This is a genomic window from Gilliamella sp. B2828 (assembly GCF_026537125.1).
Lineage (GTDB): Bacteria > Pseudomonadota > Gammaproteobacteria > Enterobacterales > Orbaceae > Gilliamella.
This window is the reverse complement of the sequence record NZ_JAFNMU010000012.1, coordinates 1-82,294: the sequence shown is the minus strand read 5'-3', so window position 1 is coordinate 82,294 and position 82,294 is coordinate 1. Positions and strand designations below refer to the sequence as shown.

69 protein-coding genes and 1 pseudogene are annotated in these 82,294 nt (G+C 35.4%); 43 read left to right on the top strand and 27 right to left on the bottom strand.

Going from position 1 to position 82,294, the window contains the following annotated elements:
• The 7 genes from J3U19_RS10060 to surE form a co-directional block, all read left to right on the top strand.
• Positions 1-572 (top strand): hypothetical protein (locus tag J3U19_RS10060; protein WP_267346210.1); only part of this gene is annotated, 572 nt, incomplete at its 5' end.
• Positions 573-583: 11 nt separating this feature from the next.
• Complete coding sequence (locus J3U19_RS10055; RefSeq protein ID WP_267346208.1) at positions 584-3,094, top strand: YwqJ-related putative deaminase; 2,511 nt, start codon at positions 584-586, stop codon at positions 3,092-3,094.
• Between the two features lies 1 nt (position 3,095).
• Positions 3,096-4,457, top strand: a complete 1,362-nt coding sequence (locus tag J3U19_RS10050) for a hypothetical protein (RefSeq protein ID WP_267346206.1) — start codon at positions 3,096-3,098, stop codon at positions 4,455-4,457.
• A gap of 22 nt (positions 4,458-4,479) precedes the next feature.
• A complete protein-coding gene (locus tag J3U19_RS10045) occupies positions 4,480-5,841 on the top strand; it encodes a hypothetical protein (protein ID WP_267346204.1) in 1,362 nt (453 codons plus the stop codon).
• A 23-nt stretch (positions 5,842-5,864) separates the two neighbouring features.
• Positions 5,865-7,226 (top strand): hypothetical protein, encoded by a 1,362-nt coding sequence (locus J3U19_RS10040; RefSeq protein ID WP_267346203.1) that lies wholly within the window; start codon positions 5,865-5,867, stop codon positions 7,224-7,226.
• A gap of 251 nt (positions 7,227-7,477) precedes the next feature.
• Positions 7,478-8,335: a neutral zinc metallopeptidase gene (locus tag J3U19_RS10035; protein ID WP_267346202.1), complete on the top strand. Its 858-nt coding sequence runs from the start codon at positions 7,478-7,480 to the stop codon at positions 8,333-8,335.
• A gap of 11 nt (positions 8,336-8,346) precedes the next feature.
• On the top strand, positions 8,347-9,126 hold the full coding sequence (gene surE, locus J3U19_RS10030) for a 5'/3'-nucleotidase SurE (protein ID WP_267341886.1): 780 nt from the start codon (positions 8,347-8,349) through the stop codon (positions 9,124-9,126).
• A 70-nt stretch (positions 9,127-9,196) separates the two neighbouring features.
• Here the strand turns inward: surE and J3U19_RS10025 are convergent, their stop codons facing one another.
• Entirely contained in the window at positions 9,197-10,405 is a 1,209-nt protein-coding gene (locus J3U19_RS10025; protein WP_267346200.1) for an MFS transporter, read from the bottom strand.
• Positions 10,406-10,620: 215 nt separating this feature from the next.
• Between J3U19_RS10025 and J3U19_RS10020 the strand changes: the two genes are divergently transcribed.
• On the top strand, positions 10,621-12,957 hold the full coding sequence (locus J3U19_RS10020; protein WP_267346198.1) for a zinc/cadmium/mercury/lead-transporting ATPase: 2,337 nt from the start codon (positions 10,621-10,623) through the stop codon (positions 12,955-12,957).
• A gap of 51 nt (positions 12,958-13,008) precedes the next feature.
• Here J3U19_RS10020 and birA read toward each other — a convergent pair whose 3' ends face one another.
• The 3 genes from birA to murB all read right to left on the bottom strand — a co-directional run bounded on the left by birA (position 13,009) and on the right by murB (position 16,190).
• On the bottom strand, positions 13,009-13,962 hold the full coding sequence (gene birA, locus J3U19_RS10015) for a bifunctional biotin--[acetyl-CoA-carboxylase] ligase/biotin operon repressor BirA (protein WP_267341881.1): 954 nt from the start codon (positions 13,960-13,962) through the stop codon (positions 13,009-13,011).
• Positions 13,928-15,079: an MFS transporter gene (locus tag J3U19_RS10010; RefSeq protein ID WP_267341880.1), complete on the bottom strand. Its 1,152-nt coding sequence runs from the start codon at positions 15,077-15,079 to the stop codon at positions 13,928-13,930. Before J3U19_RS10010 ends, birA begins: the two co-directional genes overlap by 35 nt.
• Before the next feature lie 100 nt (positions 15,080-15,179).
• Positions 15,180-16,190: a UDP-N-acetylmuramate dehydrogenase gene (murB, locus tag J3U19_RS10005; RefSeq protein WP_267341879.1), complete on the bottom strand. Its 1,011-nt coding sequence runs from the start codon at positions 16,188-16,190 to the stop codon at positions 15,180-15,182.
• A gap of 577 nt (positions 16,191-16,767) precedes the next feature.
• Here murB and J3U19_RS10000 point away from each other — a divergent pair.
• The 10 genes from J3U19_RS10000 to J3U19_RS09955 all read left to right on the top strand — a co-directional run bounded on the left by J3U19_RS10000 (position 16,768) and on the right by J3U19_RS09955 (position 29,761).
• On the top strand, positions 16,768-17,997 hold the full coding sequence (locus J3U19_RS10000; RefSeq protein WP_267341878.1) for a phosphopentomutase: 1,230 nt from the start codon (positions 16,768-16,770) through the stop codon (positions 17,995-17,997).
• 50 nt (positions 17,998-18,047) lie between these two features.
• Positions 18,048-18,761, top strand: a complete 714-nt coding sequence (gene deoD / locus J3U19_RS09995) for a purine-nucleoside phosphorylase (RefSeq protein ID WP_267341877.1) — start codon at positions 18,048-18,050, stop codon at positions 18,759-18,761.
• 154 nt (positions 18,762-18,915) lie between these two features.
• Positions 18,916-20,166: a nucleoside permease gene (locus tag J3U19_RS09990; RefSeq protein ID WP_267341876.1), complete on the top strand. Its 1,251-nt coding sequence runs from the start codon at positions 18,916-18,918 to the stop codon at positions 20,164-20,166.
• 293 nt (positions 20,167-20,459) lie between these two features.
• Complete coding sequence (gene add / locus J3U19_RS09985) at positions 20,460-21,623, top strand: adenosine deaminase (protein ID WP_267341875.1); 1,164 nt, start codon at positions 20,460-20,462, stop codon at positions 21,621-21,623.
• A 33-nt stretch (positions 21,624-21,656) separates the two neighbouring features.
• The gene (locus J3U19_RS09980; protein ID WP_267346196.1) at positions 21,657-23,633 is read left to right on the top strand and encodes a bifunctional 2',3'-cyclic-nucleotide 2'-phosphodiesterase/3'-nucleotidase; all 1,977 of its coding nucleotides are present in this window, start codon (positions 21,657-21,659) and stop codon (positions 23,631-23,633) included.
• Positions 23,634-23,637: 4 nt separating this feature from the next.
• Positions 23,638-24,057 carry a cytidine deaminase gene (locus J3U19_RS09975; RefSeq protein WP_416380215.1) on the top strand — a complete coding sequence of 140 codons (420 nt, stop codon included), beginning with the start codon at positions 23,638-23,640 and terminating at the stop codon, positions 24,055-24,057.
• A 171-nt stretch (positions 24,058-24,228) separates the two neighbouring features.
• The gene (locus J3U19_RS09970; protein WP_267346195.1) at positions 24,229-25,530 is read left to right on the top strand and encodes a pyrimidine-nucleoside phosphorylase; all 1,302 of its coding nucleotides are present in this window, start codon (positions 24,229-24,231) and stop codon (positions 25,528-25,530) included.
• A gap of 29 nt (positions 25,531-25,559) precedes the next feature.
• Positions 25,560-27,233 (top strand): bifunctional UDP-sugar hydrolase/5'-nucleotidase UshA, encoded by a 1,674-nt coding sequence (gene ushA / locus J3U19_RS09965; protein ID WP_267346193.1) that lies wholly within the window; start codon positions 25,560-25,562, stop codon positions 27,231-27,233.
• Positions 27,234-27,372: 139 nt separating this feature from the next.
• On the top strand, positions 27,373-28,920 hold the full coding sequence (locus J3U19_RS09960; protein WP_267346191.1) for a YjjI family glycine radical enzyme: 1,548 nt from the start codon (positions 27,373-27,375) through the stop codon (positions 28,918-28,920).
• A complete protein-coding gene (locus J3U19_RS09955) occupies positions 28,895-29,761 on the top strand; it encodes a YjjW family glycine radical enzyme activase (RefSeq protein WP_267346190.1) in 867 nt (288 codons plus the stop codon). The genes J3U19_RS09960 and J3U19_RS09955 overlap by 26 nt, the downstream gene beginning before the upstream one ends.
• A 189-nt stretch (positions 29,762-29,950) precedes the next feature.
• On the opposite strand, the gene J3U19_RS09950 is transcribed toward J3U19_RS09955, so the two are convergent.
• On the bottom strand, positions 29,951-31,417 hold the full coding sequence (locus J3U19_RS09950; protein ID WP_267346189.1) for a hypothetical protein: 1,467 nt from the start codon (positions 31,415-31,417) through the stop codon (positions 29,951-29,953).
• Positions 31,418-32,000: 583 nt separating this feature from the next.
• A pseudogene (locus J3U19_RS09945) lies at positions 32,001-34,166 on the bottom strand (Tex family protein); the annotation flags it as partial.
• A 42-nt stretch (positions 34,167-34,208) separates the two neighbouring features.
• Here J3U19_RS09945 and greB point away from each other — a divergent pair.
• Positions 34,209-34,694 (top strand): transcription elongation factor GreB, encoded by a 486-nt coding sequence (gene greB, locus J3U19_RS09940; RefSeq protein WP_267346188.1) that lies wholly within the window; start codon positions 34,209-34,211, stop codon positions 34,692-34,694.
• Between the two features lie 301 nt (positions 34,695-34,995).
• Positions 34,996-36,096, top strand: coding sequence for a YcbX family protein (locus J3U19_RS09935; RefSeq protein ID WP_267346187.1), 1,101 nt, complete (start codon positions 34,996-34,998; stop codon positions 36,094-36,096).
• A gap of 421 nt (positions 36,097-36,517) precedes the next feature.
• On the opposite strand, the gene J3U19_RS09930 is transcribed toward J3U19_RS09935, so the two are convergent.
• A complete protein-coding gene (locus tag J3U19_RS09930; protein WP_267346185.1) occupies positions 36,518-37,099 on the bottom strand; it encodes a cell division protein ZapC domain-containing protein in 582 nt (193 codons plus the stop codon).
• A gap of 298 nt (positions 37,100-37,397) precedes the next feature.
• Positions 37,398-38,876, bottom strand: a complete 1,479-nt coding sequence (gene ilvC / locus J3U19_RS09925) for a ketol-acid reductoisomerase (protein WP_267341858.1) — start codon at positions 38,874-38,876, stop codon at positions 37,398-37,400.
• A gap of 174 nt (positions 38,877-39,050) precedes the next feature.
• On the opposite strand from ilvC, the gene J3U19_RS09920 reads away from it, so the two are divergent.
• The 7 genes from J3U19_RS09920 (at position 39,051) to ruvC (ending at position 44,791) form a co-directional block, all read left to right on the top strand.
• Positions 39,051-39,287: a YhdT family protein gene (locus J3U19_RS09920; RefSeq protein ID WP_267346183.1), complete on the top strand. Its 237-nt coding sequence runs from the start codon at positions 39,051-39,053 to the stop codon at positions 39,285-39,287.
• Positions 39,288-39,294: 7 nt separating this feature from the next.
• Entirely contained in the window at positions 39,295-40,746 is a 1,452-nt protein-coding gene (gene panF, locus J3U19_RS09915) for a sodium/pantothenate symporter (protein WP_267341854.1), read from the top strand.
• Positions 40,721-41,587, top strand: coding sequence for a 50S ribosomal protein L11 methyltransferase (gene prmA, locus J3U19_RS09910; protein ID WP_267341853.1), 867 nt, complete (start codon positions 40,721-40,723; stop codon positions 41,585-41,587). The genes panF and prmA overlap by 26 nt, the downstream gene beginning before the upstream one ends.
• A 36-nt stretch (positions 41,588-41,623) precedes the next feature.
• On the top strand, positions 41,624-42,631 hold the full coding sequence (dusB, locus tag J3U19_RS09905; protein WP_267341852.1) for a tRNA dihydrouridine synthase DusB: 1,008 nt from the start codon (positions 41,624-41,626) through the stop codon (positions 42,629-42,631).
• Between the two features lie 7 nt (positions 42,632-42,638).
• The gene (fis, locus tag J3U19_RS09900; RefSeq protein ID WP_034883623.1) at positions 42,639-42,935 is read left to right on the top strand and encodes a DNA-binding transcriptional regulator Fis; all 297 of its coding nucleotides are present in this window, start codon (positions 42,639-42,641) and stop codon (positions 42,933-42,935) included.
• Positions 42,936-43,559: 624 nt separating this feature from the next.
• On the top strand, positions 43,560-44,303 hold the full coding sequence (locus J3U19_RS09895; protein ID WP_267341851.1) for a YebC/PmpR family DNA-binding transcriptional regulator: 744 nt from the start codon (positions 43,560-43,562) through the stop codon (positions 44,301-44,303).
• A complete protein-coding gene (gene ruvC, locus J3U19_RS09890; RefSeq protein WP_267341850.1) occupies positions 44,303-44,791 on the top strand; it encodes a crossover junction endodeoxyribonuclease RuvC in 489 nt (162 codons plus the stop codon). The genes J3U19_RS09895 and ruvC overlap by 1 nt, the downstream gene beginning before the upstream one ends.
• A 185-nt stretch (positions 44,792-44,976) precedes the next feature.
• Here the strand turns inward: ruvC and J3U19_RS09885 are convergent, their stop codons facing one another.
• Together J3U19_RS09885 and J3U19_RS09880 are read right to left on the bottom strand one after the other, a co-directional pair.
• Positions 44,977-48,189, bottom strand: coding sequence for an efflux RND transporter permease subunit (locus J3U19_RS09885; protein WP_267341849.1), 3,213 nt, complete (start codon positions 48,187-48,189; stop codon positions 44,977-44,979).
• A 19-nt stretch (positions 48,190-48,208) separates the two neighbouring features.
• Positions 48,209-49,405, bottom strand: coding sequence for an efflux RND transporter periplasmic adaptor subunit (locus tag J3U19_RS09880; RefSeq protein WP_267341848.1), 1,197 nt, complete (start codon positions 49,403-49,405; stop codon positions 48,209-48,211).
• A gap of 392 nt (positions 49,406-49,797) precedes the next feature.
• Between J3U19_RS09880 and zipA the strand changes: the two genes are divergently transcribed.
• The 4 genes from zipA (at position 49,798) to J3U19_RS09860 (ending at position 53,742) form a co-directional block, all read left to right on the top strand.
• Complete coding sequence (gene zipA / locus J3U19_RS09875) at positions 49,798-50,709, top strand: cell division protein ZipA (protein ID WP_267346181.1); 912 nt, start codon at positions 49,798-49,800, stop codon at positions 50,707-50,709.
• Positions 50,710-50,930: 221 nt separating this feature from the next.
• A complete protein-coding gene (gene ligA, locus J3U19_RS09870) occupies positions 50,931-52,967 on the top strand; it encodes an NAD-dependent DNA ligase LigA (RefSeq protein WP_416380214.1) in 2,037 nt (678 codons plus the stop codon).
• A 61-nt stretch (positions 52,968-53,028) separates the two neighbouring features.
• Positions 53,029-53,544, top strand: a complete 516-nt coding sequence (gene luxS / locus J3U19_RS09865) for an S-ribosylhomocysteine lyase (RefSeq protein ID WP_267341845.1) — start codon at positions 53,029-53,031, stop codon at positions 53,542-53,544.
• Between the two features lie 9 nt (positions 53,545-53,553).
• Positions 53,554-53,742: a 2-hydroxymuconate tautomerase gene (locus tag J3U19_RS09860; protein WP_267341844.1), complete on the top strand. Its 189-nt coding sequence runs from the start codon at positions 53,554-53,556 to the stop codon at positions 53,740-53,742.
• 117 nt (positions 53,743-53,859) lie between these two features.
• Here J3U19_RS09860 and ribA read toward each other — a convergent pair whose 3' ends face one another.
• Positions 53,860-54,471: a GTP cyclohydrolase II gene (gene ribA / locus J3U19_RS09855; RefSeq protein WP_267341843.1), complete on the bottom strand. Its 612-nt coding sequence runs from the start codon at positions 54,469-54,471 to the stop codon at positions 53,860-53,862.
• 96 nt (positions 54,472-54,567) lie between these two features.
• Between ribA and J3U19_RS09850 the strand changes: the two genes are divergently transcribed.
• The 6 genes from J3U19_RS09850 (at position 54,568) to J3U19_RS09825 (ending at position 60,186) form a co-directional block, all read left to right on the top strand.
• Complete coding sequence (locus J3U19_RS09850; RefSeq protein ID WP_267341842.1) at positions 54,568-55,287, top strand: phosphatase PAP2 family protein; 720 nt, start codon at positions 54,568-54,570, stop codon at positions 55,285-55,287.
• A 79-nt stretch (positions 55,288-55,366) separates the two neighbouring features.
• Positions 55,367-55,678 carry a LapA family protein gene (locus J3U19_RS09845; RefSeq protein ID WP_267341841.1) on the top strand — a complete coding sequence of 104 codons (312 nt, stop codon included), beginning with the start codon at positions 55,367-55,369 and terminating at the stop codon, positions 55,676-55,678.
• Between the two features lie 5 nt (positions 55,679-55,683).
• The gene (gene lapB / locus J3U19_RS09840) at positions 55,684-56,862 is read left to right on the top strand and encodes a lipopolysaccharide assembly protein LapB (protein ID WP_267341840.1); all 1,179 of its coding nucleotides are present in this window, start codon (positions 55,684-55,686) and stop codon (positions 56,860-56,862) included.
• A 12-nt stretch (positions 56,863-56,874) separates the two neighbouring features.
• On the top strand, positions 56,875-57,660 hold the full coding sequence (locus J3U19_RS09835; RefSeq protein ID WP_267346179.1) for a YchF/TatD family DNA exonuclease: 786 nt from the start codon (positions 56,875-56,877) through the stop codon (positions 57,658-57,660).
• A complete protein-coding gene (locus J3U19_RS09830; RefSeq protein WP_267346178.1) occupies positions 57,650-58,765 on the top strand; it encodes a cupin domain-containing protein in 1,116 nt (371 codons plus the stop codon). Before J3U19_RS09835 ends, J3U19_RS09830 begins: the two co-directional genes overlap by 11 nt.
• Before the next feature lie 185 nt (positions 58,766-58,950).
• Positions 58,951-60,186, top strand: a complete 1,236-nt coding sequence (locus J3U19_RS09825) for an MFS transporter (RefSeq protein ID WP_267341836.1) — start codon at positions 58,951-58,953, stop codon at positions 60,184-60,186.
• Between the two features lie 79 nt (positions 60,187-60,265).
• On the opposite strand, the gene J3U19_RS09820 is transcribed toward J3U19_RS09825, so the two are convergent.
• The 3 genes from J3U19_RS09820 to J3U19_RS09810 form a co-directional block, all read right to left on the bottom strand.
• On the bottom strand, positions 60,266-60,688 hold the full coding sequence (locus J3U19_RS09820) for a hypothetical protein (RefSeq protein WP_267341835.1): 423 nt from the start codon (positions 60,686-60,688) through the stop codon (positions 60,266-60,268).
• Positions 60,689-61,157: 469 nt separating this feature from the next.
• Positions 61,158-61,685, bottom strand: coding sequence for a hypothetical protein (locus tag J3U19_RS09815; RefSeq protein ID WP_267341831.1), 528 nt, complete (start codon positions 61,683-61,685; stop codon positions 61,158-61,160).
• Positions 61,686-61,825: 140 nt separating this feature from the next.
• A complete protein-coding gene (locus J3U19_RS09810; protein ID WP_267341829.1) occupies positions 61,826-62,713 on the bottom strand; it encodes an SDR family oxidoreductase in 888 nt (295 codons plus the stop codon).
• A 919-nt stretch (positions 62,714-63,632) separates the two neighbouring features.
• Here J3U19_RS09810 and ilvG point away from each other — a divergent pair.
• The 6 genes from ilvG to J3U19_RS09780 all read left to right on the top strand — a co-directional run bounded on the left by ilvG (position 63,633) and on the right by J3U19_RS09780 (position 71,611).
• Positions 63,633-65,309: an acetolactate synthase 2 catalytic subunit gene (ilvG, locus tag J3U19_RS09805; protein WP_267341828.1), complete on the top strand. Its 1,677-nt coding sequence runs from the start codon at positions 63,633-63,635 to the stop codon at positions 65,307-65,309.
• Positions 65,310-65,312: 3 nt separating this feature from the next.
• On the top strand, positions 65,313-65,543 hold the full coding sequence (gene ilvM / locus J3U19_RS09800) for an acetolactate synthase 2 small subunit (protein WP_267346176.1): 231 nt from the start codon (positions 65,313-65,315) through the stop codon (positions 65,541-65,543).
• Between the two features lie 169 nt (positions 65,544-65,712).
• Entirely contained in the window at positions 65,713-66,642 is a 930-nt protein-coding gene (locus tag J3U19_RS09795; RefSeq protein WP_267341825.1) for a branched-chain amino acid transaminase, read from the top strand.
• A gap of 128 nt (positions 66,643-66,770) precedes the next feature.
• On the top strand, positions 66,771-68,621 hold the full coding sequence (gene ilvD, locus J3U19_RS09790; protein WP_267346174.1) for a dihydroxy-acid dehydratase: 1,851 nt from the start codon (positions 66,771-66,773) through the stop codon (positions 68,619-68,621).
• Between the two features lie 2 nt (positions 68,622-68,623).
• Positions 68,624-70,165 carry a threonine ammonia-lyase, biosynthetic gene (gene ilvA, locus J3U19_RS09785; RefSeq protein ID WP_267346172.1) on the top strand — a complete coding sequence of 514 codons (1,542 nt, stop codon included), beginning with the start codon at positions 68,624-68,626 and terminating at the stop codon, positions 70,163-70,165.
• Between the two features lie 465 nt (positions 70,166-70,630).
• Positions 70,631-71,611, top strand: coding sequence for a Gfo/Idh/MocA family protein (locus J3U19_RS09780; RefSeq protein ID WP_267346171.1), 981 nt, complete (start codon positions 70,631-70,633; stop codon positions 71,609-71,611).
• Positions 71,612-72,116: 505 nt separating this feature from the next.
• Here J3U19_RS09780 and J3U19_RS09775 read toward each other — a convergent pair.
• The 13 genes from J3U19_RS09775 to J3U19_RS09715 all read right to left on the bottom strand — a co-directional run.
• A complete protein-coding gene (locus tag J3U19_RS09775; protein WP_324123823.1) occupies positions 72,117-72,803 on the bottom strand; it encodes a DUF6708 domain-containing protein in 687 nt (228 codons plus the stop codon).
• A 102-nt stretch (positions 72,804-72,905) separates the two neighbouring features.
• Complete coding sequence (locus J3U19_RS09770) at positions 72,906-73,175, bottom strand: hypothetical protein (protein WP_267346168.1); 270 nt, start codon at positions 73,173-73,175, stop codon at positions 72,906-72,908.
• A gap of 39 nt (positions 73,176-73,214) precedes the next feature.
• Complete coding sequence (locus J3U19_RS09765) at positions 73,215-73,904, bottom strand: hypothetical protein (RefSeq protein WP_267346166.1); 690 nt, start codon at positions 73,902-73,904, stop codon at positions 73,215-73,217.
• Positions 73,905-73,921: 17 nt separating this feature from the next.
• Positions 73,922-74,491: a hypothetical protein gene (locus J3U19_RS09760; RefSeq protein WP_267346165.1), complete on the bottom strand. Its 570-nt coding sequence runs from the start codon at positions 74,489-74,491 to the stop codon at positions 73,922-73,924.
• Positions 74,492-74,725: 234 nt separating this feature from the next.
• Complete coding sequence (locus tag J3U19_RS09755) at positions 74,726-75,079, bottom strand: hypothetical protein (protein ID WP_267346164.1); 354 nt, start codon at positions 75,077-75,079, stop codon at positions 74,726-74,728.
• A gap of 175 nt (positions 75,080-75,254) precedes the next feature.
• Complete coding sequence (locus tag J3U19_RS09750; RefSeq protein WP_267346163.1) at positions 75,255-75,542, bottom strand: hypothetical protein; 288 nt, start codon at positions 75,540-75,542, stop codon at positions 75,255-75,257.
• Between the two features lie 90 nt (positions 75,543-75,632).
• Positions 75,633-76,202, bottom strand: a complete 570-nt coding sequence (locus J3U19_RS09745; RefSeq protein WP_267346162.1) for a hypothetical protein — start codon at positions 76,200-76,202, stop codon at positions 75,633-75,635.
• Between the two features lie 166 nt (positions 76,203-76,368).
• Positions 76,369-76,740, bottom strand: coding sequence for a hypothetical protein (locus tag J3U19_RS09740; RefSeq protein ID WP_267346161.1), 372 nt, complete (start codon positions 76,738-76,740; stop codon positions 76,369-76,371).
• A gap of 115 nt (positions 76,741-76,855) precedes the next feature.
• A complete protein-coding gene (locus tag J3U19_RS09735) occupies positions 76,856-77,611 on the bottom strand; it encodes a hypothetical protein (RefSeq protein WP_267341809.1) in 756 nt (251 codons plus the stop codon).
• Positions 77,586-78,845 (bottom strand): hypothetical protein, encoded by a 1,260-nt coding sequence (locus J3U19_RS09730; protein WP_267346160.1) that lies wholly within the window; start codon positions 78,843-78,845, stop codon positions 77,586-77,588. The genes J3U19_RS09735 and J3U19_RS09730 overlap by 26 nt, the downstream gene beginning before the upstream one ends.
• A 149-nt stretch (positions 78,846-78,994) precedes the next feature.
• Complete coding sequence (locus J3U19_RS09725; protein ID WP_267346159.1) at positions 78,995-80,005, bottom strand: hypothetical protein; 1,011 nt, start codon at positions 80,003-80,005, stop codon at positions 78,995-78,997.
• 60 nt (positions 80,006-80,065) lie between these two features.
• The gene (locus J3U19_RS09720; protein WP_267346158.1) at positions 80,066-81,028 is read right to left on the bottom strand and encodes a hypothetical protein; all 963 of its coding nucleotides are present in this window, start codon (positions 81,026-81,028) and stop codon (positions 80,066-80,068) included.
• 73 nt (positions 81,029-81,101) lie between these two features.
• A partial coding sequence (locus tag J3U19_RS09715; RefSeq protein ID WP_267346157.1) for a M23 family metallopeptidase occupies positions 81,102-82,294 on the bottom strand: 1,193 nt, incomplete at its 5' end.

Genomic DNA, 82,294 nt, shown 5'->3' with positions numbered 1-82,294 from the left:
TCAAAATCAGCCGTGAAGGCATTGAGCTGGGCACAGCGGATAATGTGTATATAAAAAGCAATGCTCTGCAAAAAATGGGACCGGCGACGTTAAATTATGATCCAATCGATGTTCCTGCTTTATATACTGCACAAGATAGGCAAGAAGGCATCACACTGATGCTTGAAACTGAAGATGGTTACCCAATTCCAATGACCAAATATGTGGTACGCTTTAAAAATGGCGAATTACGACAAGGAAAATTGGATCGCGAAGGAAAAGCCGTTTTAAAAAACGTCCCTATAGGCATGGAATATGCCTGTTCGTATCCGGATGTAGACGATATATTAGCCAAAGCCAATGCCCAGCGGTTACATAAAGCAATCGAAATTGGCAATGCGGGGAAAATCATTAACTACTTAAGCTATGCCGAAGAAATCGTCGCAAAAACGATTAAAGTCTATAAACAGATCTATCACAACGATCCAGTAGAAAATATTAAAAAATCAATTGGACCTTATAACCAACAGAAAGATTTAATTCATTTTCTTATACGCAAAGCGAATCAAAAAAATAATAATAAAAAATATTAGGATTTAAAACAATGGATACTGAAGATTATGTTATTGTTGCCAAACCAGCCTTAAGGTTTGTCACACCAAATAGAAAAATATCTTTTTTTTTAAAGAAGTTTAATCCGAAAGCGACAGAGGTCGAACATTTAATTGTGCAATGGCACTGTGTAAATCACAGCGATGAAGATAAAGAAAAACAACACATTATTTATGGACCTAAAACCTCAGAATGGTTGGGGACTGAATGGATTTATCAAGGTACACATACTGTAGTGTGTACGGTAAAAAAGAGTTTAGGTGATAAAAATCCGAAAACTTTTCTTTACGTACAAAATGTGATAAGTCATGAAGAATGCTTAAGTTATGACACGGGTTCATTTGATGAAACAGAAAATCCATTCAGTGTGTTCCATAACTTAAAAAAACAAATTGCATTAATTCGATCCCTTGAATCAAAAAGCCAGCTAAATCAAGAAGAAAACAGCAAATATCAAGAACGTATGACCAATATGGACACTTACCGTGACAAATTAGAATATTTGCTAAAAAAAATACCCGATAGTCATAAAGATAATTTCAATATCGTTAGTGCCAGACACTACTCATATCAATACCCTGATAGCAACTCAATCCTGTTACAAGTCTGTTATTTTTATCAAGATGACAGTGCTTATCTATTAGATTGGACCAGTCCTGTCCAACAAGGATGGTGCGGCGTATTTATTGGTAAAGGCGATAATGAACAAGCAGCGGTGCTTAATGCTTTAAAACAGTGGCAACGCAATAACCGCTATCCTGAAGGGACCTTAAAATGCCGTTATCTCCGTTCTAACCACCCTACTTTAGAAATCCCTAAATATGATGCTGAAGGACTACTCCAATGGAGTATATACGATCACTATTACTCTGAAGAATATCAATTCACTACCGATGGCACAACCTGGCTTGATAGCATTTCCAATGCACTGTCTTGGGTGGCAATGTGTGGTGCAATCGTTGCGGGGGCAATATTATTGTTTGTACCAGGCGGACAATTAGGCACAGCGGCACTATGGGGGCTGGCGGCTTCATCAATAGCAGGCATTACAGCTTCGACCATAAATATCGCTCAGCGTTATGATACAGGTTTCAATAACTGGAAAGAAGATGGCTTAGATTCCCTAAGCATTGTGGCCAATTTATTGGGGTTAGGTTCAACGGCGGCGTTTACAAAATGGGGACCTTTGTCCTTTTTATCTCAGCAAGCTGGGAATGTGGCTAAAGCCAATACCGTTAAAGCCATGTTAATTGGTCAAGTTGCAGCTGATAGTACGCAGGCTATCATGGTTTCTACCGATGTTGCTTCCGCAATTTATTCTACATTAGACGATAAAACCCTTCCAGCTGATGAAAAACTGTCTCGAGTTCTTCGTTTATTCGCGGCTGGGGTCACCACTGGCGCGTTAACTTACATCAATGTCAAAGGGACCAGAGCCAATTTTCATTTTATAAAGGAAGACGCTTCTTTACTTCGACAAATGACCAGAGAAGAGATCGATAATTTCTTAAACGACCCGAAAACCTTCCTTATCGAAAATGGCAACGTAATAGCCAAAGAATCTATTGCAATAACGACACATCGAACCCAAAACGAATCAGCCACCTATCCTAAATCAAGTGTTGCTGTCCAGCAATTGCAAGAGTTTAAATTATTACCGGCGCCAAATGATTACACCCATTCATCAACAACGATTGCACAAAATATCTTATTCCCCCATCCAAATTATTTACGCTTTTTAACGCAACAATATCAACCTGAAATTTTTTTAAAATATGAACTCAATCTACACGTTAACTTCAACAATGGTTTTGAAGCAACAGAACAATCACTTCTCCATTCTTCATCACAAATTATAGCCAGAAATAGCAATGAGCAAGTACATAAAACCATCGCTAATACAATGGTCAAAGAAGAAAGACACCTGAATAATATTGCGGCGTTTCAAGCAATGGCTCGGGCAAGGAATTGGGATGAGGATGTTTGGAAGAAATTAAAAGCAATTTCGCGAGCAACGTGTGAAATTAAGGGGATCACATTTCATAATACAACCGAGTTCGGTAATTTACCGTTTGATTTAAATGCCGCGAAAAAAATAGGAGTGGTGGTTGAAGCTGGGGAATTTACAAACGGCTCAGCACCAATTAAAGTGACTGATATAGACAGATACATCGCAGCACTTAATGAATATTACCCAAGTGAAATGGATGAGTTAACTGAAGGGTGGATAAGAAGCTATATCGTTAAACATAATGACCATTTACAAAACTTAAATGGTATGCCCGGCGCCCATGCTGAAGTGGTAGCGGTAGATGATGTTTTAAAACAGCTGCGCGCACAACGGTTAGATCCAGAAGAATATTTAAAAGATATTGATGTTTATACCCTTAAAACCAATCGACCGAGCAAAGAGGATTTTTTAAGTGAATTTGTAGCCTGTGCTAATTGTAGTGGTATATTGGATCCCCGAATTAACATTCATACAGGACGAAAAGGAGAATAAAATGAACACAACAAACACGATAAAAGTCGTTAACCAACCTGTACGGGTGGAATTAAGTCATTTACAAATCATTCAGGGTATTTATTTTTTAAATGATGTCCTATTTACCGGTTTGGCTTATGACCACCGGCAACAAAAGTTGTTTAAAGTCTATCAAATTACCGAAGGCAAAATTACCGCTGAGCAGGATTTTGGTTTTTTTAAACAACATTATGAAATAAAAATTGATTATAGTGTGATTGATGATGAGCATGATTTTGAAAACCCTGTCTATTACCAAGGAAAACTTTTTACCGGTATCACCAATGAATATCGTAATGGTTTTGTCAGTTCAGAGTTATTATGGAACGATGGTTATGTTGTAGAGATGATAAGTTGGTATGCCGATGGGTCGGGATTAATACGTCGTTATGAAACCATATATGATGACAATCAATGTAAATTCGAATGGAATTATAAGCAGCTTATGAATATAAACTGCCGAAAAAAAAATGCGAATTCACTGACGCGTTTTACGCTCGAAATCAATGACCAGAATCAAATTAAGTCGTGCCTTTTAAGTGCTAACGATATGGCGTGCTTAGATAAGTTGATTTCGCGTGATGATATCCCGTTACCCGCCAACAGTTTAAGTGGATTGCTGGCTGATTATCCCTTGGCGGAGGAGATTTCGCTGTACGTTTTAAGTGATCATGAATTTAATTATTTTATGCGCCATGCTGATTTTCGACCCATCAAAAAACTGGAGTTATCCACTCAAAATTTATCTTTGCCGGTACTGAATAAATTAATGGATCTACCCAATTTGCAATCTATTTTTTTTAAAGAAAATGGGGTAAGTCGTTATCAACTTGCAGACTTGCCAGAAAAAGAAAGAGCAATCAAACAACAACAGTGCGATGAACGTAATCATGCCCTGTTACAATTATTATTTGCACTACAAGCTCAACAAAATTGTGATATCCAGCTTAATTCAAGATCAGGTCTGCTGTTTTTCTATTCCAAACAGAATAGCGAAATAATTGCCGATGTCAATCAAAACGATTTTAACTTTCTTTTCAATGCGTTACCGCTTGAGCAAATTACTGAACTTGAGTTACGGCAACATAATTTGCCTGTTGAGTTACTGGCAAAACTGGCACAATTGAGTCATTTAAAAAAATTATCGATCAAAGAAAAAAAAGAGTTCAGAGCTGACCCCCAACAAACCGATAATCAAACTCAAAACGGTGCTTACCAACGCCGTGAAGCCCGCAATCAAGCCTTATGGACGCTATTAATCCACCTGCAATCCAAACTGCATTGTGACATCAAACTGATATCCGAAACGTTGCAAGAGTTTGAAAAGCGTTATCAAGGTTAAGCCCTCGAATGCAAGGAATAAAATGAACACAACAAACACGATAAAAGTCGTTAACCAACCTGTACGGGTGGAATTAAGTCATTTACAAATCATTCAGGGCGTTTATTTTTTAAATGATGTCCTATTTACCGGTTTGGCTTATGACCACCGGCAACAAAAACTGTTTAAAGTCTATCAAATTACCGAAGGCAAAATTACCGCTGAGCAGGATTTTGGGGTTTTTAAACAACATTATGAAATAAAAATTGATTATAGTGTGATTGATGATGAGCATGATTTTGAAAACCCTGTCTATTACCAAGGAAAACTTTTTACCGGTATCACCAATGGATATCGTAATGGTTTTGTCAGTTCAGAGTTATTATGGAACGATGGTTATGTTGTAGAGATGATAAGTTGGTATGCCGATGGGTCGGGATTAATACGTCGTTATGAAACCATATATGATGACAATCAATGTAAATTCGAATGGAATTATAAACAACTTGTTAACATTGATTGCAGAAAAGGAGATGTCAATAAAGAAATAAGTTTTACAATAAAAATCAATGATAAAAATCAAATTAAGTCGTATGTTTTAAGTGCTGACGATATGGTGAGCTTAGATAAGTTGATTTCGCGTGATAATATCCCGTTACCCGCCAACAGTTTAAGTGGATTGCTAGCTTATTATCCCTTGGCGGAGGAGATTTTTTTGAACATTTTTAGTGATCATGATTTTAATTATTTTATGCACCATGCTGATTTTCGGTCGATTAAAAAATTAAAATTATCCACTGAAAATTTATCTTTGCCGGTACTGAATAAATTAATGGATCTACCCAATTTGCAATCTATTTTTTTGGATGAAGATAGGATAAGTCGCTATCAACTTGCAGACTTGCCAGAAAAAGAAAGAGCAATCAAACAACAACAGTGCGATGAACGTAATTATGCCCTGTTACAATTATTATTTGCACTACAAGCTCAACAAAATTGTGAAATTAGGCTCGATGCAAGATCTGGATTGCTGTTTTCCTATTCCAAAAAGGAGGGTGAAATATTTGCTGATGTTAATCAAAACGATTTTAATTATCTTTTAAAGATTTTGCCACGAGATAAGATCACCGGATTGTCTTTACGTCAATGTCAATTTCCGATTCCCTTACTAGAAAATCTTGCTCAGTTTACTAATTTAAAAAGATTGTGTATTGAGGAAGGTCTCAGCAATAAAGTTAATGATAATCCCGTTGATAATCAAACTCAAAACGGTGCTTACCAACGCCGTGAAGCCCGCAATCAAGCCTTATGGACGCTATTGATCCACCTGCAATCCAAACTGCATTGTGACATCAAACTGATATCCGAAACGTTACAAGAGTTTGAAAAGCGTTATCAAGGTTAAGTCCTCGAATGCAAAGGAATAAAATGAACACAACAAACACGATAAAAGTCGTTAACCAACCTGTACGGGTGGAATTAAGTCATTTACAAATCATTCAGGGCGTTTATTTTTTAAATGATGTCCTATTTACCGGTTTGGCTTATGACCACCGGCAACAAAAGTTGTTTAAAGTCTATCAAATCACCGAAGGCAAAATTACCGCTGAGCAGGATTTTGGGGTTTTTAAGCAACATTATGAAATAAAAATTGATTATGATGTGATTGATGATGAGCATGATTTTGAAAACCCAATCTATTACCAAGGAAAACTTTTTACCGGTATCACCAATGAATATCGTAATGGTTTTGTCAGTTCAGAGTTATTATGGAACGATGGTTATGTTGTAGAGATGATAAGTTGGTATACCGATGGGTCGGGATTAATACGTCACTATAAAACCAAATATGATGACAATCAATGTAAATTCGAATGGAATTATAAGCAGCTTATGAATATAAACTGCCGAAAAAAAAATGCGAATTCACTGACGCGTTTTACGCTCGAAATCAATGACCAGAACCAAATTAAGTCGTGCCTTTTAAGTGCTAACGATATGGCGTGCTTAGATAAGTTGATTTCGCGTGATGATATCCCGTTACCCGCCAACAGTTTAAGTGGATTGCTGGCTGATTATCCCTTAGCGGAGGAGATTTCGCTGTACGTTTTAAGTGATCATGATTTTAATTATTTTATGCACCATGCTGATTTTAAGTCGATTAAAAAATTAGAGTTATCCACTGAAAATTTATCTTTGCCGGTACTGAATAAATTAATGGATCTACCCAATTTGCAATCTATTTTTTTTAAAGAATGCGGGGTAAGTGACTATCAACTTGCAGACTTGCCAGAAAAAGAAAGAGCAATCAAACAACAACAGTGCGATGAACGTAATCATGCTCTGTTACAATTATTATTTGCACTACAAGCTCAACAAAATTGTGACATTAGATTTTATGCAAATTCAGGTATTGTGTTTTTCTATTTCAAACAAGATGGCAAAATAATTGCCGATGTCAATCAAAACGACTTTAACTTTCTTTTCAATGCGTTACCGCTTGAGCAAATTACTGAACTTGAGTTACGGCAACATAATTTGCCTGTTGAGTTACTGGCAAAACTGGCACAATTGAGTCATTTAAAAAAATTATCGATCAAAGAAAAAAAAGAGTTCAGAGCTGACCCCCAACCGACCGATAATCAAACTCAAAACGGTGCTTACCAACGCCGTGAAGCCCGCAATCAAGCCTTATGGACGCTATTGATCCACCTGCAATCCAAACTGCATTGTGACATCAAACTGATATCCGAAACGTTGCAAGAGTTTGAAAAGCGTTATCAAGGTTAAGTCCTCGAATGCAAAGGAATAAAATGATAGTGTGAATTTAACTTAATTCGCACCTTCAACACTATTTGGTAAAAGTTGATTTTTAGATAATTAATAAGATAGATTTACTTTTAATTAGTTCATTATCTCTATCATTAGTTACATACCACCTTAATTATTAAGTTAACAGATTTAATATCAATTAACTTAATCTAGTAACCTTTCCTTTTATCCTTTAAAATAATTTTACGAAAACTGATGAGGTATTTCCTATGCGTTGGAGAGATCAAAGAGAGAGTGATAATATTGAAGATCGCCGCTCACAATATGGAAGCAATTCAGGAATTCGGATCCCAATGAGTGGCAAAGGTCGAGTTGTTTTATTTATTGTGGTACTAGTCGCTGGTTATTATGGTGTTGATTTGACTGGATTACTTAATTCAGATCTAATTGAAACGGATAATTCCTCACTAAACTCAAATGAATATTCAATTAATGATGAGGATGCGGCTAAATTTACATCCGTCATTTTAGCAAGTACTGAAGATTACTGGCAACAAGCGTTTAATCGTTTAGGTAGAACATATACCCCTCCCAAATTAGTCTTATATACAGGTTCAACAAGCACATCGTGTGGCGTTGGTCAAACGTTTATGGGACCATTTTATTGTAGTGTTGATAAAACCGTGTATTTAGATATTTCATTTTACCAAGAGATGAAACGGCAACTTGGTAGTGGTGGTGACTTTGCACAAGGTTATGTCATAGCACATGAAATTGGTCATCATGTGCAAAATTTGCTCGGCGTATTCAATAAAATCGAACAATTAAAACAGGGGCAATCTGAAGTTTTTGTTAATCATTTATCGGTTAAATTAGAGCTACAGGCCGATTGCTTTGCCGGATTGTGGGGGCACGCAATGCAACAAAAAAATATTTTGGACGTTGGTGATATTGAACAAGCTTTAAAAACTGCTGAAGCTATTGGTGATGATCGCTTACAACGTCAAAGTAAGGGGTATGTTGTACCAGACAGTTTTACACATGGAAGCTCCAAGCAACGTTATACTTGGTTTAAACGAGGTTTCGATAGTGATGATATCAATCAATGTAATACTTTTGCCGAATAAGGAAATAAAAAATGTTTCATAAAGTAATAAAACGCGTTTTGTTAATTAATGATGATGGTATTGATGCATCAGGCATTAAAATTTTAAAGGATGTGGCGAATAAAATTGCTCATGAAGTTTGGGTAGTCGCACCCGCGATTGATCAAAGTGGCGTATCTTGTTCAGTCAGTTTAAAAACACCATTTCGAGTGGCACAGCGTAATGAACGAGAATACGCGGTTTATGGTACCCCTGCTGATTGTTCGTTATTTGCTATTAAACATTTATTGGTCAATAATTTACCCGATTTGGTGTTATCAGGTATTAATAACGGTTCGAATGTGGGATTTGAAACAGTTTTATCTGGTACCGTTGGCGGTGCTATGATGGCAACAGTTTTAGGCATACCATCAATAGCCTTAAGCCAATACTCTACTGAAGATCACCAACCAACGGTCTGGGATTGTGCTACGCATCATGCTGAATCGGTCATTCGTAAACTGTTGTCGTTATCTATCCCGAAAAAGGTCTGTTTTAATGTTAATTTTCCTGCTTGCGATCCTCACCAAATTAGAGGATTAAAAATTACTAAGCAAGGTGAATGTGATGTAAGTCGTTTTGTGGTGGCACCGACTCAAGATCCTGAAGGTCATGATTATTATTGGTTTAGAGCCAAGCGTAATCAGCAGGTTTTTGATGATGATAATAAAGAGTTAGATGCTGCTAATAATCATTTTATCGCTATTACACCGCTTGGTTATGAAAGAACAGATTATGTTTTCTATGAAAAGTTGTTAGCTAAATTTGAGTGATAATGGTTGATTGTGAAGTCGTCTTCCAATATTTTGGAAGACGAATGAGTAAAGGTTAATCGGTTAGTGATTAACTATCTTTAGTTTTTTCATTTTTAACCAGTGCACAAAACAGTAATGATATTGCAACCATCACTAGCGCTATCCAATAGATAACTTCATGCCCATAGGCTTGAGAAACAAACCCCTGCAACATACCTGCCAGTATAACGCTAAAAATAATCCCATTATTAAAGAGTGTTGAGGCAACACCCATTCTGGTTGGCAACAGATCCTGAAAGTAGATAATGCCAATATTTGCTACAATTCCTATAAATACTGCGTTAAACAACTGTAGCGCCAATAAAGCAACTTTGCCAGTACAAAAAATCATACCAATATAAAAAATGAATCCACTTATAATGGCAATAAAAAATAAATTTCGTTTGCCCAAATAAGGCACTAAAAATCCTGCAATGAGCATCACGGGGATTTCAATACCAGCAGCCAATCCCATTAAAATACCGGGTAAAGAGTCGGGAAGATGTAAAACGAGATCAACGTAGAGTGGCATGTCGATAATGTACATCATGTTAGCCGTCCACATAAATACCGTGGATAATAATAAACAAACCACATTCCAATTTTTCCAAAGTGGTATATTGGTCGCTTGTAAATCTGCTGCGCTGCTGAGTTGTGAGGTAGGATTTTTTTCGACCGATGGTAAGAATATCGCAACACATAACATCGCTATTATAAACATGGACATTGCAGTTAAATACATGACAGTAAAGCCAAACCCTAAAGCTAAACCGAATGATATTGGCGGACCAAATACCCATGCCAATGATAACTGAGCACGTATTAATGAGTTAAAAGCAACCACATTACGCCCTGATTTTACTGCATATTCACGTGCTAGAGCAAAAATTTGTGGCATGGCAGCCGATGATAATGCGGCAAAGAGAACACCTAGCGTGATCAATATAAAATAGTGACGCGTAAAAGCAAAAGTAACACTATTGGCAACGCCCATTAAACAGCAAAATATAACAATATAGCGCCTATCCCCTTTTTTGTCAGAATATTTTGCTAATAGAAAACTACCAACAATGCTTGCTAAAGCATTTATCGAGAAGAACAACCCGACTAAATGGGAATTGACATTCACTTCAAATGTTAAGAAACGACTTAATGTAGGTGATTGCAAAGCGCCTGCAATACCGACAATAAAGGTCGTAATTAGAAAGGCCAAAAAGACAATACTCTGTTTTTGACGAAAGGATGAAGCTTTAGACATAAACTTTCTCTATCATTTTATTTTGTACAATTATAAACATAAAAAAGAACGGTATACAGTGAAAGAAAGAAATAAAATGGATAACTTTGAGATTTAATTTTTAGCTTATCTTGTACTCAATATTTAAGATCTACCCCAGCAATGAAATAAAAAAAAGATTTCTTTTTATTTTTTTAGGCGTACAATCAAAATCATCCATAAGAAGAGGTAACGTTATGTTATATAATAACAATTATATACAACTCCATCATGAAAATCATGCCCATTGTCATAAGGATTGTCAAAATATTGCCCACAATCATAGACATGATAATCATCATTCCCATGATGCAAATGACAATCACGGTGCAAGCCATGGCTGTGAAAATGAAGGTTCAACGAAAAAAAATGAGATAGAAGATCCTCCGGAAGATCCTGAGCGGAAAAGCCAGAATGTTAAATTAACCTGGAAAATCAATGGTATGGATTGCGCTCATTGTGCAAGTAAAATCGAAAATGCTGTAAAAACACTACCAAATATTCATCAAACCAAAATTATTTTTTCTACTGAAAAGTTAATCGTTTTTGTTCCTAAGCATGATGAAACCGTAATAAAAACGATTGAAGACAAAGTGATAGAATTAGGTTATACCCCGATTTTTGAAACCACACCCAATCAGGCTCATCATCATGAGCATTCTCATAGTTTTGTTAAAAAAGCCTTCCTACCATTAGGAATTTTAGGCTCTTTCATTGTGATAAGTTATCTTATTTTATTAGCGAATCACACAGCCGGGGAATATGCTTTTATCATTACTGCAATTGTCGGCTTAGTACCGATTTTGAAAGAAGCTTTAATATTAACGCGTAGTGGTACACCATTTGCCATTGAATCATTGATGAGTATATCAGCTTTAGGTGCGCTTTTCATTGGCGCTGCTGAAGAAGCCACCATGGTACTTTTTTTGTTTATGATAGGTGAAATGTTAGAAGGCTTTGCAACCAGTAAAGCTAAAAAAGGGATTTCATCACTTGCGCATTTAATGCCTCAAGAAACGGTGCTCATTATTGATGGTAAAAGAAAAACCGTTGCAAGTCATAGTTTGAAACCTGACGATATTATCGAAATTTCATCAGGAGGACGACTACCTGCTGACGTGATTTTAATGAGTGAACAGGCCAGCATTGATGAAAGTGCCTTAACAGGTGAATCCATTCCGGTCAATTATCTATCCGGGGATAAAATTTTGGCAGGATCGCTGGTTGTTGATAATACCATTAAACTTAAAGTCATTTCGCAATCTGGACAAAATGCCGTAGATCGCATTTTACAATTAATTGAAGATGCTGAAGAACGTAAAGCACCCATTGAGCGATTTATTGATAAATTTAGCCGCTACTATACCCCAGCTATCGCCGTGTTTGCATTGTTGGTGATTGTCATTCCTCCCCTACTACTTAATCAAGATTGGTATACTTGGGTATATCGAGGATTGACGTTATTATTAATTGGTTGTCCTTGTGCATTGGTAATTTCAACGCCGGCCGTCATCACATCTGCCCTATCCAATGCGGCCAAGCAAGGTGTATTAATTAAAGGTGGAGCGGCTTTGGAACATATTGGTTCAATCAAAATGGTGGCATTTGATAAGACTGGAACCCTAACCGAAGGCAAGCCAAAAGTCACCGATGTCATAGCTCAATCTGTTACCTCACAACAATTACTGACCCTTGCGGCGGCAATTGAAAGCGGTTCGCATCATCCTTTAGCAAAAGCCATCGTTGATTATGCAATCCAATATCAGATTGAAGTAAGTGAGGCGAGTGATCGTAAAGCCATTGCGGGAGTAGGGATTGAAGGCAATATCGATAATCAAACTTATTATATTGTTGCACCCAATAAAGTAACCGTGGTATCCGAACCATTAAATGATGAAGATGCGCAAAAAATCCATCAACTTGAAAGCACAGGTAAAACCGTAGTGGTGGTTGTGACACAACAGAACTTAATAGGAATGATCGCCTTGCAAGATGTGTTACGTGCTGATTCCATGACTGCAATAAAAGCTCTTGATGATCTGGGTCTTAAAACCTTAATGCTTACTGGTGATAATCAACGTGCGGCAAAAGCCATTGCAAACGAATTGGGAATTGATTATCGTGCAGAGTTATTACCAGCAGACAAACTGATCGAAATTGAAAAAATTCGTAACATGACTTCCATTGCAATGGTTGGGGATGGCATCAACGATTCACCTGCAATGAAAGCGGCTACAGTGGGCATTGCTATGGGCAGCGGTACCGATGTAGCGTTAGAAGCAGCGGATGCCGCATTAACCAAAAATAGCTTGCTCAGTTTGCCTAATTTAATTTGTTTAACCCGCTTTGCTAACCGTAATATTAAGCAAAATATTACCCTTGCATTGGGTATCAAGTTAGTGTTTTTAATAACAAGTCTATTTGGTTATACTGGATTGTGGTTAGCGGTATTAGCCGATTCCGGAACAACCGCCATTGTGACAGCCAATGCTTTGCGAGTACTAGGTTTTAAAAGTAAAAAAAACAAAATTTAACTCGCTATTTAAAAACTATTCCATGTAATAAATGGAATAGTTTTTTATTGGTTAATCATCACCACGCAATGAGATTTCACCGCCAATATGTGCATAGATTTTTCCATCTTGTTCAAGCATTAAAGCACCTTGCTCATTAATACCTTTAGCAATACCACGGATAATATTATTACCAATAAGCAGCTTTACAGGTCGATTAGCAAAGTTATCTAATCGTTTCCAATCGTTTATAAAAAACGCTAGGCCTTGTTTTTCAAATTCAGATAATTTGATATTCAAGTTTTTGACAATGCACGCAACAAGTAAATTACGATCAACCTTTCCTAAATTCGCCCATTTTTGGTTTACAATATTAGGATCTGGATTATTCATCATTAAGTTGATGCCAATACCAATTACTGCATGTGCACAATCGCCAGTTTTACCTGCTAACTCAATTAATATACCAGCTAATTTTTGGTCGTTAAGATAAAGATCATTAGGCCATTTGACTTTGATATCTTGTCCGGATATCTCTCGTAAAGTATCGGCTATCACAATCCCGACAACTAAGCTCAATCCCATTGCAGCAGCTACGCCCTGCTCTAACTGCCAATACATAGAAAAATAAAGGTTAGAACCAAATGGTGAAAACCATTTACGCCCACGTCGACCGCGCGCTTTAGATTGAAATTCCGCTACACAACAATCACCCGAGTAAAGTTGCCCAATTTTATCAAGTAAATATTGATTGGTAGAATCAATAATAGGTAAAATCTCGCAACGACTGTCTGCTTGATAATAATGATCAATTTTAGTTTTTTTAAGTAAATCGATCGGTGCAGTTAAACAGTAACCCTTACCTTGTACCGATGTGAAATCAAGCCCCCATTCGCGCAACACTTTCATATTTTTATTGATTCCAGCGCGAGTTATTCCAAAACCCACTGCAAGTTCTTCCCCTGAATGAAATTCGCCGTCCGCTAAGATTTCAATTAATTTGAGTGCATTTTGGTGACTGCGCATTGATTCCTCTTTTTTTAACTAATAAAGCAATAAAATAAAGTGAGATTATAGCAAAACTGACAAATAAATAAGTATTATTCGTTTTATCCATAACATAAGCAATCGCTGCTGGAGCAATAAGACTACCTAGCGTGTTAGTTAATAACATGGCTTGATTCATCGCTACAATATCTTGCTTTCTTACACACGAACATGCCCATGCCATAGATATAGGATAAATGGTGTAAATTGTTGCTCCTAACAAGATAATGGCTAATGTATCAAACCAATTAAATATCAACAGTACACAAGCAAAAAGCATTAATATGGATTCAAACAATAATACAACTTGTCGACCAAATTTATCGGCACACCAATTAGCCGGCATTTGTGCTATCACTCCTGATAAAATAAGCAAAATCATCCAATTAGCAACTTGAGTGTCGTTATAGCCTAAATGAGAATAATAAGCGGGTAATAAAGAATAGAGCGATCCGATCAACATGCCAGCAATCACACACCCAATCAGACCAATGCGTGAAGGTTTATTCAAAATCATAGGAATGATGTTAAAACTGCTTTTTTTGCGTTTCGGTAATTTATAATGAGTCAGCAAAATGAATAATATTGCCAGACCCATTAATAAAGCAATCACTAGACCAAAATACAACACATTCTGCGGAAAATACTGTAATAGTGCTTGCCCTAACACCGTGCCTAAATAATAGGTGGTTAAATACACCGCTAGCATTTTTCCTCGAGTACGTACGGTTCCTGTTACTAAAATACAACTTTCAATCACCACCCAAGTTACTGCACAGGCAATACCAATAAAAAATCGCCATATTACCCAGCTATAAAAATCCATTGAAAAGCTTAAACCAATAGTCGCAATAGCAAAGATAATACAACTGTAGGTATAGGTATAACGAGCGTTAAATTTACCAATAAACCAATTAGCAAAAATGGTACCAAACAAGTTTCCAGCAAAGTAACTTGAACCGACTAAACCAATTTGCCCTAGTGAAAACTCATTACGCACTAACCATAACGGCACTTGGGTATTGAGTGCCGATAAAGCGATTGTCACAAATAATAAGCTTGTTAATAAAATAGGAAATGAATAAGAATGTTTCATCGTTTTTTACTATATTGTTGTTTAATTATAATTGTTACTTGATTATAAATTATTTTTTGCTACCTAAATGATGGACAATTTAAATTTATAACAGTGTTAGTTATAAAAAGTTATCTACATCAATTTCAGCTGTTTGGCCAATAAAACGAATTTCAGGCGAGAGACTAACCGAAAATTTTCGCAATACGGCATTTCGAACATAACGCGCTAACTCAACCACATCTTGAGCCGTTGCATTATTTTTATTGACTAATACTAGTGCTTGATTTTGATGCACTGCAGCACCACCTAATTGAAATCCTTTTAAACCACATTGATCAATAAGCCAACCCGCAGCGAGTTTGACTTGATTATCTGCTTGGGGATATATTGGCATGGTTGGGTAAATTTCAAGTAGTTTATCGGCAACTCTTTTGTCAACTACTGGATTTTTAAAAAAACTCCCCCCATTTCCTAGCACCTTAGGATCAGGCAGTTTGCTAAGACGGATTTCACAAACTTTATCAAAGATCATCTTAGGGGTAACATTTTTCGGATCAAAGTTACGTAATTCGCCATAGGTTAACACAGGCTGCCACTGTTTAGGTAATTTAATCCCGACATAAATCACCGCATACCCATCTGCATACTGCTGTTTAAAAATACTTTCACGATAACCATATTGACCATCCGTTACCGTAATGATTTTTCCAGTAGCAAGTTCTAATAATTGCACATAATCTGCCACTTTTTGAAACTCAACGCCATAAGCGCCAATATTTTGAATTGGTGCTGAACCTACACAACCTGGAATTAACGCTAAATTTTCAAGCCCCGCGATATTATTCGCAATAGTATGTAATACAAGTTGATGCCAAATTTCGCCCGCACCCACTTTTAAATTCCAGGCTTTTTCGGTTTCGGTAACAGTAATACCGTCAATTCGATTAACAATCACAATTCCTTGAAAATCACAAGTAAAAAGCGTATTACTACCTTCACCAAGCATCATAATTGGTAGATTCTGATGATTATTTTGCCAAACATGCATTAATTGTTCAACCGTAGTTACTGTTACCACTTTTTGAGCATAAACTTCAAGATTAAAGGTATTTGGGATTCTTTGTTTCATTCATTACAACCTTATCAGGGTGGAAATAGACAGCCAATAATAAATTGTTTTAGATGTTTTAGATGTTTTATTCGATATTACTGGGTAATTTATCACTTATGGCTGCATATATTATCACAGTGGTTAATCTTATATTATTAATTATTTAATCCCGAATCATTATAAGATTATTGGCAATCCAAAATATGTACATTTATTAATATTTTAATTACAAAAATGTGATAATGATCGACTTTGGTGGATCAATTAATCAAATAAACGGCTAAAGTCATGCTTAAATCTTTTTTGTTTTTTTAGATCATGTATTATAGATGCCTGAGTGATGTCTTTTAAAATTACAGTTAAACTGATTATTGTTTATAGATAAATTTAGTGCAAATAATAGACGTTATCATCTAGATTTCATATCAAGGGTGTTATTACTTAAATGACTATTATAAAATAGACAGCTACATATGAAGACTTGTTCGAGTGACTGTTGTTCCTTAATTCGTACCCACGCATATAAGCTTATAGTAAAATGCCGGTATGAAGATAACTTGTAACAAGATACGTTTTTGATAAGTTCGAGGAAATTATGAAAAGAGTTTTTATTATGATCCTAGATTCGTTTGGGATTGGGAGTGCCAAAGATGCGCCAAAATTTGGTGATGAAGGCGCCGACACATTAGGTCATATTGCCGAACAATGCGCATTAGGAAAAGCAGAACAAGGACGCAGTGGCACACTTAAATTACCTAATTTAGGTAAATTAGGGTTAATTGAAGCCGCATATGAGTCAACGGGTCACTATCCAAAAGGCATGCAAACCGAAGGTGAAATTATTGGTGCTTATGGTTATGCTAGCGAAATTTCTTCGGGTAAAGATACACCCTCTGGACATTGGGAAATTGCTGGCGTTCCAGTATTGTTTGATTGGGGTTACTTTACCGATACAACCAATAGTTTTCCTCAAGATCTGTTAGATAAAATTGTCTCTCGCGCAAAACTTCCTGGTTACCTTGGCAATTGCCACTCATCGGGTACAGTTATTCTGGACGAGCTTGGTGCTGAACACATGGCGACCGGTAAGCCTATCTTCTATACATCCGCGGATTCAGTTTTCCAAATTGCTTGTCATGAAGAAACGTTTGGTTTAGACAAACTTTACGAAGTGTGCGAAATCGCACGTGATGAACTCAATAAAAGTGATTACAACATTGGTCGCGTTATTGCTAGACCTTTTGTTGGAAAAAAAGCAGGCGAATTTGTGAGAACTGGTAATCGCCATGATCTTGCGGTTGAGCCACCAGCACCAACCATGTTAAAGAAATTGGTTGACGAAAAACAAGGCAACGTTGTTTCGATTGGTAAAATCGCTGATATATATGCCCATGTTGGGATCACCAAAAAGGTTAAAGCAACAGGCATAGAAGCTTTATTTAATGCCTCATTAGAAGAAATTAAACAAGCCAAAGATAATACCATTGTTTTTACTAATTTTGTTGATTTTGATTCCTCTTATGGACACAGACGTGATGTAGCTGGTTATGCTGCTGCATTAGAATATTTTGATAGTCGCTTACCTGAAATGTTAGCGCTAATTGAACCAGGCGATCTTTTAATTATCAGTGCGGATCATGGTTGCGATCCAACTTGGGCAGGTACTGATCATACGCGCGAACATATCCCTGTTTTAGTGTATGGTGATAGTGTACCAGTAGGCTCATTAGGGCATCGTGAAACTTTTGCCGATATTGGACAAAGTGTCGCTGATTATTTTGATTTATCGGCAATGGAATATGGTAAATCTTTTATTAACAAGTAGCAAATGAAGTTAATGTAATCGTTTTTTGAAATAAAGATCAGGAGAATTAGATGTCTACCCCACATATTAACGCAGTTGATAATGCTTTTGCAGAAACAGTTTTGATGCCTGGCGATCCGTTACGTGCAAAATTTATCGCTGAAACATTTTTAGAGGATGCGCAAGAAGTAACAAATGTAAGAGCCATGTTAGGTTTTACTGGTTATTACAAAGGAAAAAAAGTTTCAATCATGGGGCATGGCATGGGCATTCCATCTTGTTCTATTTATGCAACTGAATTGGTTAAATTTTACGGTGTTAAAAACATTATTCGTATTGGCTCTTGTGGTGCCATTAGCCCTAATGTAAACCTTGGGGATGTGATAGTTGGGATGGGTGCTTGCACCGATTCAAAAGTTAATCGTTTACGTTTTAAAGATAGCGATTTTGCTGCAATTGCCGATTTTGATTTAACCTGTAATGCTGTTAATGCTGCTAAAAATTTAGGCGTAAACGTAAAAGTGGGTAATCTATTTTCCGCTGATCTTTTCTACAGTGTCGATCCTGAAATGTTCGATATCATGGAAAAATACAATATTCTAGGCGTAGAGATGGAAGCTGCTGGTATTTATGGTGTGGCAGCTGAATACGGCGCAAAAGCACTTGCTATCTGTACGGTGTCTGATCATATTCGTAAAGGTGATGCGATGACGCCAGAACAGCGTCAGCTTGGTTTTAAAGAGATGATAACCGTTGCGTTAGAATCTGTACTATTCAATCAATAATCATAAATGGCAGATTAACTGCCATTTTTTTTAACTAAATATTGATAGGTAAAGCACTATAAAAATGATAATAGTATTTACCTAAATTTAAATTTTTTTATTCGTAATTGTTAGGCAATAGATTATCAAATATGTCATTTAATAAGGAATCAAAATGAATATTAAGTTTAAACTTAAGATTATATTTTTCTTACAATTTTTTATCTGGGGGAGTTGGCTGATCACCTTAGGTTCTTACATGATGGAGACGTTACATTTTAATGGTATGACAGTAGGTTCAGTGTATGGCACAATGGGGATAGCGTCATTATTTATGCCGGGCTTACTAGGTGTTGTGGCAGATAGATGGATTCCAGCTAATCGTTTATTCATGCTTTGTCATTTAATTGGTGCAATTACGTTATTTATTGCAGCATCAGTCACATCACCATTTATGATGGTAGTAATAATTTTGATACATTGCCTTGCGTTTATGCCAACTATTGCAATTTCAAACTCCATCTCTTATTCTTGCTTAGAAGCACAAAATCTTGATGTAATTTCCCAATTTCCGAAAATAAGAATTTTTGGTACTATTGGCTTTATTGTCGCCATGTGGCTAGTAAGCTTCTTAAAATTTGGATTAAGTAACATGCAACTTTATATTGCTGCTGCTGGTTCAATTTTACTTAGCTTATATTCATTAACACTACCATTAATTACCATTACTAAAGACAACTCGAAAAGAAAATCTTTAGCTAGTTCTTTAGGGTTAGACGCATTTGTATTGTTCAAACAACCAAGAATTGCAATCTTTTTTGTCTTTGCCGTTTTTCTTGGTGGTATTTTGCAAATAACGAATACGTTTGGTAATCCGTTTTTACTTTCGTTTAAAAGCATTCCTGAATATGCCGATAGCTTAGTTGTGCAATACCCTTCAGTATTATTGTCTATTTCACAAATGTCTGAAGTAGTGTTTATTCTGTTTGTTCCATTTTTTATGAAACGACTTGGTATCAAATATGTCATGTTAATTAGTATGCTTGCTTGGGTAGCGCGTTTTGGTTTATTTGCTTACGGTGATCCGTCTCCAACAGGCTTTATATTACTGCTTTTATCTATGATAGTTTACGGATGTGCGTTTGATTTTTATAATATTTCTGGCTCAATGTATGTTGAAAAATCGGTCTCACCAAGTATCCGTAATAGTGCGCAAGGTCTATTTATGATCATGACCAATGGTTTCGGAGCTTATTTAGGTTCAACCATCAGTGGCATTGTTGTTGATCATTACACAATAAATGGCCTTATCGATTGGCGTACCATATGGCTCATTTTTGCTGGTTACTCTTTATTATTGGCAGTGGTGTTTATGATCATTTTTAAAAATGATGACTTAAATAAACCAACAGCTGCAAATAGTTAATTAATCATTTGTGACGTGTTAAATAAAACTCTTATAATCAAAGTGTTGGCAGCAACCACGGTTGTTGCCTTCTTGCAAAATATGTAATGCATTACAATGACTTTAATGCATCTTACTGCATAAAAACTGATTAAGTTACATAAAATGTATGGCAATGAGATGTCTGATCAAGGTAAAATAGTAAAGATTATGATTAACAAAGCTAAAGTTGTTATGCTTAGCTTTCCAATCAGTGTTTTTCATATCATTATTATTTATACTTAATTGGCAAAATAAACTAGATAAAATATTAAATGAATACACATACTGTTCCAAAAGTTATTTTACATGAGCATATTGAAGGTAGTATTACACCTTTTATGGCAAAACAGTTAGCCGAAAAAAATCGCATCGTTTTTCCTGAATCTTTATGTTATAAAGCAGGTCAATATGATGCAAACGAGTATAAAAATGGTCGATATTGCTATGATGAAACTGACTTTGTTCAATTCATTCAAACTTATGACACTGTTTCCAATTTTGTAAAAACGCCCGAAGATTATTATTTAATTACCTACGACTTCCTCAGTAGAAATGCCAAACAAGGATTAATATATTGCGAGCTTTTCATCTCTCCTTTTCATATCTGTACGACTAAAATTGAGGATGAAATTATTTGGGATCAAAAAAGATTTCAACAAACACTCAGTCAAATGGATAACGCCATTACGGATATACAAAAAAAGTATAATATGACTGTTAGGTATCATGTTATCGGTGTTAGGCATCTAGGCGCTAAAATCGTTTATGACACATTACGTTTTATTAAAGATAATCCTCACCAATTTATCACTGGATTTAATATTGCGGGAAATGAAAGTTTTGGTCATTTTGATGATTTTAAAGATGCGCATGAATTAGCAACTCAGCTGAAACTAAAAAAATCTTATCATGCAGGCGAAATTGAGTCTGCTGAAAGCATTATTCAAGCACTCAAACATGGGGCACAAAGAATTGGACATGGTATCCGCGCTATTGAGAACAACAACTTGATTCGTGAGTTGGTTGAGAAAAAAGTGACTTTAGAAATTGCTTTAACCAGCAATCGTATACTGGTTAATGAACTTCATGGCGATATTCGAAATCACCCTGTTCGCCAACTTTATGATTACGGTGTACGTATAACATTAAATACAGATGATGCCGGAATTTTTGGTACAGACATCGAAAAAGAGTATCACCTTGCCTCATCAATATTTGGTTTTTCAAGATTAGAATTATTGGATATTACTTTATGTGGTATTGATGCCGCTTTTGTTGAAGATTCAGTAAAAGAGCAATTAACTAACGATGTTTTGTCATGTTTTACATTAGATGACAAACAAACACTCCAAGCAGCAATCCATGACACAAATTATCATCCTGCAATTATAGAACGATTCATTAAATATCAAAAGTCACTACCAATAACGAGTTAGTGGATAACCATGTCAGAGAAATAGGAGATTTATATGAACAAAAACAAATTAACGTTATCCCTTTTAACCCTATTCATTTCTGGCACTCTTCAAGCCGCTACTGTTGATCTTAGAATAATTGAAACCACTGATTTACATGGCAACATGATGAATTATGATTATTTTAAAGATCAGCCTGTTGATACATTTGGATTAGTGAAAACAGCCAATCTTATCCATCAAACAAGAAGTGAAGTAAAAAATTGCGTCCTTGTTGATAATGGTGATCTGATTCAAGGTAGTCCAATGGCCGATTATGCCCTAAATAAAGGATTAAAAGATGGCGAGATTCATCCTGTTTATAAAGCAATGAATACGCTTAATTATGTTGTAGGCAATATTGGTAATCACGAATTCAATTTTGGCTTAGATTATTTACAAAAAAGCCTTTCAGGGGCTAAATTCCCCTATGTCAATGCCAATGTTTATGATGCAAAAACCGGCAAACCCTACTTTCAACAATATATTATTATTGATACCCCCGTTATTGATCGAGATGGCAATCAACATATTATTAAAATTGGTTATATTGGATTTGTTCCTCCGCAAATTATGCAATGGGATAAACTTAACTTAAATGGAAAAGTAGTAGTAAAAGATATCACTGAAACTGCAAAAAAATTAGTCCCTGAAATGAAAAAGCAAGGTGCTAACGTTATAATTGCTATTCCACACTCAGGTGTATCTTCTGAACCATATAAAGCGTTAGCGGAAAATTCTGTTTATTATTTGAGTCAAGTTGAGGGAATTAATGCAATTATGTTTGGTCATTCGCATGGTGTTTTCCCAAGTGACGATTTTAAATCTTTACCCAATACCGATATTAAAACAGGCAATATCAATCACGTCCCTTCCGTAATGCCAGGTCAATGGGGTAGCCATTTAGGTGTCGTTGATTTAGTGCTTGAAGGCGACAGCACTAATTGGCAAGTAACGTCGGGAAAATCAGAAGCTCGCCCTATTTATGATATAAAAAATAAAAAAGCATTAGTACAGGCTGATCAACAGATAACTGAAATTTTAAAACAAGATCATCAAGGTACTCGAGAATTTGTAGGCAAACCCATTGGCAAAGTTTCGAGCGATATCAACAGTTATCTTGCACTAGTAGAAGATACATCCGCATTACAAATTATCAGTGATGCACAAATAGACTATGTAAAACAGTTTATTCAAGGCGATCCAGATTTGGATGGATTACCCATTTTATCCGCCATTGCTCCATTTAAAGTGGGTGGTCGAAAGAACGATCCTGATGCATATGTTGATGTTAAAAAAGGCGATTTATCGTTTAGAAACGCTGCCGACATCTACCTTTATCCAAACATTTTAAGTGCGGTTAAAATTACTGGTAAAGATGTTAAACAATGGCTGGAATGCGCTGCTGGTGTATATAATCAAATAGATGTTAACTCTACTCAACCACAATATCTCATTAATTGGGATAAGTTTAGAACTTATAATTTTGATGCAATTGATGGCGTCAGTTATCAAATTGATGTGACAGCACCACCACGTTACGATGGCAATTGCCAGTTAATTAATCCAAAATCTGAAAGAATTAAAAATCTAACTTATCAGCAACAGCCTATTGATCCTAATCAAACATTTTTAATTGCGACCAATAATTATCGTGCTTACAGCGGTATCTTTCCGGGAACAGGCGAAAAAAATGTTAAGTTTAATTCACCTGACGATTTAAGGGTGATTTTATCTGCTTATATTACCAATACTACGAAAAAAGCGGGTATGGTGAATGTCAAGGTAGATAACAATTGGCGAATTGCACCAATTATGAGCGATAAACCATTGGATATTCGCTTTGAATCTTCGGCAACGGATGAGGCAAAAGCTTATATAGAAAAACATTCGCTTTATCCGATTAAATTTATTGAAAAAGATGCATTAGGCTTCGGTGTTTATCGACTTGATTTACAGTCATCAAACACAAATACTAGAAATCATAAATAGTACCATTAAGACTCAAAGGATTATCGATATGAAAATTGAAAAGTTAATCGAACTTGCTAAATCTGCGCGCTCAAGAGCCTATGTGCCTTATTCTAAATTTCAGGTTGGCGCTGTGCTCATTACTGAAGATGACGAAGCAATTTTAGGCTGTAATGTCGAAAATGCGTCTTACGGATTAGCCAACTGTGCAGAACGCACCGCCATTTTTAAAGCCGTGTCAGAGGGCAAACGCAAATTTAAAAAATTAGTGGTTATTGGTGATACGGATGGTCCTATTTCACCTTGTGGTGCTTGTAGACAAGTCATCAGTGAATTTTGTGCTAAAGATATGCCAGTAATTCTGACCAATCTTCAAGGAAAAATCCAAGAGACAACCGTAGGTGAATTATTACCTTGGTCTTTTTCGCCAAATGATCTGGATTAGTTAGAATCAATTGCAAGTAAAATGGATAAAATTAGATATAAAAAGCCCCTTACCGTAGTTAAAACTTTTTTGACTATATTTTCATACATAAACGCAACTGAACGTTTATGTAATTTTTATATGATCAAGTTGATAAACTAATTTGATTTATTGTTTTAAGTGAGAGAGATAATGAGATTTGTAGATATTATTGAAAAAAAACGTGATGGCAATGCTTTAAGCACAGAAGAAATTCAATTTTTTATCACTAACTACACCAATGGCACCATTCCAGATTATCAAGTTAGTGCATTATTAATGGCCATTTATTATCAAGGTATGACATCAAAAGAGTGTGCAGATTTAACCAGTGCCATGATGCATTCAGGTGATACGGTTGATTTATCTTCAATCAACGGCATTAAAGTTGATAAACATTCAACTGGAGGTGTAGGTGATACCACAACTTTAGTACTTGCTCCACTCGTTGCAGCATTGGATATTCCCGTTGCAAAAATGTCAGGGCGTGGCCTTGGCCATACTGGCGGAACAAATGACAAATTCGAATCCATTCCAGGATTTAAAATTGAATTAGCTAAACAAGACTTTATCAATCAAGTCAATCAAAAAGGTGTCGCGGTAATCGGACAGTCAGGAAATCTAACTCCAGCAGACAAAAAACTGTACTCTCTTCGAGATGTGACAGCTACGGTTAATTCAATTCCATTGATTGCAAGCTCAATTATGAGTAAAAAATTAGCCGCAGGTGCAGATGCTATTGTGCTAGATGTGAAAACTGGTGACGGTGCGCTAATGAAAAACATGGCGGATTCCGAAAAATTAGCTCAAGAAATGGTCAACATTGGCAATCAAATTGGTCGTAGAACTATGGCGATTATTTCAGACATGTCTCAACCACTTGGTTATGCAATTGGTAATGCATTAGAAGTTAAAGAAGCTATTGACACTTTAAAAGGACATGGTCCTGCTGACTTAACTGAATTGGTGTTAACACTTGGCAGTCAAATGGTCGTATTAGCAAATAAAGCCAAAACACTTGATGAAGCACGGGAAAAACTGCAAGAGGTCATCAAAAATGGCAAAGCTGTAGAAAAATTTAAAACCTTAATCGAAGCTCAAGGTGGAGACAATTCTGTAGTTGACCATCCGGAAAAATTAGCCAGTGCGCCATATCAAATTGCCCTCCCTGCACTTAAATCAGGTTACGTTTCAAAAATTATTGCTGATCAAATAGGGATTGCAGCGATGCAACTTGGCGCAGGTCGAGCAACAAAAGAAGATATTATCGATCCAGCTGTTGGAATTATGTTACATAAAAAAGTAGGTGATAAAGTTGCCGAAGGTGAAGCATTGCTCACTATACATGCGAATACCGATAAAATTGATGCAATCAAACAAAAACTCTATGATAACATTACTATTAGTGATAATGCGATAGAACCGCAATTGATTTATAAAGTCATTACGGAATAATTATAACGCCAAAGGAGTTAGGAGGCACCATGTATCATTTACAATTATATAAAAAACTGTCACTGATTGCCATTTTAGGGTTATTTTCTGTTCATGCTTTGGCTGATCAATCAACCGATCAAACTTGGCAAAAAGACAAGCCTTACCGATTTACAATTTTACATACCAACGATCACCATGGTCGTTTTTGGCAAAATGATATTGGTGAATATGGACTTGCCGCTCAAAAAACAGTTGTAGATCAAATCCGCAAAGAAGTTGCAGCAAAAGGTGGTAAATTACTGTTACTGTCTGGTGGTGATATTAATACTGGTGTCCCTGAATCTGATGTGCAGCACGCGAAACCCGATTTTATTGGTATGAACGAAATTGGGTATGATGCTATGGCGGTGGGCAATCATGAATTTGATCATCCACTGCCAATCATTCGTGAACAACAAAAATGGGCTCAATTCCCATTTTTATCGGCCAATACTTACTTTAAAAACAGCGATAATCGTGTTTTTGATGCCTATAAAATGTTTAACTTAAATGGTATTAAAGTAGCCGTATTTGGATTGACTACAGACGATACCATCTTTTTAGCTTCTCCTAAAAATATTGACGGTATTGAATTTCGTAAAACCTTACCCGAAGCACAAAAAGTCATTGCTCAAATCAAGAAAACTGAACACCCTGATATGATTATTGCTGTCACTCATATGGGACATTATGAAAATGGTGAACACGGTTCAATGGCCCCTGGCGATGTTGAATTAGCTCGAGGACTGCCAACTGGCGAATTAGATATGATTGTTGGGGGACATTCACAAAACCCAGTTTGTATGGCAAGTCCTAACAAACGAATTACCGAGTACGTACCGGGTACACCTTGTGCACCTGATCAACAAAATGGCACTTGGATTGTTCAAGCCCATGAATGGGGAAAATACGTTGGTCGTGCCGATTTTATCTTTTTAAACGGTAAAATTACTCTAGAAAATTACCAATTAATTCCAATCAATCTAAAAAAAGAAGTGGATAACGGTAATGGAACCAAGCGTCTTGAATATTACACTAGTGAAATCCAACAGAACCAAAATTTGTTGGAAACCCTAAAACCTTATCAAGAACAAGGTAAACAGCAATTATTAGTAAAAACTGGTGCATTATCAGGGCGGCTTGAAGGCGATCGTGATGTAGTTAGATTCCAACAAAGTAATATGGGTCAATTCTTACTCAGTGCTTTTGTTGAAAAAACGAAAGCTGATGTTGGCATTATGTCGGGGGGAATGATTCGTGATTCACTAATTGAAGGTGATATTACTTATCGCGATATTCTCAAGGTTGAACCTTTTGGTAACAGCGTAGTCTATTTTGAATTAACTGGAAGCGAATTAATCGATTACCTTAACGTTGCGCTTAGCAAAAAACAGGGTTCAGGCGGTTATGCTCATTTAAAAAATATTACGTTAACTAAAGTGGGCAACAATATTGAAGATGTAAAAATTAATCATCAACCATTGGATCTGAAAAAAACGTATCGCATTGCGACTCTTGACTTTCTAGCTGCAGGAGGCGATGGCTACCCAATAACCAATACTTCACCCTCTTATGTGGATACCGGTTATCGAGACGCCGATGCAGTAAAACAATATTTTGAGTCACATTCCCCCATCAAGGCAAAAGATTATGAGCCTTTAAATGTTATTTTAGAAAAATAATCTTATGGTTTTATGGATTAAAATTATTAAGATAGACAATAAACGGCACTGATAACGATGATATTCAGTGCTTATCATTACGTAATTAGTCATAGAGATTTAATGTTGCTCTCAGCATATAGGTAATACAGAGGTATTTATGAACATGACCGAATTTCAACAAAACTGTTATAATATTGTGACCGATCCTAATTTGTCACCGAAACAAAAATCTAACCTACTTGCCTTAGCCGCTGAAAATCATTTACCTTATGTTAATTTGGATAAAGATACCAAGAAAGCTTTAGATGAACGTGTGATTTGTGACATGTTCGAAGGTCATGCACCTTATAAACCTCGTTATGTATTGCCTGATTATGCAAAATTTCTTCAGCAAGGATCGGAATACTTAGAACTCGAGCCGGCAAAAACGTTTGATGATGCATTAACTATGCTAACTATTGCTTATCATCATGTTCCATCGGTGACAGGTATGCCTGTTTATTTAGGATGTTTAGATCAAATCTTATTGCCTTATGTCGGTAATCTTAGCGAAGAAGATCTTTATCAACGCCTAAGACATTTTTGGGTAATGCTTGATCGCAATTTACCTGATGCGTTTATGCATGCTAATATTGGACCAACTGACAATGTTATCTGCCGTACTATTTTACGCGTTGATAGAGAACTTAAACAAGTCGCCCCTAATTTAACTTTTATTTATGATGAAAATATTACTCCGGAATCATTGCTATCCGTTGCCATAGAAAATATCTGTGAAACGGCTAAACCACATATCGCCAACAATAAGATGATCAAAAAAGATTTTGATGATAAAGGTTATGGAGTGGTGAGTTGTTACAACTCTTTACCTCTTGCAGGTGGTGGCAGTACTTTATCTCGAATTAATCTGAAAGAGGTGGCATTACGCAGTAAAAATATTGACGATTTTCTAGAAAATACCTTGCCTTATTATTGCTTTTTACAATTAAATTTAATCAAAGCAAGATCGGAATTTCTTTATGAGAAATCGAATTTCTTTACAAATAGCTTTTTAGTCAAAGAAGGATTAATTGACGCGACACGATTTGCACCTATGTTTGGTATCTATGCCATGGCTGAGGCGGTGAATATTCTACAAGAGAAATCTAACCTAGCTGGTCGATATGGTGTGGATGAAGAAGCTAATGAACTGGCTTCCACCATTTCTAAACAATTAGCCGACTTTATACATCGTCATCCAATTAAGTATGCCTGGCAAGGCAAAGCGATGTTGCATGCCCAATCAGGCATTAGTACTGATAGAGGAGCAACACCTGGTTTACGCATCCCGTATGGTCATGAACCAGATCCAGTTACCCATATTATGGCACTGTTCAAACATCATCAATATTATACATCGGGTATCAGCGATATTTTAACGATTGATAAGACCATTAAAAGTAATCCATCAGCCCTACTTCAAATCTGTAAAGCCGCATTTGAGTTTGGTTTTAGAGAATTTACGGCTAACATCAGTGGTAACGATTTAGTGCGTGTGACAGGCTATATGGTTAGACTTTCGGATATTGCTAAATATAAAAAAGAAGGCTCTCGCACTAATACAACATTCCTAGGTAGTGAAGCAGCCGAAGATACCGTAAATAATAGTTATCTATGCCGTACTCCACGAGTCATCAGTCATGAACAAGCCATGGGCAATCGTTAATAAAATGTTACCTTTTTCTTGTGTAGATGGTCCGGGAAACCGGTTAGTCATCTTTTTACAAGGATGTAATTTCAAGTGTTTAAATTGCCACAATCCTTATACTATTTCACGGTGTAAGGATTGTGGTGAATGTGTTGCTACTTGTCCTCATCAGGCGTTAACATTTATCAATAACAAAGTTATTTGGCAAAGCTCAACTTGCCAACAATGTGATACTTGTATAAACACTTGTAACCACCATTCAACACCGATGACTTACCGATACAGTATTGAAGATATTTTAAAACTCATACGCAAATATTTGCCTTTTTTAAATGGTATAACCCTCAGTGGTGGTGAGGCAACACTGCAATTAGCCTTTATTGAAAAACTGTTTAGTGAGATTAAAGGCGCTCAGGATTTAAAACACCTAAGCTGTTTTATTGACAGTAATGGATATTTACCTCAATTGGGCTGGCAAAAAATAGCCAAAGTAATGGATGGCGCAATGATTGATCTTAAAGCATGGGATAATCAAGTACATGAAGCATTAACTGGCAAGGGTAATTTAAGAGTTAAAAAATCAATTGAATATCTTGCAAAAATAAATAAATTATATGAAGTCCGATTTCTAATCATTCCTAAGCATACCGATTTACAGGATAAGGCCGAACACATAGCGCATTTTTTAAAGCAATTGGATGAAAATATAAAAATTAGAATCAATGCATTTCATCATCACGGAGTACAGGGTATAGCGAAAAACTGGCAATCGGCCACTCAAGATCAAATCGAATTGTTTGCCAAACAATTAAAAAATCACGGTTTATATAATATTACTCTTCCTAGCGTATATTTATAACTGCTATGCTTATAAACGTAAAATAATGAATGATATTTTACACATCATTAAGCCCAAAGAGTTATTACCAAAGATCCATTAAATAATCAATACATTAAATGATTACTCATGGCTTATTTAGCCTAAAAATTCTTATTAACGTTTCAAAATATTCACTTTTCGATTTGATCAATTAAAAATTCAATTAGATTAATATTTTGTACACATTGTGTAAGCAACATCCGGCTCTACAATAACGTTTCCTTCTACAATACCAACACTGTAGTATTTATAATTACCTAATACATCTTTCATAGAAGATACTTCATTTGTAAAGTAGAATTCATAATAGATAAAGTTTTTTAAATTGAGTACACCAGACAACATATCTCGACCTATAATATCTAAAGGTGCATAAAAATAGGTTTTACCCCATTCCGCAGTTAATCCCTCACCAATTGCTCTTCTGTATCCATTGCCTTTTACATAATAGTTATCGTTCGTTGTAGGAATGTAAGCTAAAGGAGAATTTGTTATCTCAGCTCGTGTTGGCAATCTATCATTATTTTTTTTACATAATTTATTTGAGTCTTGCCAATTACCAATCGGGTTATTTAAGAAATATAACCAATGTTTGATAGAAAAAGTGTAATAAAACTGGGCTAACGTTCGATTATTCGTAACTAATATCACAAATTTATCACCTTGATCGGGAACATTGTCAGTAAATTTAAATTCACTTTTAGAATCAGAGTTTGAAGCACGAAAAGTATTAACTAATGAATTATTAGGATTTTTTACCAATGTGTAACTATAGTCTGATATTGGATTTACAGGTACAATTCTGAAACGAGCCTCTGGAAAAGCATAGGTTGGAAAGTAATTACCATTTTGATCTTTTGCTGTAGCTATAAAGCCTTTATGAATAGTAAATTGATCACTGTTATAAGGAGGATCCACACTTATTGTATCCGCACCATAAGGTGCATAGTTATCCCCTTCGTTCCATCCATTATTTGTAATCAAGGCGAGTACACCGGGTCTAATGTAACAGATACCATCATCAGCACTCACTTGAAATGTTTTAGACACTTCTTTTGGTTGTGAAGTGTCAGGATCACCGTACTGAGTTTTAGCAATAAATTGAATGGTCAATTTTACCGAAAGATTTGCCTTAACGGTAGACGAATTACACACATCACTACCGAGTGATGCAGTGGAATCAGAGGGAATGATGTTATCGTTTTGATCGCGCCATTCTGCATTAATCGATTGAATGATGAAACTATCGACATTAGCAATTTTATCACCATCCACATCATAAATATCACTATCATTTAAACTTGAAGTATCAATACCAAATGAATAAAGGCTAGGTGAAGTATTATAGGCAACAGAAATCTTATTTGCTGTACCAGGAGAAATAATCGCAGGATCTAGACCATCAATTTTTAATTTAAACTGAATTCCGTTTAATACTTTTTCATCAGCGGTTTGACGTATTTCGGGTGCATTTCCAATGATTTTATTTACGGTCTGGGCAGAAAGAATAGCGGACGATTCATTAACCCAACTAAACAGCATCATAAAGAAAAAAGTAATACGTTTTAACAGTCTGGGAAAAATAAAGTTTCTATACAAACGAATAGAAGGATTCATTACTTTTTCTTTACTCATAAATTTCCTCATAAATTTTAATAAATTGATGAATTCAAAATTTATAGAATGAAAAACTCAGTTTTAATTAAATGATAAATATGACTTATTACATTTATTATCTATCAAAAGACAATATTAAATGCCGATACTAATAACTAAATTTATCCATGAGAAGGTAAAAATTAAACTGAGTAGAACTTAGATTTGATATTATGTGTTGCTTAATATTATTTTATAAAATCATAATGTTAATAACATTAGAAAAATATAAACTTTAGACAAATAATCGAAAAGCAAAATAAAAACAGTTAGTGTTAACTAAAAAAATAGAAGCTTAACTTTGCTAATTTAACTTAGTTTGTAAATATACGTTAAGAATACAGATGTGATTATTTTATAATATAACTTAGTTAAGTTGTCAATATGCTATTAATTAAGGGATATAAATCCCTTAATTAACAATATATTACTTATTTTTGTTGAATGCTACAGCAAAGGCGTTGCCCATTGCGCTATTAGCCTGTGTTGCAATTGGGCGATGTTTATTATTAGATGACGCACTTAAAGATTTATTATTCTCCACTTTAGAAGTTGCTGCTTCATCTAAACGCATTGATAAAGCAATACGTTTACGAGCAATGTCCACTTCCATCACTTTCACTTTAACAATATCGCCAGCTTTTACTATGGTTCGAGGATCATCAACAAATTTATTGGATAACGCCGAGATATGAACTAGACCATCTTGATGTACGCCAATATCAACAAAAGCCCCAAAATTAGTCACATTCGTTACAGCCCCTTCCATAATCATGCCTATTTTTAAATCTTCCATTGTTTCGATATTATCGGCAAACTGTGCAGTTTTAAATTCAGGTCTAGGATCGCGTCCTGGTTTATCTAATTCTTTAATAATGTCCGTTACGGTTGGAACACCAAAATGGTCATCAACGTAATCAACCGCTTTTAATGATTTTAGATAATTTGAATCACCTAAAATCTCTTTTAAAGTTTTATGATTTTTCTCTAAAATGCGTTCAACAACAGGATATGCTTCCGGATGAACCGCCGATGCATCAAGTGGATTTTTACCATTCATAATACGTAAAAAACCAGCACATTGCTCAAACGCTTTTGGACCTAAACGACTAACTTTTAACAACTGTTTACGATCGGTAAATTGACCGTTTTCATTGCGCCAATCAACAATATTTTTGGCAATAACTTTATTTAGTCCAGCAATACGCGCAAGTAACATCATTGATGCCGTATTTAAATTAACCCCTACCGCATTCACCCCATCTTCAACTACGGCATCAAGCTTTTTGGCTAACTGAGTCTGACTCACATCATGTTGATATTGTCCTACACCAATGGATTTTGGATCGATTTTTACCAGTTCCGCTAATGGATCTTGCAAACGACGAGCAATGGATACCGCACCTCGGATTGATACATCCAAATCCGGGAACTCTTGGGCAGCAAGTTCCGATGCGGAATAAACCGATGCTCCTGCTTCGCTGACAATGACTTTTTGTCCTTTAACTTCTGGATACTTTTTCTGAACATCCAGATAGAATCGTTCAGTCTCACGAGATGCCGTACCATTACCAATAGCCACTAATTCCACTTGATATTTAGTGCAAAGTGCAGCAACCATCATTGCTGCTTTATCAGCTTGTCCAGTGTGAGGATAAATCGTTTCGGTAGCAATTAGTTTACCTGTAGAATCCACAACAGCAATTTTTACACCTGTTCGTAATCCTGGATCCATACCCATGGTGACTTTCATACCAGCAGGCGCAGCCATTAACATATCATGTAAATTAGCTGCAAATACATTAATTGCTTCCTCTTCCGCACGTTCGCGTAAAGTGGTCATCAATTCGGTTTCCATGTGCATTAAAATTTTAATACGCCAGGTCCAGCTGATCACGGCTTTGCGCCATTTATCGGCAGGCTCATCATTCAATCGAATGCCTAAATGTTCAGAAATAAGCTGCTCGCAATAGCTCTCCTTTGGCGTTTCGTCAAATTGAGGATCAGCGTTTAACGACAGGTGTAAAATACCTTCGTTGCGTCCTCGAAACATCGCTAACGCACGGTGAGACGGGACTCTAGAAATAAGTTCACTTTGCGCAAAATAATCACGAAATTTAGCGCCCTCTTCTTCTTTACCAGCTACAACTTGCGAAACCAAGTTGGCATTATTCCACAGATAATGACGCACTTTAGCGAGTAAACTCGCATCTTCTGCAAATCGTTCCATTAAAATATAACGAGCACCATCCAATGCGGATTTAGTATCAGCTATACCTTTATCTTTATTAAGATATTGTTTAGCTTCATTCTCAGGATCCAACGTTGGATTTTGCCACAAACTATCAGCCAATGGCTCTAATCCAGCCTCGATCGCAATTTGACCTCGAGTACGGCGTTTTGGTTTGTAAGGTAAATAGAGATCTTCAAGTTCCGTTTTACTTAAAGTTTGGCTAATACTTTGGCTAAGATCTGACGTCAATTTACCTTGTTCATCAATTGACTTTAAGATGGTTTGTTTACGATCTTCGAGTTCGCGTAAATAACTTAATCGGTTGTCTAAAGTACGTAACTGGGTATCATCAAGACCACCTGTAACTTCTTTACGATAACGGGCAATAAAAGGAACAGTACTGCCTTCGTCTAATAATTGTATGGCCGCTAAAACTTGTTCTGGTTTTACGGTGAGTTCACCAGCTATAATATGGCTAATTTGAGTATTTATCATAGTATCTCAGTATATTATCGATTAACGGAATTTAATTTAATCATGCAAAAAGCTAATTATATAACAAGAGAAGGTTATTTGGCACTTGATCGTGAATTGAAATATTTATGGCGGGAAGAGAGACCTCGCGTTACTCAAGCCGTATCCGATGCCGCAGCACTAGGTGATCGCAGTGAAAACGCAGAATACATTTACGGTAAGCGAAGATTGCGAGAAATCGATAGACGTGTTCGGTTTTTAACAAAAAGATTAGAAATATTAACCATTGTTGATCCAGATCCAAAACAAGAAGGCAAAGTCTTTTTTGGCGCTTGGGTGAAATTAGAAGATGATGCTGGCAAATCGCATATTTATCGTATTGTTGGTGCTGACGAATTTGATCCCAAAAAAAATTGGATTTCCATCAATAGCCCCGTTGCCCGAGCGTTAATTGGTCATAAAGTGGATGATGAAATATCGGTCATAACACCAAATGGTAACACTTTTTTTTATATTTTAGAGATCAGTTATTCTCAATTAAATGAATAATGATTTTAACCACCTCATGATAAAAAAGAAGAATATTCATATCATGTACTGATTTTTTCAATAAAAAATAAGCAACCATATTGATTTGAGGTTAACGACTTGAAAGAATAAAAAATTAATTGAGATCATTTTTTACTGGGATAATGAACATGTTTCAAATCCAATAAATACTATTCCATACTTTTACAAATTTACTTAAGTAGTGATCAACAATATGCATGTAAATAGAAGATGTTAGCTACAAATTATGAATTATTAAGGTTACAATTACAATAATTTTTTATTATGTATCATCAAAATTATGATTACAGTCAATCATTTATACATATTTCCAATTAAATCACTTTCAGGTCTCTCCTTGCAAACCTCCAATACCGTTGATGGAGGTTTTGAACATGATCGAATCATGATGATAAGTGAACCTGATGGAACATTTATAACCGCCAGAGAATTTCCCCAATTGTTAAAGCTTCGAACATCGGTTGTGGGTAATGAGGTATCTGTTTCGTTGCCTTCATTAGAAAAAATTTGTTTTAATTTGGATGAATTTTCGAAAAATGTTGAACCAACCGAAGTGTGGGGTAACCATTTTACTGCGCAAATTGCGCCAATTAGAGTGAATCAATTTTTTAGTCATTTTCTTCAAAAAGATGTGCAATTACGCTGGGTTGGTTCTAATCTAACAAGACGAATCAAACGCTATCCACAAACAGCGGTAAGTTTTGCTGATGGTTACCCTTATTTATTATTAAATCAAGCTTCCTTTAATTATTTGCAGCAACAGTGCCCTGTTAAGCTTGATATCCAACAATTTCGAGGCAATATTATTATTGATGGTGCATTACCTTTTGCCGAAGATGGTTGGAAAACAATTAAAATTGGTGAAGTCCTGTTTGATATCATAAAACCTTGTACTCGTTGTGCATTAACCACATTCAATATCAATTCAACAGAACCATTACCTAATAATGAACCTTTAAAAACATTAGGTTACTTTAGATCGAATTTGGAAGGAAATATTAATTTTGGCATGAATATGATTGCTCGAAATCATGGAACAGTATCTGTCGGTGATAAAGTTGAAATACTTGAACGCCAACCCGCTACCCGTTATATTAAGAATTTTCCTAAAGAACAACCAAGTAACCATCAATCTTGCATTATTACTTTTGAAAATACAAAATTTGAAGGTAGTAATCAACAAACGCTATTAGAGCAACTTGAACAACAGTCTATTTCACTTCCCTATTCGTGTCGGGCTGGTGTATGCGGTCGATGCTCAGTGTTATTAAAAAAAGGACAAGTTAAATCCTTAACGCAATCTGGAGTTAAACAAAATAACACCATTTTAGCGTGCAGTTGTATACCTATGAGTGATATCGTCATACAATTATTAAAATAATTACATAAGAATCAATGATATTTTTAATCAATGTAACGAATAGATTATTCGTGCAATATTAATATGAAGTTAGCATCAACGTTTAAGTATTTCTTGATTTTATTCAGTTTTATCTCTACTTCTGTCTTTTATTTGGATCACGATAAAGTTGTATTTAACGATTTAAGAAAGGAAAAAATTTTTTAACAATTAACACAGACTCATTTAACCAATCTCACTTACCTATAAGTTATATTCAATTGGCTCATACCTTGAGTAAGGCAGATTTTAATCAATGCAGTAATGTACTTGATTTAAAATCCAGGTAAAGCATTATTTTGTTTCTGTTCCATGTAAATTGAAATCTAAATTACAGTATAAATACAGAAATGGATTAAACAGTAATGAGTAGAATATAGCTACTCATTTTAATTAAATATGATTAAGAAATCGCCTTCAATGCTATTTGTTCCTCATCTAAAACCATTGAATTTTCAGGATGGGCATGTTGTTGCGCTAAAATAAGTCGATCATTCATTACTTTAATCGCCTCTGAAAAATAAAACGTTTTATTCATTGAGAAAAAAGTTGGTTGAGCAATGATACACAGTGATGCAAGTTCACCAACCTCAACAACCAACATACAAACTTCAAATCCATCTTCTTGCATATGAACTTTAACAATATCAGCCACTTTTGGTATATATGTAACGGATTGTTGAGAAAAGTACCAACTTTTTGGCATTTGAGGTTTTAAAAAATTAGCTGCGACAATGCCGTTAATTGATAATTGAATTTTTTGTGATTCTGTCAAATTTAATGAATGACAACTATTGTGAAATTGGTAATAAGATGCAGCATCACTAACAGAAAATGAAAACTCACTGAAAACATCAGGAATTAACATTTTACTTGGGTAGCAAGAACGGAACAACATATCAGATGAAACTTCCAGCATTAAACTATCGTATTCACGATCAAAATACCAACGCCAACCATCAGTTGGTCGAAAAGCCATCTTCATTGATATATTACCTCCGCAATATAAGTAAATGATAGAATATAACATAATTTGAATAAGAAATAAATAAAAAATTATAATAAAAAAATTTTAATTATCTAATTTTTAAAAACTTTATACTCATATTTGATCAATAAAAATGATTTCAATACGCTGTTTTGACTATTTTTAGATCTAAATGTATTAAATACTTTTTTTATTGAAACGTAGGTGTAATCTCAAACTTTTTTACAACATTAACCAACAAAAAAGGTGCCATTTGGCACCTTTTGTTTTCATTCCAATCAAATTGACTCAGTAATTAACTGGCTACATTAATACGTTTCATATCCGTCATGTAGCTGCGTAGTTTGCGACCTACTTTTTCAATTGGATGATTGCGGATCTCTTCATTTACATCACGTAATTGGGCATTATCGACACTACCTTCAGGTATGGCTTTACCAAGGTCACCCGCTTGCAACATCGGCATAAATTTTTCTTTTAAAAGTGGTACAGCCGCATTAGCAAAAAGATAATTTCCATATTCAGCGGTATCAGAAATGACTACATTCATTTCATATAAACGTTTACGGGCAATTGTATTAGCAATCAATGGTAATTCGTGTAAGGATTCATAGTAAGCAGATTCAGGTAAGATTCCTGATTCAAGCATGGTTTCAAAAGCAAGTTCAACACCCGCTTTAACCATAGCAACCATCACAACACCTTGATCAAAGTAGGCTTGCTCATCAATTTTGCCTTGGTATTCTGCTGCTTTTTCAAATGCTGTTTCACCCGTTTCTTTACGCCATTTTAATAAGTTAGCATCATCATTTGCCCAGTCTTTCATCATCGTTGAAGAAAATTCCCCAGAGATAATGTCATCCATATGTTTACGGTAAAGATCGGTCATGATCACTTTTAATTCTTTAGCTAATGCATTAGCACGCAATTTAGCAGGATTTGATAAACGATCCATCATTAACGTAATACCACCTTGTTTTAATGCTTCGGTGATAGTTTCCCAACCAAATTGTAATAATTTACAGGCATAAGCAGGATCTACACCATCTGCAACAAGTTTATCAAAACAAAGCAATGAACCGGTTTGTAACATACCGCAAAGAATGGTTTGTTCGCCCATTAGATCGGATTTAACTTCGGCAACAAATGATGATTGTAAAACACCAGCACGATGTCCACCAGTAGCAGCAGCCCATGCTTTAGCGATTGCTAAACCTTCACCTTTTGGATCGTTTTCTGGATGAACAGCAATAAGTGTCGGCACACCAAATCCACGTTTGTACTCTTCACGCACTTCAGTACCTGGACATTTTGGTGCAACCATGACAACGGTAATATCAGAACGAATTTTTTCGCCTACTTCAACAATATTAAACCCATGAGAATAACCCAGTGCAGCACCTTGTTTCATTAATGGTTGCACAGCTTTAACCACAGCAGAATGTTGTTTGTCTGGCGTTAAATTAATAACAAGATCCGCGGTAGGAATAAGTTCTTCATAACAACCAACTTTAAAACCATTTTCAGTTGCTTTTTTCCATGATGCGCGTTTTTCAGCAATGGCTTCTTTACGTAATGCGTAAGAGATGTCCAATCCTGAATCACGCATATTAAGTCCTTGATTCAGACCTTGTGCACCACAACCTACAATAACAATTTTTTTACCTTTTAAAAAATTTGCTTCTGAAGCAAATTCATCACGATCCATAAAACGGCATTGTCCTAGTTGTTCTAATTTTTCACGTAAATTTAGGGTATTAAAATAATTTGACATCATTCTCTCCATGAGTTGGATTGTTTATATTCGAATCATGAAACACTATATAGTACTTTTATTATTGCGAAAATTGATATATTTACAATACTATGTTGCATAAATTGCAACATACTTGCTAAGTTACACACTTTCTTTTACTCTAAGCCACTTTCAACTCACCTATAAATCATTATGGATCCACGTTACAAGCAAGCAAATAAAGAAGCTAAACTATCGCTGTTATTAACTATTCTTTACCTTATTGGGTGGATGGTTTGTGCTTATTGCGTCAGTGATAGCATTGGCTTTTTAGGGTTGCCTTTATGGTTTGAACTATCTTGCATGATGGTCCCTTTAGGTTTTATTTTATTGTGCTGGATCATTGTGAAATTTCTATTCAAAAACATCTCATTAGAGCAAACTAAGTGATTAAAAAATGCATTTAGATATTATTTTACCTCTAGTTATTTATCTTATTTTTGTCTTTGCATTATCCATTTACGCTTATGCAAAACGAAAAAAAGTTAATCAATTTACTGATTATTTTATTGGTAATCGAACCATGGGCGGTTTTTTACTCGCTATGACCTTAGCTGCCACTTATATTAGTGCAAGTTCATTTATCGGTGGTCCGGGGGCGGCCTATAAATATGGACTTGGATGGGTATTGTTGTCGATGATTCAAGTGCCAACGGTCTTACTTTCTTTAGGAATTTTAGGTAAAAAATTCGCTATTTTGGCGCGTAAATATAATGCGATAACCTTAAGTGACATGCTTTATGCACATTACAAAAGTAAAATCATCGTTTGGTTTGCCAGTATCGCATTAGTGGTTGCTTTTGTTGGGGCAATGACTGTGCAGTTTGTTGGTGGCGCCCGTTTATTGGAATCCTCAGTCGGCATTCCATATGACATCGGATTACTAATTTTTGGTGTTGGTACCGTCATCTACACCGCTTTTGGAGGCTTTAGAGCAAGCATTTTAAATGATGCTTTCCAAGGTTTAGTAATGATTATAGGTGCAATTTTGCTGTTAACTGCTATTATTTATTCAGGAGGAGGAGTACCAGCGATTATTCATCGTTTAAATGAAATTAATCCAGCGCTTTTAACACCACAAGGCCCTGATAATTTTATGGACTTTCCTTTCATGGCCTCTTTTTGGATACTAGTTTGTTTTGGTGTGGTTGGATTACCGCATACTGCTGTGCGTTGTATGGCATATAAAGATAGTAAAGCTGTGCATCAAGGTATTATAATTGGTACGGTTGTTGTAACCATTATTATGTTAACAATGCACCTATCAGGCGTACTTGGGCGTGCTATTATTGACGATTTAACCATTCCTGATCAAATCGTCCCAACTTTAATCATTAATGTAATGCCGCCATTGGCTGCTGGCATCTTTTTAGCGGCACCATTGGCTGCAATCATGTCAACAATTAATGCTCAATTATTACAGGTTTCATCGGTGTTAATAAAAGATCTGTTTTTAAGCATAAAACCGGACACTCATTACACTGATAAGATGTTAACCCGTGTATCAGTTATCATTACTATTATTTTTGGTGGATTGCTTATTTTAGCAGCCTGGAATCCTCCCGATATGATTATTTGGTTAAATTTACTGGCATTTGGGGGACTTGAAGCTGTATTTTTATGGCCCTTGGTGTTAGGTTTATACTGGAAAAATGCCAATGCAACAGGTGCATTATGCTCCATGTTTGCTGGTGCTATTAGCTATATTTTATTAGCAGTTTATAACATTAAAATTTACTCTTTCCATCCAATTGTACCTTCACTGATTATTGGATTATTTGTTTTTATCATTGCCAATATGTTTGGCAACTCGGGAAAAAATTATGCCTTGGATTCAACTCAGAATTAATACGACTAACGAATTTGCAGAAGAAATTAGCGAACGACTAGAACAATCTGGCGCGGTATCAGTCACATTTCAAGATACCTATGATAACCCTGTTTTTGAGCCATTACCTGGTGAAACAAAACTTTGGGGAAATACGGATGTAGTGGGTCTTTATGATGCTCAAACCAATACAGATGAATTAAAGGCTGTATTAAATCTTGAGCAATATTCCTATAAAATTGAACCATTAGAAGATAAAGATTGGGAACGTGAATGGATGGATAACTTTCATCCTATGCAGTTTGGTGAGCGACTTTGGATTTGCCCAAGTTGGCGTGATGTTCCTGATCCCAATGCGGTTAACGTCATGTTAGATCCAGGTTTAGCATTTGGTACTGGTACGCACCCAACGACTGCATTATGCTTAACATGGCTTGAAAGTTTAGATCTGAAAAATAAATTAGTTATCGATTATGGTTGTGGTTCTGGTATTTTAGCTATCGCAGCACTAAAATTAGGCGCAAAACGTGTAATTGGTATTGATATCGATCCTCAAGCAATTCAAGCTAGCCATGACAACGCACAACGTAATCGTGTGGATGACAAACTTGAACTCTATTTAGCTAAAGATATTCCTGATAATTTACAAGCAGATGTCATTGTAGCTAATATTTTGGCAGGTCCTTTAAAAGAACTCGAACCCCAAATAAATAAACTTGTAAAATCTCATGGTGAACTCGGCTTGTCTGGTATTTTGGCCTCTCAATCATCAAGCGTTTGGAGCGCTTATCAACCACATTTTGATTTAGATCCTGTCGTTGAACAAGAAGAATGGTGCCGAATTACTGGTAAAAAAAAGTAAAAAATTAACATTACCCCCTTTTAAGTTTGTGAAAAAATGCGTAATATAGCCGCCCTTAATTTGCTAAAAATTGGTGAAATTAAATTAAAAAATAATTTAATTGCTGCACCAATGGCTGGAATCAGCGATAAACCATTTCGGAAATTATGTTATCGATATGGTGCAGGAATGACAGTTTCAGAAATGTTTTTAGCAAATTCAGATGTTTGGCATACTGATAAATCCACTTTGAGAATGATCTCAAATGATGATGTTGGTATTCGTGCAGTACAAATTGTTGGGTCTGATCCTGATGAAATGGCAAAAGCTGCGGAATTTAATGTCAAACATGGCGCTCAGTTGATTGATATCAATATGGGTTGTCCAGCTAAAAAAGTTAATAAAAAGTTAGCCGGTTCTGCATTAATGCAGTATCCAGAACTAATAAAAAAAATTTTGCAGAAAGTTGTCGGTGCAGTTGATGTACCGGTAACATTGAAAACGCGGACTGGATGGAATAAAGATCATAGAAATTGCATTGAAATAGCACAAATAGCTCAAGATTGTGGCATAAAGGCTATTACTATTCATGGAAGAACCCGTGCTTGCTTATTCAATGGCGTGGCAGAATATGAATCAATCAAGGCAGTAAAGGAAAAGGTTACGATTCCGGTTATTGCTAATGGCGATATTCGTACACCAGAACAAGCAAAAGAAGTTTTTCAATATACGCAAGCTGATGCTATAATGATCGGCCGAGCGGCACAGGGTCGACCTTGGATATTTGAAGAAATTGCATTCTATCTATCACATGGACAGTTAAAAAAAAGTAAAAGTATTGATGAGGTAGAACAAGTTGTTTTATCACACCTTGATGAGCTTTATCAACTTTACGGAGAATATAAAGGATTAAGGATTGCCAGAAAGCATGTAAATTGGTATACCAAGGATTATGCTGATAGCGATCAATTCAGGCGCTTATTTAGTGTACTTAGCAATACAAGTGAGCAAGTTAAAACACTAATAGCATTTTTTAGTCAAATTAGAAACAACCAAAAGAGTTAAGAATACTATGTCAGAACAACGCGTTACAGCTGCAGCACTTAAATTTACAACTGTAAATTCGCAGGATCAAATAACACAAAAGCCATTGCGAGATTCTGTTAAGCAAGCTTTGAAAAACTATTTATCTCAGTTAAATGGTGAAGATCCTACAGATCTATATGAATTAGTGTTAGCTGAAGTTGAACACCCATTCCTTGATATGGTTATGCAATATACACGCGGTAATCAAACTCGTGCAGCAAATATGCTTGGCATCAACCGAGGCACGCTTCGTAAAAAATTAAAACAATATGGAATGAGTTAATCGTTCTATTTGATAGATTTGCAATATTTTGAAAACGCCTATATGTTGGGCGTTTTTTATTGCGATAAAACAATTTAAAATCAAGCAAAATGCTATTTTTTAAACAGTAATATTGACACTATCCTTTCTTTTTTTCAAAAACGATATTAAGTCACTGTGGACATACCATAAAAAGAATTATCCTGAATAAGATCACACATACCAATAAATGATATCAAATTCATCAAAGCGATGGGCATTTAGAATGATAGGTAAATATCTATTGTGGATTTGAATGGCGTTTCATACATTTCACTAACAAACCATCTATACGTTTTGATGAGCCTTCTTCCAACTGATAAGAATTTCATGCAATGCTTATCAATCCAACTGGTGCTCTCAATCATTATTAATGCATTGCAAAAATTCCTTTAATTAACCAATTATATGATTCATATAAGTTAATATTTTGATTTTTAGAAAATAAAATATTTCTTAAAAGATTGGTCATTATAACAATAATGTTGTCATTGATTCAGAATTTCAACTCACTTATTAGTATAACTTATCATCATATTGATAATGAATTTTTAGTTAAAGTTTGCTAAAATACACCGATTTTAAATTATTTATCTGGAGAATTTTATGGCAGGTCATAGTAAATGGGCCAATACCAAACACCGCAAAGCAGCACAAGATGCAAAACGCGGTAAAATCTTTACCAAAATTATTCGCGAACTTGTAACTGCAGCTAAAATCGGTGGTGGCGATCCAGCGTCTAACCCTCGTCTACGTGCTGCTATGGACAAAGCATTATCTAACAATATGACACGAGACACCATGAATAGAGCTGTTGCTCGTGGTGTTGGTGGCGAAGATGATACTAATATGGAAACGATCATCTATGAAGGTTATGGACCAGCAGGTACTGCGGTAATGGTTGAATGCTTAAGTGACAATCGTAATCGTACTGTATCTGAAGTTCGCCATGCTTTTACCAAAACTGGGGGTAATTTAGGTACTGATGGTTCTGTTTCGTATTTATTCACGAAAAAAGGCGTTATCTCATACCCAGCAGGGACGGATGAAGATCAAGTAATGGATGCAGCTCTTGAAGCTGGAGCAGAGGATGTTGTTACCTATGATGATGGTGCAATTGATGTGTTCACAACCCCAGAATCATTTGGTGAAGTTAAAGATGCCCTTGATGCAACAGGTTTAGTGTCTGAAGCAGCAGAAGTATCAATGATCCCATCAACTAAAGTTGATCTTGATATTGAATCTGCGCCTAAATTACTTCGTCTTATTGATATGCTTGAAGATTGTGATGATGTTCAGGAAGTTTATCATAATGGTGAAGTTTCTGACGAGGTGGCAGCAACGCTCTAATGGCCATTATTCTTGGCATCGATCCCGGTTCTCGTTTGACAGGTTACGGAGTAATTCGTCAAACGGGACGACAACTTACCTACCTTGGCAGCGGATGCATTCGTACTGCAGTTGATGATCTTCCCAACCGTTTAAAACGCATATATGCAGGTGTAAGTGAAATTATACTACAATTTCAACCTGATATGTTTGCTATTGAACAAGTCTTTATGGCACGTAATGCTGATTCAGCCTTAAAATTAGGCCAGGCTAGAGGTTCAGCCATTGTCGCAGCAGTAAATAATAACTTACCCGTTTTCGAATATGCAGCACGCTTAGTCAAACAAAGTGTGGTTGGAACGGGTGCAGCCGACAAAAAGCAAGTACAGCATATGGTAAAATTATTACTCAAGTTACCTGCCAGTCCTCAGGCCGATGCAGCAGATGCATTAGCTATAGCCATTACACATGCCCATATGTGTCAACAATCAATCAAATCTTATCAATAAATCAGTTCTTACATCGTTCACTGCGTATGACCTTAACAATAATAAAAAAAACCATTCTTAAGCTTAATCACTCCTAACATATTATTAAACTCAATAATTAATTCAATCCTGACTGATAACGTGCATAAAAAAAGCACCAATACTATTGGTGCTTTTAAAATACATGGATAATATGTTATCTATTATCAACTTTTATCGGTGTTACCGCTATAGTTAGTAGGTAAAACGACTTTATTCTTATGTTTAGTAAACAGTTTTGTTACAAACAAGAAGAACAATGGAACATAGAATATTGCTAAAAATGTTGCCGTTATCATACCACCGATTACCCCAGTACCTACCGCATTTTGGCTTGCAGATCCAGCCCCGCTATTTAGCGCTAATGGTAACACACCTAAAATGAATGCAAATGATGTCATTAAAATTGGACGTAAACGTAAACGACAAGCTTCTAACGTTGCATCAATTAATGATTTACCTTCTTTTTCAAGTGCATCTTTGGCAAATTCTACAATCAAAATAGCATTTTTAGCAGATAATCCCATTGTAGTTAATAGACCTACGATAAAGTAAATATCATTATCAAGGCCTCTAAACATAGTGGCATATACGGTACCAATAATGCCTAATGGGATAACAAATAGGATTGAAATCGGCACAGTCCAGCTTTCATATAAAGCCGCTAATGACAAGAATACAACAATGATTGAAATAATATAAAGTGTTGTCGTTTGAGAGCCTGTTTGACGTTCTTGATAGGAAATATCTGTCCAGTCAAATGAGAAACCTTTAGGTAACTTTTTAGATAATTCTTCCATTACAGCCATAGCTTGACCAGAACTCATGCCTGGCGCAGCTGAACCACTCACTCCCATTGCAGCTACACCATCGTAACGAACAAGCGAAGGTGAACCATAACTTTTGGTTGTGGTTGCAAAAGCATCATAAGGGACCATTTCACCTTTTTGATTTTTTACATGCCAAAAACTGAAATCATCAGGTAGCATTCGATAAGCCGCATCAGATTGTAAATAAACTTTTTTAACACGGTTATTATAAACAAAATCATCAATATAAGCAGAACCTAATGCGGTTGAAAGTACCGTATTAACACTACTTACCGCCACACCAAGAGCTTGAGCAGTTTCAAAATCCACATTAATTTTATATTGTGGAACATCTAACATACTGCCTGGACGAACTTGCTGTAATTGAGGTTCATGCGCGGCCATACCTAATAGTTGGAAAAAAGCACCCATCAAAGCATCATGACCAAGACCAGCAGAATCTTTTAACATATAAGAGAAACCATTAGCCATACCAAGTGATGGTACTGCTGGTACATTGGCGATAATTACACGACCTTCAGTTATCGTTGATGCAAATCCCCAACCACTGCCAACTAATGCATCCACTTTTTGATCAGGACGTTTACGCTCATCCCAATCTTTTAATCGGATAAAGCCAAGCCCCATGTTTTGTCCACGGCCAACCATACTAAAACCAGCAACGGTGAAGATTTCTTTTACTGAATCGGCTTTTTGTGTCATATAGAAGTTAGAAGTTTTATCCAGCACTCCCATCGTTTGTTCTAATGTTGAGCCTGGTGGTAATTCAACCAGCACAATCAATACACCCTGATCTTCATTTGGCAAGAAACCCGTTGGTAATCGGTTGAATCCAAATACTAAGCCCACAACAATCAAGACATAGCAAACAAATGAAATAACTGGGTAACGTATAAACTGAATCACACCTTTTTCATAGGCATGCAAACTTTTGTTGTATAAATTATTAAATTTATTAAAAAACCATTTTGTCCCAGCTGAGCACCAACAAAATGGAGCGATAGTGACAAGTTTTTCACCAAACGTTTTTTTCTTAACTTTATTTTTTGATGGCGCTTTTAAAATTTGTGCGCAAAGTGCAGGTGTTAATACAATTGCCACCAACACAGATAGAGACATCGAAGTTACAATGGTAATAGAGAACTGGCGATAAATTCCCCCAGCAGCACCACCATAAAATGCCATTGGTACAAATACAGCTGAAAGTACAACGGCTATCCCTACTAATGCAGAAGTGATTTGTTCCATTGATTTAACGGTTGCATCATAAGGGGATAGGCCTTCTTCATGCATAATACGTTCGACGTTTTCAATAACTACTATGGCATCATCAACTAAAAGACCGATAGCAAGGACCATTGCAAACATAGATAACGTATTGATAGTAAATCCACAAATGTATAAAACTGCAAAGGTACCTAACAATACAACAGGTACTGTAATAGTTGGAATGAGTGTAGAACGAAGGTTTTGTAAAAATACATACATTACGATAACAACCAAAAGAATTGCTTCGATCAATGTATGAATTACGTTATTAATGGATAATTTAACAAACGGTGTTGTATCGTAAGGATACGCAAATTTAATGTCTTCAGGAAAAATCTGAGACAGTTCCTGAATCTTTTTATCAACTTGTGCTGACGTATCTAATTGGTTCGCACCGGTTGCCAAATAAATACCTAAACCAGCGGATGGTTTACCATCATAACGCGAAAGAAAGTTATAATCAGCGGCACCAATTTCAACCGTTGCCACATCTTTTAATAAAACATTTGACCCGTCAGTATTAACACGGACTAAAATATTTTGAAATTGCTCGGGTGTTTTTAAACGTGATTGAGCCGTAATAGTGGCATTGAGCTCTTGCCCTTTCGTTACAGGTAAAGCACCGAGTTGCCCTGCTGTTACCTGCGCATTTTGCGCTTGAATAGCAGCAACGATTTCTTCAATAGATAGATTGAAATAAGTCAGTTTGTTTGGATCTAACCAAACACGCATTGCATATTCCGAACCAAATAACTGAGTGTCTCCAACCCCTTGAACACGACGAATAGGATCTTGTACCGTTGAATAAATGAAGTCGGCAATATCCGCCTGCGTTTTTTGAGGGTTAGTAGAATAGAAACCGATAACTTTCAGGAAGTTAGTGTTATTTTTAGCAACCGACACCCCATTTTTTTGAACGCTTTCGGGTAAACGTGATTTTATACTTTCTACTTTATTTAAAACCTGTACTTGTGCAAAATCTGGACTCGTACCAGGGGCAAAGGTTAATGTAGTTTGTACCACACCTTGAGCACTACTGGTTGATTTCATATAAATCAAATTATCCAAACCCGTCAAGTTTTGTTCAATTAATTGCGTAACAGTGTTTTCAATAGTTTGCGCATCGGCACCCGGATAAACCGCAGAAACAGTCACAGCAGGAGGCGCTATATCAGGATACTGCTCAACAGCTAGTAGCTTAATACATAAAGCACCGCCCAGCATCATCATGATAGCAATTACCCATGCAAAAACAGGTCTATCAATAAAAAACTTAGCCATAATTAAATCTACCCCTGTTTTATTTCACATTGTTTTTGATGATGTTATCTAACTGTTCTTGAGAAAGAGTAGCAGGCTCACCAACAACTTCTGCTTTCATAGGCATACCAGATTCAACAGCAGTTAAATTAAGTAGACCTGTAGTAATAATTTGTTCACCAATATTAATACCACTGGTTACAATCCAATAACCACTGATTCCAGTATAAACTTTAATATCTTGACGATACTCAACCGTATTATCTGGTTTTAATATTTTGGCAGTATATTGACCTTTTTGATTACTCGTAACACCTTGTTGAGGAACTAATACGGCATTTTTAATGGTTCCTAATGTCAATTGAGGTTTAACAAACATACCCGGTAAAATTTTACCTTCACTGTTTGAAAATTGAGATCGTAACGTTACTGTTCCAGTTGTTTCGTTCACAGTCATATCTGAAAATTTAACATTACCAGGTAATGCGTATTTTGAACCATCATTAAAAAACAGTTCTACATTATCCCCTGTGGCTGGCTCATAAATGATGTTTTCATCTTGAAGATATTTATTATAACGTGTCGCTGCTTCCGTCATATCAACATAAATGGGATCGAGTTTTTGCACTAATGCAAGTGGTGTTGCTTGTCCTGCTGATACTAAAGCCCCTTCAGTCACACTTGATTTACCAATATAGCCATCAATTGGTGAGTATACTTTAGTATAATCTAAATTAACTTTAGCAGTATGTTCTGCCGCTTGCGCAACCAATACGCTGGCATCAGCTTGTTTAGCATCAGCGGCCGCTTTATCGTATTCTTGTTGGCTTATCGATTTTGTTTTTAATAATCCAGCATAACGTTTTAAAGTAAGTTGTGCGATATTAGCATTAGCCTTTGCACTTGCTACACTAGCAACGGCACTATCATAATTTGCTTGATAAATAGCAGGATCAATTTGATAAAGTGATTGACCGGCTTTAACATTTGAACTTTCTTCAAATTCTCGATTCAAAACAATTCCACCAACTTGTGGTCTTATTTCTGCTATTTGTGATGCAACAACCCGCCCTGGTAAATTGATTTTCAGTGTGTAATTTAAAGGCTCTACTTTAAACACAGTTACCTTGGGTAATTGGCCATTACCATTTTGTGACTGATGATTATCACAACTGGTTAATAACAATAGACTAGTTAATGCCATTGGCAGAGTAAGTAACAACTTATTAAATCTCATATAAGAAAGACCTCGGTAACTTAATAATTATTTAGATAACAATGAATTAAATTTTTAAAAAATAACGAGCGATTTTACAAAAAAAATACAAAAAATGTAAGTATCTTTACAGGTTAATAGCACAGAGTTCTAAAAATAACAAAACAGGAATATGATAAAGAAATAAACGATACTGTTAAATATGATTCTTTTAAGAAATAAAGTATTATAGGCTAATTGGGTTTTTGTGCTATAAAAAAGCCAAAATAAAATGCTATACTAGCAATCTGTAAAGGAAGTATCGTTCAAGTGGTTTCAATTTACATTTGTTGTACTCCGTAATCATTTTATTCAATTTTTCTTAAGATTGAATGATTTGACTCTATATTCAATTTAATTCTGAGATGGTTATTATGGATAATTTACGTATTGTTCTAATTGTTGTTGCGTCCTTAGTCATTATAGCTCTATTGATTCATGGGTTTTGGATCAATAAAAGAGAACTTTATTCTTTTGGTTCGGAAAAACAGAAAAAAAATCAAAAAAATGTCCAACAAAATGAAAATAACTTCATTGATACAATCGAAGATGACGTAATTCTAATCACTCGAAATAAAAAAATTAGTGAGCACGAAGATCATACACCTAAAGAGCCGGTTGAGGAAGTACCACCTCAGCAAGAAGAGTTATTTGTAAATGAAGATGAAGAACAAGCTATGGATGAAACCAACGATGATCCGAAACCAATCATCAAAATAAACAACGATTCTTTCGACGATAAAAAATTACAAGAAAAAAAACAACCACAGCAAACTACTCAACATAACGAAGAAAAAACAGATAATCAGCAATCACGAGCAAAAGACACTAAGACACAGAAAGGTAGTTTAAATAAATTTGACGAAGACAATACCGAAATTATTATTCTCAATATAAAAGGGATTAATGGTAAATTATTACAAGGTGATGTACTCCTAGCAAGTATTATGCAATCAGGTTTCCAGTTTGGTGATATGAGAATATTTCATCGTCATGTTGATCCCGCAGGTAATGGTCCGGTACTGTTCAGTTTAGCCAATATGGTCACTCCTGGATACTTAGATCCTGAAACAATGCATGAATTTACAACGCCTGGTGTATCTATTTTCATGGTTGCACCTACCGAAGGCAACAATCAACAAAATTTTAAATTAATGCTACAAACAGCCCAGCGTGTCGCTGATGATGTTAATGGTGTGGTTTTAGATGATGAACATCGTATGTTAACACCACAAAAAATTGATAGTTACAAAAATCGCATTAAAAAAGCCTGCAACGAAATTTAATCGCAAAAACTTTCTACTATTCTTTAACAAAATGCCACCAACTCCATTTGGTGGCTATAAACAAAAATTTATATAATGCAATGATTAATTGACTTAATAACTGCATGTTTCATTAATTAAGCAATTTTGATGATTTCCCTAAAAGCTATCTTTTAATTTAAGAGCCTATTATCATGCCACTATCAACTAAAACAGAACATTCAGCCAAGAAACCTGAATCGATTAAAGATGTCACAGAACAATTGACTTCATTACGCAATCTAATCAGACATCATGAGTATTGCTATTACGTACTTGATGCGCCTGAAATTCCTGACTCTGAATACGATAAATTAATAAAACAACTGCAAACGATAGAGCAACAGCATCCAAATCTGATCACAACTGACTCTCCCACTCAACGAGTTGGCGGCGCTCCTTTAGCTCAATTCGACTCGATTAAACATGAACTGCCGATGCTTTCACTTGATAATGTTTTTGATGAATCGAGTTTTATCGCCTTTAATAAGAGAGTTAAGGATCGTCTTCATTTAAGTGAAAATGAACAAGTTGAATATTGCTGTGAATTAAAACTTGATGGCTTAGCGGTAAGTATATTGTATGAAAATGGAAAGTTCTCAAAGGCTGCAACGCGTGGCGACGGCACAACTGGAGAAGACATCACCGCAAATGTACGGACAATTAAAACCATTCCTCTGGTGTTAATGGGTGAAAATATTCCTAGGCGCTTAGAAGTACGGGGTGAAGTCTTTATGACTCATAAAGGTTTTACCAAACTTAATGCTGATGCAGAAAAACGAAACGAAAAAGTATTTGCCAATCCTCGTAATGCCGCCGCAGGTTCATTAAGGCAATTAGATCCTAAAATTACTGCTAAAAGACCATTATCATTCTATTGTTATGGTGTTGGTATTGTTGAAGGATCTTCACTACCTGATACCCATTATGATCGTTTAATGCAATTCAAAGCTTGGGGATTGCCTGTGAGTGAAAAAGTAGAAAAACGACAAGGCGCCCAAGCCGCTTTAAGCTATTTTAAACAAATTGGCGAACAGCGCATGTCATTGGGTTTTGATATTGATGGTGTTGTCATTAAAGTTAATAACATTGAATTACAAAATGAACTGGGCTTTGTTGCACGTGCACCACGCTGGGCAACGGCATTTAAATTTCCAGCACAAGAAGAAGTGACGCAATTAAATAAAGTAGACTTTCAAGTCGGGCGTACAGGAGCAATTACACCAGTTGCAAGACTTGAGCCTGTTTCTGTTGCTGGCGTTATTGTCAGTAACGCTACACTACATAATAGTGATGAAATAGCCCGATTAGGTATACGCGAAGGTGATTATGTGACAGTGCGCCGAGCTGGTGATGTGATTCCTAAAATTGTCGCCGTCTTATTAGATCGAAGACCTAAAGAGACAAAAGAAATTGTTTTCCCAACTCACTGCCCTATTTGTGGTTCACTAATTGTTCGAGACGAAGGACAAGCAATTTCACGCTGTGCAGGTGGATTAATTTGCCCAGCACAACGCAAAGAAGCTTTAAAACATTTTGTCTCTCGACGAGCAATGAATGTAGATGGGATGGGTGACAAGATTATTGAACAATTAGTCGATAAAGATTACGTTAGAACCCCAGCGGACCTGTATAAACTTAATATTCCTACCCTATGTTCATTAGAAAAAATTGGTGAAAAATCGGCGAATAACTTATTGAATGCGCTAAATGCATCTAAAAACACCACATTAAGCCGATTTATCTTTGCTCTTGGTATTCCTAATGTTGGTGAAGTGACTGCGGAAAATTTAGCCAACCAACTTGGCAGTTTATCCGCAATCGAAAATGCCTCTCTTGAGCAACTGCAGACTGTAAATGATATTGGAATTGTGATTGCGGAAAGTATCATAGATTTCTTTCAAGAACCCCATAACCGAAAAGTAATTGAGCAATTAACCAGTGACGACATCAATGTACACTGGCAAGATATTACTCCTGACGCACAGACAACTATTGTTGATTCGCCATTTGCAGGTAAAACAATAGTATTGACCGGTACGCTATCAGTGTTAACCCGAGATGAAGCAAAAAATAAACTAAAACAACTGGGCGCGAAAGTAACAGGAAGTGTATCTAAAAATACCGACCTTGTTATAGCCGGAGAAGCAGCCGGTTCTAAGTTAGATAAAGCCCAAGAACTTGGTATTAAAGTCATCGATGAGCAAGAAATGTTAAATTTACTTACTCAATTATCATAAAAAATATTGGTTGTCGAGATTAATTTGATTAAAATACCGAAAACCAATGAAGGAAAAAATTATGCCATTACTAGATAGTTTTAAAGTGGATCACACGAAAATGAAAGCACCTTTTGTTCGAGTAGCCAAAACTATGGCAACGCCCAAAGGCGATAGCATAACAGTGTTTGATCTGCGTTTTACCATTCCCAATAAAGAATTGTTACCTGAAAAGGGAATTCATACTTTAGAGCATTTATTTGCCGGATTTATGCGTGATCATCTTAACAGTGAATACATTGAAATTATCGACATTTCACCAATGGGATGTCGTACTGGATTTTACATGAGTCTCATAGGTAAACCGGATGAATTGTTCGTTGTCGATGCATGGTTAAAATCTATGCAAGATGTTTTAAAGGTGACATCGCAAAATCAAATTCCTGAACTGAATGAGTACCAATGTGGCACCTACAAAATGCATTCATTAGATGAAGCCAAAGCCATTGCAGAAAAAATTATCCAATCAGGTATCGGTATATGCCATAATGAGGCAATCGCATTAACCGATGAACAGCTTGCCAAAATGAATGACTAGGAGAATTTTATGCCAAATGTAGTTATCGACTTTTTGGAAGGTCGCACAGTAGAACAAAAAAGAGAAATGGCAAAACGTGTAACCGCAGCTATCTCTGAAACGCTTAACTGTAAACCAGAAGCAGTACAAATCATTATGCATGAACTATCAAAAGATCAGATCGCTAATGGTGGTATATTGCGCTGTGATAACGATTAATCATAACGATGATTGAATAAATCTTTATTTTTTCGTTTGTTAAATATTAAAACCTCAAAACATCATGATTTTTGAGGTTTAGCTAATTTAAATTGATATTTTTTCAGTCTGATTTGGCTAATGATTGCAGTTGCCATGATGTAAATGCAATAAATGCCCCATTTTATTCACTTTTGTTTCTAAATAGTGTTCATTATTTGGGTTTTCTCCAACTTCTAATGGCACTCTTTGAACAATTTTAATACCTGACTGTTCAAGCACTTTTATTTTTTCAGGATTATTAGTTAATAAACGAATTTGCGAAACTCCAAGCAAAGTTAATATATCGGCACAAAGGGTAAAATCACGTTCATCAGCGGCGAAACCCAATTGCTCATTGGCTTCAACCGTATCAAAACCTTTATCTTGCAGTGCATATGCTCTGATTTTATTGAGTAAACCTATATTCCGACCTTCTTGACGATGATAAATTAAAATTCCGCGACCTTCTTTAGCTATTTGCTTTAAAGCTGATTCTAACTGAAAACCACAATCACAACGCAAACTGAATAAAGCATCCCCAGTTAAACACTCTGAATGAATTCTAGTAAGAACTGGAGTATTGCCGGAAATTTCACCAAACACTAAAGCCGCATGATCTTTCCCTGTTGCAATTTCTTCAAATCCAACGATAGTAAAACATCCCCATGGTGTTGGTAATTTTGCTTGTGCAACATGTTTTAATTGCATTATCATCTCCGTTTAAATAAAACATAAATAGACTTTTAAAAAAAGCCATCTTCCATGCTAAACTATTTAGCAATGAGTGTTAAATTGAGTCTATAAATGGGGTTTGTAATAAAAAAAACAATGGCTACTCTTGCCATTATGTTAATAATACCATTAGTTATTATAGCCATAAATTGGCATTGGCAACCAGAATCATTAAATGATACATCAAAATATTTTTTCTATATAACAGAAACTGCCAGTTTTCCTTGGGCGATGATGACATCGACTGTTTTTTTTATAATATTTTGTTGTTTATTAACAAATAAAACAATAAAAAAGATGATTGCATTATGGTTTTGTCTTGTTTGTGCAATATTAGGTGGGCAAATAGTCAAAACCATTATAAAATCTCAAACAGCAGAATCACGACCTTATGTACTTTGGATGACAAAAGAATTTCATCTTAGCGATAAGCAATTTTATTTGTTACCTAAATCAGAAAAACAACAATTTATTTCTGAAAAGTTGAATAATTCAAAAATCATTCCAAATTGGTTAAGCAAGCATTGGCAAAGTGAAACAGGTTATTCCCTACCTTCTGGACATACTTTATTTTCAGCAACATGGGCATTTCTTGCAATCACTTTATTAGGATTTAGACGGCATTATATTATTGTTACTGCAATTATTGTATGGGCATTACTAATTGAGATCAGTCGACTCGCACTAGGTATGCATAGCCCAATTGATTTATTATTAGGTATTTTACTCGCTTGGGCCATTTCATTAATATGCTATTTTTATTCACAAAAATGGCATATAGTAGAGAGATAATTTTTAACTGACATTTGATAAAGATGTTTCAATTGATATAGACGTTTAAGTAAAATTAAAAAATATAAAGGTCATTATTATGAAATTTGTTCTATCCATTGTATTAATAACTATTATTTTCACTATCTCTATTGCATTAGGTTCATTTAATGGTGAAGTAGTGTCATTTAATTATTTGTTTGCTAAAACCGAACTCCGGTTATCGGTTCTTTTGGCCATATTTTTTGGATCAGGTTTTATTGTAGGTACAATATTAACAGGAATTTTTGTCATAATTTCTAAGCTACAACATTCATCCACTAAGCGAAAATTAAATAAGTTACAAAAAAAAATGGATGATAATCTAACTGATCATCAAAAATTAAATTTAACTAAAAATACTCAAGAATAAATATTATGTTTGAACTGTTATTTCTGTTGTTACCTATTGCAGCCGCCTATGGCTGGTATATGGGCGACAGAAATGCAAAGCAAAAATACATCAATCAATCTAATCGATTGTCACGCGAATATGTAGATGGTCTTAATTTTCTTTTGTCTAACCAGCAAGATAAGGCAGTTGATCTATTTTTAGATATGCTTAAAGAAGATGAAGGCACGCTTGAAGCTCATCTAACCTTAGGTAACCTATTTCGCTCACGAGGTGAAATAGATAGAGCCATTCGAATTCATCAAGCATTAATGGAAAGTTCTTCGTTGACATTTGAACAACGACTTTTAGCCATTCAGCAATTGGGTCGGGATTATATGGGGGCAGGACTTTACGATCGTGCAGAAGAGATGTTTTTGCAACTTATCGATGAAGAAGACTTTCAACAACATGCTCTACAGCAACTCATCATTATTTATCAATCCACCAGTGAATGGATTAACGCAATTAATGCAGCAACAAAACTGGTCAAGCTAGGTAACGAAAAATACAAAACATACATAGCTCAATTTTATTGCGAGTTAGCATCCCTTGCAATTGCCAATGATGACCTTGATAAAGCGTTCAACTTATTACAAAAATCTTCAATAACAGATCCAAATTGTGCACGCACATCATTAATGTTAGGTCGAATATTATTAGTTCAAAATAAAACAGAAGAAGCGATTGAATCACTTAAACAGATTTTACAACAAGATAAAGCCTTCATTGGTGAAGCATTACCTCTTTTAAATGAGTGCTATCACAAGTTAAATAAACAAGACGAATTTCAAAAATTTTTACAATTGTGTGTTGATAAAGACACGGGTAATGTTGCTGAACTCATGTTAGCTGACATTATTGAAAAACAAAAAGGTCTTGATTCAGCCCAATATTATATGTATCGAGAGTTATTAAAACATCCTAATTTAAAAGGATTTTACCGTCTAATGGATTACCATGTAGCTGATGCAGAGCAAGGGAAAGCTAAAGAAAGCCTGTTATTGTTACGTAATATGGTTGGTGAGCAAATAAAAGCTGTACCGAATTATCGATGCCAAAAATGTGGTTTTACCGTGAATACTATCTATTGGTTATGCCCTGCTTGCCGTTCCTGGTCCACAATAAAACCCGTCCGTGATTTTGAACAACATTCCCAAAAATAAAAAGAGATTATTATGTTTTTAATTGATTCTCATTGTCATTTAGATAGTTTAGATTTGAAAAATAAAACCATTGAAGATGTCTTACAGCAAGCGATGAATAATGATGTTAAACATTGCTTAAGCGTGGCAACAACACTGTCTGGCTATGAAGCAATGAAACATCTACTTATGCCATTTAAAAATCAATGTTCCTTTTCATGTGGCATTCATCCTCTCAATCTAGAGGATGAAAAATATGACGCAAATCGCTTTCAACGCTTAGCTCAAGAAGATAATGTCGTCGCTTTAGGTGAGACAGGTCTTGATTACTATTATCAGCAAGACAATTTAGAACTACAACAAGAAAATTTTAAAGAACACATTCGGTTAGGTCGAAAACTCAATAAGCCTGTGATTGTTCATACACGTAATGCAAAACAAGATACGTTAAGAATACTAAAAGAGGAACATGCCCATTCTGGTGTATTACACTGTTTCACAGAAGATATCGAGACAGCAAAGCAGCTATTGGATATTGGTTTTTACATCTCATTTTCAGGTATCATTACCTTCAAAAATGCCGAAGCGTTACGTGAAGTAGCAAAATATGTACCGCTCGACCGTATTTTAGTTGAAACAGATTCGCCTTATCTTGCTCCTGTCCCTTATCGAGGAAAAGAAAACCAACCAGCATATGTGCGAAAAGTCGCTTCTTATTTATCGGCATTAAGAGGTGTAAGTTTAGAAGTGATAGCCAAACAAACAACCGACAATTTTTGTCAATTATTCAACTTACAAGGGGTGTTAAATGAACAATAAATTGAATATTGATTGGGACGATTTTTTAACAAACTATTGGCAAAAAAAACCGGTGATATTACGTCAAGCATTCAGTCACTTTCTGGATCCCATCACCCCTGATGAACTTGCTGGATTGGCAATGGAAGAAGAGATCGAAAGCCGTATTGTGACCAACAAAAATGGTAAATGGGAGGCAAAATTTGGTCCTTTTGATGATTTTAGCCACTTAGGTGAGGAGCATTGGAGTTTATTAGTTCAAGCAGTTGATCACTGGCACGAACAAGCAGCAGCTTTAGTTCAACCATTTAAATGTATCCCACAATGGCAGTTTGAAGATCTCATGATTTCTTATGCTACGCAAGGCGCTGGCGTAGGTCCACATATCGATAATTACGATGTTTTTATTATTCAAGGTATGGGATGCAGACGTTGGCAAGTTGGCGATCGCAATTCTAATTATCGACAATTCAGTGCTCATAAAGCATTATTACATGTTGAAGATTATCATCCAATTATTGATGAACAGATCACTTCTGGCGATATTTTATATATTCCAATAGGTTTTCCGCATAATGGGATATCAATAGGTGAATCATTAAGTTATTCTGTTGGTTTTAGAACGCAAACTTCACAAGAAATGCTAAGTGGCTTTGCTGATTACATCATTGATAATTTACCAAAGGGTATTTTTTATCAAGATCCAAATTTAAAGTTACCTGAAGATCCCTACCGAGTACAACCGTATGAATTAACCAAATTACAAAATCAAATCATTGATTTAATCAAGACACCTGAGCTTTTTAATGATTGGTTTGGTAAACACATTACCTTACCGATGCACGAACTCAATATTGTTACTGTTGAACCGCCTTATGAATATGAGGAATTCAAATCAATTTTACAAACAAGTGCACAATTATCTCGTGTGCCAAGTATCCGAATTCTCAAAATTGGCGATTTTGGCTACATTCATGGTGAAAAAATAAATTTACCTATGTCCGTTATTGATATGCTTTGTCAAAACGAAATACTCGGTTATGAACATTTACAAAGTGAAGAAACACAACAAGTATTACTTAATTTTGTCAATAAAGGTTATTGGTATTTCATTGATGAATCATAACATCATTTATCTGCCGATAATAAAATCGGTGGATAAAACAACCTTTTTAAGCTTTAGACTTGGCTTTTTATAAGTTTTGAGTATATACTTGCCCCGCTTTAGAGTACCCTCCGTTTAATGGCATATTAAACATCACAAAATGTTAAATTTTAGCAAAAATCTATTTTCAATTACTAGAGGTATACATGAAAACTGAATCAAACTCAGTCAAGCAAGTTGAAAGTGAACAAATAACACTCTATCAAAAGAAAACACTTTTCGCATCGACTGTCGGTTATGCATTAGATGGCATGGATATGATGATTTTAGGTGTCTGTTTTAGCCTTATTTCGGTTACCTTTAATTTATCCAAAACCGATCTAGGAACGTTAACATCTGTAACCCTGCTTGGTGCGGTGTTAGGTGGCATTTTATTTGGTGTATTAGCGGATAAATATGGTCGAGTACGCGTCTTTTCATGGACTATATTAATCTTCTCTTTATTTACCGGATTATGTGCCATATCACCTAATTATGAATGCTTCTTGATTTTCCGCTTTTTAAGTGGTTTAGGTCTTGGTGGTGAATTTGGGATTGGTATGACCTTAGTATCAGAAAGTTGGCCAAAGAACAAGCGCTCACGAGCAACATCAATTGTTGCGTTAGGTTTTCAAGCAGGTATTATCCTTTCCACGTTAACCGTCAACTTTGTGGGTGAAGCTTATGGTTGGCGCTGGGCTTTTGCTGTTGGAGTGTTACCAGCCCTGTTTGTTGCTTGGACTCGAAAAGGTTTAAAAGAGCCCGAAATTTGGCAAAATTTAAAAGATCAAAATAAAAATGAAATTGCAATTGGTAAATTATTTAAAACACCAAAAACCACTGCAACCACGATTGGTTTAACTATTGCATGTGCAGTACAAAATTTTGGGTTTTATGGTTTGATGGTTTGGATGCCAAATATGATTGCTTCTGAACTAAAATTACCTTTTAAAGATACAGTGTATTGGACAATTTCAACCACCATTGGTATGTCATTAGGTATTTTAATTTTTGGTTGGCTTTGCGATAAATTTGGACGTCGCCCTTCTTATATTACCTTCCTTTTAATATCAGCAATTTCTATATGGTTCTATTTCCAACAAACGGATATGCTGATATTAATTATCTTTGGTTCAGCAATTGGCTTTTTTGTTAATGGGATGATGGGAGGATACGGAGCCTTACTGGCCGAACATTACCCAACCGATGCCCGTTCAAGTGCTGAAAATATTATTTTTAATGTAGGACGAGGAATTGCGGGTATATCGCAAGTTCTCATTGCTTATTTTGCTACTGTGTATTCAATTAGCTACGCACTAGCCCTATTATCAGCTACCTATCTATTGTCTGCTGCTGCTTTCGTATTTTTAATACCAGAAACGAAAGGTAAGGCTTTAGAATAAGATAATCAATCTAAACAGGGCTACTGCCCTGTTAAAACCCACAATATTGATAATCGTTTAAAATAAATAAACACCCATTTTAGTTAACATTACATGAATCAGGCGTTAATTTGATGCTAAATATTTTTTCGTTGTTAATATAATAATTATGGACAGCACCATTTGGAAAAGCATCTCGAAACTCTTTAATTTGCTGATTATCCGTGCAATAAATATTTTTCAAATTTTCGGTCGTCAATTTTTCTGTTTCAGACATGTGCAATTGGTTTTTAGATACTTTAATACTATATCGATAATTAATCGAATTATCATCTTTAAATACATCAACCAAAGTAGTGACTAAATCAACTTGATAAGGAAGAGATTTCTTCGCCTCACTAATGATCATATCTTGTGTTTGAGTAAGCTTTTCTTCTTCATTTTCTTTTGTTTTTTCACTGTTATCACAACCAAACAATCCTAAGCTTATAAAAACGCACGCTGTTATTTTTATAACTGTCATATTCATTCCTCAATGATTCATATTCCAATGCTATCAAATATTTTATTCATTATATTTAGGTAGATACAACATAGTTTTTATTCATTTCACTAAAAATCCTACGCGAAAAGCAACATATTATTATAGTACGGGTTAACTTCAATCAATAAACCATAACCAGCTAAAAATTGTTTTAAATTAGAAGGATCACAAAAAAACATCCCAATTTTTTAAAAAATGTTTACCTTATTGTACAAAACAGTGGCTAAAACTCAATCAGTATTGACGATAGGATAAAAATAAAAATTGCACGCACTTTGTACCTTATTTAAAGACAAATTTAAATGGAATTTTACCTATAACGCATTGAAAAAATTATTTGCTTATCATAATGATTCGATTTTGAACAAAACAATGTCATTATCGTTACTAATTGAAATAAAAGGGCTTTAAAAAGCCCTTTTATTAACCATGATTAATAGCTGAAAAATTACTTAGCATCACAATCACTAGGTTTTAAATCAAGGGTCAAAACTTTTTCCCCATTTAGGTAATAATTATGACTTGCACCATTTGGAAAGACTAATTTTATAGCATTCATCGTCGCATCTTTACTGCAATAAAGCGTACGCAAACTATTTAAAATATTTCTTTGATTGCCTTCTGTTTGTAACTCATCTTTCGTTATGCCTTTTAAATCATATTGATAACTAATAATATCGTTCATTTTTGTTACATCGACCAAAGTTGAATGTTGATCAACATCTAAAGGTAATTTTAAATTTATACCTTTTATTATGGCATCTTGAGCAAGGCTATAATTACCATCTTTTAGATTATTAAGTGCATCTTGAGTTGCAGATTTTGTTTGTTCATATAATTCTGATACTTTATCACTAACCTTTGAACTCGTTTGCGTAACTTGTTCTTTGATATTATCGGCTGTTGGTTTTGAATTATCACAATTTACTAAAAAAAATCCCATCATTGCCAAAGTTATTACTTTAAAAGTTCTCATTATTTTGCCCTTATTGGTTATAAGTTCCATAATAGTTACTATTAAAATTTTGCATAATAGTAGGTTAATTTAACATAAATGATTACTTATCTAACCAGTAAAAAGACTTTTTCAAGCCTTTTTACTGTAATCAATATTGATTAATTAATGTGCATACCACCTGTAACGCCATACGTTTCAGCTGTGGTATAACTAGACTCTTCAGAGGCTAAATGTACATATACTCCGGCAAGTTCAACCGGTTGTCCAGCACGTTGTAATGGTGTTTGTTTACCGAATTCAGGGATAACTTCACTCGGTTGGCCACCACAGATTTGTAATGGGGTCCAAACCGGTCCTGGTGCTACACAGTTGACACGAATGCCTTTGCTACTTAATTGGTTAGCTAAACCACGAGTAAAAGCAATAATGGCTGTTTTAGTTGCGGCATAGTCTAATAAATTGCCACTTGGTTGATAAGCTTGAACAGAGGAGGTGGTAATAATCGTTGAACCAGGTTTTAAATAACCTAAAGCAGCTTTAGTGACCCAGAAAAGTGAAAAAACATTAATTTCAAACGTTTTTTTAATTTGCTCTGTGGTAAGTTCCATAATATCTTCCACAGCGGTTTGCTTACCTGCAACGAGCGTTAAATTATCTAACCCCCCTAATTTTTGATGTGCTTGGTCAACTAATTTTTTACAAAACGCTTCATCACTTAAATCACCAGGAATTAATACCGCTTTACGACCAACGGCTTCAATAATTTTAGCAACATCTTCGGCATCTTTTTGTTCATAAGGAAGATAATTTATTGCCACATCGGCACCTTCTTTTGCATAAGCAATAGCGGCAGCCCGTCCAATACCTGAATCCCCCCCCGTCACTAACATTTTGCGACCTTCTAAACGACCATGACCTTGGTAAGTTTTTTCACCACAATCAGGAATCGGATCCATTTCACACTGTAGGGCTGGTGCTGCTTGTTTTTGTTTTGGGAATTTACCATGATGGTATTTAGTAAGAGGATTACAAATTTGTTTACTCATTATTTTCTCCTAAGTTAGCTATGCATTTGTACACAAATTCAATATAACTTAAATAAAATCAATTAGTAATTACAAAATCCTATTGTTAAGCCTATTTTATATCTTTAAAATAACCAATTAATTCAATAAATTATATTTAATGACTATAAAGTTTGAATATTTGTTTCTTAAAGCTTAATTGTGTTGCTTAATGTCATCCTCCTTCTATTTAACCAAATTAATAAAAAGAGGTAATGTATCATTAAAGGTGGCATTCCTTGATTGGCTTGGAGCGGTCACTGAAAGTAGTATTACCAAAGCCATGAGTGTTTCTTAATCTCGCACCTGACCCAGTTTAACAAATTAATTTTAACTAAGCTAGTTATAACAAATTTTGTATTCATAATTTGATTTAGGATAAACATGAATACGAGTAACTATTTTTACAACAATTAAAACGGCTTTAATCATGGGTTGTCGAGCTAGCTTCATTATTGATATTTGTATTTTCTTACTCAACCATAATTGCATACTTAATTGTCAACCCTATCCTTAAACAATGATAAAATGCGCATATCCATTAACTGGTCTGAGCAATCTATCAAATCTCTTTTTATACTGAAACGTATAGTTAACCTCAAACTTTTTTACAATTCATTTCTAACACGTTATAAAAACGAAAAAAAAAGTTGAATTTTTTTTTAAAACGAGTATTTTGTTTAGAATAAATTTTTTAAAATAACAAAAAAGTTAATCAATACCTATTATGAAATTTTCACTCAAAAACGTCCTTATCAACATTGTCAGCGTGGTCATTATTCCAACGCGGGGGCGTTTTTGAATCAAAAATATGTTTATACATAAAATCAAAAACCCCGCTCCAAATAGCGGGGTTTTTTTTATAACAATAATTGGGCAAAAAAGAACAAGTGAGGAATAAATGTTAGGAACACAGTGGATAGTAAAAACCTTAAAAGAAAAAGGCGTTACCACCGTTTTTGGATATCCTGGTGGACAAATTATGCCTCTTTATGATGCCTTGTATGATGGAGGTATTGAACATGTATTATGTCGCCATGAACAAGGTGCGGCGATGGCGGCAATTGGTTATGCTCGTTCAACAGGGAAAACGGGGGTATGCATTGCCACATCAGGTCCTGGTGCGACCAACATCATAACTGGGCTTGCTGATGCATTAATTGATTCTGTACCTATTGTTGCCATAACCGGTCAAGTGCCAACGAATCTAATTGGTACAGATGCTTTTCAAGAAGTTGATGTTTTAGGGTTATCCTTAGCTTGCACCAAACATAGCTATTTAATAAATGATGCGAAACAATTGCCCAATACATTAGAAGAGGCATTTAATTTAGCCAACTCCGGCAGGCCTGGACCAATTTTAATTGACGTTCCGAAAGATGTACAGCTTGCCAATTTAGATTATCAACAATATTTAACGACTTCTTCACTAAACAACACTCCTGATAAATCAACATTATTTACTGTCTCTCCTGAAGCAATAAAACTCGCCAAACAAATGATCGCTCAAGCCCAAAAGCCAATGCTTTATATTGGTGGTGGTGTTGGACTTTCAGGCGCCATATCAGAATTAAAAGATTTTATGTCATTGACTCACATTCCGAGTGTTTCAACTTTAAAAGGATTGGGCGTTGCTGATGCCAATAACCCTTATTATTTAGGTTTAATTGGTATGCATGGTGCTAAAGCGGCCAATTTAGCCGTACAAGAGTGTGATTTACTGATTGCATTAGGTGTACGATTTGATGACAGAGTTACAGGTAAACTGAATGAATTTGCCCGTCACGCAAAAGTGATCCATGTCGATATTGATCAAGCCGAAATTAACAAATTACGCCAAACACATTTAGGTTTACAGGCTGATATTAAGCAGGTTTTACCCTTACTTACTCAAACTGTATCAATCGAGGCATGGCATAAAAGAGTAAATGATTTAAAAGTACAACATCCAACTCGTTATGATCACCCAGGTGAAGCCATTTACGCACCAGCATTATTAAAAATCATTTCTGATCGTAAGTCAGCCAACACCATTATCACTACCGATGTGGGTCAACATCAAATGTGGACCGCTCAACATATGTGTTTTAATCATCCACAAAACTTTATTACCTCAAGTGGACTAGGTACGATGGGATTTGGTTTACCAGCAGCGATTGGGGCACAAATGGCTCGCCCCAACGATTGTGTAATCTGTATTTCAGGTGACGGGTCATTTATGATGAACGTACAAGAATTAACCACTATAAAGCGTAAAAAATTACCGATAAAAATAGTCTTAATTGATAATCAACGCTTAGGCATGGTTCGTCAATGGCAAGAACTCTTTTTTAACGAAAGATACAGTGAAACCAACTTATCGGATAACCCTGACTTTTTAATTTTAGCCAAAGCATTTGATATTCCTAGTGAAACAATCACAAAAAAATCTCAAATCAATGCTGCACTGAATAATATGTTTAATGCGTCTGGTGCATATTTATTGCACGTACGCATCGATGAACTAGAAAACGTATGGCCACTAGTACCACCTGGCGCTGCCAACGAAAATATGCTCGATAAAAGTTGCAAGGAGTAAGGGATGAATCAACAAATACAACACCAATTAACGATAAAGGCTTACGATAACTTGGGTACATTAGAACGTATTTTACGTGTTGTACGTCATCGCGGTGGGCACATTAAATCCATGCAAATGCAAACTATTGAAAATAATTTACTGATTTTGACACTCAGATTAACTATTGAAAGAGAACTTTCAATGTTACAAAATCAAGTTGCAAAATTAGCAGATGTGCTTTCAATTGAATGAAATCCTTACCGATAATTTATCGTTAAAACAAAAAGTTAAATTAAAATATGTCGATATTTTAGTTATTAAACAAACAACAAAGTATTGTATAATGTTTGACGTTTCATTGATAAAAGCATAAAGCAAGATACATGCTAAACAAAAGTAAAATTTAAGAGGAAAACAAAAAATGGGTACTACAGCAAAATCGGATTATATTTGGTTTAATGGGGAAATGGTTCCATGGGCAAATGCTAAAGTGCATGTAATGTCACATGTACTGCATTATGGGACATCTGTGTTTGAAGGTGTACGTTGCTATAATACACATAAAGGACCAGCGATATTTCGCCATAAAGAACATGCACAAAGATTATTAAACTCAGCCAAAATTTATCGTTTTCCTGTCCCTTATTCTCTTGAAGAAATTATGGAAGCTACCCGCCAAATAATCAAAAAGAATAATTTAGAAAGTGCATATATTCGTCCATTAGTTTTTATTGGCGATGTTGGCATGGGTGTTATTCCACCAGCAGGTTATAAAAGTGATGTCATGATTGCAGCATTTCCATGGGGTGCCTATCTTGGTGAAGATGCCTTAGAACAAGGTATTGATGCTATGGTATCATCATGGCATCGTTTTGCACCAAACACCATCCCAGCCGCAGCAAAAGCCGGTGGTAACTACTTATCATCACTGCTCATCGGTTCAGAAGCGCGCGCTAATGGCTTTCAGGAAGGCATTGCGTTAGACGTAAATGGTCAACTTTCTGAAGGTTCTGGCGAAAACTTATTTATCGTTAAAGATGGTATATTATTTACACCGGTACTATCATCCTCAGCGCTCCCAGGGATCACCCGCGATGCGATCATAACCCTTGCACGCGATCTAGGAATCGAAGTACGTGAACAAACACTGTCTCGTGAATCACTCTATTTAGCTGACGAAGTCTTTATGACAGGGACCGCAGCTGAAATTACTCCTGTTCGCAGTGTTGATCGTATTAAAATTGGTATTGGCCGCTGTGGTCCAATCACCAAACAAATTCAACAAACATTCTTTGGCTTATTCAATGGTGAAACTGAAGATAAATATGGTTGGTTAGATCCAGTTAAATAATCAAACAACTAAAGTCCGCCGGTTAGTTCGGTGGATCTTTTTTTAAACGACATTTACTTTTTCGCGTTATACAAAACAAAAACTGGATAGTATCGTAACTTGCATAATAAAAAACTTGGGAGCAAGAAATGCCTAAATATCGTTCAGCAACCTCCGTCGAAGGTCGGAATATGGCTGGAGCCCGTGCATTATGGCGTGCAACGGGCGTTAAAAATGAAGACTTTGGTAAACCCATCATTGCGGTGGTCAACTCATTTACACAATTTGTACCAGGTCATGTCCACTTAAAAGACATAGGACAACTGGTCGCCAAACAAATTGAAGCATCGGGCGGCATTGCCAAAGAATTTAACACTATTGCAGTAGATGACGGTATTGCTATGGGTCATGGCGGTATGCTCTACTCATTACCATCACGTGAATTAATTGCTGACTCTGTTGAGTATATGATCAATGCTCACTGTGCTGATGCTATGATTTGTATTTCAAATTGTGACAAGATCACCCCTGGTATGTTAATGGCATCGCTTCGTCTGAACATTCCAACCGTATTTGTATCGGGGGGACCAATGGAAGCAGGTAAAACAAAATTATCTGATCAGATCATCAAACTTGATCTGGTTGATGCCATGATTCAAAGTGCTAACCCAAATGTCAGTGATGCTGATAGCGAAGCCATTGAACAATCCGCTTGTCCAACCTGCGGTTCTTGCTCTGGCATGTTCACAGCCAATTCCATGAACTGTTTGACTGAGGCGTTAGGGCTATCACTTCCAGGCAACGGATCACTTGTTGCAACTCACAAACAACGTGAACAACTTTTTCTAAAGGCTGCTAAACGAATTGTTGAAATCACTAAGCGTTATTATGAACACGATGATGCCTCTTATCTGCCCCGCTCAATTGCCACCAAAGCGGCTTATGAAAATGCTATGTCATTAGATATTGCCATGGGCGGTTCAACCAACACCGTATTGCATTTACTCGCCACCGCACAAGAAGGTGAAATCGACTTTACCATGTCGGATATTGACAGATTATCACGTAAAGTGCCGCATTTATGTAAAGTTGCACCAAGTACCGCCAAATATCATATGGAAGATGTCCATCGAGCCGGTGGTGTTGTATCAATTATGTCTGAACTGGATAAAGCTGGACTGCTTAACCGTAATGTTCGTAACGTACTTGGTCTTACACTTCAAGAAACGTTCGAAAAATATGACATAACTCAAACTACAGACGAAGCAGTAAAAAAAATGTATCGCAGTGGACCTGCTGGCATTCGTACTACCCAAGCATTTTCACAGGATTGCTATTGGGATACGCTTGATGATGACCGCGAAAACGGCTGTATCCGTGATAAAGAACACGCTTATAGCCAAGATGGTGGACTAGCAACACTATATGGAAATGTCGCTCAAGATGGCGCTATTGTTAAAACCGCCAGTGTCGCAGCCGAAAACTTAGTGTTCCGCGGACCAGCCAAAGTATTTGAGAGTCAAGAAGATGCGGTCGATGCAATCTTAAGTGGTAAAGTGATTGCTGGCGATGTTGTAGTGATTATTTACGAAGGTCCAAAAGGTGGTCCTGGTATGCAAGAAATGCTTTACCCTACCAGTTACTTAAAATCAATGGGACTTGGCAAAGCTTGCGCACTGATTACAGATGGTCGTTTTTCCGGTGGATCATCCGGTTTATCTATTGGGCATATCTCACCAGAGGCCGCCAATGGTGGCGTAATTGGACTCGTACGTGATGGTGATATTATTGACATTGACATTCCTAACCGTAAATTAGTTTTAGATGTACTGGATGATGAGCTTGAACGTCGACGCGTTGCAGAACTCACACGTGGCGATAAAGCCTATACACCACATAATCGAAACCGTTATGTGTCATATGCACTAAAAGCCTACGCCAGTTTAGCAACAAGCGCAGACAAAGGTGCAGTTCGTGATAAAAACAAATTAGGTGGCTAACTGTGAAACAAAAACATGACAAACTTACTGGTGCTGATTATTTAAAGTCAACCCTTTGTAGCGCTGTGTATGATGTGGCAGATGTCACACCTCTTGAAAAGATGGAAAAACTTTCGTCGAGAATAGAAAACCACATTTTTGTAAAACGCGAAGATAGACAATTAGTCCACAGTTTCAAAATCCGTGGCGCGCAAGCAATGATTGCCAGTCTGAGCGAAGATCAACGCAAATGCGGCGTAATTGCTGCATCTGCGGGTAATCATGCACAAGGTGTGGCTTTTTCAGCAACCAAATTAGGTATCAATTCACTGATTGTCATGCCGTTAACCACAGCAGACATTAAAGTTGAAGCAGTCAAAGGATTTGGTGGTGAAGTGCTCTTATATGGTGCTAATTTTGACGAAGCCAAAGCCAAAGCAATGCAACTTGCCAAGGAACAAAATCGCATTTTTATACCACCTTTTGATCATCCACAGGTAATTGCTGGGCAAGGCAGTATCGCTATGGAATTACTTCAGCAAAATGCTAAACTCGATCGCATTTTTGTGCCAGTTGGTGGTGGTGGGTTAGCCGCAGGCATTGCGGTATTAATCAAACAAATTATGCCATCAATCAAAGTGATTGCGGTAGAACCTGCTGATGCAGCCTGTTTAAAAGCAGCGCTTGATGCAGGTCATCCGGTTGATTTAAATCGCGTTGGATTGTTTGCTGAGGGAGTAGCGGTTAAACGCATTGGCGATGAAACATTTAGACTTTGCCAGCAATACATCGATGATATTGTCATCGTTAATAGCGACGAAATTTGCGCTGCGGTCAAAGATCTGTTTGATGACGTACGCGCTATTGCCGAGCCTTCGGGCGCCGTAGCACTAGCTGGGCTAAAAAAATATGTTGAACAACATAACATTCGTGGTGAAAACCTAGCACATATTTTGTCAGGTGCAAATTTAAACTTCCATAATTTGCGTTACGTTTCCGAACGTTGTGAACTTGGTGAAAAACGTGAAGCCTTATTAGCCGTCACTATTCCTGAAAAAAAAGGGAGTTTTTTAACTTTTTGTCAGTTATTAGGTGGACGTTCAGTAACGGAATTTAACTACCGTTATCATGACGACAAATCGGCCTGTATTTTTGTTGGTGTTAGAATATCTAAAAGCAGTGAAAAGGACGACATACTACAAGAATTAACGGCTGCCGGATATTCGATTGTTGATTTATCGGAAGACGAAATGGCAAAACTGCATGTTCGCTATATGATTGGAGGTAAACCGTGTAAACCAATACAAGAACAAATGTATAGCTTCGAATTCCCTGAATTTCAAGGCGCATTACTTAAATTTTTACAAACATTAGGCACCAATTGGAATATCTCCATGTTCCACTACCGTAGCCATGGGACAGATTATGGTCGGGTACTTGCGGCATTTGAAATCACAAAAACAGCAACACAAGAATTTGACAAACATCTTACCAAATTAGGTTATGGTTTCCACAATGAAACGCAAAACCCATCATTAAAACTATTTTTAACACATCAGCATTAATGTGAATCATGGCTATTCATTTGACATATTGATTAGCCATTTTTTAAAAAATGTTATTCATCTGACTCTATTTAATCAGCAAAATCGTGTTGATGAATAAAACGCAAAATCCAGTTTTTCAACTAAGTAAGTAAGTAACGAGTTCAAAACCCCAATAAGTACAAAATAACAAACTGATTTTCCTGACAAAAAAAAGAACAAAACGATCACTTTGGCACTATTGATAATCTCAAAAATTGAGCGCATAGTAAGACAATCAATTTTGATAAATTATAACAATCATTAGTAAGCATGGTGAATTAAAGAAAAAATTTATCCTAATTAATCACTGCGTACAACTAATCCATCAAAGGGTATCATTTTTTAATGATTCAGTATGAAAAAACTTCTTCATACGAAAAAATTTTGGATGGTAGGTATAAAAACAATGTTCAACATAACAATCTTAGGTTAACCAAGGACATTATGATTAAATTCGCAACAATAGGTAGCAACTGGATCACAGAAAAATTCATTGATGCAGCACTGCAAACGGGTCAATATCAACTCACTGCAATTTATTCACGAGATATAAATAAAGCGCGGCAGTTTGCGCAAAAATATCATGTTGAAACTTTTTATGATGATTTAACCCAATTAGCTAATGATCGCAATATTGACGTAGTTTATATTGCTAGTCCCAATTCACTACATTTTGCTCAAGCACAATTGATGTTAAAAAACAACAAAGATGTAATTTGCGAAAAACCATTAACCTCAAATTTGCGACAAACCCAAAAATTATTAGATATCGCAAGACAACATCATCAAATTATTTTCGAAGCGTTAAAAACCTATTACCTACCTAATTATCAATTAATCCAAAAATTTCTACCCAAATTAGGAAAGATACACAAAGTATTTTTGAATTATTGTCAATATTCATCACGTTATCCTAATTATTTAAACGGTGAAAATCCCAATACCTTTAATCCTCAATTTTCAAATGGATCGATCATGGATATTGGCGTTTATCCACTTAATTTTGCAATAGGGTTATGGAAAAAACCTAATAGGATAATCGCCAGTGGTTCACGGCTTGATACCGGGGTTGATGCCCATGGTATGGTTCAACTAAACTATGATGATTTTGATATTATTATTTGGCACTCTAAAGTCACTAACTCCTATATTCCAAGTGAGATACAAGGTGAGGATGGTGCATTAATCATCAACCATTTATCGTGCTGTGAAGAAGTTTTTTATCAACCAAGACAAGGGAAACGACAAGAAATAACGCTTAAGCAAAACAGCAACGAAATGTATTATGAAGTAATGACATTTGCCAAACTTTATCAACAAAGGCAAATCAATCATAAAGCTTTACATTACTCATTAATGTCATCAGCAATACTAACCGAAATAAGAAAACAAATTAGCGTAACATTTCCATCTGATAAAACTTAAAATTTAAAAAATAGATTTCAAAATAACAAAATTGCCACTATCCTTTACGCTCTCCAAAATATGGATTATCCCTTTTTAAGTAATGCACAATGGCAAAACTAAAAGTCATTATGAAAACGATGAGCGAACATTTAAAAGAATCTTGAGAAATGGGTCAACCTGGCTTTTATGGTAATACATTTAACACTTATATACTTATACAAGAAGAAAAAAACAAATAAACAATAGAAGGGATAAAAATCCTTCACCAAAAATTTCAATTTTGGAATTTGATTAAATTTAAAATTAATACGAAAGATCAATCACATATTCATTAAAAAGCGGAATTGCAATCTTACATAAACGTTTAAAGCATGTTTGTAAAAAAAATTTAGGAGTGTATACCGTTTGTTTTTTTATTCTTATCACATTCAACTACAAAATGCAAAACTCGCCTACGTACATTTTTCTTATGTCCTTACCTTATGTCCTTGTGTTTTTATTATGATTCATTCGCATTGTGATTTTAACCATTGCCATAATCTACCCATTTGCCTGTCTTTTCGTCACGTACGCCCCATTCTAAACGGCTTTCTAATATGGCTTGTTGTACTTTTGGGGGGTAGTCCGATAAGGTGGTTTCTTTCGGGATTGGTTTGCCTGGTTTGCCGGCTTGACGAATCACTTTTGACCAACGGGGTTGCCAGCATAAACATTCCGAAATAAAGTAACCCACAGTATAAAACGGCAATAAAATTAAAAATACCGGGATTAATAAAATATACATCCAAAAAGTAGGCGCATTTTTTGCTGCGTGAATCATCGGGCTTATATGACCACTAAAACCGTGGAAAGGCATCGGTAAATGGGTGCTTAAACGGGGTTTAGGTAGAGTATCCGGTCCATGCTCCATATAACGGCGGATAAATTCCCATTCGTCTTTATAGTCTTGTGGATTATAGGTGTTTTTGCCAATGCCCACTGAGTGCGCTATCGGAAAACCGGTTTTATACGGGTGAAAGGTCATTAAATTGACCATATTGGTGCCGCCCATATCCGAGCCGCTCTCGCCAAAGTTCGATGGCATAATATGTTCCCATTTAAACACTACTGTGCCACCGCAATATTTAGGGCGCTGAATATAGACTTGCCCTGTCACCCGATTAAAGCGTACCCGAATATGGCGTATGGTGAAGAGTTCAAAACGATAGATATAACGGAAATAGCGGAAACATAAATATGATGTTGGTAAAAAAATAATTGAATAAAAAATTATTGATATAACATGCCCAACAGCATTATTTGTTTCATCAAACTATAATATTAGAAAGCTAACAATACAGTAAAACCCTGAACTAAAAGGAATAAAAAAAACAAGTAAAGATATCCAAGTTTGAATCCCTCGAAAATTTTCAAACATTCCGCCTCGAATTTCTAAATAGCGATCGTTATAAGCGTAGTAAGGTCCTATTGGTCTGGGATTATCACTGACCAATTCTTGGGTATAGTCTTTTTGCACCTCTTTAAGTGTCATATCGGCATGGTTATAGCCCATTTTTAATTTTTTGCGGGTTTCGGATTTCATGGCGTACCAAACCATAATAAAAATTCGCCTGCGTACATATTAAAAAGTCTCCTGTAGTGCTTGATGCCATTCGGTGAGTTCGTCGCCTAAATCTTTAAATTTTTTACGTTCAAGGTCCTTACTAAAACAGCAGCGATCAAACCATTTTTGCATGGCATTGTCATCAAAAATAATCAGGTAGACACTGACCACAATAATAATCATAGACGCGTAAAAATTAATTGCCGCCAGCCACACTGCCGCAGCTCGACCAATGGCAAAGCGACCTATGACTATCGCGACTTCAGCTACATTTACCCAAAAAGTCCTTTCAATACTGGTTGTGATAATATTATCAAACCATGGCACTAATGCACCTAAAGCAGCTACAAATTGAGAAATACTAAGGGAAAAAGTTGCAAGTGATTTTACATAGTAAGCCATTGCAATATTATAATTATCTTGGCTAACGGCTTTATTACCATCTAAAAAATCCAAAACAGTAGATACTCCCCCAGTCATCAACGCAAAACTCGCCGACCATAAAAATAATCGCCCAAACGCATTATAGGTTACGGTAGCAGTTTTTGATGTTGGGTTACCTTCGATACAACTTTTGATGGCACTGGTCAGGATTTGCGTGCCCGCTGCTGCACTTGCCATTAGGGATGCGGTTAATTCGGCTAATTCCCGTTTGCCATTGATTATTTTTTTGAGTGTTTCGTAACTACTAAATGCAAATACCATCATGGCGATTTTGGTATTGACTAAATCGGCATGGTTGAAATTTTGATGGCAAGTCGGGGGATTTGTGGTGCGCCTCGTTTCGGGATGGCTGTAAAAGAATGCCCGTTGATATTATAGCCCGAGTCATACATTTCTAATGCCTTCTCACTAATTTTAGCAAAAATTAAGTTGCCTAGGCGGTTTTGAATTGTTTGATTAAATTTTTGAGTCGTGACTCTTAAAAAACTTCTGACAAGATCAGCAAAGGGAACCGATAACAATGCTATTGGAAAACCGCGATCCGCTATCTGATTGATAATCGACCCAGTCCGATTAACATGTTTAGTCAATTTGTTGAGTAAGTTAATCGCTTTATCGACATTTGGCTGATTGCTATTATTATCAGCAGACTCATTAATCGCTATGTTTTGTTGAATATCCAAGTATTCGTTAATATCGGCGATTAACGCTTTGTTGTTAAATAGGTAGGTTCGCATACATAAGTTGGTCAGAGTCACTTGCGGTTCAAGCCACCATTCGTCTAACACTTTTCTGACTTTTGATGATCCACTTGCACCACACAAGCAAACCCCCATTTGTAATTGAAACATGATTCCGTCTAGCGGAATGGTATCATCATATAAGTCTAGTGCCGAGATTAATTGATGCTATTTTAACCACTTTAAGTAATCATCAGCACGTTTTTCGGCAAGTTGTTCGGCACTTTGGCTTAGTTCATTGAATTCTTGTTCAAAACGTTTAAATTTGTCTTGCGATAGGCGATCCCAATAGAATTTTTGAAACTCTTTTTCAGACAGTTCTTCCGTTTGTTGCTTGATTAAGGCTTATTCGGCATTTTGAAATATTTCCCGACTTTTATTATTCGATAGATCACCAATTGCAGGAAGGGGGATTTTGTCGTTACCCCAATTTGCAACCTTTTCCCACTGTTTATTGTGCTTGATTAGTTGCCTGATTCGATGGTTATGAAAGGATTGTTTAAAACCTAATAGCTGGCGGTAGACAATTAAACGGTGTTCGTTGGATATGCCTTCTGAATCCTTGTGTTCCATCCATGGTTTCATCTGGTGTTCAAGTGCTTGATGATATCGATTATTTAAACTTTGGGTAATGCCAATGGCATCATTAACGACTATGGCAACCCCTTGCTGTTTTTTTAGAAAGTTTTCAAAGTGCATATGATTATTGTGTAAATCCTTACCATTTTCTCCGCCAAGAGTGATTAATTTTTTATAGTGAGGAATATAAGAAACATATCCATCATCTGGTGTATTAGGGTTAACAACTAATTATTTATTAAAAATAAATTTCTGCATCGCAGTGCTGTAATCTTCTAACCATTTTTTCAATCTCCTAAATCTGTAATTCAAGAGTTGGAAGGTTATAATATGAATCTTGATCATTACGATCCCAATAAGCAAAAAGGAACACATTTAGCTTGTTATCAAGCAGAAGCTTTTTAAATAATATAGCTTCACCTGTGTAAGGTTTTCTATGATCAACCATGCTTAATAAAGGTGTATTGGGATCATAAAGCGCATTCAATGGATTTTTTTCATCATATATTTGATTATTATCCGCAAAAAAGTCTTTCAAAGAATGATAGGGAGATGTTTTTTTTTGAATATCCTTTAAATTCATAAAGGATATTATTAAGATTTTTATCTTCTGCAAAAGAAAAGAACGAGACTAATAAAATGCATATATAGAAAAATGGAAATCTGATCATTTTTAATCCTGTACATTTATAATTAAGTTAAAATCAAAACCGCATATATGTAAATGATGATGATATCTATATCCATTTGGCGGATCTTTTTTCATATGTTTTGTATATTTAAGTAAAGTATTTGATTGTTTCTTATATGTAAGATATTCCGAATACATTAACGACGTTCTAGCCCAACCAAATTTATATAATGCAGTATTAAATTTTTCTTGCTTATCAAAATCAAAAGTTGAATAAGATAGCAACATTGGCTCACCATTTCTCTTTTCTGATATATACCTTAGGTCGCCTGCAATCCCATTTATATGAGATTTGCTCTCTACAGATTTAGCGTCATGAGTGATAAATCCGTTAAAGCCTAAATAATCAGCATTTAGTTCTAACATAGCGCCGAGCAACCCAGCAAAACAACTAGGATTTATATACCATCTATGATGATCACTATTAAATGTTGCAAATTTTGCTTTAACACTACCATCAGATGAAATGTAACCATTTTCAAATTCCTTAACATTAATTAATTCCACGTTTTGTGCTTGTGGAATATTTCCTCTTGCCATAGCCTTAGTCACATGAACAGTAAAAATACCTAACTCATGTATTTTTTTATTCTTATCATGATAGACATATTTATATTTTCGCTCAAAACAAGGGAGTATGTTTCATGTATATGCTTTTCGATTTTTCCATCTTGATAGATATGATATGTCACAATGCCTGCTTTAAATTTAAAGTAATTCATAAGGGCAACTGATGCATAAACCAAACTTTACCATTTTGACTTAAAGTGGCAGGTGTTGATGAAGTTTCAGTTTGTTTAGTTGAGGGGGGTGATGTTTTACTGTTTTCAGTGGTCGTATCACTTTGTTGTGTCTGCTGCTTTTCTAATGCTTGTATTTTGCCATATAAAGCTAATTGTCCTTGTGTCAATTTCTTTTCGGGTGCATCTTTATAATCTGCTGGAAAACGCTCATATTCTCTTCTTTGTTGTTCTAAGCCTTGTTTTATTGATTCTTGTTTGCTTGCATCCATCTTACTAATATATGCATCACGTTTTGCTTCATCACCGTCTTTTATATAACCCAAATAGTTTTCCGCATCACCAGTCATTTCACTGTTTAATGCTTCCCATTCCGGTCGCTTTCCTTCTAAATCCAGCTCTTCATACCATTCACTTTTATAATTTACTAGTAAAGCAATTAAGATTTAAGGGTTTTCATTTTTATCAATAAATACAAGCATCAATAGCTGAACAATGAAGCCATTTTTTTATGATTTTATTTTTCGATGTAGTATACTCAATATGATAAAATTCATTATTCTTCGTCAATAAATGAACTACATCACCTTTAATTAAATACATTTTTGTTTGTTTATTCATATTGGGATTATTGAATAAATAAGACTTCATGACTAAATTATAAGCATTTTCATAATTAATTTTAATATTACCCTTAACACAATGACCTTTTTCTTTACCATTTTTCCACCCATCAAATGTAGGCCTTACTTCACCAAATAACTCATCGTTATTGAAGAAACTATCCAAATTAATTTTAATGTGGCTATAACAATATTTTACTGTGAATTTTCCGTTTGATGACCATTCCTGTGTTTCATAGCTTACTTTATTAAGCATATATAAATTAGTATTTTTATCTAAACCTATATCATAATAAATTTTGAAATACCCTCTATCAGGAAAAGATGTAATTACTCTTATTAAATTATTTTCATCATAACGAGTTAATAATCTCTCAAAACGATTGCCACCATCTTCATCAAAACTAGGGATTTTTGTAATCAAATTGTTATTATGATAAAGTTCAATTACATTCCTTTTATTTTCTGTATCAATAATTGCCTTATTAATCACATTGTGATTAATATTAAATGTCAATTTCTCAGCATATGAATACCTAAAGAAAACAATCAAAAAGACAAATAATATTAGTTTAAATTTTATTGATACATTCATCATAATCAAAAATCTCTTTTAATTTGTTTGTGTATTTAATACGCTCATTTAAATGATTGTATCCCCCATTAACTAAATATGTTACCTGCTCCACATGATCTCGATCAGCGACTATATTAATATCTATTGTGGTATAAATAGCCATTTTGGTTTTTTTATAATATTGCCATTCTCCATTTAGTTTGGTACTACTTTTAAGATATTCTCCTTTATCTAGCAATTTTCCTCTTGTCCAAAAATAACCTCCCACATCTATTGCAATATGTAAATCACTATTTAATACTTCGTAATCTTTTTCAAAATCAAACTTACCCAAAAAGTTAAAATATTGTTTATATCCTATAGTACCATTTTTATTTCCAGCATGGGTTAGTTGAATTATTCCTCTACCTCTCCAAGGATCATATGAAAAACTTTCACCATATTCTTTTAAAGTTTGAAATTTATCAGACTCTACAAAAGATTGAGCTATAAAGTGTATTTTCCTTATACATGTATTAATATTATATTTTTTCATCATTTGATTTAATTCTTCAGTAAAACGTTGATAAGTTTTATCTTTATTATCTAATTTACAATTCTTTTTTGAAAACAACTCTAAAGTATTTAAACCAGCTGATTGCCTTAACTGTTTAACTATCATTTCAATATCGTTAACATCAAAATCCCGATTACAATAACATCGTTTAAACATCTGTATTGCAATCGGGTGCATAAACCAAACTTTACCATTTTGACTTAAAGTGGCAGGTGTTGATGAAGTTTCAGTTTGTTTAGTTGAGGGGGATGATGTTTTACTGTTTTCAGTGGTCGCATCACTTTGTTGTGTCTGCTGCTTTTGCTTAGCTAAACCTTTGGCGACATCATCCCACCAGAGCATTTTTGTCGCTTTTTCTTTGGTTTTTTCCCATAATTCTGACTTCTGTTCTAACTCTTTTATTTTACCCAATAAGTTAAGTTGCTCTTGTGCTAGTTTCTTGTCGGGTGCATCTTCATAACCATCTGGAAAACGTTGATAATCTCTTTTTTGTTGTTCTAAGCCTTGTTTTATTGATTCTTGTTTGCTTGCGTCCATCTTACTAACATATGCATCACGTTTTGCTTCATCGCCGTCTTTTATATAACCCAAATAGTTCTCCACATCATCGGTCATTTCACTGTTTAATGCTTCCCATTCCGGTCGCTTTCCTTCTGCATTCAGCTCTTCATACCATTCACTTTTATAATGAACTAACAACCGTCCCAGTGCCGTTGTTAAGTGTGGTTTTTCGGATATTCCTTTAAAACATTTGCAATATCAAATATTCATTATGAGCATTATCAAAAATTCATATATTTCAATAACTTTTTAATTAATAAAAAACCTTATTACTTATCTAAAAATTTTTAATCTTCATAAGGATCATCTACAAATTTTCTACAATTACTTAACTCTTTAGGTGTGCATTCTCTTTGTTTTGTAAACACCAATAGATTAGAATTTACGACCATCGTTCCAACCTCTTTATACAAACATTCTGTTTCAACATGTTTATAACGGTTATTTTCTAAGTATTTAAAATTATTTTTCAACGATATAACTTCATCTTCTTTTTTGCCCGGACAGTATTTGTAGCTATAAGCAAATTTATCTTCATCATCAATGCTGAAATCATTACCGTAAAGATTCAATTTGACAAATTTCTGCTGTTTTTTGTCATAAGAGTAAGCATAATATTTATCAATATTATTTGAACCCGACAGTTGATCTTTAACGATGAAAAAGGAATTATTATTTCCATAAAAATTAAAATCAAAACTTTCATTAGTTTTGATGCTAACATAACCATGGAACTCACATTCACTTATATCATCGATGACTTGAATAAGACGACCATCTTTTTTATTGAAGATTTTGACACCCACAATATGTGCTTTTTCCTTTTGATTTTTAGACACTATCACTTTAAAATAAAAATCTTTTGTGCTATCTCTCTGTAAATAATCTATATTGCTGAATTCCGCTTCATCTAATGAATATTCGTTATATTCAAATATTTTATCTAAATTAATCTTACTATCTTTACCAAAAGCATATCCTGCTAGCTGTTGGTAATTTTCCGAACCATCATTAAAAGTCACAACATTGAAATCTTTAATAAATATTTTATCAATCATCTTTTTATATGAATTTGCATAATAAGTTTTGAAATTAAATTCATTAGCATTGTTTTTTACAAAATCTAATAATCTAACTTGATAATCTTTACCATTTGTATGAACAAAAACAGCCGTTTCAGAATCAAAATAAAAATCAGCTTCATTTCTTCCTACATTACCAGTATAAACACGGAAAATAGCTTGACTAATAGCAGGAATTAATAATAGAAAGAGTAGAATTATTTTTTTATAACTCATTTGTTATTCCTTAATTTATTTAGTATACAGCTGGATTCATACTTATCAGTCACACAGCTATTAATAATCATCATAATCATTGGTATCTATATAATTGCGACAAAAGTTCAACTCATTAAGTGTGCATGCCCTTTGTTTTTTAAACTCATATCGACCATTATTTTCGTGATAACTATCCTCCTGAAATAAGCATTCTGTTGAAATTCGTTTATAACGGTTATTACCTATGTATTGAAAATTATCGGTGAGAAATATTTGGGATCTTTCTTTTTTACTTGGACAGGTTTTGTGGCTAATAGCCTCTTTTTCTTTATAATCAAAACGAAAATCATTACCATCAAGATTTAATTTAACAAATTGTTGTTGGGTTTTATCATAAGCGTAATAATCTGCTATTTGATTAGGACCATAATTTCTATTTTTAGTCAGATAAAAATCATTATTATCACCATCAAAATTGAAATCAAAGCCTTCATGTGTTTGAATACTAACATAAGAATTAAATTCACACCCTTTTATTCCCGTAATAGTCTGAATAAGGTGACCATCCTGTTTGCTATAAATTTTGATCCCCACAATTTTTGCTTTTTCTCCTTTTTTCTTTGATACCACCACTTTAAAATAAAAATCTTTAGTGCTACTTTGTTGTAAATAATCTACATTATTAAATTCTACTTTGCGTAATGAATGTTCATCGTATTCACCGTATTCAAATGTTTTGTGTAAATCTACCTTATCACCATTAGGTGTATAGCCTGTAAGCCGTTCTGAATCAAAAATATCAACATTCTCAATCACTGGATTAACATTATTAGATTTGAATTTACTGGGATTACGAATCTGACTTATATCAAGACTCTTAACTTGATGATCTTTATCATCAATATAAACCGCAACATCATATTCAAAATAAAATTCAACTTTATCTTGACCAATGCTACCTGTGTAAATGCGACTTAATTCTGCTTGGCTAATTGTTGGTATTAGTGATATTAGAAGTAAAATAGGTTTTATATAATCCATCTTGTTATTCCTTAATTTATTTGTATTTTTTATATCATTGTTTTACTTAATCTTATTTCTCTTTTTTAACCATTTATTCTTGAATTCTTCTCTCTTTCACTTTTGTCTGCTCAGCTACATCAATTGCCTGTAAATTAACAAAGAATGCCGGATTGATTTTGTAGGCTAGTCTATCGTTTTGTACATTTTTTGTATTAGTCCGATTACCATTTTTTTTCATAGCAATTTCAAAATGTAAATGAGGATTACAAAGTCCTTTAGCGTTACCTGTATCACCTGTATAGCCTATCAAATCACCCGATTTAACCTTGTTCCCGACTTTTAAGTCAGCACGTTTATCACTTAAATGACAATAACGTAAGTAAAAATGGTCAGCATTAATATCAAAATCATCAGCTTGAACTATCTCTTGTTTGTCGGGTTCATTAAATTCAAGCGTATAGTCATTTCTTGATGCACGTAAATCATCACCCTTGACTTTTATTACTAATACGTTTCCATATCCACCCTCTACTTCATATTGGACTATTTCTCCATCTAAACACGCGTAACATGCGGTATTTATGTCTGCAAATAAATCTAAACCTGTATGAGCTTTCGCGCCCTGATTTCTTACAAAACCAAAAGCACCATTCCAATTATTAAGATTTGTATTTGAGCTATAACAAGTGCGTTGTGGGTGCTCTAAAGGTTCATGCCAGAGTTTTCTTTTAGCATTAAAATAATCCACCATCGCTACAGGATGCATAAACCAAACCTCACCGTTTTGGCTTAACGTGGCTGGCGTTGATGATGTTTCGGTTTGTTGCTTTGAGCTGTCTTCTGTTTTATCTTTTTCTGTTTCAGTGTCACTTTGTTCTGTCTGTTGACTTTGCTTAGCTAAACCTTTGGCGACATCATCCCACCAGAGCATTTTTGTCGCTTTTTCTTTGGTTTTTTCCCATAATTTATACTTATCTTCTAACCCATTTATTATGCCCAATAAGTTAAGTTGCTCCGGTGTTAATTTCTTGTCAGGAGCATCTTTATAATCAGCGGGAAAACGCTCATAGTCTCTTCTTTGTTGTTCTAAACCTTGTTTTATTGATTCTTGTTCGCTTGCATCAAACTTACTAACATATGCATCACGTTTTGCTTCATCGCCGTCTTTTATATAACCCAAATAGTTTTCAACATCATCGGTCATTTCACTGTTTAATGCTTCCCATTCCGGCCGCTTTCCTTCCGCATCCAGCCCTTCATACCATTCACTTTGATAATTTACTA

What these genes read in the sequence shown, in the direction of transcription:
- surE (WP_267341886.1), top strand. Translation starts at nt 8,347, where the DNA reads ATGTTTCATAAAGTAATAAAACGCGTTTTGTTAATTAATGATGATGGT.
- J3U19_RS09770 (WP_267346168.1), bottom strand. Translation starts at nt 73,175, where the DNA reads ATGAAATCCGAAACCCGCAAAAAATTAAAAATGGGCTATAACCATGCC.
- J3U19_RS10035 (WP_267346202.1), top strand. Translation starts at nt 7,478, where the DNA reads ATGCGTTGGAGAGATCAAAGAGAGAGTGATAATATTGAAGATCGCCGC.
- add (WP_267341875.1), top strand. Translation starts at nt 20,460, where the DNA reads ATGAATACACATACTGTTCCAAAAGTTATTTTACATGAGCATATTGAA.
- greB (WP_267346188.1), top strand. Translation starts at nt 34,209, where the DNA reads ATGCAAAAAGCTAATTATATAACAAGAGAAGGTTATTTGGCACTTGAT.
- ushA (WP_267346193.1), top strand. Translation starts at nt 25,560, where the DNA reads ATGTATCATTTACAATTATATAAAAAACTGTCACTGATTGCCATTTTA.
- J3U19_RS09810 (WP_267341829.1), bottom strand. Translation starts at nt 62,713, where the DNA reads ATGAGTAAACAAATTTGTAATCCTCTTACTAAATACCATCATGGTAAA.
- J3U19_RS09885 (WP_267341849.1), bottom strand. Translation starts at nt 48,189, where the DNA reads ATGGCTAAGTTTTTTATTGATAGACCTGTTTTTGCATGGGTAATTGCT.
- J3U19_RS09765 (WP_267346166.1), bottom strand. Translation starts at nt 73,904, where the DNA reads ATGATGGTATTTGCATTTAGTAGTTACGAAACACTCAAAAAAATAATC.
- panF (WP_267341854.1), top strand. Translation starts at nt 39,295, where the DNA reads ATGCATTTAGATATTATTTTACCTCTAGTTATTTATCTTATTTTTGTC.
- J3U19_RS09795 (WP_267341825.1), top strand. Translation starts at nt 65,713, where the DNA reads ATGGGTACTACAGCAAAATCGGATTATATTTGGTTTAATGGGGAAATG.
- J3U19_RS09720 (WP_267346158.1), bottom strand. Translation starts at nt 81,028, where the DNA reads ATGGATTATATAAAACCTATTTTACTTCTAATATCACTAATACCAACA.
- J3U19_RS09990 (WP_267341876.1), top strand. Translation starts at nt 18,916, where the DNA reads ATGAATATTAAGTTTAAACTTAAGATTATATTTTTCTTACAATTTTTT.
- J3U19_RS09825 (WP_267341836.1), top strand. Translation starts at nt 58,951, where the DNA reads ATGAAAACTGAATCAAACTCAGTCAAGCAAGTTGAAAGTGAACAAATA.
- J3U19_RS09735 (WP_267341809.1), bottom strand. Translation starts at nt 77,611, where the DNA reads ATGATGAATGTATCAATAAAATTTAAACTAATATTATTTGTCTTTTTG.
- J3U19_RS10045 (WP_267346204.1), top strand. Translation starts at nt 4,480, where the DNA reads ATGAACACAACAAACACGATAAAAGTCGTTAACCAACCTGTACGGGTG.
- J3U19_RS09820 (WP_267341835.1), bottom strand. Translation starts at nt 60,688, where the DNA reads ATGACAGTTATAAAAATAACAGCGTGCGTTTTTATAAGCTTAGGATTG.
- ilvD (WP_267346174.1), top strand. Translation starts at nt 66,771, where the DNA reads ATGCCTAAATATCGTTCAGCAACCTCCGTCGAAGGTCGGAATATGGCT.
- J3U19_RS10000 (WP_267341878.1), top strand. Translation starts at nt 16,768, where the DNA reads ATGAAAAGAGTTTTTATTATGATCCTAGATTCGTTTGGGATTGGGAGT.
- J3U19_RS09880 (WP_267341848.1), bottom strand. Translation starts at nt 49,405, where the DNA reads ATGAGATTTAATAAGTTGTTACTTACTCTGCCAATGGCATTAACTAGT.
- dusB (WP_267341852.1), top strand. Translation starts at nt 41,624, where the DNA reads ATGCGTAATATAGCCGCCCTTAATTTGCTAAAAATTGGTGAAATTAAA.
- zipA (WP_267346181.1), top strand. Translation starts at nt 49,798, where the DNA reads ATGGATAATTTACGTATTGTTCTAATTGTTGTTGCGTCCTTAGTCATT.
- J3U19_RS09755 (WP_267346164.1), bottom strand. Translation starts at nt 75,079, where the DNA reads ATGCACTTTGAAAACTTTCTAAAAAAACAGCAAGGGGTTGCCATAGTC.
- J3U19_RS09815 (WP_267341831.1), bottom strand. Translation starts at nt 61,685, where the DNA reads ATGAGAACTTTTAAAGTAATAACTTTGGCAATGATGGGATTTTTTTTA.
- J3U19_RS09920 (WP_267346183.1), top strand. Translation starts at nt 39,051, where the DNA reads ATGGATCCACGTTACAAGCAAGCAAATAAAGAAGCTAAACTATCGCTG.
- ruvC (WP_267341850.1), top strand. Translation starts at nt 44,303, where the DNA reads ATGGCCATTATTCTTGGCATCGATCCCGGTTCTCGTTTGACAGGTTAC.
- deoD (WP_267341877.1), top strand. Translation starts at nt 18,048, where the DNA reads ATGTCTACCCCACATATTAACGCAGTTGATAATGCTTTTGCAGAAACA.
- J3U19_RS09850 (WP_267341842.1), top strand. Translation starts at nt 54,568, where the DNA reads ATGGGGTTTGTAATAAAAAAAACAATGGCTACTCTTGCCATTATGTTA.
- J3U19_RS09750 (WP_267346163.1), bottom strand. Translation starts at nt 75,542, where the DNA reads ATGAATTTAAAGGATATTCAAAAAAAAACATCTCCCTATCATTCTTTG.
- ilvM (WP_267346176.1), top strand. Translation starts at nt 65,313, where the DNA reads ATGAATCAACAAATACAACACCAATTAACGATAAAGGCTTACGATAAC.
- J3U19_RS09860 (WP_267341844.1), top strand. Translation starts at nt 53,554, where the DNA reads ATGCCAAATGTAGTTATCGACTTTTTGGAAGGTCGCACAGTAGAACAA.
- J3U19_RS10020 (WP_267346198.1), top strand. Translation starts at nt 10,621, where the DNA reads ATGTTATATAATAACAATTATATACAACTCCATCATGAAAATCATGCC.
- J3U19_RS09970 (WP_267346195.1), top strand. Translation starts at nt 24,229, where the DNA reads ATGAGATTTGTAGATATTATTGAAAAAAAACGTGATGGCAATGCTTTA.
- J3U19_RS09725 (WP_267346159.1), bottom strand. Translation starts at nt 80,005, where the DNA reads ATGAGTTATAAAAAAATAATTCTACTCTTTCTATTATTAATTCCTGCT.
- ribA (WP_267341843.1), bottom strand. Translation starts at nt 54,471, where the DNA reads ATGCAATTAAAACATGTTGCACAAGCAAAATTACCAACACCATGGGGA.
- J3U19_RS09835 (WP_267346179.1), top strand. Translation starts at nt 56,875, where the DNA reads ATGTTTTTAATTGATTCTCATTGTCATTTAGATAGTTTAGATTTGAAA.
- birA (WP_267341881.1), bottom strand. Translation starts at nt 13,962, where the DNA reads ATGCGCAGTCACCAAAATGCACTCAAATTAATTGAAATCTTAGCGGAC.
- J3U19_RS09845 (WP_267341841.1), top strand. Translation starts at nt 55,367, where the DNA reads ATGAAATTTGTTCTATCCATTGTATTAATAACTATTATTTTCACTATC.
- ilvC (WP_267341858.1), bottom strand. Translation starts at nt 38,876, where the DNA reads ATGTCAAATTATTTTAATACCCTAAATTTACGTGAAAAATTAGAACAA.
- ilvG (WP_267341828.1), top strand. Translation starts at nt 63,633, where the DNA reads ATGTTAGGAACACAGTGGATAGTAAAAACCTTAAAAGAAAAAGGCGTT.
- J3U19_RS09960 (WP_267346191.1), top strand. Translation starts at nt 27,373, where the DNA reads ATGAACATGACCGAATTTCAACAAAACTGTTATAATATTGTGACCGAT.
- J3U19_RS10040 (WP_267346203.1), top strand. Translation starts at nt 5,865, where the DNA reads ATGAACACAACAAACACGATAAAAGTCGTTAACCAACCTGTACGGGTG.
- J3U19_RS10025 (WP_267346200.1), bottom strand. Translation starts at nt 10,405, where the DNA reads ATGTCTAAAGCTTCATCCTTTCGTCAAAAACAGAGTATTGTCTTTTTG.
- J3U19_RS09895 (WP_267341851.1), top strand. Translation starts at nt 43,560, where the DNA reads ATGGCAGGTCATAGTAAATGGGCCAATACCAAACACCGCAAAGCAGCA.
- J3U19_RS10050 (WP_267346206.1), top strand. Translation starts at nt 3,096, where the DNA reads ATGAACACAACAAACACGATAAAAGTCGTTAACCAACCTGTACGGGTG.
- J3U19_RS09740 (WP_267346161.1), bottom strand. Translation starts at nt 76,740, where the DNA reads ATGACTGGTGATGCGGAAAACTATTTGGGTTATATAAAAGACGGTGAT.
- fis (WP_034883623.1), top strand. Translation starts at nt 42,639, where the DNA reads ATGTCAGAACAACGCGTTACAGCTGCAGCACTTAAATTTACAACTGTA.
- prmA (WP_267341853.1), top strand. Translation starts at nt 40,721, where the DNA reads ATGCCTTGGATTCAACTCAGAATTAATACGACTAACGAATTTGCAGAA.
- lapB (WP_267341840.1), top strand. Translation starts at nt 55,684, where the DNA reads ATGTTTGAACTGTTATTTCTGTTGTTACCTATTGCAGCCGCCTATGGC.
- J3U19_RS09830 (WP_267346178.1), top strand. Translation starts at nt 57,650, where the DNA reads ATGAACAATAAATTGAATATTGATTGGGACGATTTTTTAACAAACTAT.
- murB (WP_267341879.1), bottom strand. Translation starts at nt 16,190, where the DNA reads ATGAAACAAAGAATCCCAAATACCTTTAATCTTGAAGTTTATGCTCAA.
- luxS (WP_267341845.1), top strand. Translation starts at nt 53,029, where the DNA reads ATGCCATTACTAGATAGTTTTAAAGTGGATCACACGAAAATGAAAGCA.
- J3U19_RS09950 (WP_267346189.1), bottom strand. Translation starts at nt 31,417, where the DNA reads ATGAGTAAAGAAAAAGTAATGAATCCTTCTATTCGTTTGTATAGAAAC.
- J3U19_RS09780 (WP_267346171.1), top strand. Translation starts at nt 70,631, where the DNA reads ATGATTAAATTCGCAACAATAGGTAGCAACTGGATCACAGAAAAATTC.
- J3U19_RS09930 (WP_267346185.1), bottom strand. Translation starts at nt 37,099, where the DNA reads ATGAAGATGGCTTTTCGACCAACTGATGGTTGGCGTTGGTATTTTGAT.
- J3U19_RS09935 (WP_267346187.1), top strand. Translation starts at nt 34,996, where the DNA reads ATGATTACAGTCAATCATTTATACATATTTCCAATTAAATCACTTTCA.
- J3U19_RS10055 (WP_267346208.1), top strand. Translation starts at nt 584, where the DNA reads ATGGATACTGAAGATTATGTTATTGTTGCCAAACCAGCCTTAAGGTTT.
- J3U19_RS09980 (WP_267346196.1), top strand. Translation starts at nt 21,657, where the DNA reads ATGAACAAAAACAAATTAACGTTATCCCTTTTAACCCTATTCATTTCT.
- J3U19_RS09760 (WP_267346165.1), bottom strand. Translation starts at nt 74,491, where the DNA reads ATGTTTCAATTACAAATGGGGGTTTGCTTGTGTGGTGCAAGTGGATCA.
- J3U19_RS09955 (WP_267346190.1), top strand. Translation starts at nt 28,895, where the DNA reads ATGAACAAGCCATGGGCAATCGTTAATAAAATGTTACCTTTTTCTTGT.
- J3U19_RS10010 (WP_267341880.1), bottom strand. Translation starts at nt 15,079, where the DNA reads ATGAAACATTCTTATTCATTTCCTATTTTATTAACAAGCTTATTATTT.